This is a genomic window from Cellulomonas sp., assembly GCF_017744555.1.
Lineage (GTDB): Bacteria > Actinomycetota > Actinomycetes > Actinomycetales > Cellulomonadaceae > Cellulomonas.
In genome coordinates, this window is record NZ_JAGIBD010000005.1 from 55,722 (window position 1) to 139,447 (window position 83,726).

The window sequence follows — 83,726 nt, forward strand, 5'->3', positions numbered from 1 at the left end:
GAGGACGCCGCACCGTGCCGGCTGAGGAGGTCGCGCGCCGCGTCCAGGTCGGCGGGGGTCTTGACGGCGACCGTCTCGACCCCGGGCAGCGTACGCCGGGCCAGGCCCGTGAGCACGCCTCCGGGAGCGAGCTCGAGCAGGCCGGTGACGCCGTGGGCGACCATCGTCTCCTGGCACAGGTCCCAGCGGACGGGGTTCGCGACCTGCGCCACGATCAGCTCGAGCGCACGGGCGCCGGAGGGCGCGACCGTGCCGTCGGCGTTGGTCAGCAGCGGGACGAGCGGCTCGCCCGGCGCGACCGCGTTCGCGGCGGCGCGGAGCTCGTCGACGGCCGGGGCCATGTGCGTGGTGTGGAACGCACCGGCGACCTGGAGGGCCACCACGCGGGTGCGGGCCGGGGGAGCGGCGGCGAACGCGGCGAGCGCGTCGAGGGTGCCGGCCGCGACCACCTGGCCGCCCCCGTTCACGTTGGCGGGCACGAGGCCGTGGGCGTCGAGCGCGGCGAGCACCTCGGCCGGGTCGCCGCCGAGCACGGCGCTCATGCCGGTCGGCGTCGCTGCGGCAGCCCGGGCCATCGCGGCACCGCGCACGGCGACCAGGCGGAGCGCCTCGTCGTCGGTCAGCACGCCGGCGATCGCGGCGGCGGCGAGCTCACCGACGGAGTGGCCCGCGGTGAGGTCGACCGACGCGGCCGCGGCGGTGCCCAGCGGGGCGTCCGCGTCGAGCTCCAGCACCGCGCGCAGCGACGCGAGCGCCGAGGCGACGAGCAGCGGCTGCGCGACCGCGGTGTCGCGGATCGTGTCCGCGTCGGACGTGGTGCCGTGCGCCACGAGGTCGAGACCGGTGGTCTGCGATGCGCGCGCGATCGAGGCGGCGACGGTGGGCAGCTCGAGCCACGGGCTGAGCATGCCGGGGGACTGTGCGCCCTGACCCGGGCAGACGACGACGAGCACTCGACCACCTTCCCCCGGCCGCCGCGCGGTCCGGGCCTACGGCGGGCACCAACCTTCGGCGGCACCCTTGTGCGTGTCCTACAAAGAGTCAGAGCCCGTCGGCGTCGTTCGCGCCTGCGGCCTCGAGCCTGCCGAGCGCCAGCGCGGTCTGCAGCACGTACGACTCGCGCGCGTCCAGGGGGTCCCAGCCGGTCACGTCGGCCACGCGGCGCAGGCGGTAGCGGACCGTGTTGGGGTGCACGTACAGCGTGCGCGCGGCGGCCTCGAGCGACCGTCCCGTGCCGAGGTACGCGGACAGCGTCTCGAGCAACGACCCCTGGCTCGCGGCGAGCGGCGCGTACGCCTGGGTGACCAGCACCCGCCGCGCGCTGGCGTCGCCGACGAGCACACGCTCGGGCAGCAGCTCGTCCGCCTGCACCGGCCGGGGCGCCTGCTCCCACGCCGCGGCCGCGACCAGGCCGGACAGGGCGGCGCGCGCCGAGCGGGCGCTGTCGGTGAGCCCCTGGACCTCCGGACCGATCACCACCGGACCGGGGCCGAAGCGGTGCAGCAGCGACGCGGCGGCCGCGCGCAGGTCGCCCTCGCCGCCGAGGAAGATCACGAGCCGGTCGCCCTGGATGCCGACGAGCGCGTCGTCGGCGGCCCGGCGCGTCGCGCGCCGCAGGTCGGCGGCACGGACGTCGTCGAGCGGGGCCGCGGTGGTGCCGACCATGACGAGCGTCGAGCCCCGGCCGCCCCACCCGATCGCCGCGACCCGGGAGCGCAGCGAGTCGTCCACGTCGCCGCGCACGAGCGCGTCCACGACGAGCGCCTCGAGCCGTGCGTCCCACGCGCCACGGACCTCGGCGGCTCGCGCGTAGACCTCGGCGGCCGAGAACGCGACCTCGCGGGAGTACCGCAGGACGGCCTCTCGCAGCTCACGCTCCTCGCCCGGGGCGGCGAGCCGGTCGCTGTGCGTCTCGACGACGTCGACCACGACGCGGACCAGCTGGAGCGTGTGCTGCAGGGAGATCGACCGCGTGAGCTCGGTGGGGGCCGCGGCGAAGATGTCGCTCACGCCGTGCGGCGGGCGCGTCGGGTCGGCGAACCACGTGACGAACGCCGTGATGCCGGCCTGCGCGACGAGTCCGACCCACGACCGGTCCTCGGCGGGCAGCGCCCGGTACCACTCGAGGTCCTCGTCGAGCCGCCGCATCGCCGCGCCCGCGAGGAGGCCGGCGCCGTCGCGGACCCGGCGCTGCGTCTCGGCGCCCGTCCGGGCGTCGACGGGCGCCGTCCGCAGCCGGGCGGACGACGACGTGCGGGGCGCGGCGGGCTCGCTCGCCGGCGGCGCGGGCACCGGTGTCGCGGCGGCGCTGTCGGCCTCGGGCGGGGTGGTCGGCATGGGGTGAGCATAGGAGGCTGCTTGTGGGAAGTCGACAAAGGCGCTCGACCGGGTGTCCGTTCTCACGACCGGAGTCAGGGTGCGTTTCGTCCCTCGGCGGATAGGGTCTCGTCATGGCTCTGCTCCCCCGACTGCGCCAGCTCATGCGGCGACCGTCCTCGGCGTCGCGCGTCGGCGCGCGCCGACCGACGAAGGCCGCGCGGCGCGGGGACACCCTGCACGAGGACGCGCTGCGGTCCATGCTCAGCGACGACCCCAACAACGAGCGGGCGTTCCGCGCCCTCGCCGAGATCGTGCGCCGGCGTGCCGCCGAGTCGTCGGGCTCGACGGACGACCCGCTGGCGGCCGAGCCGACGCCCGACGAGCGCGAGCGGGCGGCCGACCTGGCCGTCTGGGCCCTCGGCGAGGAGCTCGCCGGCAACCCCCGCGCCTGGTACCCGCTCATCGAGATCGCACGGCTCTCCGTCCGGGACGACCACGAGGGCACGGTGCGCCGCCTCACGACCGCCGTGGAGCGCGACCCGTCGGGCAAGGCCCTGGTCGACGCGCTGACCCTCCTGCGCGGTGCGGGTCTCCCGGTCGACGCGCTCGGGCTGGGCGTCGGCCACTGGCACCCGCGCGACCACGACCCGGAGGTCGCGCGTCAGCTGGTGCTCGCCGCGATCGAGGCCGGCCGCCCGCTGGACGCGAAGCAGCACATCATGGCGCTCGACCTGTACCCCGACCAGGCGTCGATCGCCGGTCTGCGCACCGAGCTGACCCAGCTGGTCGCCCAGGCCGAGCAGACGATCCCTGGCACCTGACAGCGCGCAGCACGACGAAGGGCCCGCGGCACACCTGCCGCGGGCCCTTCGTCGTTCAGCTGACCGTCAGGAGTCGCCGCCCGTGTTGCCGGACGTGCCCGCCGTGACGTCATGCAGGCGGTACCGCTCGATCGCCTGCGCGGGTGCGTCGGCGGCCACGGCACCGGTGCGCGCGAGCTGCTGCAGCACGCGCACCGCCGTCGACGGGCCGTCGATCTTGAAGTGGCGCCGGGCGGCCGCACGCGTGTCGGAGAACCCGAACCCGTCCGCGCCGAGCGTCGCGTACGTGCCCGGGATCCAGGCGCGCACCTGGTCCGCCACGAGGTGGTCGTAGTCCGTCGTCGCGACGAACGGGCCCTCCGCACCGGCGAGCTTCTGGGTCAGATACGCCTCGCGCGGCGCCTCGCCGGGGTGCAGGAACGCGTGCTCGTCGGCGGCCAGGCCGTCGCGACGCAGCTCGTTCCAGCTCGTCACCGACCACACCGCGGCGCGCACGCCCCAGTCGTCGGCGAGCAGCTTCTGCGCCTCCAGCGCCCACGGCACGGCCACGCCCGACGCGAGGATCTGCGCCCGCGGACCGTCACCCTCGGCGGGCGACAGCAGGTAGATGCCCTTGAGGATGCCGTCGACGTCCACGTCCTCCGGCTCGGCCGGCTGCCGCATGGGCTCGTTGTAGACGGTGATGTAGTAGATGACGTCCTTGTCGCGGCCGTCGCCCTCGCCGTACATCCGCTCGATGCCGTCCCGCACGATGTGCCGGATCTCGTACCCGTACGCCGGGTCGTAGTGCACGACGTGCGACATCGTGCCCGCGAGGAGCGGCGAGTGCCCGTCGGCGTGCTGCAGACCCTCGCCGGTGAGCGTGGTGCGCCCGGCGGTGGCCCCGATGAGGAAGCCGCGCGCCATCTGGTCGCCCGCCGCCCAGAACTGGTCGCCCGTGCGCTGGAACCCGAACATCGAGTAGTAGAAGTAGAACGGCACGAGCGGCTCGCCGTGCGTCGCGTACGACGTCCCGACAGCCTGGAAAGCCGACGCGGAACCCGCCTCGTTGATGCCCGTGTGCATGATCTGACCGGACTCGGACTCCTTGTAGGAGAGCATGAGCTCGCGGTCGACGGCCATGTAGTTCTGGCCGTTCGTGTTGAAGATCTTGGCGCTCGGGAAGATCGAGTCGAGACCGAACGTGCGGGCCTCGTCCGGGATGATCGGGACGAGCCGCTTGCCGAACTCCTTGTCCTTGACCAGGTCCTTGAACAGCCGGACCAGGGCCATCGTCGAGGCGACCTCCTGGTGCCCCGAGCCCTTCGCCAGCCCCTCGTAGACCTTCTCCTCGGGCAGGGTCAGCGCCTTGTGCGTCGAGCGACGCTCCGGCACGAACCCGCCGAGCTGGCGACGGCGCTCCAGCATGTACTGGATCGCCTCGTCGTCCGGACCCGGGTTGTAGTACGGCGGCAGGTACGGGTTCTCGTCGATCTGCTCGTCCGTGATCGGGATCCGCAGCGAGTCGCGCAGCGTCTTGAGATCGTCCGCCTTGAGCTTCTTCATCTGGTGCGTGGCGTTGCGCCCGGCGAAACCCGAGCCCAGGCCGTAGCCCTTGATGGTGTGCGCCAGGATCACGGTCGGCTGACCCGTGTGCTCGCGGGCCATCTTGTAGGCCGCGTAGATCTTGCGGTAGTCGTGCCCGCCGCGCTTGAGCGCCCAGATCTCGTCGTCGCTCATGTTCTGCACGAGCTGCTTGGTGCGCGGGTCACGGCCGAAGAAGTGCTCCCGGATGAACGCGCCGTTCTCCGCGCGGTACGTCTGGAAGTCGCCGTCGGGCGTGATGTTCATCAGGTTGACGAGCGCGCGGTCCTTGTCGGCGTTGAGCAGGACGTCCCACTCGCGGCCCCAGATGACCTTGATGACGTTCCAGCCGGCGCCCCGGAACTGCGCCTCGAGCTCCTGGATGATCTTGCCGTTGCCGCGGACCGGGCCGTCGAGACGCTGCAGGTTGCAGTTCACGACGAACGTGAGGTTGTCGAGGCCCTGCTGGGCGGCGTGCTGCAGCATGCCGCGCGACTCGGGCTCGTCCATCTCGCCGTCGCCGAGGAACGCCCACACGTCCTGCTGGCTCGTGTCCTTGATCCCGCGGTTGTGCAGGTACTTGTTGGTCCACGCCTGGTAGATCGCGGACGACGGGCCGAGGCCCATCGAGACCGTCGGGAACTCCCACAGGTCAGGAGCGAGCCGCGGGTGCGGGTACGACGGCAGGCCGCCGCCGGCGTGCGACAGCTCCTGGCGGAACCCGTCGAGCTGGTGCTCCGACAGCCGGCCCTCGAGCAGCGCGCGGGCGTACACGCCGGGGGAGGCGTGGCCCTGGAAGTAGACCTGGTCGCCGCCGCCCGGGTGGTCCTTGCCGCGGAAGAAGTGGTTGAGACCCACCTCGGTGAGCGTCGCGACCGACGCGTAGGACGAGATGTGGCCGCCGACCGCGACGCCCGGCCGCTGCGCGCGCGTCACCATGACCGCGGCGTTCCAGCGGATCCAGGAGCGGTAGCGCCGCTCCATGACCTCGTCGCCGGGGAAGTACGGCTCGTCATGCACCGCGATGGTGTTCACGTACGGGGTGTTGAGCGACACCGGGATGGCGACGTTCCGCTGCCGGGCGTGCCGCAGCATGCTCAGCATCACGTACCGCGCACGCGGGCCGCCCTTGTCGTCGATCAGCCCGTCGAGCGACTCCAGCCACTCACCCGTCTCGGCGGGGTCGATGTCCGGTACCTGGCTCAGCAGGCCGCCGATGAGCGGTCCCGTCTCGTCGATCGAAGCCACCAGAGCTCCTTGCCTCTCGTCCGCGTGCGCGAGGCCGGTCGGCATCGGCGCGCATCTCTCGGGCCCGACCCGACCGGCGCAGGAGTGCTGCGCCGACGGGTGCGGGTAGTCGACCCATTCTCGGTCTGTTCCGGGCCGAAAGTCACACTCGGTACCGGACAAGGCACGTGACGTCCGTGACATCGGCGGTCGCGCAGACGGGGGCACGCCGCTCCGCCGTCTTGCCAGGGCCCGTCCGGGTGCGGTGGGCTACGGTGTGCGGACATCAGCAGGTCGCCCGTCGAGGGTCGACCCGGACGAAGGGATCGGTCGGGACGTGTCATCCAGCACGGACGACGCCGCCACGCAGGCGGCAGCTCGTCTGGGATTCACCGCAGGACAGGTGATCCAGGAGTTCGGCTACGACGACGACGTCGACGAGGACCTGCGCTCCGGGATCGAGGGGGCCACCGGCACCGAGCTGGTCGACGAGGACTACGACGACGTCACCGACGGCGCCGTGATCTGGTTCCGTGACGACGACGGCGACCTCACCGACTTCCTGGTGGACGCGATGACGGTCCTCGACGACAACGGCCCCATCTGGGTGCTCACGCCGAAGGCCGGCCGCTCCGGGCACGTGTCGCACAGCGACATCGAGGAGGCCGCGACGACGTCCGGCCTGCACGCGATGAGCACCTTCTCCATCGCGGCCGACTGGTCGGCGACGCGTCTCGGCACCCGCGGACGAGGCAAGTGAGCCTCGCGGTCGGCGACGCCGCACCCGACTTCTCGCTCCCGGACACGCACGGCACCCCCGTGACGCTGAGCGGGCTGCGCGGCGGTCCCGTCGCCGTCGTCTTCGTGCCGTTCGCGTTCTCCGGCACCTGCACGGGCGAGCTGTGCGACCTGCGCGACAACCTGAGCGCGTTCCAGGACGCCGGCGTGCACCTGCTCGTCGTGTCGTGCGACCCGATGTTCTCGCTGCGGGCGTGGGCGGAGGCCGAGGGGTACGGGTTCGACCTGCTGTCCGACTTCTGGCCGCACGGCGAGGTGGCACGGGCGTTCGGCGTGTTCGACGAGGAGCGAGGGCGGGCGAACCGGGGCAGCTTCCTCATCGACGGCGACGGCGTGGTGCGCTGGACGGTCGTGAACCCCGCAGGTCAGGCGCGCGACATCGCGGCCTACCGCGCGGCCATCGAGGCCCTCGCCGCCTGATCCGGCCGCTGTCCGCGCGGTGCCGCGACGGTAGGCTGTGCGCCCGTCGAGCCGCGCGCTCGTCGGGGCCTGTAGCTCAGCTGGTCAGAGCGCCGCGCTTACACCGCGGAGGTCGCCGGTTCGAAACCGGCCGGGCCCACCCACGCGATCCGGCGTCGGCGACGACCCGGACCAACGGCTCGTGCCACACGTCGACGTCAGCAGGGCGTGGGCGACCGCGTGGCCTGCGCGGCAACGGTCGGGCTCGCGTCCGCCGGGCAGAGGCACGGGTACGGTCTGCGGGTGCCTACAGGTCCTGTCGCGCCGTACGTCGCGGCGCTCACCGTCCACCCCGTGAAGTCGTTCGCGGGCCTGCCGTCGTCCGTCGTGGACGTCGACCGCGCCGGCGTCCGGGGCGACCGGCGCTGGATGGTCGTCGACGCGCGCGACGGCGGCACCCTGACCGCGCGGCGGGACCCGGTCATGCTGTCGGCGCGCGCGACGCCCCAGGACGACGGCGCGATCGTGCTGGCCGCCCCCGGACTCGACCCGTTGCATGTCGCGGTACCGGACGGCCTGCCCGACCGCACGACGACGCTGTCCCGGCTCGACCGCGCGACGGACGCGGGCGACGCGGCGGCGGCCTGGTGCTCGGAGCTGCTCGCGAAGGACGTGCGGCTCGTGTGGCTCGACGACCCGGCGCGGCGTGGCATGAGCGAGAAGCACGGCGGCACCCGCGACGACCCGATGGCGCTCACCGACACCGGTCCGGTGCACGTGACGACGGCGGCGTCGCTGCGGCGGCTCGACGAGTGGGCGGCGCAGGCGCACGACGACGTCGTCGCGCAGGCGCTCGCCGCCGGCGAGCCCGCGCCGAACCCGTACCGCGCGCTCGACATGCGTCGGTTCCGGCCCAACCTGGTGGTCGACGGCGACCTGGAGGCGTTCGAGGAGGACGGGTGGTCGCGGCTCGTCGTCGGCGACCTCGAGCTGCGGTTCGCCGACCGGTGCGGACGCTGCGTCATGACGACGATCGACCCGGACTCGCTCGTCATGGGGCGCGAGCCGCTGCGGACCCTCGCCCGGCACCGGCGGGCGGACGGCGAGGTGTGGTTCGGCATCCAGATGGTGCCCGTGCGCCTGGGACGTGTCTCGGTGGGCGACCCGGTCACCGTGGCCTGAGGGCGGGCTCTCGGCGAGATCCCGAGGCGGTCGTCGAGCCGCGTCGCCGTCGAACGACCCGTCCGCGGGTAGGTTCGGCACGTGACTGCACCCCGGCTCGTGGACGTCGTCCGGCTGCTCGAGGACCGATACCCGCCGCGCACCGCGGAGTCGTGGGACGCCGTCGGGCTCGTCGCCGGGGAACCGGACCAGCCCGTGCGGCGCGTCCTGTTCGCGGTGGACCCGACCGCGGACGTCGTCGACGAGGCGGTCGCCTGGCAGGCGGACCTCGTCGTGGTGCACCACCCGCTGCTGCTGCGGGCGGTGCACAGCGTCGCCGCGACGACCTTCAAGGGCGCGCTGCTGCACCGCCTCGTCCGAGCCGGGGTCGGTCTGTACACGGCGCACACCAACGCCGACGCGGCGACCGGCGGCGTCGCCGACGCGCTCGCCGAGGCGATCGGGCTCGTCGACACCCGTCCCCTGCAGGCCGCCCCGGCGGAGGCGCTCGACAAGCACGTGGTGTTCGTCCCGGTGGCCGACGCGGAGCGCCTCGTCGACGCGCTCGCCGCCGCGGGGGCGGGGGCGATCGGCGACTACACGCGGTGCGCGTGGACGTCGACGGGCGAGGGGACGTTCACGCCGGGACCGTCGGCGCAGCCGACCGTCGGCCGTGCGGGCGAGGCCGCGACGGTCGTCGAGGCCCGCGTCGAGATGGTCGCCCCCCGACGGCTGCGCGGCGCTGTCGTCGCGGCGATGCGTGCGGCGCACCCGTACGAGGAGCCGGCGTTCGACGTGCTCGAGCTCGCGTCCTGGCCGGGCGGCACGGGGATCGGCCGGGTCGGCCGGCTCGCGGTCCCGACGACGCTCGAGGACTTCGCGGCGGCCGTGGCCGCCGCCACGCCCGCGACCGCCCAGGGCGTGCGGTTCGCCGGCGACCCCGCCGGACGCGTGGAGCGGGTCGCGGTGGTCGGCGGCTCGGGCGACTCGTTGTTCGACGCCGTGCGCGCGGCCGGCGTGGACGCGTACGTCACGGCCGACCTGCGCCACCACCCGGCCTCCGAGCTGCGCGAGCGCGCCGAGTTCGAGGGCCGCGACGGGCAGGCACGCCCGTACCTCGTCGACCTCGCGCACTTCGCGTCCGAGTGGCCGTGGCTCGCCCACGCCGCGCGTGCGCTGGAGTCCGACGTCGCGGGCACGGGGACTACGGTGGAGACCCGCGTCAGCACGCTGCGCACCGACCCGTGGACGGGCCGCGTCGCGAGCCCGGAGCCGACGCCCACGACCTGATCAGCCCGACCACCCGCACACCCGTCCGCACCTCGTGCGGCTGCCGGAAGGACCCCCATGGCCACAGCCCCTGCAGCGGACCAGCGCCGCCTGCTCGACGTCCAGGCGCTCGACACCCGGCTCGACCAGCTCGCGCACAAGAAGCGGTCGCTGCCGGAGCTGGCCCGGCTCCTCGAGCTCGACGCGCAGGTCGCCGACCTCTACACCGCGCTCGTCACGTCCCGCACCGCCGCGGACGACCTGCGCCGCGAGCTCGCGAAGGCCGAGGCCGATGTCGAGCAGGTGCGCGCGCGTGCGGCGCGGGACCAGGCCCGGCTCGACTCCGGCCAGGGGTCGCCGAAGGACCTGCAGGCGCTGCAGAGCGAGCTGGTCGCCCTGGGCCGGCGGCAGGGAGACCTCGAGGAGGTCGAGCTCGAGGTCATGGAGCGGCTCGAGGCGCACGAGGGTGCGCTCGCCGAGGTGACGACGGCGCACCAGGCACTCGTCGAGCAGAAGACGGTGGTCGAGACGGACCGCGACGCCGCGTTCCGGGAGATCGACGCCGAGGCCGAGAAGGTGCGCGGCGAGCGCGCGACGGCGGCCCAGGGGCTCGACGCCGGCCTGGTCGCCCTCTACGAGAAGCTGCGCGGCCAGCTCGGCGGGGTCGGCGCGGCGGCGCTGCGCGGGCGCCGCTGCGAGGGCTGCCGGCTCGAGCTCAACCCGCTCGACCTCGACGCGATCCGTGCCAAGGCGGAGGACCAGGTGGTCCGCTGCGAGGAGTGCGGCCGGATCCTCGTGCGGCTGCCTGAGCCCGCCCAGGCCTGACGGTGGTGCGCCGGCTGGTCGTCGAGGCGGACGGCGGGTCGCGGGGCAACCCGGGGCCGGCCGGGTACGGCGCTGTGGTGCGCGATGCCGGCACCGGGCTGGTGCTGGCCGAGCGGGCCGACTACCTGGGTGTCGTGTCGAACAACGTCGCCGAGTACTCGGGGCTCGTCGCGGGCCTGCGGGCGGCCCTGGCGATCGACCCGGCCGCGCGGCTCGAGGTGCGGATGGACTCGCAGCTCGTGATCGAGCAGATGCGCGGCACGTGGCGCATCAAGCACGAGGACATGCGCCGGCTCGCCGACGAGGTCCGTTCGCTCGTCGACCCCGCGACCGTCGTGTGGACGTGGGTGCCGCGCGCGCAGAACGCCGCGGCCGACCGGCTGGCGAACCTCGCGATGGACCAGAAGACTGCGATCGTGACCGACGCAGGAGCGCCCGACGTCGACCCTGCGGGAGCGGGTGTCGCCGCTGCCGAGCCCGCTCGCGCACCGCGCCCGTCCGGTGCCGGGGTGCGGTTCGACGAGGAGCAGCCCGTCACGGTCGTCCTCGTGCGCCACGGTGAGACGACCATGACGGTGTCCCGCGGCTACTCGGGCTCCGGGGAGCCGGGGCCGCCGCTCAACGACCACGGCGTCCGCCAGGCGCACGCGGCCGCCGACCTGGTCGACCGCATCGGCCGGGACGTGTGGGGCGACATCCAGTACCCCAGCGAGGTCATCGCCTCACCCATGGTCCGTACGCAGCAGACGGGTCGGATCATCGGTGAGCGCCTCGGGCTGCCCGTGCGCACGGACGCCGTGTTCCAGGAGGCGAACTTCGGCGAGTGGCAGGGTCTCACCGCCGAGGAGATCGAGGAGCGCTGGCCCGGCCAGCTCGAGCCGTGGCACACGAAGGCCGACGTGCGGCCGCCCGGCGGGGAGTCCATCGCGGAGGTCGGGGAGCGGGTGCGCCGCGGCCTCGACGAGCTGCGGGCTGCGGGCGGCGACCGGACTGTGGTCGTCGTGAGCCACGCCGTGTCGATCCGTGCCGCCCTGGGTGTGACGATGGGCGCGCAGCCGTCGTCGTGGAGCCAGCTGCGGGTCGCGCCCGCGTCGGTGAGCATCATCCGGCTGTTCACCGACCGGCGCGACGAGATCGCCGTGGCGGGTGCACCGAGCGAGGGCTGGTCGACGCGCGGCTGAGTCTCGTCAGTGCGCGGCGACGAGGGCGAGCGTCGAAGCCACCACGACGACGGGCGCGAGCAGCAGGCCCTGGACGACGATCGTCCTGGCGGGCACGTCGAGCATCACCTGACGGCAGCGGTGCCACCACAGCACGGTCGCGAGCGACCCCCACGGCGTGATGAGCGGTCCCACGCCCGTGCCGACGAGCAGCGCGGCGATCCGTAGCGGGTCGCCGCCCATCGCCGGCTCGAGGGCCAGGTACGCGGGCAGGTTGTTCACGGCGTTCGAAGCCGCGGCACCGACACCGGCGACGCGCAGCAGCTCGGCGGCGCCGTTGCCGGTGCCCGCGGCGTCGGCCAGCAGCGCCCCCAGCCCGTGCGCGTGCGCGGTCTGCACGACGGCGAACAGGCCCAGGACGACGAGGAGGGTGCGCCACGGCACGAGCCGGCTCGGCGGCACGGGCCACGGGCGACGCCTCATCCGGGTGGCCACGAGGAGGACCGTGGCGGCGCCGACGGCGGTGGGGGCCGTCGGCAGGCCGACGACGAACGCGACGGCCATGGCGCCCGTGACCACGGTGGCGAGGACCAGCAGCAGACGGTCGGGCGCCGGCCGTCCGGGGTGGACCTCGTACGTGCCGGACAGGACGTGGCGGTCGCGGACGGCGAGCACGAGCACCGTCATCACCACCGCTGCCAGCGCGGGCGCCCACATGAGCCCGATGAACCCGACGTCCGCCGCACGCAGCACGTGGTCGGCGAGCAGGTTCGTCAGGTTCGACACCGGCAGCAGGAGCGACGCCGTGTTCGCCAGCGCGAGCACGGCGAGCGCGAACGGCAGGGGAGGCGTGCGCGTGTGGCGGGCGAGCGTGATGACGACGGGTGTCAGGAGCACCGCGGTCGTGTCGAGCGAGAGCACCGCGGTGCTGGCCGTCGCGAGCACGACCACGAGCGCCCACAGCACCGCCCGCCGACCCCGCGCGACGCGGGCGGCCAGCTCGGCGGCTGCGGTGAACACCCCGGCGCCCGCGCACATCTCCGCGACCACGGTCAGTGCGGCCAGGAAGACGAGGATCGGGAGCGCACGGTCGGCGAGCGCGCGGGCGTCGTCCGCCGGCAGCGCACCCGTCGCGACGACGCCGACGGTCACGACGACCGACACGAGCCACCACGGCACGCTCCTGCGCGTCGCCACGGTCAGGCGACGACCAGCGAGAGCGTGCGTGCGCCGCGCCCCGCCGGCCCCAGCTCGACGGCCAGCAGCTCGTGCCCGACGAGCTCGCCCGCGACCCTGGCCAGCGACGCCGCGTCCACGGGTGCCTTGCCGCGACGCGTCAGCAGGTGCCGCGTCAGGACGCCGCGCGTGTGCTTCGCGTGGTGCGACACGACCGACCGCACCCCGTCGACCTCACGCTCCACGCGGACCGTGACCCAGTCCGCCGACCTGGGCGGGTGCCACGCCGCGAGGTACGCGGCCGACCGGCAGTCGATGACGAGCTCGCCGTCGGCCCGCGCGTCGAGCTCGACCCCGAGCGGACCGCGCCACACCGACGCCAGCGGGCCGATACCCGGCAGGTCCGTACCCATCGACAGCCGGTACGCCGGGATGTGGTCCTCGGGTGAGACCGCACCCCACAGACCAGACACGATCCGCACGCTCTCGGCCGCCCGCGCACGTCCGGTCGGTGTGAGCCTGTCGAGCCCCGCCGCGGCGTAGAGCACACCCGTGTAGACCCGTCGCGCCGGCGCCGTCGGCGCGTCCCGCAGCCGCGTGTTCCGCGCCACCTCGTCGGCCAGGCTCGCACCCACACCGAGGACGCGCACCGCGTCGTCGCGGCTGCTGACCTCCTGCAACGCGTCGAGCACCTTCTCGCGCACGGGCGTCAGGCCGGGGGAGGACAGGGAGACGAGGTCGAGGGACCGCCCGCCGCGGCGCGGCGGCGTCTTTCCCTCGGAGGGAGGAAGGAGCACGAGCACGCCCTGACTGTAGGCTCCGCGGCGCGGGCGGGACGCATCGGACACGGAGGACGGCGATGGCGCAGGTCAAGCTCTACGGTCGGCGGGACGTCTGGGGTGCTCGACGCACGGAGGTGTCCGACGCCGTCCACGCCGCGCTCGTCGGCGCCTGGGGCCTGCCGACCGACAAGCGGTTCCACCGTTTCGTCATGCTCGACCCCGAGGACCTCGTCGCACCCCGCTCCGACGCCTACCTCGTCGTCGAGATCGTCTGCTTCACCGGCCGCACCCGCCGCGCCCGTCGCGCCCTCATCGCCGCCATGTACGACGAGGTCGCCCCCGCCCTCGGCCTGCCCGCCGACGACCTCGAGGTCGTCATCATCGAGAGCCCCTCCGAGAACTGGGGCATCCGCGGGGTGTCCGGCGACGAGCTGGCGCTGTCGTACCGCGTCGACGTCTGAGCCGGCCCCCGCTGCGGCTAGGCTGTGCGCTGCGGATGAGTCAGTCAGGCGGCCGCGTCGGACCTCCGGGTCCGCCGAGGAACGTCCGGGCTCCGCAGGGCAGGGTGGTGGGTAACACCCACCCGGGGTGACCCGCGGGACAGTGCCACAGAGAACAGACCGCCTCCTCGGTCCGCCGAGAAGGTAAGGGTGAAACGGTGGTGTAAGAGACCACCAGCGTGCCGGGCGACCGGTGCGGCTCGGTAAACCCCACCCGGAGCAAGGCCAGACAGGGAGCGTTCGAGGGCTGCCCGCCCGAGCTCCCGGGTAGGCCGCTGGAGGCGTGCGGCAACGTACGTCGTAGAGGGATGGCCGCCACCCGCGCACGGGGCAACCCAGCGCGGGGACAGAACCCGGCGTATCGACTGACTCATCCGCCTCAGGTGTGGCGCCTCGAGTCGCCGGCCCGCTTCAGCGCTTGCTGGTCGTCCGCGCTGCCAGCCATCCGGCGATGGAGCCGAGCTCGAGGTGGCCTCCGGCGACCTCTCGGATGAACCGATCGACCTCCACCGGATCGTCGGAGCCGGTCAGGACGTAGCCGTTGAGGTCGTAGAACCGACGCACCAGGATCCACGCGAGTCGCTTGTTCCCGTCGATGCAGGGGTGCGCCCGGCTGATCGCGTCGAGGAGCGCGGCCGCCTTGGCGTGAAGGCCGACGTAGGCCTCGACTCCCCATACGACCTGACGGGGCCTGTCGAGTGCGGAGGCCAGTAGCCCTGCGTCGCGAACGTGAAATCCGAGCCGGCGGACGAGTACTGCCGCGTCGTCCTGGTCTGGGTACTCGAACTGCTCGCTCACCGCGAGAGGAGGTCGAGGATCGTCTTGTCGGTTTCCAGCACGTCGTCGAGGAACCGGTCCATGTCGGCGCGGCGCCCGGATCGCGCGGCGCGCTCCTTGATCGCGAGGACGACGACGTCGTGCTTTGACCGCTGCTCGGCCTTGGCCAGCTCGGTGAGGAGCGCGTCCTCGGTCTCGGACAGTCGCAGGGTCATCGCCATGGTCGTCACCTCGGAGGTATCAGAGTGATACCTGAGGTTACGTGTCCTTCGACGCTTCGAGCAAGATCCGAGCCGGGCGGCCGGTCACGACACCGGCACGTCCAGCCGCTGGTACGTCCGCCCCGGGAGCATGGACGCCACGTCCGACGTCCACGGCAGTGGCGGCTCGGGCATGACGACGAGCCACGACCCGTCGCGGTCGAAGAAGCGCAGGTCGCCGTCGAACGCGTAGGTGTCGCGGACGTGCAGGCCGAGGTCGCTCGCCGAGAACGTGAGGTTGAACAGCCACGCTGACGGGTCTTGGATGTGCCGGTCGCTGTCGAGGTCACGCGACGTCCACATCCGCACCCAGGCGATGCTGCGGGCCTCGTGCGCGGGGACGACGAGCGGGTGGCCCGGGAGCAGCTCGAGCTCGCCGCCGGCGGAGTCGAGGATGTCGATCTGCGCGGGGCAGTCGGAGACGTTCTCGAACCAGAGGGTCAGGGCGGTGCGGAACGCGTACGACTCGTCGCGGCCGACCTGGAGCTGGCCGACGAGGGGACGCCACCGGTCCTGCCGGCCGGCGGAGAGTTGGCAGACCTCGAGGGTCGGACGGCCGACGGCGTCGGTGACGCTGGGGAGGGCGCGGGCGATGATCGTCGGGGCGAGCGCGTCGAGGCGGGCTTCCTCGAGCATCCGGCGCGTGTGGTCGGTCTCGAGGCGCAGGCGGTCCGCGTCGGCGCGCGCGTCCTGGGCCTCCTGCCGGGCGAGGGCGAGCGCCTCGCGGGCGATCGCGACCTGCTCGTCGAACGCCTGCGCCTGCCGGGCGGTCGCGTCGGCGTGCCGGTACGTCGCGTCGGCCTGCCGGGCGATGCGACGGGCGGCCTTCGCGGACTGGCGCCACGCGAACAGGGCCACGAGGAGCGTGAGGGCGGAAACGGCGAGCGGGACCCACTGTCGCCAGTCCTCCAGCTGGACGTCGCCGAGGACGGGCAGAGCGGCGCTGGTCATGCGAGGAAGTTACTGACCGGTTCGTCCGATTTCGACCCTGACGCGCCGAAGTCACTCGTGCGGGGGTAGCCCGACCGGGCGGCGTCCGACGCGCTCGAGCGGGCTTCAGTGCCCGATCGGCTCGGCCGATATCAAGGTCATAAGGGCGAGAGCGACCACCGTGGCGGTGTCGGTGCTGGCGCTCGGATCGATGCTGCTCGCCGGCTGCAAGGAGGGGACCGACGCAGGTGCCGAGGCGCCGTCGGAGGTCGCCGCACCGGAGACGGCCTCAGCTGAGACCGCACCCGTCGAGCCGACGCCCACGCCGGAGCCCACGGCGGAGCCGGCACCTGTGGCTGCCGAGCCCGCGCCGGTCGTCGCTGAGTCTGCGGCGCTGGTCGAGGCGCCACCCGCGGCGACGGACCCGCGGTTCGGCACCTGCAAGGAGGCTGTCGCGGCCGGCTTCGGGAACTACGTCCAGGGCGTCGACCCCGAGTACGACTGGTACCAGGACCGCGACCACGACGGCGTCGTCTGCGAGAAGTAGCCGGTCAGCTTGGCTGGCTTGCGAGCTCCGCGGCCAGCGCCGCCGCCGCTTCCGACACCGTGCGGTGCAGGAGGCAGAACTCGTTGCCCTCGGGGTCGGCGAGCACGTACCACGGCACGTCGCCCTGCCCGATGTCGACGTGGGTCGCGCCGAGGCCGAGGAGCCGGGTGAGCTCGGTGGCCTGGTCGGAGTCGTCGCCGGGGCGGATGTCGGGGTGCCAGCGGTTCTTGACGACCTTGTCGTCGGGCACGCGGATGAACAGCCAGTTCGTGCTGGTCCCGTCGGGCGGGGCGATCTCGATCTCGTCGTCGTCCGGTGAGGGCTCCCAGACGAACCGCCAGCCGAGGACGTCGGCCCACCAGCGGGCGAGCCGTTCGGGGTCGTGCGCGTCGATGGTGACCTGGGAGACCGCGAGCGTCATGCAGGCACCGTAGGGGCGACCCCGAGGTCACGCGACCGGTGGTGGCCTGTCCACGCGGGCGGTGCCGGCGTCGAGGTCGACGGGCGGTGCGGTGTCGCCGGCGTGCTGGATGTCGAGCCGCTGGCGTTCCTGCTCGGTGGTGAGGTGCACACGGTTCGGCTGGAAGATCTCGACGAGGTCGCCGAACATGCCGCTCGCCGCGGAGGACTCGCTGGGCCGGTGCCGACGCGGGTGGCGGCGGTCGAACCAGCCGCGCGCCACGGCACGGTCGAGCGCCACGAGGACGACGACCACGGCGGCGACGATCAGGACCCAGCGCACGGGACCATCGTCACACGTCAGCGGGCGATGGCGGCGGCCTGCTGGTGGTGGGCGTGCACGAGCCACGGGGTGGTCAGTCGCGGGTCCTGGGCCGTTGCACCCTCGGACACCAGGCGCTCGAGGTAGCGGCGGTCCGCCGCCAGACGACGTGCGAGCTCCGCTGCGTCGCCCACGGCGCCGTGGCCCGGGACGACGACCCGGACGTCGTCGAGCGCGGCGATCCGGTCGAGCGTTGCGAGGTAGTCGCCGACGGGGTCGGTGGCGTCGGTGTCGAGCAGCGGGATCTCGACGTCCGAGAGCAGGTCACCGGCCAGCAGCGCGCCGACGTCGGGGACGTGCAGGGCGCTGTGCCCCACGGCGTGGGCGTCGTGCACGAGCACCAGGACCCGACGACCGGCCCAGTCGACGCCGACCCAGCCCGGCGGGCCCGCTGCGTCGGTCAGCGGCGGAGGCGCCGGGGGAGCGTCGACGAGGTCGGCGCCGCGCTCGCCCGGGTGGGTCCGCACGTACGACGCGAGCTCCTCGTCGCCGTCGCGGTCCGCGCGGGCCGCGCTCACCCATGACGGCCGCTGGACCCACGCCGCCCAGCGCGGCAGGTCGCGCAGCCCGGGTCCGTCGAGGGCATGGTCCCAGTGGTCGTGCGTCGACCACACGGCGAGCGGGCTCCAGCCGCGGTCACGGACGGCGGAGGAGAGTTCGGCCACCTCGCGGGCCGTCACGCTCGGGTCGACGAGCAGGCACGATCCGTCGCCGCCGACGACCACGCTCGACGTCGTCGCGTACACCGCGGAGGTGGCGACGTGGATCCCGTCGGCGACCTCGACGAGCGGGCCGGGCACGGGTCGGCCGTCAGCCGTGCGCCTCCGCCGCGAGCGCCGCGGCGCCGACGATCCCGGCGGCGTTGCGCAGCTCCGCGGGGATGATGCGCGTGCGGATGTCGAGCAGCGGCAGGAACTCCTTGTGGTGCTTGGAGACGCCGCCGCCGACCACGATGAGGTCGGGCCAGAACAGGTTCTCGACGACCGAGAAGTACCGCTGCAGGCGCTCGGCCCAGCCGGCCCAGTCGAGCCCGTCGCGGTCACGGACGGACTCGGCGGCGCGCGACTCGGCGTCGTGCCCGTCGATCTCCAGGTGTCCGAGCTCGGTGTTCGGCACGAGGTGCCCGTCGACGATCAGCGCGGACCCGATGCCCGTGCCGAGCGTGACGACGAGCACGACGCCGTCCACGTCCTTCGCGGCGCCGTACCGCACCTCGGCGTACCCGGCGGCGTCGGCGTCGTTCACCGCGAGCACCCGGCGCCCGGTCGCGTGCTTCACGGCGGCCTCGACGTCGGTCCCGATCCACGACTTGTCGACGTTCGCGGCGGACTGCGCGACGCCGTGCAGGATCACCGCCGGGAACGTGACGCCGATCGGCACGCCCTTGTCGAGGTCGAACGACTCGACGACCTCGGCGACGGTCTTCGACACCGCGTCGGGCGTCGACGGGGACGGCGTCGGGATGCGCTTGCGGTCGCTCGCGAACTCGCCCTTCTCCAGGTCGACCGGCGCACCCTTGATGCCGCTGCCGCCGATGTCGATGCCGAACGCGAGGGGGTGCTTCTTCTTGTCGTGGCTCATGGCAGTGTCAGGATCTCCGCTCCGGTGTCGGTGACCAGCAGTGTGTGCTCGAACTGCGCGCTGCGCCTGCCGTCGGCCGTGAGGACCGTCCAGTCGTCGTCCCACATGACCCAGTCGGGGGTGCCGAGGTTGAGCATCGGCTCGATGGTGAAGACCATGCCGGGCTCGATGACCGTGTCGTAGGCGGGGGCCGCGTCGTAGTGGGGGATGACGAGCCCGGTGTGGAACGCGGGTCCGACCCCGTGGCCGGTGTAGTCGCGGACCACGCCGTACCCGAACCTGGCGGCGTACTTCTCGATGACCCGCCCGATGACGTTGATCTCGCGACCGGGCACGACGGCCTTGATCGCCCGGTGGAGTGCCTCCCGCGTGCGCTCGACGAGCAGCCGGGACTCCTCGTCGACGTTCCCGGCGAGGAAGGTGGCGTTGTTGTCGCCGTGCACGCCGCCGATGTACGCCGTGACGTCGACGTTGACGATGTCGCCGTCCTCGATCACGGTCGAGTCGGGGATGCCGTGGCAGATGACCTCGTTGACGGACGTGCACAGCGACTTGGGGAAGCCGCGGTAGCCGAGCGTCGACGGGTAGGCGCCGTGGTCGAGCATGAACTCGTGTCCGATCGCGTCGAGCGCGTCGGTCGTGACACCCGGCTCGACGGCCTTGCCGACGACCTCGAGGGCCTGCGCGGCGATGCGCGCCGCGACACGGACCAGCTCGATCGTGCCCTCGTCCAGCACGTTGCTGCCCATCCACGGGGCGGGTCCGGGACGCCCGACGTACTCGGGGCGGGCGATGGTCGACGGGACGGAGCGGCGGGGGCTCACCGTGCCCGGGACCAGGGCGGATCTAGGCGCGTGCACGGACGACATACCTGGCAGTCTACGGAAAGGAGTGCGGAGCGGCCGCGTGACCCGACGCCCCGCGGGTGTCGACGAAGGGAGTCCGAGATGGCGACGGAGTACTGGTACAACACCGAGACCCACGAGGTCGAGGAGGGCAAGCAGAGCGTCGCGTCGAAGCTCATGGGCCCGTACCCGACCCGTGAGGACGCCGCGCGCGCGATGGAGATCGCCAAGGAGCGCAACAAGGCGTGGGAGGACGAGGACCGGCAGCGCTGAGGTCCGCCGGCCGCGTCAGCGCCGGACGAGGTGGGCGACGACCGGCCGGTGGTCGCTGCCACCCGTGCGGCCCAGCACGTCGAACCCGGTGACGCGCCACGCCCGCCCGTCCACGAGCACGTGGTCGATCGGAGCGGCCAGCAGGCTCGGCGCGGACGACGGCCACGTGCCGCGCCACGCCTCGCCGGCGGCCCGCGCGGCGTCGACGCACGGTCCGAGGTCGCGAAGGCCGGGGTGGTCGAGCGTCGCGTTGAGGTCGCCGGCGACGATCGCGCCGGGGGTCGACGCGCACGCCTGCGCCACCCAGGCGGTCTCCGAGCGCCACGTCGGCATCGCGCTGCGTCCGCCCGGCGACATCGGGTGGGCCGCGACCAGCGTCGGGCCGGCGCCGTCGGTGGGGACGGACCGGACGCCGCCGAAGTGCAGGGGCAGACGGGTGGCCGTCGGGTAGTCGCCGAGCGTGCGCGCGACGAGCAGGCCGGTGCCGGCGATCCAGCGGTGGTCCGCGTCCGACGTGTGCACCTGCACGGGCCGTCCCGCTTCGGCCAGCGCGGCAGCGGTGGCCCGGACCGTGGCGGGGGACGTCTCCGCGAGGACGACGACGTCGGCGTCCGTCTTTTCGACGAGCTCGGCGAGCGTCCCGGGCGGCACCACGTCGAGCGTGTTGAACGACAGGACGACGACGTCGTCCGGCGTGGTCGTGGTCCCGGCCGCCGTCGTGGTCGGGGGTCCGTGCGGGACGGCCCGCGAGACGAGCACGGCCCCCTGGACGGCGGCGCCCAGGGCGAGCGCGACGACGACCGGCATGGCCCGTCGGCGCAGGGGCGGCACAGCCAGCAGCGCGAGCGCACCCGCGATCCCGGCGAGGCCGAGGACGGCCCGGAACGACACGAGCTGCGCCACCGGGAACAGGCCCGCCAGCACGGGTACGGCGAGCCCGACGCCGATCGCGCCCACGACGGCGGCTGCCGCCCAGGTCGCGACCCGCGCGCGACTCACTTGTCGAACTGGTGGTCCGCGTCGGGGAACGTGCCGGCCCGCACCTCGTCGACGTAGGCCGTGGCGGCCGCGCGGAGCGCCGCACCGACCTCGCCGAACCGCTTGGCGAACCGCGGCGACCAGTCGGTCATCCCCGCCATGTCGACCCAGACGAGCACCTGGCCGTCGCACCCCGCACCGGCGCCGATGCCGATGGTCGGCACGTGCAGGATCTCGGTGATCTGCTCGGCGACCGGAGCCGGCACCATCTCGAGGACCACCGCGACGGCACCGGCCTCGGCGATCGCGACGGCGTCCTCGCTCAGGTGCTCGGCGGCCGCGTCGCCCCGGCCCTGCACGCGGGGCCCGCCCAGCAGGTGCTCGGACTGCGGCGTGTACCCGAGGTGGCCGACCACCGGGATGCCCGCGTCGGTCAGGGCCTTGATCTGCGGGGCGACGCGCTTGCCACCCTCGAACTTCACCGCCGCGGCGCCGGTCTCCTTCATGACCCGCACCGCGCTCTCGAGCGCCTGCGCGGGGCCGGCCTCGTACGTGCCGAACGGCAGGTCGACGACGACGAACGCACGGTGCGCGGAGCGCGCGACGGCCCGGGCCGCCGGGATCATGTCGTCGATCGTCACCGGCAGCGTCGTCGTGTGGCCGTGCATCGTGTTCCCGATGGAGTCGCCGACCAGCAGCATGTCGACGCCCGCGGCGTCGAAGATCGACGCGGTGACGGCGTCGTACGCCGTGAGCATCGTCAGGCGCTCGCCGCGCTCCTTGGCCTCACGCAGGTGGTGCACGCGCACGCGCTTGGGGGTCTGGCTCATCGAGGGTGCTCCTGGGTGTCGTGCGGGGTGCGTACGCGGGTCAGCTGACAGGGCAGGTCAGGGCTCGCGCCACCGGGTGGTGACGGGCAGCCGGCGGTCGCGGCCGAACGCGAGAGCGGTGACCTTGGGGCCGAGCGGGTACTGCCGGCGCTTCCACTCGGCCCGGTCGACGAGCTGCAGGACCTTGTCGACGACCGCGGGGTCGAACCCGCGGGCGAGCAGCTCGGCCCGGCCCTCGGCGTGCTCGACGTACGCGTCGAGCACCTCGTCGAGCAGGTGGTACGGCGGCAGCGAGTCCTGGTCGAGCTGTCCCGGCCGCAGCTCCGCGGACGGCGGCTTCGTGATGGACGACTCGGGGATCGGCGGCAGCTCGCCGCGGTCGATCGCGTGCTCGTTCCTCCAGCGCGCGAGCGCCCACACGCGGGACTTGTCGACGTCCTTGAGCGGCGCGAAGCCGCCGATGCTGCCGGCGTCGTAGATGGTGGCGTAGCCCGTCGCGAGCTCCGACTTGTTGCCGGGCGCGATGACGAGGTGACCCTCGCGGTTCGAGATGGCCATGAGGATCACGCCGCGGACGCGGGCCTGCAGGTTCTCCTCCGTGACGCCCTCGATGTCGAGCTCGCCGTGGAACGCGTCGACGATCGCACCGATGGGCTGCACCCGGTAGTCGGCGCCGAGCCGCTTCGCGAGGTCCTCCGCGTCGTCCTTGCTGTGGTCGGAGGAGTAGGCGGACGGCATCGAGACGCCGACCACGTTCGTCCCACCGACCGCGTCGGCCGCGACGGTCGCCGTCAGCGCCGAGTCGATGCCGCCCGACAGGCCGAGCACGACCGAGCGGAAACCGTTCTTGCGCACGTACCCGGACAGGCCCAGGACGATCGCACGGTAGATCTCCTCGTCCGCGGACAGCGGCGGCACGCGCTCACCGGGCCGCTGCGGCTCGCCCTCGGGGGCCAGGTCCCACAGCAGCAGGTGCTCGACGAACTGCGGGGCGCTCGCCAGCACCGTCCCGTCGGTGTCGACGACGAACGACCCGCCGTCGAACACGAGGTCGTCCTGGCCGCCGACGAGGTTGACGTACGCGACCGGGGCGTCGACCTCACGAGCCCGCCGAGCGGCGAGCTCGGTCCGGACGTGGCCCTTGCCCTCCTCGTAGGGCGAGCCGTTGAGCACGACGAGCAGGTCGACGTCGTGCTCGTCCATCTCGGACACCGGGCCGCCGTCCTGCCAGATGTCCTCGCAGATGACCACGCCGACGCGGCGACCCGCGACGTCGAGGACCAGCACCGCGTCGCCCGGCGTGAAGATCCGGTACTCGTCGAACACGCCGTAGTTCGGCAGGTGGTGCTTGTCGTAGCGCGCCTCGACGCGGCCGTGCCGCAGGAGCACCGCCTGGTTCGTCGGCCGGTGGTGGCCCTCGGGGCTCGTCGCGCCGTGCTCGCCGACCGAGCCGACGAGGACCGCGAGGCCGCCCAGACCTGCGGCCTCGAGCTCCGTCGCCGCCCGCTGCAGCGCCGCCTCGGCACCGCGACGGAACGACGCGCGCAGCGCGAGGTCCTCGATCGGGTAGCCCGTGATCGTCATCTCCGGGAACACGACCAGGTCGGCACCCTCGTCGGCCGCCTTCCGCGCCCAGCGCAGCACGGCGGCGGCGTTCGCGTCGACGTCCCCCACGCACGTGTCGATCTGTGCCAGGGCGATGCGTGGTGCGGGCATGGCGTCGAGCCTAGTCAACGCCCGGACCGCCCGCCGCGACGCATCCGCGGACCTGCCACCGTCCCGGCCCTCGCATGGGGCAGGATGTGCCGCATGGACAGGCAGCAGGAGTTCGTGCTCCGCACGGTCGAGGAGCGGGACATCCGCTTCATCCGCCTCTGGTTCACCGACGTGCTCGGGATCCTCAAGTCGGTCGCGGTCGCCCCGGCCGAGCTGGAGGCCGCGTTCTCCGAGGGCATCGGGTTCGACGGCAGCGCGATCGAGGGCCTGACGCGGGTCTACGAGGCGGACATGATCGCCAAGCCGGACCCGACGACGTTCCAGGTGCTGCCCTGGCGCGGCGAGCGGCACGGCACGGCCCGCATGTTCTGCGACCTGCTGACGCCCGACGGCGAGCCGTCGCTCGCCGACTCCCGCAACGTGCTCAAGCGCGCGCTCTCGCGGGCCAGTGACCAGGGGTTCACGTTCTACACGCACCCCGAGGTCGAGTTCTACCTCTTCGAGGCTCCCGCCGACCCGGCGCAGCCGCTCGTCCCGGTGGACCAGGGCGGCTACTTCGACCACGTGCCGCGCGGCACCGCGCACGACTTCCGGCGCGCCGCGATCACGATGCTCGAGTCCATGGGCATCTCGGTGGAGTTCTCCCACCACGAGGCCGGCCCGGGCCAGAACGAGATCGACCTGCGGTACGCCGACGCGCTGACGACCGCGGACAACATCATGACGTTCCGCACGGTCGTCAAGGAGGTCGCGCTCGAGCAGGGCGTGTTCGCGTCCTTCATGCCGAAGCCGCTGTCCGACCAGCCCGGCTCGGGCATGCACACGCACCTGTCGCTGTTCGAGGGGGACCGCAACGCGTTCCACGAGCCCGGCGGGCACCTCGAGCTGTCGAAGACGGCACGCTCGTTCATCGCCGGTCTGCTCAGGCACGCCGCCGAGATCACGGCGGTGACGAACCAGTTCGTCAACTCGTACAAGCGGCTGTGGGGCGGCGCCGAGGCACCGAGCTACATCTGCTGGGGCCACAACAACCGCTCAGCGCTCGTGCGCGTGCCCATGTACAAGCCCGGCAAGGGCAACTCGAGCCGCATCGAGTACCGCGCGGTGGACTCGGCGACCAACCCGTACCTCGCCTTCGCGGTGGTCCTGGCCGCCGGTCTCAAGGGCATCGAGGAGGGCTACGAGCTCCCCGAGGGTGCCGAGGACGACGTGTGGGAGCTCACCGACTCGGAGCGGCGCGCGCTCGGCATCGAGCCGCTGCCCACGTCGCTCGAGTCGGCCATCGCCGTGATGGAGAAGTCCGAGCTCGTCGCCGAGACGCTCGGCGAGCACGTGTTCGACTACTTCCTGCGCAACAAGCGGCAGGAGTGGGACGAGTACCGCGCGCAGGTCACGCCGTACGAGCTGCGGCGGTTCCTGCCGGTCCTGTGAGCACGGTGACCGTGGGCCCGGTGACCGACGTACGCCCGGGGTGGGCCGCATGAGCACGCCGTCCGCCGAGGGGCGTGGCGCAAGCCTCGCCGGGCGCCTCACACGCGCCGGGGTGACGGACGTCGGGCGGGCCGAGCGCATGCTGTCGGACGCGGCGCTGCTGGACGTGCTCCCGGACGCCGCAGCGGTGCTGCCGTCGCCGCTCGCCGACGTCGCCGACCCCGACCAGGCGCTGCTCACGCTCGCCAAGCTCGCCGGCGCAGTGCTGTCACAGCCGGCCGAGCACGCCCTGCTGCGCGACATCCTCGAGCACGACGACGAGCGTCGCGCCCGGCTGCTCGCCGTCGCGGGTGCCTCGGTGGCGCTCGGCGACACGCTCGTGGCGCACCCGGCCAACCTGCACGTCCTGGCCGACGACGCGCCGGCCCTCGGCGTCCCCGTCGCGGACGTGCGCGCCGAGCTGCTGCGGGCCGTCGGGGCCGACCCGGGGGCCGCCGTCCCCGTCGCCGCGCTCGGCGGCCGTGACGGCACCGACGCGATGCGTCGCGCGTACCGCACCCGGCTGCTGCGGATCGCCGCCGCCGACCTCACGTCCCGCGACCCGCTGTCGAGGCTGCCGGGGGTGGCGGCCGCGCTGGCCGACCTCGCGGGGGCCGCACTCGAGGCGGCGCTCGCCGTGGCACGGGCCGACCTCGACGACCACGGTGCCGGCGTACGGCTGGCCGTGATCGGCATGGGCAAGGGCGGCGCCCGCGAGCTGAACTACGTGAGCGACGTCGACGTCGTGTACGTCGCGGAGCCGGTCGACGGTATCGACGAGTCGGAGGCGCTCGCGGTCGGGGCGCGGCTCGCCGCCGGGCTGGCCCGCGTCTGCTCGACGTCGTCGGGGGAGCCCGCGCTGTGGCCCGTCGACGCGGCGCTGCGCCCCGAGGGCAAGGACGGGCCGCTCGTCCGGACCCTCGCGAGCCACAAGGCGTACTACGAGCGCTGGGCCAAGACGTGGGAGTTCCAGGCGCTGCTCAAGGCGCGCCCGCTCGCCGGGGACGCCGCGCTCGGCGAGGAGTACGTCGCGACGACGCAGCCGTTCGTGTGGGCGGCCGTGCAGCGCGACCACTTCGTCGAGGACTCACAGGCGATGCGCCGCCGCGTCGAGCAGCACGTGCCCGCCGCGGAGGCCGACCGGCAGCTCAAGCTCGGGGTCGGCGGCCTGCGGGACGTCGAGTTCACGGTCCAGCTGCTGCAGCTCGTGCACGGTCGCGCGGACGACTCGATCCGCAGCTCGAGCACCCTCACCGCGCTGGCCGCGCTGGCCGCCGGCGGGTACGTCGGCCGGGAGCACGCTGCGCAGCTCGCCGTCTGCTACCGCCTGCTGCGCGTCCTCGAGCACCGGATCCAGCTGTACAGGATGCGGCGCACGCACCTCATGCCGACCGCGGAGGCGGACCTGCGGCGGCTCGCCCGGTCGGTGGGGATGCGGGCCGAAGGCCCGGAGGGGCTCGTCGACCGGTGGCGGACCGTGCGGCGCGACGTGCGGCGGCTGCACGAGGAGCTGTTCTACCGCCCGCTGCTGCCCGCGACGGCCCAGCTGTCCGCGGAGGAGGCCAGCCTCGCGCCGGACGCCGCCCGCGCACGGCTCGCGGCGATCGGCTACCGCGACCCTGCGGGGTCGATGCGGCACATCGCGGCACTCACGGAGGGCGTGTCGCGGCGCGCGGCGATCCAGCGCCAGCTGCTGCCCGTGATGCTCGGGTGGTTCGCGGACGGGCCCGACCCGGACGGCGGCCTGCTCGCGTTCCGGCGGCTGTCCGAGGAGCTCGGCGCCACGCACTGGTACCTCAAGCTCCTGCGCGACTCCGGCACGGTGGCCCAACGGCTCGCACGCGTCCTGTCGACGTCGCGGTACGTCGCCGACGCGCTCACCCGGTCGCCCGAGTCGGTGACGTGGCTGGGCCAGGACAGCGAGCTCGAACCCCGGACGCACGCGCGCCTGTCGGCCGAGGCCGACGCGATCCTCACGCGCGCGCACGAGCGTGTGCCCGCGGTGACCGCGCTGCGGGGGCTGCGGCGGCGCGAGCTCGCGCGGACCGCGGCCGCGGACGTGCTCGACGTCGTCACGGGCATCCGGGCGTCGCAGAGCCTCACGGTCGCGGCGGACGTCGTGCTCGCGGGTGCGCTGCGGGTCGCGCAGTGGGAGGCCCGGCAGGCACGGCTGCTCGACGAGGACCCCACCCGCATGCTCATCGTCGCGATGGGGCGCCTCGGCGGCCGGGAGGTCGGCTACTCGTCCGACGCGGACGTGCTGTTCGTGCACGACCCGCTGCCGGGCGTCGACGCGGTGCTGGCCCAGGAGTTCGCGCTGTCGGTGGCGACCGAGATCCGTTCGCTTCTCGGGGCCGTCGGGCCGGAGCCGGTGCTCGCCGTCGACGCGGACCTGCGTCCCGAGGGACGCAACGGCCCCCTGGTCCGGACGTTCGACTCGTACGCCGAGTACTACGCGCGGTGGTCGTCGCCGTGGGAGAGCCAGGCGCTGCTGCGCGCCCGGCCGGTCGCCGGAGACGCCGAGCTCGCGGACCGGTTCGTCGAGCTGATCGCGCCCCTGCGGTACCCGGCCGGAGGCATCGACCAGTCGACCGTGCGCGAGGTCCGGCGGATCAAGGCGCGGGTCGAGTCCGAGCGCCTGCCGCGTGGCGTCGACCCGGCCCGGCACCTCAAGCTCGGTCGCGGCGGCATCTCCGACGTCGAGTGGACCGTCCAGCTGCTGCAGCTGCTCCACGCGCACGACGTGCCGGACCTGCGCACGACCGGCACGCTCGACGCGCTGATCGCCGCCGCGCGCGCGGACCTGGTCGACGCCGAGGACGCGCGGGTGCTCGCCGACGCGTGGCTGCTGGCGTCGCGGCTCCGCGACGCGAACGTGCTGTGGACCGGTCGGCAGGAAGGCGCGCACGCCGACGTCCTGCCGCACGACCGGCAGGCGCTCGCCGGCGTCGCGCGCGTCATGGGCTACCCGGCGGGTTCGGCCGGCGAGCTCGAGGAGGACTACCTGCGGACGGCCCGTCGTGCGCGGGCCGTGGTGGAGCGCGTCTTCTACGGCTGAGGCTCGTCCTGCGCCCGGTCGACGATCGGCGCGACCGCGGGGTCGGCCTCCTCCTCGTCGAGGTCCACCCAGCCGCGCTGGCGGCGCAACGCCTGCTCGTCCTCCTGCAGCAGCGGCGAGTCGACGAGCTCGTGGCGCTGCACGTACACCGACGACACGGCCTGGATCGTCGCGGCGACCGGCAGGGCGAGGAACGCGCCGATCGGGCCGAACACCGCGCCGAACGCGAGCACCGCGAGGAACGAGATCGCCGGGTTGAGCTCGAGCGACCGCGCGGACACCTTGGGGGAGAAGATCAGGTTCTCGACCTGCTGGTACCCGATGATGAACGCGAGCACCAGGAGGCCCTTGACGGGGTCGACGGCGAGCGCGACCGCCGTCGGGACGGCCCCGGCGATGTAGGTGCCGATCGTGGGCACGAACTGCGACACGACACCGGTGAAGACCGCGAGCGGAAGCGCGTACGGGATCCGCAGGATCGACAGGAAGATGAACGTGAACACGCTCGACAGCGCCGCGAGCACGATGCGCGAGTTGATGAAGTCCGCGACCTTCTCCTGCGAGACCTCCCACAGCCGCAGCAGCTCGCGCTGTCGCCTCGGCGCGAACAGCCGGAGCACGGCGGCCCGGAACCGGGGTCCCGCGCTGGCCATGTAGTACGTGACGAGCAGCACGGACGTGAGCGTGAACAGCCCACCGATGATCGACGCGCCGGCACCGAGGATCCCCGGGGCGAGCGCCTGCCAGTTGTCCGCGATCGAGTCCGTCGCCTCGTCGACCGTGGGCAGGTCGATGCCGAACGTCGTGTCCGCCCACGTCACCAGCTGTGTGTAGTAGGTCGGCAGGTTGTCGACGAGCTCCGCGACCTGCGTGACGAACAGGCCGCCGAACAGCGCGATCACCGCGAGGATCACGATCCCCGACGTCAGCATGACGATGCCCGTCGACCGCGTGCGGCGGACGCCGTGCGCCACGAGCCAGCGGATGAGCGGCTCCATCGCGAGCGAGATGAACCACGAGATCACGACGATCGTCAGCACGTTCCCGAGCAGCCCGAGCGCGCGCCAGGCGAACGCCGCGAGGAACACGGCGACGACGCCCATGACGAGCGCGCGGGGGAGCCACGGTGGCGGTCGGCGGGGGTCGGTGACGGCCGTGGCGGTACGCCCGGTGTCGCTGGCTCGCGGCATGTGCTCCCCCTGCGGAGGGCTGGGACCAGTCGGGTCGTTCGCACCGTACCGCGCCATCTCTCGCGCGCTGACCAGCAACGCTGCCATGCTCAGGGGATTCGGGCGTGTCGGGACATGTCGGGAGGAAACCTCATGGCGGAGCGGAGCAGGCCCAGCGGGGACGACGAGCCGGAGGAGCCCGCTCCGGGCGACACCCAGCCGATCCCCGGACCGGGCGACACCCAGCCGGTCGCGGTCGACGAGGTGGCGGCCCTACGGTCGCGGCTGGAGGCGCTCGAGGCCGAGAACACCCGCCTGAGGTCCGCCGCCCCGCCGACGGTCGTGGTCGCCGCACCACCGCGGCGTCGACGTCCCGGACGGGCGACGGCCGCCGTCGTGCTCATCGTGGTCGCCGCGCTCCTGGCCCCCGTGGCGGTCGTCGCCGTGTGGGCCAAGGGACTCGCGGAGGACACCGACCGGTACCTCGCCACGGTCGCGCCGCTGGCCGACGACCCGCAGATCCAGTCGGCCGTCACGAACCGGCTGACGAACGCGATCGTCGACGCGGTGAACCTCCAGGACCTCGCCCAGACGGCGACGGGTGCCGTCTCGGACCTCGGGCTCCCGCCGCGCCTGTCGGCCGCGGTGCTCGCGCTGCAGGGCCCGCTCGTCGACGCCGCGACCACCTTCATCCGCAAGGGCGTCGACCGGGTCGTCACGTCGGACGCGTTCTCGACGGCGTGGGAGCAGGCGAACAGGGCCGCGCACGAGCAGATCGTTGCGGTGATGCGCGGCGACCCCGACGCGATCGCGAGCATCGACTCACAGGGCACCCTGACCGTCGACCTCACGCCCGTGATCGAGCAGGTCAAGGCCGCGCTCTCGAACGCGGGCTTCACGATCGTCGACCGGATCCCCACCATCAACGCGAGCTTCCCGCTCGCGCAGAGCGCCGACCTCGTCAGGCTGCAGAACGCCTACCGGATGCTCGACGTGCTCGGCACGTGGCTGCCGTGGCTCGTGATCGCGCTCCTCGCAGGCGGCGTGATGCTGTCGCAGAACAAGTCCCGGGCGCTCGTCGTCGCGGGGCTGACCCTCGCCGGGGCGATGCTGGTGCTCGGGCTGGCGCTCACGATCGGCCGGTCCGTGTACGCGAACTCCCTGCCGCCCGAGGTGCAACGGCCCGACGCGGCCGTCGTCGTGTACGACCAGGTCGTCTCCCTGCTCAGGATCACGCTGCGGTCCGCGTTCGTGCTCGGGGTCGTCGTGGCGGCCGTCGCGTTCGTGTCCGGCCGGAGCGCCTCGGCGGTCGCCCTGCGGTCCGGCTACACGAGGTCCGCCGCGTGGGTGCGCGGCGCGGGGGAGCGTCGGGGCGTGACGACCGGACCGGTGGGCGAGTGGCTCGGCGAGCAGCGGGTGCTGCTGCGGGTCGTCGTCGCGGTCGGGGCCGGCCTCGCGCTCGTCCTCGGAACTCCGCTGACCCCGGGCTACGTGCTCGGGGTGGCGATCGTCGCGATCGTGCTGCTGCTTCTCCTGTCGCTGCTCGCCCGGCCACCGGCCTCCGACGACGGGGTCAGCGCTGCCTGACGACCACGTGCCCGAGGCGGGAGCCGCCGAGCAGCCGCGACCGTCCGGCGCGGGTCGGGGCGGTCGGCGGGTGGTGCAGCGCGCGTGGTGGCTCGTGCGCGACTACGCGTTCGTGCTGCGCTGGCAGGCCGCCGGTGCGACGACCCGGACCGGCCCCGACGCGCTGCGGACACCCGAGCACCCGTCCGGACCGCCCGTCGTCCTCGTGCCCGGCGTGTACGAGCCGTGGCAGTTCCTGCTGCCGCTCGCGACCGTGCTGCACGAGCACGGGGTGCGGGTCCATGTGCTGCCCGAGCTCGGCATCAACCACCGGCCCATCCCTGACCAGGCGACGCTGCTCGGCCGGTACCTCGTCGAGCAGGACCTGCGGGACGTCGTGCTGGTCGCGCACAGCAAGGGCGGCCTCATCGGCAAGCTCGCGATGCTGCGCGAGGACCCCGACGACCGGGTCGCGTCGATGGTCGCGGTCAACACGCCGTTCGCGGGATCGGTGTACGCCCGCTGGTTCCCGGCTGCGGCCGTGCGCGCGTTCAAGCCGACCGACGCCACGATCGTCGCGCTGCGCGCCGAGCTCGCCGTGAACCACCGGATCACGTCGGCGTTCAGCTTCTGGGACCCGCACATCCCGGCAAGCAGCTCGCTCGACGGCGGCGTCGACGTGGTCCTGGACACCCCGGGCCACTTCAGACCCCTCGCCGACCCGCGCCTGCAGGAGCTGCTGCTCGAACGGCTCGGCGTGCCGTGACCGGTCACCCCACCTCGACCCGCGCCGGGCACCAGGACGGCACCGGCACCTCGGGCTCGATGCCGCGGGCCCGCTGACGACCCCACGACCAGCTCAGCCAGTCGTCCTCGGTCTCCTGCCCGGTGCCCATGAGCAGGCACGACCGCAGCGGCTCGTCGAGCGCGTCGATCGCAGGAGCGGCGTCGTCGGACAGGCCCTGCAGGTAGACGAGGTCGATGGTCGACGACGGCTGCGTGTCGAGGTTGTGCCGCAGGATGAGGGCGTCCGGGTTGACGAGGGCGAGGCCCAGCACCGCCGCGCCGGCGACCCACACGGCCGCCCGCGGGAACCAGCGGCCCGACCCGCGAGCACCGGCCACCAGGACGAGCACGAGGACCGCCGCCATCGCGAGCTCGGCGGCCGCGACGAGCAGCCGCAGCCGCGTCAGCCCGAACACGTCGACGTACAGGTCGAGCCGCCGCAGCGCGGACGCGACGACCCCGAGCGTCGCGACGCACAGGACCCCGAGCGCGACCCGGGTGACGAGCCTGTCCCGCGCGTCCGCCCGTGGAGCGCGCCGGGCGGCGACCCCCACGACGACGAGCGTCAGCGCCGTGGCGACGACGAGCTGGGCGAATCCCTGACGTGCGTACTCCGCGTACGTGACGCCCGACGGCAGCACCCGGTCGGGGTCGCCGAGCAGCGCCACCGCCTGCACCAGCACGAACGCGACGACGAGCGCGTCGAGCGCCACGACGGGGACGAGCCACTCGGCCCGCCGTGCCGCCGGCGCGGCCTTGAGCCGGGTGCGCGACCACACCGGCGGTGCCGTCGCCAGGTGCGCGAGCGTCAGTGCCGCGAGCGTGACGAGCAACCCGACGAACGCTGCGCCCGGCACCCGGTCGCCGTGCACCTGCGGCACGAGGTGCGCGAACACCTGGTCGGCGCTCGCGAACAACGCACCGAACACGGCGAGCAGACCGACCGTGATCGCCGCGCTGCGCAGGACGGCCACCGCCTCGCGCCGGCGGCCGCCCAGCGCCGCACCCGCACCGTGGCGCACCCACGGCACGGCGCGCACCGCACCCAGAGCGGCGGTGAGCGGAGCGAGGACCACCGACGGCGCGGTGCGCGCCGACGTCGTCGCCACCACTGCGCCCCACGCCGCGGTGACCACGCAGAGCGCGAGGACCCAGCCGGCGGTCCGTACCCCGAGGATGGCCAGGAGCGCCGCGACGAGCACCAGCAGCGCAAGGTCCCCGAACCGGCGCCGCCGGACCACCACCGGCACGACCGCGGCGCACACCAGCACCCCGAGCACGGCCGCGCCGATCCCTGGTCGCCGCCCGACCAGCACCGCACCGCCGACCGCGCCGACGGCCACGCACACCCCGAGCGTCCGGACGGGGGCCGCACGCCGGGCCGCGGCCCAGAACGACCGCAGCATCCGGTCGACCGTCGTCGGCGGGCGCGGGGGTGCGGCAGGCAGGAACGGTCCGGCGTAGCCCGGTGCCGCCGCGACGCCCGCGAGCACCGGAACAGAGCCTGACCTGGGCTGGGACACCGGTGCCGGGCGGTCGTCGTCGCTCATGGCGCTGACGCTAGGCACCGCCCGTGCGGCGCGTCCCCGACTTCGGAGGGGGTCCGGTGCACGTTGTGTGCCACCACGTGCAGGTCTCATGGCGACCACCCGGGGCACACACAGGGACGTCGTTCGGATGCCCTTCCGGGCAGCGCAGGCGCGTCGCCTTGCGGCGGCTGGACCCGGGGTGGATTGTCTGATTCGACGACGTCGGGACATGGCGGTCCGCTCTCACGTCGACGTGGGCACGGGCCGGACCGCGGAGCGTTCTTCGGAGGTCGTCGTGAGGTCGTTCCAGGCGCGTCGGACACGCCGGTGGGGCGGACCCACCGCCGCGGTCCTGGGTCTGTCGTTCCTCGTCGCGGGCTGCACCTCGGGCGGGGACGAGGACGAGACCACCGACCTCGAACGCGCCCAGGCGCAGGTCGCCGCCGCGGAGAAGGATCTCGCCGACGCGCAGGACGAGTCGCAGAAGGCGACCGAGGCGTTCTGCTCCGGCGGCACCGACTACGTCAAGGCGCTCGACCGCTACGGCGACATCATCACGTCCTCGGCCCCGACGGTCGGCGACGTCGTCACCGGCGGCGCCGACCTGCGCGAGCCCCGCGAGGACGCGCTCGCCGCCGGGCAGACCGCGCAGCGCGCCCGGCAGGACGTCGCCGACGCCGAGAACGCCCTCGCCGAGGCCAAGGCCGAGCTCGCGGCCGTCGAGGCGTCCGCGTCCGGGGTGCCCGTCGAGCCCGAGGAGTCGCCGACCGCCGAGCCGACGCCGCTCGCCCCCGCCGACGCGATCAACCGGGTCAAGCAGGCCGACGCCGACTTCACCGCGACGCAGCAGGGCATCACCGACGAGACCCCGCTCGACCAGGCGTCGCAACAGTTCAACGCCGCGGTCGTCTCGCTCGAGATGGCGTGGATGCAGCTCGTCGTGCAGGCGGGGTGCCTCGACGACCAGCAGCGGATCGCCGCCCAGGAAGCCGCGCGCGCCTACACGACTGCCCTGCAGCAGTCGCTCTCCGCCGCCGGGTACTACACGCTCGCCGTCGACGGCATCTACGGGCCCGGGACCGTCCAGGCCGTGCAGGACCTCCAGTCGACCCACGGCCTGCCCGTCACGGGAACGGTGGACAAGGCCACGGAGGCCGCGCTGCAGGCCGACCTCGCCGCCCAGGGCGCTGCCCAGTCGGCGATCGACCTGACCACGACAGCAGCCCTGCAGCAGACGCTCAAGCTCGCCGGGTACTGGGACGGCCCCGTCGACGGGCAGTGGACCGACGCCCTGACCGCGGCGCTCATGCAGTTCCAGACGGACCTCGGCGTGCCGGCCACCGGTGCGGTCGACGCCGCGACCGTGGCCGCGTTCGAGGCGGCCATCGCCGCGGCGAAGGCCCCAGCGCCGAGCCCGACGGAGGAGGAGCCGACGGACGAGGCGACGACGATGGACGAGTAGCCAGGTCGACGGCTCGTCGCCGGGTCAGCTCGTCCGATGTATCCGTGCGGCCCAGCCGCGGAGCGCGAGCAGAGCCGACCCGGCGAGCGCGAGCACACCCGCGAGCAGGACCGCGGCACGACCGTCGACGCCCGTGCTCGCGAGGACCTCCGTCTGCGGCCGGGTCGTCCGGTCCTGGCCGGCGCCGGCGCGTCGGGCGACCGGCGGCGCGGCGGCCGTCGGCGTCGGGCTGGGGTCGACGTCGTGCGCGGTGGCCCGCGCCGTCGTGCCGCCGGGCGTCGGCAGGACCGTCGGCCCCGGAAGCTCGGTCGGCACCGCCACTCCGGTCGGCACCGGGACCTCGGCGGGCACGGTGCCCGTGGGCACGGGGACCTCCGTCCGCGGGACCTCGGTCGGCTCCACCCCCGGCGGGAGCTCGGGACGGTTCCATGCGTCGACGGGGACCTCGACCACGGCCGGACCGTGGCACACCTCCGGCCCGCCGAGCAGGACCTCGTCGTGCAGCGTCGCGGTGTCGACGCGCACGTACCAGACGCACGCCCCGGTGGGGACCGGCTGGGGGAGCTGGGACCACCCGACCCAGTGCCGGTCGCCGAACGCCCCGGTCGGAGTGCCCTGCGTGACGGTGAGGCGGCTGGTGCCCTCCGAGCCGCCGAGGATCCAGCGGACCTCGACGGTGCCGCCGTTGCCCAGACCGGGGTCGGCGGCCGGGATCTCGACCCCGGTCGCGTCCACGGAGACGACGGGTGGATCGGCGACCGCGGCGGCCGAGGTGGCGGCGACGGCGCCGGTGGTGAGGACGAGAGAGAGGGCGAGGGGACGGACGAGAGACATGACGACTTCCTGTGCAGGGAGGGACGACGGAGAGAGGGAGATCGGTCAGGCGTCGCGGCGGCGCAGCAGCACCGTCGCGACACCGAGGGCCACGACGACCCAGGCGACGAGGTCGGCGGCACCGGCGAGCGGCGTGATCTGGGCGCCCGCGCTCACGGCGGTGACGGCCTCGCCGGCGACGGACGGCAGCGCGTCGGCCGCGGCAGCCCACGACGCGGGAAGCAGGAGGCCTGCGACGATCGGGAGCACCAGCACCAGGCCGGCGACACCCGCGACCGCGCCGGCCACGCTGCGCAGCACCGAGCCGAGCGCGAGCCCGATGAGTGTGACGCTCGTCAGGTAGAGCACGGCACCGCCGATCGCGCGGAGCGCCAGCGGGTCGGTCACGGCGACCGTCGGGAGGCCCGCGCCGCCGATGACCGCGTTGGCGGCCAGCACCGACCCGACGTACGCGGCGACGAGCGTCGGAACCACGATCCCTGCCAGCGCGACGGACTTCGCGAGCAGCGTGATACCACGGCGCGGCACGGCCGCGAGCGTCGTCCGGATCATGCCGGACGCGTGCTCCCGGGCGCCGACGACGGCACCGAGCGCGCCGACGACGAGCACCGCGAACGCGGTGCCGGTGAGGCTGAGGCCGAACAGGTCCGCGGCGGTCGCGGTGGTGGCGGAGGACATCGTGGTCGAGGTCGCGAGCAGGCCGATGCCGACGACCGTGACCGCGAGCGTGGCCGCGGTGATCCAGGTCGAGCGCAGCGAGGTGAGCTTGATCCACTCCGAGCGCACCGCTCGACGCGCGGTGACGTGGGTCGGGATCGGGCGCGGACGGAGCAGCGGCGCGGCGGGGGCGGAGACGGTGGTCATGACAGCGGTCCTTCGACGGTCGTGGTGGTGCCGCGGTAGCCGACCGCGGTGCGGGTGAGCTCCATGTACGCGTCCTCGAGCGACGCGGAGACCGTGTGCAGCTCGTGCAGCTCGACACCTGCGACGCTGGCGATCCCACCGATCACGGACGCGTCGACGCCGGTGACGTCCAGGCCGTCGGTCCCGCGGCGCGTGATGGTGACGTCCGGGCGGGAGAGCAGCTCGACGAGCTGGGTGCGCTGCGGGGTGCGCACGGAGACGTGCGTGGCGGTAGCTCCCGCGAGGATCCGGTGCATGGGCTCGTCGGCGACGAGCCGGCCCTGGCCGATGACGACGAGATGGTCGGCGGTGAGCTCCATCTCGCTCATCAGGTGCGACGACACGAGCACCGTGCGGCCCTCCGCGGCCAGGTCCCGCACGAGCGTGCGGATCCACAGGATGCCGTCGGGGTCCAGGCCGTTGGTCGGCTCGTCGAGGACGACGACCTCCGGGTCCCCGAGCAGGGCCGCGGCGATGCCGAGCCGCTGGCCCATGCCCAGCGAGAAGTGGCCGGCGGGCCGCCGCGCGACCGACGTGAGGCCGACGAGCGCCAGCACCTCGTCGACGCGCCCGGCGCCGATCCCGGCGGTCGCCGCGAGCGCCCGCAGGTGGTTCCGCGCGCTGCGGCCCTTGTCGATCGCCTTGGCGTCGAGCAGCGCGCCCACCGCGGTGATCGGCGCGGGCAGGTCGGCGTAGCTGTGCCCGCCGACGAGCACCTGCCCCGACGTCGGGCGGTCCAGGCCCAGGATGGCGCGCATCGTCGTCGACTTCCCGGCGCCGTTCGGGCCGAGGAAGCCGGTGACGAGGCCGGGGCGGACGGTGAAGCTGAGGTCGTCGACGGCGAGCGTGCCGCCGTAGCGCTTGGTGAGGTTCTGGACCTCGATCATGGTCACTCCTGGGGTCGTGGTGATGACCCCAGGCTGTCGCGGTGAACTGCTGCTCCGCGTCGTGCAGGTGCAGACACTTGCCGCGTACTGCGGACGCAGTACGTGTCAGTCGGCGCCGAGCCCCGCCTGGTACGCGAACACGACGAGCTGCGCACGGTCGCGAGCGCCGAGCTTCGTCATCGCGCGGTTGACGTGCGTCTTCGCGGTGAGCGGCGAGAGGTAGAGCTGCGCGGCGATCTGCTCGTTCGACAGACCCTGCGCCACGAGCGCGACGACCTCCTGCTCGCGCGGCGTGAGGTCGTGCAGCGCGGACGTGTCGACCGTCGTCGGGGTCGCCCGGTCGAGCAGGTGCGCGATCAGGGCCCGGGTCGCGACGGGCGAGAGCAGCGACTCGCCCGCGGCCACCGTCCGGATGCCGTCCAGCAGCGCCGCCGGCCGCACGCCCTTGCCGAGGAAACCGCTCGCACCGGCCCGGAGCGCGGCGAGCACGTACTCGTCCATCTCGAACGTCGTGAGGACCACGACCTTCACGTCCGCGAGGTCGGCGTCCGCGGCGATCTGCTCGGTCGCCGCGATGCCGTCGAGCCCGGGCATCCGCACGTCCATGAGCACGACGTCGGGACGCAGCGCCCGTGCCGCCTCGACCGCCGCGGCGCCGTCGGCGGCCTCGCCCACGACCTCCATGTCGTCGGCCGTCCCGACCAGCGCGGCGAACCCCGCGCGGATGAGGTCCTGGTCGTCGGCCACGAGCACGCGGATCACGGGGTCTCCTTCGTCGGTGCGCCGGTCAGCGAGGGAAGCGTGGCGTGGAGGCGGAATCCGTGGTCCGACGGACCGGCGTCGAGCGTCCCGCCCACCGACGTGACCCGCTCGCGCAGGCCGGTGAGGCCGAAGCCACCTCCGGCGGTCGTTCCACCCGTCCGGCCGATGCCGTTGGTCACGGTGATGTTCAGTGCGTCGCTCTGCCGCTCGATCGTGAGGAACGCGCGGCCGTCACCGTGCTTGTGCGCGTTGGTCAGCGACTCCTGCACCACCCGGAACGCGATCAGGTCGACGAGCGGCGCGAGCGGCCCGCCGTCGCCGGACCGGGCGACCGTCACCGTCAGCCCGAGGTCGCCCACGCGGTCGAGCAGCTCGTCGAGGTCCGCGAGCCCGGGGACCGGCGCACGCTCGTCCGGGCCGTCGGACGTCCGCAGCACGCTGACCAGTGCACGGAGCTCTGTGAGCACGGACTCGGCGGCGTCCTGCACGTGCCCGAGCGCGTCCTGCGCGTAGTCGGGGCGGCTCCGGAGGTACGCCTCGGCGACGCCGGCCTGCACGCCGATGACGGCGACGTGGTGGCCGACGACGTCGTGCAGCTCGCGCGCGATCCGTAGGCGCTCCTCCGTGACGCGCCGCGCCGCCTCGACCTCGCGCGACTCCTCGAGCCTCTCGGCCCGCTCGCGAGCGACGGCGATGAACTCCCGCCGCGACCCGACCGCCAGACCGATCGCCACGGCGATGGCCAGTACCGCGGTGATCGCGACGACCTCGGTGCCGTCCCACGCGCCCGACCGCGCCTCCGCCGCCACGGACGCCCCCAGGGCGACGGCGGCCGCGGTGACCGCCCCCGCCACCCGGTGGCCCCAGGCGGCCGCCGAGTACACCGCGACCAGCACGGGAAGGAACGTCCCCGACGCCGTGCCGACCAGCGACGTCGCGGCGACAGTCGCGACGCCCGTCACCACGAGGACCGGCACCACGGCGACCCGGCGCCAGGCCACCGCCACCACGCCGGCGAGCACGAGCAGCGTGTCCGACACGCCTGGTCGGAAGCCGTCGGACCACCAGTTCAGCAGCGCGACGACGAGCAGCACGGCGCTGCCGCACGCGTCCCGGAACAGCACCGGCCGCCCGCGCCACCACGTCAGCGCGCGCGTCCTCATGCCGGGCACGCTAGACGCACGGCACCCCCGCCGCCACGAGGGCGACGGGGGTGCTGTCACTGCGGGTCCACGGCCCCTGGGAGCAGCCAGGGGCCGGGACGATCAGACGTCGAAGTAGAGCTCGAACTCGTGCGGGTGCGGCCGCAGACGGATCGGGTCGACCTCGGCGGAGCGCTTGTAGTCGATCCACGTGGCGATGAGGTCCGGCGTGAAGACGTTCCCCGCGGTGAGGAAGTCGTGGTCGGCCTCGAGGTTGTCGAGCACCTCGGAGAGGGAGCCCGGGACCTGCTGGATGAGGGCGTGCTCCTCGGGGGGCAGCTCGTAGAGGTCCTTGTCGACCGGCTCGGGCGGCTCGATGCGGTTCTGGATGCCGTCGAGGCCGGCCATGAGCATGGCGGCGAACGCGAGGTACGGGTTCGACGACGGGTCCGGCACGCGGAACTCGATGCGCTTGGCCTTCGGGTTGGAACCGGTGACCGGGATGCGGATGCACGCGGAGCGGTTACGAGCCGAGTACACCAGGTTGACCGGGGCCTCGAAGCCGGGGACCAGGCGGTGGTAGGAGTTCACCGTCGGGTTGGTGAACGCGAGCAGCGAGGGCGCGTGCTTGAGCAGGCCGCCGATGTACCAGCGGGCCGTGTCGGACAGGCCGCCGTAGCCCTTCTCGTCGAAGAACAGCGGCTGGCCGTCCTTCCACAGGGACTGGTGCACGTGCATGCCCGAGCCGTTGTCGCCGAACAGGGGCTTCGGCATGAACGTGGCGGTCTTGCCGGCGGCGTGCGCGACGTTCTTCACCACGTACTTGAACAGCTGCACCTTGTCGGCCGACTTGGCGAGCGTGTCGAAGCGGTAGTTGATCTCCGCCTGGCCGGCGGTGCCGACCTCGTGGTGCGCGCGCTCGACCTCGAGGCCCAGGGCGTCGAGCTGCAGCGAGATCTGGTCGCGCAGGTCGGCGAAGTGGTCCACCGGCGGGACGGGGAAGTAGCCGCCCTTGTAGGGCGTCTTGTGGCCGAGGTTGCCACCCTCCTCGACGCGACCCGTGTTCCAGGCGGCCTCGATGGAGTCGATGTAGTAGTACGACGCGTTCTGCTTCGTCTCGAAGCGCACGTCGTCGAAGATGTAGAACTCGGCCTCGGGGGCGAAGAACGCCGTGTCCGCGATGCCGGTCGACCGCAGGTACGCCTCGGCCTTCGCGGCGACCTGACGGGGGTCGCGGCTGTAGGGCTCGTCGGTGTAGGGGTCGACGATGTGGAAGTTGATGTTCAGCGTCTTCTCCACGCGGAACGGGTCGACGTAGGCCGTCGACACGTCCGGGATCAGCTTCATGTCCGACTCGTGGATCGCCTGGAAGCCACGGATCGACGAACCGTCGAACATCTGGCCCTCGGTGAAGAAGGCCTCGTCGACCGACGCGGCGGGCACGTTGAAGTGCTGCATCACGCCGGGCAGGTCGCAGAACCGCACGTCGATGAACTTGACGTCTTCGCTCTTGATGAAGGCCAGGACTTCCTCTGGCTTGCTGAACATCCGCTGCTCCTCGGTTGGGTTTGCCCTGGGGCGGGCACAGGCGACGCTAGGACGGCTCGGTTTCTCTGCCGTGTACCGATTGTTTCCACGGTGTTACGGGGCCGTCGGTGGTGTAACGATCGTGCGAACTCCTGGGCGGACGTCCGGGTCGCGGCGGCGACCTACCCTTGAGGCGTGACATCACGGGAAGAGATGGGGTCGTGGCTCGAGGGTTCGGCACCGTCGACGGGCGGCACCCACCGGGGAGCGCGGCTCGGCCTGCCGCCGGACGGTCCGGGGTCGCTCGCGCGGCTGGGGCGACGGGTCGCGGCGCTGGCGATCGACTGGGTGGCCTGCCTCGCGATCTCGGCGGCGTTCTTCCCGGCGGCCGGCGGGTCCGGGTTCTTCCTGTCGAAGGGCGATCCGATGGTGACCCTGGGCATCTTCGCGCTCGAGAACGTGCTGCTCGTCGGCACGGTGGGCAACACGCTCGGTCACCGGATCCTCGGCCTGCACGTGCGCCGCGTCGTCGTGCCGCCCGCCGCGGACGCCCCGACGGGACCGCCGCACCTGTGGGCCGCGCTCCTGCGCACCGTGATGCTGTGCCTCGTGGTGCCGGCCGTGGTGTGGGACGGCGACGGCCGTGGTCTGCACGACCGCGTCGCCGGCACCGCCATCGTCCGTCGTTGACCGTCCGGCGCCCGCCGTCACGCGCGGGGCGCCGTCCACACGAGGCTGTACCGCCAGTACAGGTGCCGCCGCCAGCGCACGCCCGGCAGGACGTCGCGGGCGAGCCGGCGTACCTCCCCGTAGCCGTGGGACGGGTCGGTCATGGGGGCGCCGTGGTCCCACACGCCGCGCGTCCGGTCGACGACCGCCGCCACGGGCACCGCTGCGGCGCTGAGCGCGATGTCGGACGGGGTCCGCACGCCCGCCAGCCCGACGACGACGAGGTGGCCCCCGGGCGCGGTGAGCTCCCGCAGGCGCCGCAGACCGGCGTCGAGGTCGAGGTGGTGGAGCGTCGCGTAGCAGGTGACCAGGTCGAACTGCTCGTCCGCCGGGGTGTCCAGCACGTCGCCCACCAGGTACCGCAGCGACGGCTCACCGACGCCCGCTGCGCGCGCCTCGTCGCGCGCCCGGTCCACCTGCGCCGCGTCGACGTCGAGCCCGGTCACCCGAGGGGTGCCCGCAGCGTGCAGCTCACGCGTCAGACGACCCTCGCCGCAGCCGACGTCGAGCGCCGAGCGGGCCGTCGGCGCCCAGCGCAGCGCGAGCCGGTGGTAGTGCGTGTTGTGGTTCCAGCGGTCGTCCGCCACCTCGAGCCCCCATGCTGGTCGGTGTCGTTCCGTCCGACACCGTAGCGGGTGAGGCGCGCGAGGTCAGCGGCCGCGCATGCCCTTGCGGTCGGGACGCGCACGCATCGGGTCGACGCCCTTCGGGACCGGCATCTTGACCCCGCCCAGGGCGGTCAGCCGCTTGCTGACCTCCGCGACTTCCTGCTTGGTCAGCTGCGGCTTGAGCTTCTGGACGGCGCGGGGGAGCTTGCGCAGGGTCACCTGTCCCTCGCCGTCACCGACCTGGATGAGCGTGATCGGGGCACCCGAGATGACGCGCGCCGTGCGCTTGCGCTCCTGCTCGAGCAGCTTGCCGATGCGTGGAGCGGGACCCTCGCCGATGAGCACGACGCCCGGGCGGCCCACCCCGCGGAACACGAGGTCCTTCGTGCGCGGCTCGACCGCGACGGGCTCCTCCGAGAAGGTCCAGCCCCGGCGGATCGTGCCGAGCGCGGCGCGCGACGCACCGGGCTGGCCCTCGATCTGCGTGTACGCGGCCGTCTCGGCACGCCGGGCCAGCAGGAACAGCGCACCGAGGAACGCGAACGGCAGGCTGAGCAGCAGCACGTACAGCCAGTGGCCGATGAGAAGGCCGATGACCAGACCCACCACGACGATGCCGAAGAACGCCGCGAGCACGATCCACGTGACCGCCGGGTCGTTCTTGCGCGTCATCTGGTACGCCTGCCACACCTGGTGGTACCAGCGGGTCTTCTTCACCTTGGCGGGCTTGCCGGCGGGCGCAGCGGGGGTGGACGAGTCACGGGCCATGAGCCGGGAGTCTACCGAGTGCGGAGGTGCCGTCAGCGCGCCAGGAGGCTCGCCGCCTCCTGGCGGGACGTGGTCGGCTCGCCGAGGTGCGACAGGGCCTCCGGGATCGGCAGACCACGGCGGCGCATCGCCTGGCCCCACAGTCGTCCGGCGCGGTACGACGAGCGCACGAGCGGCCCGGACATGACGCCGAGGAAGCCGAGGCGCTCCGCCTCGGTCGAGAGCTCGACGAACTCCTCGGGCCGCACCCACCGGGACACCGGGTGGTGCCGGACGGACGGGCGCAGGTACTGCGTGATCGTCACGAGGTCGCACCCCGCTTCGTGGAGGTCGGCGAGCGCCTCCTTGGCCTCGTCGATGGTCTCGCCCATGCCGAGGATGAGGTTCGACTTGGTGACGAGTCCCTGCGCGCGGGCGCGGGTCAGCACCGAGAGCGACCGGTCGTAGCGGAAGCCCGGACGGATCGTCTTGAAGATCCGGGGGACCGTCTCGAGGTTGTGCGCGAGCACCTCGGGCCGCGACGAGAAGACCTCGTCGAGCAGCTCGGGCACCGCGTTGAAGTCGGGGATGAGCAGCTCGACGCCGGTGCCGGGGTTGACGTCGTGGATCTGACGGACCGTCTCCGCGTAGAGCCACGCACCGCCGTCGGCCAGGTCGTCACGGGCGACGCCGGTGACCGTCGCGTACTTCAGTCCCATCGCCTGCACCGAGGCGGCGACCCGGCGCGGCTCGTCCGCGTCGAAGTCGGCGGGCTTGCCGGTGTCGATCTGGCAGAAGTCGCAGCGGCGCGTGCACTGGTCGCCGCCGATGAGGAACGTCGCCTCGCGGTCCTCCCAGCACTCGAAGATGTTGGGGCAGCCGGCTTCCTCGCAGACGGTGTGCAGGCCCTCACGCTTCACGAGGCCCTTGAGCTCCGAGTACTCGGGGCCCATGGTCGCGCGCGTGCGGATCCACTCCGGCTTCTTCTCGATCGGCGTCTCGGCGTTGCGGGCCTCGACGCGCAGCATCCGGCGTCCCTCGGGGGCGATCGTCACGTCGGCCAGCGTAACCCGGCGCCCACGGCGCGGACCGCCGAGAGTCGCACGTCACAGAGTCGGGACCTCCGTCCCGTGCGCGGGGCGGGTCGGGGAGGAAGCGTGGGGAGATCGAACCAGGAGGAGGGGGACGGCCATGCGCGTGCTGGTGACGGTGGCGTCGCGACACGGCGCGACGCGCGAGATCGGCGGCGAGATCGCGGCGGTGCTGCGCGGCGCCGGTCACACGGTCGACGAGGTCGACCCCGACGACGTGGAGCACGTGCACGACTACGACGCCGTGGTCCTGGGCTCGGCGGTGTACGTGGGACGGCTGGCGGTGGCGCTGCGCGACCTCGTGGAGCGGCAGGGCGCGTTCCTGCGCTCGATGCCGGTCTGGCTGTTCTGGTCCGGGCCGGTGGGCGACCCGCCGATGCCGCCGACGGTCCCGGACGACGTCGACGTCGTCGCGGAGCACGCCGGTGTCGAGCAGCCGAAGTGCTTCGTCGGGCGGCTGGACCGCGGCGGGCTGGGGCTGAGCGAGCGCGCGCTCGTGGCGCTCACGAGCGCGCAGACCGGCGACTTCCGCGACTGGGACGAGGTCCGGGCCTGGGCCGTCTCGGTCGCGGAGGAGCTGAGCAAGCCCGCCACGACCGTCTGACGGTCCTGCTCAGACGAGGGCGGCGTCCCCTGCGGCGAGCAGCGGTGTCAGGGTGTCGGCGAGGTGGCCGCGGACCAGCGGCGTGACCTCGGCGATGGTCACGTGCCTGCCGGTCTCGACGGTCAGCGAGGTCACGTCGGCGTCGTCGATCCCGCACGGCACGATCCGGTCGAACTCCGCCAGGTCGGGGTCGCAGTTGAGCGCGAACCCGTGCATCGTCACGGACTTCGAGACGCGGACGCCGATCGCCGCGACCTTGCGCGCGCGCCGGCCCCGCGGGTCGCCGGGCTCGTCGGCCGCGAACCACACGCCGCTGCGTCCCTCGACGCGCTCGGCCCGCAGGCCGAGGTCGGCGCACGTGCGGATCACCGCCTCTTCGAGCGCACGGACGTAGCGGACGACGTCGATGGGCGCGGCGAGCCGGACGATCGGGTACCCGACGAGCTGGCCGGGTCCGTGCCAGGTGATGCGGCCGCCCCGGTCGACGTCGACGACGGGGGTGCCGTCGACGGGGCGATCCCACGTCGCGGTGCGCCGGCCGGCCGTGTAGACGCTCTCGTGCTCGACGAGCAGCACGGTGTCCTCCTGCTCGCCGGCGGCGACGGCCGCGTGGACCTCGCGCTGCCGCTGCCAGGTCGGCTCGTAGGGGAGGTGCCGGGTGCCGAGGTCGAGCTCGTCGAACCGCATGCGGGTCAGGCTAACCCCGTGGCGGGGTCGGGCTGCGCGACGACCGCGAGCAGCGTGCGCAGCTGCTCGGCCTGCTCCGGCGTCAGCCCGCGCGTGACCAGGGCGTCCGCGAGCGCCCGGTCCGACGCGGCGGCCAGGGCGCGGCGCCCGTCGTCGGTGATGCTGATGACGTGCCGTCGCCGGTCGTCGGTGTGGGGTGCGCGGCTCGCGTAGCCGGTGCGTTCCAGACGGGCGACGACCTTGCTCATCGTCTGCTCGGTCACGCCGCACCTCGCGGCGAGCTCGCGCTGGGAGAGCGGGCCCCGTGCGAGGTGCACGAGCGGCGGCTGGCTGGCGTGGCTGAGGTCCCATCCCGCGAGGTGGGCGTCCCAGTCGCGCTCGACGCGGCGCGCGGCCGCGGACAGGAGGCGACCGACGGGCCACTGGCTGGGGTCGGTCGACGTGGGGTCGACCTCGTGCTGCTCCACCGTCCGTCCTCTCGGTTTGCTGATCTGACGGTGCGACAGCAAGATACTCAGCATGCTGAGCAATCGACCCGTCGTCCGATCCGTGCTCGTCGCCGTCGTGCTGCTGGTCTGGCTCGGCATCGCCTCCGCCGGGGGCATGGCGCAGGGCAAGCTGTCGCAGGTCCAGACGAACGACGCGGCCGCGTTCCTGCCGTCGTCCGCCGAGTCCACCCGGGCCGCGGTCGCCAGCAAGGGCTTCGTCGACACGCAGACGCTACCCGCGCTCGTCGTGCTGCAGCCCGCGGACGGCTCGGACGTCACCCCCGACCAGGTCGCCGCCGTCGAGCGGTGGGCGCAGGACGTGCCGGGAACCGCCCTGCCCGCGGGCTCGTCGGGCACCTGGGAGGACTACCTCGTCGGGACGCCGGCGGTCGTCCCGTCCGAGGACGGCGAGGCGCTGCTCGTCGCGTTCTCCCTCGACGCCGACAAGGCCGACGGGCTCGTCGGCGCGGACGAGCGCGTCTCCAGCGCGTTCGTGACGACGCTGCGCGACTCGCTGTCGGACGACCTCGGCGCCACCGCCACCGCCGCCGGCGACGCGGGCCTGCAGGCGTGGGTCACCGGCCCTGCCGGGTTCGTCGCGGACCTCGTCACCGCGTTCGGCGGCATCGACGGAGTGCTCCTGCTCGTCGCGCTCGGCGCGGTGCTGCTCATCCTCGTCATCGTCTACCGCTCGCCGTTCCTGCCGTTCCTGGTGATCTTCACGGCCGTGTTCGCGCTGTGCCTCGCCGGGCTCGTCGTCTACCAGCTCGCGCTGCACGACATCCTCACGCTCAACGGCCAGGCGCAGGGCATCCTGTCGATCCTCGTGGTCGGCGCGTCCGTCGACTACGCGTTGCTGCTCGTCGCGCGGTACCGCGAGGAGCTCCGGCACGTCGAGCACCCCGCCGCCGCCATGGGACGCGCGTGGCGGGCCTGCCTGGAGCCGATCGCGGCCAGTGCCGGGACCGTCGTCGCGGGCGTGCTCTGCCTCCTGCTGTCCGACCTCTCGTCCAACCGCAGCCTCGGCCCCGTCGCCGCCATCGGCATCGCGTCCGCGTTCCTCGCGGTCCTCACGCTGCTCCCGGCGTTGCTGCTCGTCGGCGGACGCCGGTCGCGGGCGTTCTTCTGGCCCCGGGCACCGCACGCGGTGCCGGACGACGCGGGTGCGTCGAGGGCGGCCGTGCCCGACGGCGTGTGGGGGCGGCTCGCCGCGTTCGTCGGCCGCAGGGCGCGCACCGTCTGGGTCGTCACGGCGCTCGTGCTGTGCGGGTGCGCCGCGCTGCTGCCGATGCTCGACGCCCGGGGGACCAGCCAGGCCGACGTGTTCCTCACGCCCGTCGACGCGGTCGCGGGCGAGGAGGTCCTCTCCGCGCACTTCCCGGCCGGTGGTGTCCAGCCCGTCGTGGTCGTCGTGGACGAGGCGGACGCAGACGCGGTCGCGGACGCCGTCGGTGCCGTCGACGGGGTCGCCTCCGTCGCCCCCTACACCGGTGCCCAAGGTGCTCCCGGCGCTCCGACCGACGCACCCGCGAAGGTCGTCGACGGGCGAGTGCGTCTCGACGTGACGACCGACGCGCCGTCCGACTCGCAGGAGGCCGTCGCGACGGTCGACGGCATCCGGGACGCGGCGCACGAGGTCGCACCCGACGCGCTCGTCGGCGGTGCGGCCGCCGAGCAGCTCGACACCCAGCGGGCCTCCGAGCGCGACCTCAAGGTCATCGTGCCCGTGGTGCTGCTCGTGATCGGCGTCATCCTCATGCTGCTGCTGCGGTCGGTCATGGCCGCGGTCCTGCTGCTCGTCGCCAACGTGCTGTCGTTCGCCGCCGCGCTGGGCGTCTCCGCGCTCGTGTTCACGCACGTCTTCGGCTTCCCGGGCGCCGACCCCGTGGTGCCGCTGTACGCCTTCGTCTTCCTCGTGGCGCTCGGGGTCGACTACTCGATCTTCCTCATGACGCGGGTCCGGGAGGAGTCCTTGAGGCTCGGCACCCGTCCGGGTGTGGTGCGCGGCCTGGCCGTCACCGGCGGTGTCATCACGTCGGCCGGCATCGTCCTGGCGACGACGTTCGCTGCGCTCGGCGTCATCCCGCTGCTGTTCCTTGCGCAGATCGCGTTCATCGTCGCGTTCGGCGTGCTGCTCGACACGCTCGTCGTGCGCTCGCTGCTGGTGCCCGCACTCGTGCACGAGCTCGACCACCGCACCTGGTGGCCGAGCAGGCTCGGGCGGCGCACTCCCTAGAGTGGGCGGCATGGAGCAGCTGCGCGTCGGACTGGTCGGCTACGGGGGAGCGGGGCGCGGGATCCACGCGCGGCTGCTGCGCGAGGCGGGGCAGCGCGTGACGCACGTCGTGACCCGTAGCCGTGCGGCGCAGGTCGAGGAGGACTGGCCGGGCGCCGTCGTCGTGCCCGACGTGCCCGCCCTGCTCGAGCACGCGGGCGAGCTCGACCTCGTCGTGATCGCGAGCCCGACCGGCGAGCACGTCGCGCACGTCCTCGCAGCGCTCGACGCCGGGGTGCACGTGCTCGTCGACAAGCCGCTCGCGACCACCACGGCCGACGCGCAGCGTCTCGTCGACGCGTCGGTCGCGGCGGGCGGCCGCCTGACGGTCTTCCAGAACCGCCGGTGGGACACCGAGCAGCTCGCGCTGCGTTCGCTCCTCGAGACCGGTGCGCTGGGCCGGGTGCACCGGTTCGAGCGGCGCTGGGAACGGTTCCGGCCCCAGCCGCAGGACCGGTGGAAGGAGAACGACCCGGACGCCGGCGGCCTGCTGCTCGACCTCGGCGCCCACCTCGTCGACTCGGCCGTCCAGCTGTTCGGGCCCGCGGAGACGGTCTACGCCGAGCTCGCCGCGCGCACGACGCCCGCCGTCGACGACGTGTTCCTCGCGCTCGTGCACGCGTCGTCCGACGGCGAGCCAGGCGTGATCAGCCACCTCCAGGCCGGCTCGCTCGCCGGTGCGCCGGGACCGCGCACGCGTGTGCTCGGCGCCCGGGCCGCGTACCTCGTGACGAGCTTCGAGGGTGAGCCGACGCCGTTCGCGGCGCTCGACGACGCCTACGAGGAAGGTCGCCGCCCCGGCGAGCCCGTGCACGAGGGATGGCTCGTGCGTGGCGCAGAGCGCACCCCCGTGCCGATGCCGACCGGCGGGCACCACGACGTGTACCGGGAGGTCGTGCGCTGGGTCGTGGACGGTGGGCCGCCGCCGGTCGACCCCGCGGACGCCGTCCGGACCGCACGGGTCCTCGACGCGGCGCGCACGTCCGCCGGCGAGGGCAGGGTCGTCCGGCTCTAGCACGTCCGGCTCCGACCCGTCGCCGGTCGCGCGGCCTGGCCTGTGGACGAGCGCCGACGCCGGGTGCGACGACCCGGTTCGATGGCCGTCATGGACCGCTACCTCGTGCCCGGAGACGTCGCGAGCGCGCTCGGCACTGCCGGGTACCGGGTCGTCGGCACGGTCGGCCGCGACGGCACAGGATTCGCCGCGCGGCCCGTCGACGGCTCGGACCGGGGCGTCGAGCTGCACGTCGTCGCGACCGCAATCGACGACGTCATGCGTTCCCGCATCGCCCGGCTGCGGGCCCTGCGGCACGACCACCTGGTGCGGCTCCTCGACGCGGTCGAGCTGTCCCCGGGACGTGTGGGGCTCGTCGTGGAGCCGGCCGACGGGGTGACGCTCGACGAGCTCCGGGCGGCGCGCGCGCCGCTGTGCGACGGCGAGGCCGTCACGGTCACGGTGCCCGTCGCGGGCGCCCTGGCAGCACTGCACGACGCGGGCCTCGCGCACGGCATGCTCGACGCCTCGAGCGTCGTCGTCCGGCCCGACGGCCGTCCCCTGCTCACCGACCTGCGCGCCGCCGTCCTCGGGCGGGGCACGCCCGACTCGGACGTCACGCGGTTGCTGGCGACCGTGCTCGGCCAGATGGCGGGCGCCGACGCGCACCTCGCGTCCGACCCCGACGGGCCGACGCTCCGCGACGCCTTCGAGGAGCTGCTGCACACCCCGGAGATCCACCCGTCGCAGGTCGTCGACGCGTGCTTCCGGGTGGCCGAGCCGGAGGCCGTACGACTGCCGGACGCGGGAACCCGTGCGGCGGCCGACCTCGTCCGGGCTGCGCACCGTGGTCCCGACCCCGGCCGACCGCGGCGACGCGACCGGCGGCGACGCAGCGGGATCCGGGCGACTCTCATCGGGAGCGCCGCGCTCGTGCTCGTGGCGGCCGCGGGAGTAGCCGCCATCCGGATCGCCGCGCCCGCCGACGATGCCGCGGCTCGCGCCGACGGGCGGCCGGCGGAGGTCGCCGCCACGTCAGACGTCGACGCGGTCCACGACCGGTCCGACCCGGTCGGGGCCGCCGTCGAGCTGAGCCGGCGTCGCTCGGACCTGGTGGCGGCGGCCGACGGCGGTGCGCTCACGCAGGCCGAGGTCGACGGCGGTCCGGCGTTCACCGCGGACAGCCGCGTGGTCGCGGAGCTGGCGGGCGCTCACCTCGAAGGGCTGTCCGTGGCCGTCGCCGACGCGCGACCGATCGACGCGCCGGCGCCCGGCCTCGACGCGCAGGTCGTCGTCACGACGTCGATGTCGGCGCACGCACGTGTCTCCGCGGACGGCACGAGCCGCGTCGACGTGCCCGCCACGGCCGAGCGGACCGTGGTCCTGGGGCTGCGCTGGACCCACGACGGCTGGCGGGTCTGGGACGTCACCGCGCCCGGCTGACGACGCCCGGCGAGGTCAGCCCGCGTCGACCAGCCACGCGGACGCCGACGCGAGGTCCGGGTGCACAGGCCGGAAGCCGCTGGCGTCGAGCGCCGCCGGGATCGCGCGGATGGAGCCGAGCACCTCGGACGAGAAGTCGCCGAGCAGCGCCCGGAGCGCGAAGGCCGGCACCGGGACGGCCGCAGGGCGGTGCATCGCCCGCGCCAGCGCGCCGATCACGTCGGCGTTGCGGTCGGCGCGCGTCACCAGGTTCACCGGGCCATGAACAGGGGCGCCGAGGAGGTGCTCGATGGCCCGCACCTCGTCGGTCAGCGTGATCCACGGCCAGAACTGCCGACCCGAGCCGAGCCGCCCACCGAGGCCGACCCGCAGCAGGGGGAGCAGGCGCCCGAGCGCCCCGCCGTGCGGCCCGAGCACCACTCCCGTCCGCAGCAGCACCACCCGGGTGCCCGCGTCCTGCGCGGGGGCGGTCGCCGCCTCCCACTGCCGCACGACGTCGGCGAAGAACGTCGTGCCCAGCGGCTCGTGCTCGTCGATCTCGACCTCCCCGCGGTCGCCGTACGCGCCGATCCCCGAGGCCTGCAGCAGCACGCGCGGCCGGTCGTCCAGCCCTGCGAGCGTCACGGACAGCAGCTCGGTGGTGCGCAGCCTCGACGACAGCACCACCTGCTTGCGGCGTGCGGTGAGGGGCCGGCTCCCGGCGTTGACGCCCGCGAGGTCGACCACCGCGTCCGCCGCACGCAGCACCTCCGGATCCAGGCGCCCCCGGTCCGGGTCCCAGGCGACCTCGTCGGCCGACCGCGGGGCGCGTCGGACCAGCACCCGCACCTCGTGACCCTCGGCCCGCAGGTGCGGGACGAGGGCGCTGCCGATGAAGCCCTGGGAACCGGCGACCACCACGCGCATGCGGTCACCCTAGGGTGCGTTCCGGCAGCGCACGCGCCGGCCACCGGTCGGCGCCGCGGACGCGGCGTGCGAACGCGCGAAGGCCCGGGTCCCACGAGGGGCCCGGGCCTTCGTCAGGCGTGACCGGCGAACCGGCGCCGATGCGTCAGAGGCCGACCTCGGACTCGAACGCGCCCTCCTCGATACGGGCCTTGACCGCGGACAGGTACCGCGACGCGTCCGCACCGTCGACCAGGCGGTGGTCGTAGGACAGCGACAGGTAGCACATCGACCGGATCGCGATGACCTCGGCACCGTCGGCGTCCTGGATGACGACCGGGCGCTTGACGATCGCACCGGTGCCGAGGATCGCCGACGTGCCGCCAGGGACGATCGGCGTGTCGATGATCGCGCCGCCCGAGCCCGTGTTCGTCACGGTGAACGTCGCACCGCTCAGCTCGTCCGGACCGACCTTGTTGCCACGCGTCCGACCGGCGAGGTCGACGATCTTGCGCGACAGGCCCGCGAGGTTGAGGTCACCCGCGTCGCGGATGACCGGCACGACGAGGCCGCGCTCGGTGTCGACCGCGATGCCGACGTTCTCCTGGGCGTGGTACGTGATCGTGTTGCCCTCGAGCACGCCGTTGACCTTGGGGTAGGCCTTGAGCGCCTCGACCGCGGCCAGCACGAAGAAGGGCAGGAACGTGAGGTTGACGCCCTCGCGCGCCTTGAAGTCCTCCTTGGCACGGGCCCGCAGGCGCGCGACCTTCGTGACGTCCACCTCGACCACCGTGGTCAGCTGCGCCTGGCTGTGCAGGGCCTCGACCATGCGCTCGGCGATGATCTGACGCAGGCGGCTGGCCTTCTCCGTGGTGCCGCGCAGCGGCGACACCGATGGGACGCTCGGGGCCTTGGCGGCCGCCGGAGCGGCGGGAGCTGCAGCCGGGGTGGGCGCCGCGGCGGCGGCCTTGGCGGCCTCCGCCTTGGCGGCCGCCTCGAGGACGTCCTCCTTGCGGATGCGGCCGCCGACGCCGGTGCCCGTGAGCGTGGCGACGTCGACGCCCTTGTCCGCGGCGAGCTTGCGGACCAGCGGCGTGAGGTAGCTGCCGGACGCGGCGGGTGCCGGAGCAGCCGGCGCCGCGGAGGTGGCCGGCACCGGCGCGGGCACCGGGGCCGGGGTGGGCCCGGCGGCCGACTCCTGCTCGGCGGCCGGCTCGGGCGCCGTCTGCGGCTCCGGCGCGGACGGAGCAGGCGCAGGCTGAGCGGGAGCGGCAGCCGGCGCCGGGGCGGCGGCCTGGGGCGCGGCGTCGGAGCCGATGATCGCGAGCGTCGCACCGACCTCGACCGTCTCGTCCTCCTGGACGAGGATCTGCTGGACGGTGCCGGCCACGGGCGACGGGATCTCGGTGTCGACCTTGTCGGTCGAGATCTCGAGCAGCGGCTCGTCGACCTCGACGGTGTCACCGACGGCCTTGAGCCAGCGCGTGACGGTGCCCTCGGTGACGGACTCGCCGAGGGCAGGCAGCGTGACGGGCTCGCCGTCGCCACCACCGGCGGCGGGCTGCTGCGGGGCAGCCTGCTCGGCGGCCGGCGCGGGTGCGGCCTGCTCGTGCTCCTCGACGGGCTCCTGCGCGGGCGAGGCGGCCGCGGCCGGCTCCTCGGCGGGCGCCTGCTGTTCGGCAGCCGCCGGTGCGGCCTCCTCCTGCGCGGGAGCGGCGCCGCCGCCCTCGCCCGAGCCGATGACGGCGAGCGTCGCGCCGACCTCGACCGTCTCGTCCTCCTGGACGAGGATCTGCTCGACGACGCCCGCGAACGGCGACGGGATCTCGGTGTCGACCTTGTCGGTCGAGATCTCGAGCAGGGGCTCGTCGACCTCGACGCGGTCGCCCACGTTCTTCAGCCAGCGGGTGACGGTGCCCTCGGTGACGGACTCACCGAGAGCGGGCAGCTGCACGTTGTCGGACATGACCGCGTGTCTCCTTCGATCGTGTGGTCAGTTGTGAGCGTGCAGCGGCTTGCCGGCGAGCGCCAGGTGGGCCTCGCCGAGCGCCTCGTTCTGCGTGGGGTGGGCGTGGATCAGGGCGGCCACGTCCTCCGGGTAGGCCTCCCAGTTCACGATGAGCTGGCCCTCGCCGATGAGCTCGCCGACGCGGTCGCCGATCATGTGCACGCCGACGACGGGGCCGTCCTTCTGGCGCACGAGCTTGATGAAGCCGGCCGTGTCGAGGATCTTGCTCTTGCCGTTGCCCGCGAGGTTGTACTCGAGCACCTCGACGGCGTCCTCGCCGTGGACCTCCTTCGCGGCGGCCTCCGTGAGACCGACCGACGCGACCTCGGGGTGCGAGTACGTGACGCGCGGGATGCCGGACTCGACGATCGCCGGGGGGTTGAGCCCGGCGATCTGCTCGGCGACGAAGATGCCCTGCGCGAACCCGCGGTGCGCGAGCTGCAGGCCGGGCACGATGTCGCCCACGGCGTAGATGTTGCCGACGCCCGTGTGCAGGCGCTCGTCCGTGATGACGAAGCCGCGGTCGAGCGTGATGCCCTGCTCCTCGTAGCCGAGGCCGCCGGTGCGCGGACCGCGGCCCACGGCGACCAGCAGCACGTCGGCGTCGAACGTCTTGCCGTCCTCGAGCGAGACGTGCACGCCGTTGTCGTCCTGCGTGACGCCGGAGAAGCGGACGCCGAGGTTGAACGCGATGCCGCGCTTGCGGAACGCACGCTCGAACGCCTTGGAGAGGGCGACGTCCTCGTTGGGGACGAGGTGGGGGAGCGCCTCGATGATCGTGACGTCCGCGCCGAACGACTTCCACACGCTCGCGAACTCGGAGCCGATGACGCCGCCGCCGAGGATGATCGCCGACTTCGGCACCCAGTCCAGCTTCAGGGCCTGGTCGGACGTGATGACACGGCCGCCGATCTCGAGGCCCGGCAGCGACCGCGCGTACGAGCCGGTCGCGAGCACGATGTGCTGGCCGGTGTAGCGGGTGCCGTCGACCTCGACGGCGTCGGGCCCGCCGAGGCGACCCGTGCCCTCGACGACGGTGATCTTGCGGGACTTGATGAGCCCCTGCAGGCCCTTGTACAGGCCGCCGATCACGGTGTCCTTGTACTGGTTGACACCGGCCATGTCGATGCCCTCGAGCGTGGTCTTCACGCCGAAGTGCGCACCGTCGCGCGCGTTGTCCGCCAGCTCGGCGGCGTGCAGCAGCGCCTTGGTCGGGATGCACCCGTTGTGCAGGCAGGTGCCGCCGACCTTGTCGGCCTCGATGAGGGCCACGGTCTTGCCGAGCTGTGCGGCACGGAGGGCGGCTGCGTAGCCGCCGCTCCCTGCGCCCAGGACGACGATGTCGAAAGCGGTGCCGGTGTCGGCCACGTGCAACTCCTCATACGCAGGCGTGTGGTCTCGAGCTCGCCGACCATCTTGTCATCCCGGCCGGGTGGGAACGACCGTGGCGACCTGCAGATCCGTGTGACCCTCGGAACAGTCGTCCCATGACTGGTGCTCCAGGCACCCGTCGGGGGGAGCCCCTCGGCCCTGACAGACGGGGCGGCTACCCTCGACCGCCATGGGCCTGTTCTCGCGCCGACCTCGTCCGACGCCCACCGACGTGCCGAGCGACAAGGCGGCCAAGGACGCGACGATCGCGCACCTCACGGACTTCGTCGCGACCCGCGTCGGGGTCGAGGCGTACGTCGAGCCGCGCACCACGGCCGCGCCGATGACGGTCATGCTCGTCGCGACCGACGGCGAGTGGACGCGCCGGCGGGTCCCGGACGAGAAGGCCGCGGTCCAGCTCGCCCGGGACCTGGACATCCCGGTGTACGACGTGCAGCGCGTCGGCTATCCCCAGCGCATGCGCGACTACAACTCGCGCCAGAAGATCCTGCGCAAGCGCGGCGTCGTCTGACGCAGGCCCGGGCTCCCGGGCTCCACGACGACGGCCCTGCCCCGCCGTCGCAGGACCGGGCCGTCGTGCGCTGGTGTCAGGCCCCGGCGCGCGCCTCGATGAGCTGCAGCAGCGTGCGCACGCCCACACCGGTGCCGCCGACGGGCGTGTACCCGTGCGCGCTCTTCTCGTTGAACGCCGGACCGGCCACGTCGAGGTGCGCCCACGGCGTGTCGCCGACGAACTCCTGCAGGAACACGCCGGCGGTGAGCATCCCGCCGAACCGGTCCCCGATGTTCGCGAGGTCGGCGACCTTCGACTTGAGGCTCGCGCGGAGCTCGCCGGGCAGCGGCATGGGCCAGAACTGCTCGCCGCTCGCGTCGGCGGCCGCGACGACCTCGGCACGCACGTCGTCCGTGCCCATGACGGCCGACACGCGGTGGCCGAGCGCGACGAGCTGCGCGCCCGTGAGGGTCGCGATGTCGATGACGACGTCCGGGTTCTCCTCGACGGCGGCGACGAGGCCGTCGGCCATCACGAGCCGACCCTCGGCGTCGGTGTTGAGGACCTCGACGGTCTTGCCGCCGCGGATCGTCAGGACGTCCGAGGGGCGCTGCGCCGTGCCGGACGGCATGTTCTCGGCGAGGCAGAGCCACCCGGTGACGGCGACCGGCAGCTCGAGCCGCGCGGCCGCGACGACCGTGTGCAGCACGGCGGCGGCCCCCGCCATGTCGGACTTCATGGCCTCCATGCCGGCCGCGGGCTTGATCGAGATGCCGCCGCTGTCGAACGTGATGCCCTTGCCGACCAGCGCGACCTTGGCCTTCGGGCGGGACGGCGCGTAGGCGACCTTGACCAGGCGCGGGCCGCGGACCGATCCCTGACCCACGCCCACGAGCCCGCCGTACCCGCCGGCCGCGAGGGCCTTCTCGTCGAGCACGGTGACCTTGACGCCCTTGGCGCCCGCGTCCTTGACGGCGGCCTTGGCGGCGTCGGCGAACGCGGCGGGGAACAGGTCGTTGGGGGCGGCGTTCACGAGGTCGCGCGTGGCGTGCACCGCGGCGGCGATCACCTCGGCGCGCTGGACGGCGTCCTTCGCGGCGCGGGTGCGGCCGAGCGACGTGACGACCTCGAGGTCGCGCACGGCCGCGCGGGTGTCGTCGCCTGTGCGGTACCGGTTGTACGCGTAGGCGCCGAGCAGACCGCCTTCGACGACGGCCGCGAGGGAGTCCTGGTCGTCGGCGGGCAGCGCCAGGGCGACGGTCCCGGTCCCGGTGAGCTCGCGCGTCGCGGCACCCGCAGCACGGCGCAGGATCTCGGGCGTGACGGACGTCGCGGCGCCGACGCCGGTGAGCACCAGGACGGAGGCGTGCAGGCCGGTGCCGGGCACGCGGCGGACCTCGTCGGCTGCGCCGGTCACGCCCAGCGCGGCGCCGTCGCGCTCGATCGCAGTGCGCAGGTCCTTCGGCAGCCACGCGCCGCCGAGCACGCGCGGGGTGCCGTCCTTCTGGGCGACGGCCACGACCACGGCGTCGACGGCGAGGCGGGCAGGGTCCTGTGAGGTCAGCGTCACGGTCACCGCTCGATCGTATGCGGTCGGTGCGGGTGCACCCGTGCACCGCCGGTACGGTGTGGTCCCGTGATCGTGCCCCTCGCCCTGCTCGTCGTGCTGCTGTGCGTCGTGCTCGCAGGGTGGGCGACGTGGTTCGTCGTCCGCGACCGCGCCGTCGTGCTGCGCCAGCTGTGGGGCGGAGCGGTCGTCGAGACCGTGCTGGTCGTGCAGGCCGTCGTCGCCGCCGTGCTCGCCGCCACCGACCCGCCCGAGGGGCTCAGCGGCGGGCTGTTCTGGGGCTACGTCGTCACGCAGGCGATCGTCCTGCCGTTCGCGGCCGCGTGGGCGTTCGCCGAGCGGACCCGGTGGAGCTCGGTGGTGCTGCTCGTCGCCGCGCTGACCGTGGCCTTCCTCGAGTACCGACTGCTCCAGATCTGGGGGACCGTGTGACCGACCAGCGTCCGCCGCATCGCGCGACCGGGACCGGCCCGGGACGCCTGCTCGTCGCCGTCTACGGCATCCTCGCGCTCGCTGCGACCGCCCGGGGCGTCTACCAGGTGGCGACCAAGCTCGACGAGGCACCGGTCGCGTACCTCCTGTCGCTGGCGTCGGGCGTCGTCTACGCCGTCGCGACGTTCGCTCTCGCCACGGACCGGCGCCGCCTCGCCTGGATCACGGTCGGCATCGAGACCGTCGGCGTGCTCGTCGTCGGCACGCTGTCGCTCGTCGACGTCGGCGAGTTCCCGGACGAGACGGTGTGGTCCGGGTTCGGCCAGGGCTACGGGTACGTGCCGCTCGTGCTCCCGTTCCTCGGTCTGTGGTGGCTGTGGTCGACGGGCCGCACCCGCGCGGACGACCGGGCGCCGGGGGCCACCGACCACCTAGGGTGAAGGCGTGTACCGCCTGCTGTTCGACCTGGTGTTCCGGCGCATGGACCCCGAGAAGGCCCACGAGGTGGCCTTCGGCGTGATCCGTGGCGTCGCGCGTGTCCCGCTGCTGCGAGACGTGGTCCGCCGCACCTTCGCGCCGCCCGCCAGCGGCGCGGTCGAGGTGTGGGGCCGTCGGTTCCCCGCCCCGTTCGGCGTCGCGGCGGGCTTCGACAAGAACGCGACCGGCGTCGCGGGCCTGGCGATGCTCGGCTTCGGGTTCGTCGAGATCGGGACCGTGACCGCGCAGGCGCAGCCCGGCAACGACAAGCCGCGGCTGTGGCGCGTGCTCGACCAGCGGGCGCTGCGCAACCGGATGGGCTTCAACAACGAGGGCTCCGCGGCCGTCGCACAGCGCCTGGCGCGGCTGCGCGCGACCCCGGCGGGTCGTCGGCTCGTCGTCGGCGTGAACATCGGCAAGACGAAGGTCACCCCGGCCGAGCAGGCGCCGGTCGACTACGCGACGAGTGCGGGACGGCTCGCGCCGTACGCCGACTACCTCGTGGTCAACGTCTCTTCGCCGAACACGCCTGGGCTGCGCGACCTGCAGTCCGTCGAGGCGCTGCGGCCGATCCTCGAGGCCACCCGCGTCGCGGCCGACGAGGCGACCGCGCGCGTCGCCCGGCCGCCGGTGCCGCTCCTCGTGAAGATCGCGCCCGACCTGTCGGACGAGGACGTCGACGCGGTGGCGGAGCTCGCCGCCGAGCTCGGCCTGGACGGCGTCGTCGCGGTCAACACGACGATCGCGCACGACCTCGGGCCGGGTGGGCTGTCGGGGCCGCCCGTGCTCGCGCGCGGGCTCGACGTCGTCGCACGGCTGCGCAGCCGGCTCGGCCCGGACGCCGTCATCGTCGGCGTCGGCGGCGTCTCGACCCCGGCCGACGCCCGCGAGTACCTGGCGGTCGGAGCCACCCTGGTGCAGGGCTACACGGGATTCATCTACCGCGGACCGGCGTGGGCCTCGCGCATCACCCGTGCGCTCGCGGCCGACGCGGCCCGTCGCGCGGGCGACCGCAGCTCGGCGGCCGTGTGATGGTTGTCCGTCCGCAGTGGGAGTGGCGTTTCGAGGACGCCTCGGGCCGGGCGCTCGACCGCCCGGTGAGCCCGGTGTTCACGACGCAGTTCGACGCCGAGCAGTGGCTCGGGGAGCACTGGCGCTCGCTCGCCGAGCAGGGGGTGCATGCGGTGGCGCTGGTCCACGACGGCGAGCAGGCGACCGCGACGCTCGTGCTGAGCTGAGCGGTCAGACGACCGCGCGCACGGCCTGACCACCGGCCGTCGTGACCGACCCGAGACTCGCCCACGCGTCGGCGAGCCCGGTGACCGCCCGCACGAGCGTCTCGGGAGACTCGCTGAACGGCAGGCGCAGGTGCCGTTCGAAGCTGCCGTCGACCCCGAAGGCGGGACCGGGGACGAGCCGGACGCCGTGCCGGACGGACACCGCGGTGAGCGCGCTCGACACGGGCGCACCGAGGTCGACCCAGAGCGACAGGCCGCCTGCGGGAACCGGCACGCGCCACGACGGCAGGCGCTGACCGAGCAGCCCGACGAGCAGGTCGCGTCGCTCGCGCAGCACCTCGCGACGTCGGGGCAGCAGCTCGTCGGCCTGCGCGAGCAGCTCCGCGACGACCAGCTGCTCGAGGACCGCCGTGCCGATGTCGACGTTGCCGCGGACGGCGGCGAGCCGCGCGACGAGGTCGGGGTGGGCGCGGACCCACCCGATCCGCAGGCCGCCCCAGAACGCCTTCGACGCGGACCCGATCGACACGACCAGGCCCGACGCGCTCCCGTCGCCGGCGAACGAGGCGGGTGACGGGCCGTCGAGCGTGAGCTCGGTGAGGACCTCGTCCCCGACGACGACGGTGCGATGCCGCCGCGCGATCGACCGCACCCGCTCGCGCTGCTCGGCGTCGAGGCTCGTGCCCGTCGGGTTGCGGTGGTCCGGTATGAGGTAGACGAGACGCGGTGCGACCTGCCGGACGGTCGACTCGAGGAGGTCCACGTCGAGGCCGTCGGCGCCGCTCGGCGCCGGTACCGGACGGGCGCCGACGCGCCGCACGACCTCGATCGCGTGCGGGTACGTGGGGTGCTCGACGACCGCACGGTCGCCGGGCGACGCGTGCGCGGCGACCAGCAGGTGGATGGCCTGCTGTGCACCGGTGGTGACGAGGACCTGGTCCGGCGTCGTGGGCGTCCCCCGGCGGGTGTACCAGTCGGCGATCGCGGTACGCAGCACGGGCAGGCCGAGCGGCGCGTAGCCGGTGCCGGCGAGGTAGCGGGGGAGCGCGTCGAGCGCGGCCAGGTACGCGCCGTGCAGCGCCGAGGGGGCGGACGGGGCGGCGATCGACAGATCGGCGGCCTCGTCGTCGGTCTCGACCCACGTCCTGGCCTCGGCGCGGGCGCCGGGACCGGCAGGCAGCGTCGTCACCGTGCCGGAGCCGCGGCGGCTCACGAGGTAGCCCTCGTCGCGCAGCAGGTCGTACGTCGCCGTCGTCGTGGTCCGCGACACGCCCAGCGACTCGGCGAGCTCGCGCTCGCTCGGCAGGCGCGTGCTCAGCGGCACCGCGCCCGACAGGATCGCGGCCCGCAGCCCGTCGGCGAGCGCGGTGTACGCGGGGCCGGACCGCTGCCAGGCGCCCAGCACGGCCGCGAGGCGCGAGCCGGCCATGCGGCGGTCGGTCGGCAGATCAGTCACCGTCATGGCGCCACTATGACAGAAATGGCTATGCACGGGGAGGCCAAAGCACGTCAAGATCGCCACCATGGACGCGACGATGAGGGCCACTCTCGTCCCGATCGGGGTGGCGGCAATGATCGGACTCGTGATGGCGTTGAGGAGGACCGTGGCCCGCGACGGGTGGGGTCACCGGCCGCCGCCGACGTCGCGGCACGACTGGGCAGAGGGGACGACCGTGGAGATCGAGCGCAGCACGCAGGTGCACGCGTGACGGCACCGGTCCGCCGGGCCACCCAGCTGCTCGGCGGGCTCGTGCTCTACGCGGCGTCGATGGCGCTCCTCGTGCACGCCGGACTCGGGAACATGCCCTGGGACGTGCTCACGCAGGGCATCTCGCGGCACACCGGCCTGTCGTTCGGCACCGTCACGCTCCTGACGAGCGTCGTCGTGCTCGCGTGCTGGATCCCGCTGCGGCAGCGCCCTGGCGTCGGGACGGTGGCGAACGTCCTCGTGATCGGCCTGCTCGTCGACCCGTTCCTCGCCGGGCTCGACCGCCTGCCCGACCCGCTGCCGCTCGCCGTGCGGATCGCCATGGTCGTCGTCGGCATCGTGCTCAACGCGCTGGCCACCGGGCTGTACGTCGGCGCGTGCCTCGGACCCGGTCCGCGCGACGGCCTCATGACCGGGCTCGTGGCCCGGACCGGCCGCTCCGTGCGGCTCGTCCGGACGAGCATCGAGGTGCTGGTCGTCGCCGCGGGCTGGGCGCTCGGGGGCACCGTGGGCCTGGCCACGGTCGCCTACGCGGTCGCCGTCGGGCCGCTCGTGCACGTCTTCCTGTCGCGCCTGACGGTGCCGCTCCCGTCGGCCGTCGACGCCGAGCCCGAGCCGACCGCCGCGCCCGTCACCCGCTGACGGGACGACGAAGGGCCCCGGACGCGACGTCCGGGGCCCTTCGTGATGCGGTCAGCGCGAGGGCGAGTTCTTCGCCGTCTCGGCCGGGTCGGTGACGACCGCGTCGCCGAGGACCTCGTCGATCCGCGACATCAGCTCGGCGGGGATCTCGACGCCCGACGCCTTGACGTTCTCCGCGACCTGCTCGGGGCGCGAGGCGCCGATGATCGCCGCGGCGACGTTCTGGTTCTGCAGCACCCACGCGATGGCGAGCTGCGCCATCGTCAGCCCCAGCTCGTCCGCGACCGGACGCAGCTTCTGGACGCGCTCGAGCACCTCCTGGTTCTCCAGGAAGCGGCCGATCATCCGGGCGCCGCCCTTCTCGTCGGTGCCGCGCGAGCCCTCGGGCGCCGGCTGGCCGGGCAGGTACTTGCCCGTGAGCACGCCCTGCGCGACGGGGGACCACACGATCTGCGAGAGCCCGAGCTCCTGCGACGTGGGGACGACCTCCGACTCGATGACGCGCCAGAGGGCCGAGTACTGCGGCTGGTTCGAGACGAACGGGATCCGCAGCTCCTGCGCGAGCGCGTGGCCCTGACGGATCTGGTCCGCCGTCCACTCGGAGACGCCGATGTAGTGCGCCTTGCCCGCGTGCACGATGTCCGCGAACGCCTGCATCGTCTCCTCGATGGGCGTCGCGTGGTCCCACCGGTGCGCCTGGTACAGGTCGACGTAGTCGGTCTGCAGGCGCTGCAGCGAGCCGTCGATCGACTCCATGATGTGCTTGCGGGACAGGCCCATGTCGTTGGCGCCGCCGGGGCCTGTCGGCCAGAAGACCTTCGTGAAGATCTCGAGCGACTGGCGCCGCTCACCCTTCAGCGCCTCGCCGAGGACGGTCTCCGCCTTGGTGTTGGCGTACACGTCCGCCGTGTCGAAGCTCGTGATGCCGGCGTCGAGCGCCGCGCGGACGCAGGCCTTCGCCGTGTCGTTCTCGACCTGCGAGCCGTGCGTGAGCCAGTTGCCGTAGGTGATTTCGGTGATCTTGAGGCCGGATCGGCCCAGGTTTCGGTAAGCAACCATGGGCTCAACCCTATGTCGGCTCAGGAGGGGCGCTGCCCGTGCTTCACCTGGGGCTTGGGCATGCGCGACGGCCGGATCTGGAACGCGCGGATGAGCGCGTAGGACAGCGTGCCCTTGGGCGGTGCGTCGACGCCGAACTTCGCCGCGTAGACCTTCTTGAGCCCGCGCCACATGAACCAGCCGTCGATGATCGCGGCGAGCACGAAGACGTACAGCACGAGGATCGCGAGCGCAGCCAGCAGCGGTGCCGCGTTGCTCAGCGTGAGCTGCACGACGAGCAGCACGGCGGCCGCCGGGAGGATGAGCTCGGCGAGGTTCCAGCGCGCGTCGACGTAGTCGCGCACGAACCGGCGCTGCGGACCACGGTCCTTCGCGGGCATGAAGCGCTCGTCGCCGGTCTGCATCGCGCGGTACTCGCGGTCGCGCTGCTCCTTGGCCTGCTGACGGCCCGCCTTGCCCGCCGCCTTGCGGTCGGCGGGCACCAGGGGGCGCTTGTTCGCGGCCTCGGCCTCCTTGCGCTTGGGCGTGGGCCGGCCCTTGCCGTCGGGAGACGGGGTGGCCTGCGCCGTCACCGGCGACGCGTCCTGGGGGTCGTTGCTGCGTCCGAACACCCTGCCAGGGTAGTCGAGTAGCGTGGCCGCTCGTGACCTTCGAGACGCCCTCCGGGCCCGACGCCGGACGCGTCGAGACCCTCCGCACCCGCACCGCTGACGCCTTCCCCGCTCTGCGGGCCGACCTGGAGGCGCTGGTGCGGATCCCCGGCGTCTCCAACCCGGAGTTCGACCAGGGCCACGTCACCGTGAGCGCGTCGGCGGTCGCGGACCTGCTGCTCGGCGCCGGTCTCGACGACGTGCAGGTCCTGACCGCCGCGACGCCCGACGGCCGGCCCGGGGCGCCTGCGGTCGTCGCGCGGCGGCTCGCACCGGCCGGTGCCCCGACGGTGCTGCTGTACGCGCACCACGACGTCCAGCCGCCCGGCGACGACGCGGACTGGGTGTCGCCGCCGTTCGAGCCGACCGAGCGTGACGGCCGCCTGTTCGGCCGCGGCTCCGCGGACGACAAGGCGGGCGTGGTCGCGCACCTGGGTGCGCTCCGGGTGCTCGGGGACGAGCTCGGCGTCGGCGTGACGGTGTTCGTGGAGGGCGAGGAGGAGATCGGCTCGCCGACGTTCACGGCCTTCCTGCACGCGCACCGCGACCTGCTCGCCGCCGACGTGATCGTGGTCGCGGACTCGGCGAACTGGGCCGTCGGCACGCCCGGCCTCACGACGTCGCTGCGCGGGCTCGTGGACTGCACGGTCGAGGTCGAGGTGCTGCACCACGCCGTGCACTCGGGCCAGTTCGGCGGCCCGCTGCTCGATGCGCCGACCCTCCTCGCGCGCCTGGTCGCGACGCTGCACGACGAGCAGGGCGACGTCGCCGTCGAGGGGCTCGTGCACGCACCCGACCCGACGGTCGACTACGACGAGGCTGCCTTCCGGGCCGACTCGGGCGTGCTCGACGGCGTGCACCTCGCGGGGACCGGGCCGATCTCCGCGCGGCTGTGGACCCGGCCGGCGATCTCGGTGATCGGCTTCGATGCGCCCCGGGTCGCGAGCGCGTCGAACACCCTGACCCCGCGGGCGACGGCCAAGCTGTCGGTCCGGCTCGCGCCCGGACAGGACCCCGCGGCGGCGATGGGCGCGCTGCGTCGACACCTCGTCGAGCACGCGCCGTTCGGTGCCCGGGTCACGGTGACGGACGGCGAGCAGGGCAAGCCGTTCCAGGCGCCGCTCGACTCGGCGGCCATGCAGGCCGCGCGCTGGGCGTTCGCGGAGTCGTGGGGGGCCGACCCGGTCGACATCGGCATCGGCGGCTCGATCCCGTTCATCGCGGACCTGCTCGAGGTGTTCCCGGACGCGGCGATCCTCGTCACCGGCGTGCAGGATCCCGACAGCCGTGCGCACGGTGCGAACGAGTCGGTCGACCTGCGTGAGCTCGAGCGCGTCGTCCTCGCGGAGGCCCTGCTGCTCGAGCGGCTCGCGCAGGGCTGACGGCGCCGTCGGACGTCGTCCGGTCCCGGCGGCCGGCCCCTGCCGGCGTGGTGCGGCTCAGCGTGCGGCGACGTCCACCGCGCGCGCCCAGGCCGCGACGTCGTCCGGCAGCTCCGGGCTGGGCACCTCGCCGTCGGACAGGAGCGCGACGACGTCCGTCGCCGCGACCCGCTCGCCGCCTCGCCCGAGGAAGCGGCCCGCGACGACTCCGCGCGCGACGAGCTCGCCGCGCCGCGTGAACGTCTGCTCGAGGTACACCACGCGGGCGTCCCAGCCGAGCACGCGCGACGTCAGCTCGAACTCCTGCCACAGCGTCAGCGACCGCCGGTACTTGATGGTCGACGCCGCGACGACGGGGTACCAGCCGCGCTCCGCGAGCAGCCCGTACGCGCCCAGGTCCGCGAGCAGGTTGCTGCGGCCCACGTCCATCATCTGCAGGTACACGCCGTTGTTGACGTGCCGGTAGAGGTCGAGGTCGCCGACGTGCACGCGCAGCCTCGTGACGGACGGGTCGAGCAGACCCTGGCCGGGGACTGCCGGACGGGGACGCCACGTGGCGAGGGCGAGCTGGAGGGTGCGGATCACCCGTCGATGCTACTGACGAGTAACTGAGGTGTCCCTGAGACCCGGTCAGACGGGTGGGGCAGGGTCGTACTGGATACCCCGCCGCACGCCGCGCGCCATGTCGACCGACTCGAGCCGGGCCACCAGGTGCAGCGCCATGTCGATCCCCGCGGACACCCCGGCGGACGTGATGACGTCGCCGTCGTCGACGAAGCGCGCCTCGGTGTCGGCCAGCACGCTCGGGTCGAACGTCGCGAGCTCGTCGAACGCCGCCCAGTGCGTCGTCGCGGGCCGCCCGGCCAGGAGCCCCGCGGCCGCGTACACGAGCGCGCCCGTGCACACCGACACGAGCAGGGGAGTCGTCGCGCGCATGCGCCGCACCCACTCGAGGTGCTCAGGGTCAGCGGCGAGCGCGCGTGTGCCCTGACCACCCGGGTACAGGAGCACGTGCAGCGGGCCGACGTCGTCCGCGCTGCGGTCGGGCACCAGGCACAGACCCTTCGCGCAGCGCACTCCCGCGCCGTCCGCCGAGAACGTCACGACCTCGGGCCGCAGCGCCGAGTGCTGGGCCCACGAGCTGAGCACGTCGTACGGGCCGACGACATCGAGCTCCTCGGCGCCGTCGAAGACGAACAGGCCGACCCGCATGTGGCTGCCCGTGTTCACTCAGCACCTCGGTCCACTCAGTACCCCGGCAGCGCCAGCATCTGGTCGAGCGCGACGCGCGCCCAGTGGGCGTCGTCCGCGTCGACCACGATGCGGTTGACCACCCGGCCCGCGACGAGCGACTCCATCGCCCAGACCAGGTGCGGCAGGTCGATGCGGTTCATCGTCGAGCAGAAGCACACCGTCGAGTCCAGGTAGTGGATCTGCTTGTCGGGGTGCGCGTTCGCGAGCCGGCGCACCAGGTTGAGCTCGGTGCCGATCGCCCACGACGAACCCGGCTCGGCCTTGTCGAGCGCGTTGATGATGTACTCCGTCGAACCGACCATGTCGGCCGCGTTGACGACCTCGTGCTGGCACTCGGGGTGCACGAGCACGGTCACGTCGGGCACGGCCGCACGGATGTCGGCGACGTTGCGCGGCGAGAACCGGCCGTGCACCGAGCAGTGGCCGCGCCACAGGATCATCCGGGCGTCGCGCAGCTGCTGCGCGGTCAGGCCGCCGCCGGGCTTGCGCGGGTCGAACACGACGCACGCCTCGAGCGGCAGGCCGAGCAGGCGCACCGCGGTGTTGCGGCCCAGGTGCTGGTCGGGCATGAACAGCACCTTGCCGGTCCCGTCGAGGCCGCCGACCTGGTCGAACGCCCACCGCAGGGCGACGTGCGCGTTCGACGACGTGCACACGGTCCCGCCGTGCCGCCCGGTGAACGCCTTGATCGCCGCCGTGGAGTTCATGTACGTCACGGGCACCGTGTGCTCCGCGACCCCCGCGTCGACGAGCACGTCCCACGCGTCCTCGACCTGGTCGATCGCGGCCATGTCGGCCATCGAGCAGCCCGCCGCCAGGTCAGGGAGCACGACCTGCTGCGTGTCCGACGTGAGGATGTCGGCCGACTCGGCCATGAAGTGCACGCCGCAGAAGACGACGAACTCCGCCTCGGGACGCGCAGCTGCCTCGCGCGCGAGCTTGAAGGAGTCGCCCGTGACGTCGGCGAACCGGATGACCTCGTCGCGCTGGTAGTGGTGCCCGAGCACGAAGGCCCGGTCACCCAGGGCGGCACGCGCGACACGCGCACGCTCGACGAGGTCGGGGTCGCTGGCCGCCGGCAGGTCGCCGACGCACTCCACGCCACGTTCGGACGCGAGGTCGACGCCCCGTCCGAGGAGCAGGAGCGCGGACGGTGCGGGCTCGGTGAACGCGCGGGTCGTGGGAGTCGTCAGGCTCACGGGGTCGATCCTCGCACACGGCGTCGCTCCGGGATCCGGCGGTGTCCACCGCGCGACCGCGAGCGTCGAGCGGTGTCCACCGCGCGACGGCGAGCGTCGACGGGACGTCGGAGCACCTCGTGCCACGATGCACGGCGTGCACGTGCTCATCGCCCCCGACAGCTTCGGCTCGAGCCTCACCGCCGCCCAGGCCGCCGACACGGTCGCCGCCGCGTGGCGCGAGGCCGCTCCGGGCGACGACGTGCGCACGTGCCCGCTCGCCGACGGCGGTCCGGGGTTCGTGGACACGCTGCACGCGACGCTCGGCGGCGACCTCGTCCCGGTGACGGTCACCGGCCCGCTCGGCGACCCCGCGCCCGCGGTGCTCCTCGTGGTGGACGACCCGTCCGGGCGCACCGCGTACGTCGAGTCGGCGCAGGCCGTCGGGCTCCCGCTCGTCCCGGTCGACCGCCGCGACCCGACGCGCACCACGTCGCGAGGCGTCGGTGACCTCCTGCTCGCGGCCCGAGAGAGCGGGGCGACGCGCGTCGTCGTCGGGCTCGGCGGTTCCGCGACGAACGACGCCGGCGCCGGCATGCTCGCCGCGCTCGGTCTCGCCGGGCGCTTCGGCCGGGGCGGGGGAGCGCTCGCCGGGACCACCCAGGCGGACCTCGCCGACCTGCCGGCGGTGCGCGCCGCGTGGTCCGGGACGCAGCTCGTCGCCGCGACCGACGTCGACGTCCCGCTGCTCGGCCTGCACGGGGCGTCCGCGGGATTCGCCCCGCAGAAGGGTGCGACGCCCGAGCAGGCCCAGGACCTCGAGCGCGCGCTGGGTGATTTCGCGCACGCCGCCGCGGCCGCGCTCGGCGACGCGCTGCGCCCCGACCTGCTGTCGGGATCGCGACCGTCGTCCGCCGCGTCCCGGCTCGTGTCGGCGCCCGGCGCCGGTGCCGCGGGCGGGCTCGGGTTCGGCCTCTCGCTGCTCGGGGCGCGCCTCGTGCCAGGTGCCGCGTTCGTCGCCGACCGCACGGGTCTCGACGCCAGGGTCGCCGCCGCCGACGTCGTCGTGACAGGTGAGGGCCGGTTCGACTGGCAGTCGCTGCACGGGAAGGTCGCCGCCGAGGTGGCGTCGCGCGCGCTCGCGCACGGTGTGCCCACGGTGGTGCTCGCGGGCGAGGTGCTCGTCGGGCGGCGCGAGCTGTCCGCCGCCGGCATCTCCGCCGCGTACGCCGTCGCCGAGCACCCCGCAGACGTCGAGGCGGCCCTCGCCGACCCGGTCGGGTCGCTCCGCGAGCGTGCGCTTCGCGTGGCGCGGACCTGGTCACGGTGACGTCGGTGCGGGTATCCGGCGCGACTGGTCGTACGCTGGCGGGAACATCTGCACGCGCGCTGCTGTTGGGCACGGTTGACGTGAGGACGGCGCCCAGGCGCCCTTCTCGGGAAGACAGCGTCGGGCAGCCTTCGTGAGACAACCAGGAGTGACGATGAGCGAGACCACCGAGACCGCGACGCACGGCGTCCTGCTCACGGACGTGGCCGCGTCCAAGGTGCGCAGCCTGCTCGAGCAGGAGGGCCGCGACGACCTGCGTCTGCGCGTCGCCGTCCAGCCCGGCGGCTGCTCCGGCCTCATCTACCAGCTGTACTTCGACGAGCGCGTGCTCGACGGCGACGCCCTCAAGGACTACGACGGCGTCGAGGTCGTCGTGGACCGCATGAGCGTCCCCTACCTCGAGGGCGCGACGATCGACTTCGCCGACACGATCGAGAAGCAGGGCTTCACGATCGACAACCCGAACGCAGGCAGCGCCTGCGCGTGCGGCGGCTCGTTCAGCTGACCTGAACCCTCGGACGACCCGGCACCGGTCACTCGGTGCCGGGTCTTTCGTGTCTCCAGACCTCAGCGCGTGCGGACCGTGATCGCATGCACGCCGTCGTCCTCCGTGGCCGACACCAGCTCGTGACCGCGCATCCGGGCCCACGCCGGCACGTCGTGGACCGCGGCGGGGTCCGTCGCCAGGACGGTGAGCTCGGTGCCGGCGGGCACGTCGCGCGCGGCCCGTGCCAGACGGATCACGGGGGCCGGGCACCGCAGCCCGCGTGCGTCGACGACGACAGCGGAGTCCGGGGACGTCACAGGCCCGCCACCCCGAACGCGTCCCGCACCCGTGCGACGACCGACGGCAGTGCGACGAGGAACCGGTCGACGTCCGCCGGTGCGAGGTCGCGCGGCAGCCCGAGCCGCACGTTCCCGTGCGTGAGCACCCCCATCGCGGCCAGGACGTGGCTCGGCTCGAGCGCGCTCGACGTGCACGCCGAGCCGGAGCCGACCGCGAACCCGAGCGCGTCGAGACCGCCGACGAGCGCCTCGCCGTCGACGTAGAGGCACGAGAACGTCACGACGTGCGGCAGCCGGTCGACGGGGTCGCCGACCACGTCGACGTCGGGCACGTCCGCGCCGACCCGGTCCCGGATGCGGTCGACGAGCGCGCGCCGCAGCGAGTCCTGAGCCGCGCGGTCGGCCTCGGCGACCTGCAGCGCGACGGCGGCGGCCAGCGCGGCGGGCACGCTCACACCGCCCGGGAACCAGCGGTCCTCGTCGTCGGGGCGGTCGGGGGAGCGGCGCACGCCGGGGCGGGTGACGAGGACGCCGATCCCGGCGGGACCGCCCCAGTCGCCGGCGTCGCCGGCGAGCAGGTCCCACTCGGGACCCACGGGGACGTGACCGAGGCTGGCCCCGGCGTCGACGAGCAGCGGCACACCCGCTCGTCGAGCCGCCTCGTGCGCGGCCGCGACCGGCTGGAGCGTGCCCACCTCGCCGTTCGCGTGCTGCAGGGCGGCGAGCGCCACCCCGCCGCCCTCGACGGCGGCGACGAACGCGTCGAGCTCGACACGGCCGAACCGGTCGACGGGCACCGCGACCCGTGCGTCCGGAGCGACGCGGTCGGCGGCGGCGTGGACCGCGGCGCGCTCGACCGCGCTCACGACGACCTGGCGGCCGACCCGGCGTCGACCCGCGGCGACCGCGAGCACCGCGGAGTGCAGGGCGGCGGTGTGCGACGGCGCGAGGTCGACGTCCTCGGTCCGGACCCCGACCACGGACGCGATCGCCTCCCGGGCGCCGTCGAGCAGCATGCGCGCCCGGCGACCCTCGGTGTGCAGCCGGCGGGGGTCGGCCCAGCCCTGGTCGAGCGCCTCGACGAACGCGGCACGCGCCTGCGGCAGGAGCGGCGCACGGCCGCCCGCGTCGAGGAACACGCGCGACGCAGCCCCCGACGAGGTGGCGTGCGTCACACCGGCGGGGGCGGGGTCGTCGTCGTGCTGAGGCGTCACCCCCGCACGGTAGTCCGCCCCTGCGCTCCACGAGCGCGCGCTCGGCGGATGTGCGCGCCGTGTGACGGTGCTGACACCGCGTCGCCAACCGGTGTCGTCCGCACGAAAGGCCGTGGTCGGCACGCTAGGCTGCACAGGTCGAGGACGAAGGTCCCGGGTGGTGTCTCCAGTACCAGGTGGGCACGCTGACGGGACAGCGAGTGAGAGGTCCCCTGTGCACCCGGACACCCCCCGCCGGACGCGTCGTCCGGCCCTGAAGTGGGCCGGACTCGCAGCCGTGGTCGCGGTCGCCCTGAGCGGATGCTCCGCCGAGGTCGAGCGCGGCTGGCTGCCCGGCAGCTCCGAGAACGAGATCACCGACCAGACCGGCCGGATCGTCAACCTGTGGGTCGGCTCGTGGATCGCCGCGCTCATCGTCGGCCTCATCACCTGGGGCCTGATCCTGTGGTGCGTCGCGGTCTACCGGAAGCGCAAGAGCGACAGCACGCTGCCCGTGCAGCTGCGCTACCACGTCCCGCTCGAGGTCATGTACGTGATCCTGCCGATCATCATGGTCGGCGTGCTCTTCTACTACACGAACCGGGACACCACGGCGATCCAGGACACGTCCTCGCCGGCGCAGAACCACGTCCAGGTGATCGGCAAGCAGTGGAGCTGGGACTTCAACTACCTCGACGACGACGCGTACGAGACCGGCCAGCACGCGCAGGACGTCGGCTCCGCCGGCACCGGCGTGCTCCGCGACCAGGTGACGCTCTGGCTCCCGGTCGACGAGAAGGTCGAGTTCACGCTCGACTCGCGTGACGTCATCCACTCGTTCTGGGTGCCCGCGTTCCTCTACAAGATGGACATCATCCCGGGCAAGACGAACACCTTCCAGGTCACCCCGACCGAGATCGGCTTCTACGAGGGCAAGTGCGCCGAGCTCTGCGGCGAGTACCACTCGTCGATGCTGTTCAACGTCAACGTCGTGAGCCGCGAGGACTACGACAAGCACATCCAGGAGCTGAAGGACAAGGGTCAGGAGGGCTCGCTCGGTCTCGAGTACAGCCGCCAGCAGGACCTGGCCGAGGTCCCTCAGGAAGGTGAGAACTGATGGCCGCCGTCGCGGAGCACATCCCCGGCCTGGCGCCGTCGCGCCAGACGCTGGGTCGCACGGTGATCAAGTGGATCACCTCGACCGACCACAAGACGATCGGGTACCTCTACCTGATCACGTCGTTCGTCTGGTTCGCGATCGGCGGCATCCTCGCGCTGCTGATCCGCGCCGAGCTGTTCGCGCCCGGGATGGACGTCTTCCAGTCCCGTGAGCAGTACAACCAGGCGTTCACGATGCACGGCACGATCATGCTGCTGCTGTTCGCGACACCCCTGTTCGCGGGTTTCGCGAACGTGATCATGCCGCTGCAGATCGGTGCGCCCGACGTCGCGTTCCCGCGGCTCAACATGTTCGCGTACTGGCTGTTCTTCTTCGGCGGCACGATCGCCGGCGCCGGATTCTTCACGCCGCAGGGCGCCGCGTCGTTCGGCTGGTTCGCCTACGCACCGCTGTCCGACACGGTGTACTCGCCGGGCCTCGGCGGCGACCTGTGGGTCTTCGGCCTCGCGCTCGCCGGTTTCGGCACGATCCTCGGCGCGGTCAACTTCATCACCACGATCGTCACCATGCGCGCACCCGGCATGACGATGTTCCGGATGCCGATCTTCACCTGGAACACCCTGGTGACGTCGCTCCTGGTCCTGATGGCCTTCCCGCCGCTGGCCGCCGCGCTGTTCGCGCTCGGCGCCGACCGCCGGCTCGGTGCGCAGGTGTTCAACCCGGACAACGGCGGCGCCATCCTCTGGCAGCACCTGTTCTGGTTCTTCGGGCACCCGGAGGTCTACATCATCGCGCTGCCGTTCTTCGGCATCGTGACGGAGATCCTGCCGGTGTTCAGCCGCAAGCCGATCTTCGGCTACAAGGGCCTCGTCTACGCGACGATCGCGATCGCGGCCCTGTCCGTCACCGTGTGGGCGCACCACATGTACGTCACAGGCTCGGTGCTGCTGCCGTTCTTCTCGTTCATGACGATGCTCATCGCCGTCCCGACCGGTGTGAAGTTCTTCAACTGGATCGGCACGATGTGGCGCGGCAAGCTCACGTTCGACACGCCGATGCTGTGGACGATCGGCTTCCTCGTCACGTTCCTCTTCGGCGGTCTGACGGGCATCATCCTGTCCAGCCCGACGCTCGACTTCCACCTGTCCGACTCGTACTTCGTCGTGGCGCACTTCCACTACGTCGTGTTCGGCACGGTCGTGTTCGCGATGTTCGCGGGCTTCTACTTCTGGTGGCCGAAGATGACGGGCCGGATGCTCGACGAGCGCCTCGGCAAGATCCACTTCTGGCTGCTGTTCGTCGGCTTCCACACGACGTTCCTCATCCAGCACTGGCTCGGTGTCGCAGGCATGCCGCGTCGCTACGCGGACTACTCGCCCGACGACGGGTTCACCTGGATGAACCAGGTCTCGACGGTCGGCGCGTTCATCCTCGCGTCGTCGACGCTGCCGTTCCTCTGGAACGTCTACACGACGTGGCGAAACGCCCCGCTCGTGACCGTGGACGACCCGTGGGGCTACGGCGCGTCGCTCGAGTGGGCGACCAGCTGCCCGCCGCCGCGGCACAACTTCACGTCGCTGCCCCGCATCCGGTCGGAGCGCCCCGCGTTCGACCTGCACCACCCTGAGGTCGCGGCGATGGACCACGTCGAGCCGAACGCGGGGATCCTCGACTGGGAGGCCGACCGCGTGGGTGAGACCGAGGTCGCGGTCGACCGCGTCGTGGACGGCAAGGGCGAGCCTGAGCAGTCCACCGCGACGATCGTCGAGGACCGTCCCGCCGACCGGACCGACGAGGAGAATGACCGGTGAGGCTCGAGACCAAGCTCTTCCTGTACGGGGTGCTCTTCTTCGTCCCCGTGGGCCTGATCTACGCGTGGTGGAGCGGCGGTGAGCCGGTCGGCATGATCGGGATCCCGCTCGTCGGCGGCCTGGTCGGGATGATCGGCGCGTACTTCGCGCTGCTGTCCCGCCGGATCGACCCGCGCCCCGAGGACGACGAGCTCGGCGAGATCGAGCAGGGCGCCGGCGACCAGGGCGTGTACAGCCCGTGGAGCTGGTGGCCGCTCGTCATCGGCGCGGCCGCGGCGATCGTCTTCGCCGGGTTCGCCGTCGGGTTCTGGCTCTCGTACATCGGTGTCGCGCTCGGCATCATCGGCCTGGTCGGCTGGGTGTTCGAGTTCTCGCGGGGCCAGCACGCCCACTGAGTCATCCCCCTGAGGGGGCGTCCGGACGCTGCACGCGTCAGGGGCGCCCCCTCAGTCGTCTCCATGGCCGTGCGAACCCGCCGTTCGGGCACGGAGGACGTCCTGGGCGGCCTGGAGGATCTGGGCCGGGTCGGTCCTGACGAGGACCCCTCCCGAGAACCTCCGGTCCCGTGTGACTTCGTGCAGGCCTGCCGGTGCCTCGAAGGCGGCGGCGGACGCGTCGTCGGTGAACTCCGCCTCGGCGAGCACCAGCCCCGTGAGCGCCCCGCGGAAGACGTCGTACCCCAGCGGCGGTACCGACCGGCGTTCCTTCGTCAGCACGGCCGCGGGCAGGGTCGCGAGCAGCGCGTGCTCGGAGGTCGACACGTAGATGGTCGTCAGCTCGCCCCACGGCTCGCCCGGCAGCTTCTGCGTCAGCTTGTGCACCGCCGGGCCCGACCGGTCGACCTCCTCGACCGTGCGCAGGCGCAGGCGCGTCCCGTCGAGGTACCGGTCGGTGATCAGCCGGCGGCGCACGACGTCGGCGTCCGGCGGGGGAGCGGCGCACAGGAACCGGCGCTCACGCTCCGTCCGGGCGTAGGCGGACCGCACGATCATGGCCTTCCTCGGAGACGGCAGAGGGCCGCCCGCTGGTGCGGACGGCCCTCCGACGGGGTCGGCGACGACTCAGAGCGACGGGACGATGAGCCCCGACGTCTGCGAGCGGGCGCGGTCGAAGCGCGCGGCGGCGTCCGTCCAGCTCACGATGTTCCACCAGGCCTTGACGTAGTCCGCCTTGACGTTCACGTAGTCCAGGTAGAAGGCGTGCTCCCACATGTCGAGGACCACGACCGGGACCAGGCCCAGCGCGATGTTGCTCTGCTGGTCGTACAGCTGCACGACCACGAGCTTCGAGCCGATCGAGTCCCACGCGAGGATCGACCAACCGGAGCCCTGGATGCCCAGCGCGTTCGCGGCGAAGTGCTTCTGGAAGCCCTCGAACGAGCCGAAGAACTCGTCGATCGCGGCGGCCAGCTCGCCCTCGGGGCGGTCGCCGCCCTCGGGCGACAGGTTCTGCCAGAACACCGAGTGGTTGACGTGGCCGCCCAGGTTGAACGCGAGGTTCTTCTCGTGCAGGTTCACCGCGGCGAAGTCGTCGGCCTCGCGGGCCGCCGCCAGCTTCTCGAGGGCGGTGTTGGCGCCCGTCACGTAGGCGGCGTGGTGCTTGTCATGGTGCAGCTCCATGATCCGCCCGGAGATGTGCGGCTCGAGGGCCGCGTAGTCGTAGGGCAGGTCCGGAAGCGAGTAGTCAGCCATGCGTGAGTACCTCTCCTGCTCAGGCCGCGACCGTCTGCTACGGCAGCGGGGATAGACGAAGCGGGCGGCTCGCCGTCAACGGCGAGCCGCCCGACTCCACGGTCAACTCTTGCTCAGGATCAGCGATTCCGCTTTTCCGGGTGCGTCTCGTCCGTCGGAGCGACGAAGTGCTGGCCGCCGCCGACGGCACCGGTCAGCTCGCCGTGCGCGCCCGCCGGCTCGAGAACGTCGTGCTCGCCGTGCGAGTGGGCCGCGGCCAGCTCGGCGGGCGTCACGGGGTCGATGCGGTCCTCGTAGAACATCTCCGAGAGCCGCTGACGGATGCGGTCCGCGCGGTACCCCTTGCGGCGCACGCCGCGCGAGTCCTCCGCCGGCTCGATCTCGAGCGGGCGGATCGCGTCGTGCTGCACCCGCAGCCAGCGCTCGTGAGCGTCCAGCGGCTTGTGGACCTCGATGTACTCGCCGCTCGCGAACCGCACGATGCGACCGGTCTCGTGACCGTGCAGCACCAGCTCGCGGTCCTTGCGCTGCAGACCGAGGCAGATCCGCTTCGTGATGTAGAACGCGAACCACGGGCCGAGGAACAGCAGCACGCGGAACGTCCACGTGATGTCGTTGATCGACAGGTGGAAGTGCGTCGCGATCAGGTCGTTCGACCCGGCGAGCACCAGGATGAAGAACGCCACCAGGAGCGAGACGCCGAACGCCGTGCGGAACGGGCGATTGCGGGGGCGGTCGAGGATGTGGTGCTCGCGCTTGTCGCCCGTGGCCAGGGCCTCGACGAACGGGTAGGCGGCGAGCAGCGTGAACAGGACCCCGGGCACGATCATCGCGGGGATGATGACGTTGAGCGGGATCGTGAACCCGGCGATGACGATCTCCGCCGCACCCGGCATGAGTCGCAGCGAGCCCTCGAGGAACAGCATGTACCAGTCGGGCTGGGCACCGGCGGACACGGGCGACGGGTCGAACGGGCCGTAGTTCCACACCGGGTTGATCGACATCGTCGCGCCCATGAGTGCGATGACGCCGAACACGATGAAGAAGTAGCCGCCGGCCTTCGCGGTGTAGACGGGGAAGACCGGGTAGCCCACGACGTTGCTGTTCGTGCGGCCGGAGCCCGGGAACTGCGTGTGCTTGTGCAGCACGACGAAGAACAGGTGCAGGCCGATGAGCGCGAGGATCAGGCCGGGCACGAGCAGCACGTGCACGGTGAACAGTCGCGGGATCAGGTCCTGACCCGGGAACTCGCCGCCGAAGATGAAGTACGACATGTAGCTGCCGATGATCGGGATCGCCCGGACGACACCGTCCGTGATGCGCAGGCCGTTGCCGGAGAGCACGTCGTCGGGGAGCGAGTAGCCCGAGAAGCCGGCGGCGAGGCCGAGGATCAGCAGCGTGAAGCCGACGACCCAGTTGAGCTCACGCGGCTTGCGGAACGCACCCGTGAAGAAGATGCGCATCATGTGCGTGACGATCGCGGCCATGAAGATCAGCGCCGCCCAGTGGTGGATCTGCCGCATGAGCAGACCGCCACGGACCTCGAACGACAGCCGCAGCGTCGAGGCGAACGCCTCCGACATCTCGACGCCCTGCATGGTCGGCCACGGTCCGTTGTAGACCGTCTCGTTCATGCTCGGCACGAAGAACATCGTGAGGAACACGCCCGAGATGAGGATCGTGATGAAGCTGTAGAGCGCGATCTCGCCGAGCAGGAACGACCAGTGGTCGGGGAAGATCTTGCGCGCGAACGTCTTGACGGCGACACCGATCCCGGTGCGCTGGTCGAGGTAGTCCGCCGTGCCTGCTGCGGCGCGCGCGGTCCGCGTGGGGGTCGAGGTCGTCGTCGTCACTTCAGACGCTCCCAGAAGCTCGGGCCGATGGGCTCGTGGAAGTCGCTCTGCGCGACCAGGTAGCCCTCGTCGTCAACGGTGATCGGCAGCTGCGGGAGGGGCCGCTTCGCCGGTCCGAACACGACCTTCGCACCGTCCGCCACGTCGAACGTCGACTGGTGGCACGGGCAGAGGAGGTGGTGGGTCTGCTGCTCGTAGAGCGCGACCGGACAACCCACGTGGGTGCAGATCTTCGAGTACGCGACGATGCCGTTGTACGACCAGCCCTTGCGGTTCGGAGCCTCCTTGAGGTCCTCGGGCGCGAGCCGGACGAGCAGGACGACGGACTTCGCCTTCTCGTCGAGCGGGTGAGGCTCCTCGTGGAGGCCCTCGGGGATCACGTGGAAGACGGAACCGATCGTGACGTCCGACGCCTTGATCGGGCGGCCGTCGGGGTCCGTCGTGAGCTTGAGGCCCTTGCGCCACATCGTGCGCTTGAACTTCGAGACGTCCCAGTCCTCGCCGATGTTGCCGATGAGCGGCAGCACGATCGAGAGCGGGAAGAGCGCGAGCGCGCCGATCATCGAGACCTTGAGAACTCCGCGGCGACCGATGGCCGAGTCCTCGGCACCTTCCTTCAGGACGGCGACGGCGGTCTCGCGCGTCGCGTCGTCGCTGCGCAGGGCGTGCCGGTCCTCGGACTTCTCGTGGTCGTTCATCAGCGACTTGGCCCAGTGGACGGCCGCGGTGCCGATGCCGAGCAGCGCGAACGCCATGCTCAGGCCGAGCGTGATGTTGGAGCGCCGCATCGTCTCCGGGGTCTCGCCCGGGGGGAACGCGAAGTACGCGACGATGAACGCGAGCGTGCCGAGGATCGAGATGGTGAACAGGAAGACGACCTGACGCTCGGCCTTCTTGTTCGCCTTCGGGTCGGTGTCGCCCAGGCGTGGGTGGTGCTCGGGGTGGCCCGGGTTCTCGAACCGGTCCGGCCCGGTCGTGTCGCGCAGTGCGACGTCGGTGGTGGCCTCGTGGCCGTTGTCGTGGTTGCTCACGAGGACTTCGCTCCGATCCACACTGCTGCGCCGATGAGCAGGCCGATGCCGACCACCCATGCCCACAGGCCTTCACTGACGGGTCCGAGGGCGCCGAGGGTCATGCCCCCGGGTGCCGTGTCGCCCTGTTGGTCGATGAACGCGATGATGTCGCGCTTGCCCTCGGGCGTGATGTTCGCGTCGTTGAACACGGGCATCGACTGCGGGCCGGTCAGCATCGCCTCGTACAGGTGCCGGGGCGACGTCTCCCACAGCTTGGGTGCGAACTTGCCCTGCGACAGCGCACCACCGGCGCCGACCGCGTTGTGGCACATGGCGCAGTTGGTGCGGAACAGGGCCATGCCGTTCGCCGGGTCGCCGAGGGCGGGGTCGACCTGCTCGTCCGTCGGGATCGCGGGGCCGACGCCGAGCGAGGCGACGTAGGCGGCGAGCTGGCTGATCTGCTCGTCGTCGAACTGGACGGGCTTGGCCTCGATCTGCGGACCGCTCATCTGCGCGGGCATGCGGCCGGTGCCGACCTGGAAGTCGACGGCGGCGGCGCCCACACCGATGAGCGACGGGCCGCTCGCGGTGCCGGCCGCGGACGGGCCGTGGCACGTCGCGCAGTTGGCCTGGAACAGCTTCTCGCCGGCCGCGATGTCGTCGGTGCTCGCCGTCTTGGGCGCCGCATCGGCCGACGCGGGTGCGAGCACCGCGTACAGGCCACCGGTGAGCAGCAGCGCCAGCAGGAGCAGCACGACCGGCGCACGCCGGTCGTGCCTGCGGGCTGCGAGTGCCTTCACGGATCGATCCTCGTCTCGCTGTGGGGGGTGGGGGCAGGTGCGCGGGCGACGGTGCCCGCGCGGGTCACTTCAGGAGGTAGATGACCGCGAAGAGCGCGATCCACACGACGTCGACGAAGTGCCAGTAGTACGACGTCACGATCGCCGTGGTGGCCTCGTGGTGACCGAAGCGCTTGGCCGTGAACGAGCGGCCCAGCAGGAACAGGAAGGCGATGAGGCCGCCGACCACGTGCAGGCCGTGGAAGCCCGTCGTCAGGTAGAACACCGAGCCGTACGGGCTCGACGAGATCGTCAGGTTCTCGCTGACGAGCGCCGCGTACTCATAGATCTGGCCGCCGATGAAGAACGCGCCCATGAGGTACGTGAGCGTCATCCACTCGTTCATGCCCCAGCGGTTCACCTGGATCAGCGAGCCGGTGCGCACCGGCTGGAAGCGCTCGGCGGCCCACACCCCCATCTGGCACGTGACGGACGACAGCACCAGCACGGTGGTGTTGACCGACGCGAACGCGATGTTGAGCTTCGCGGTCTGCACAGCCCACTCCTCGGGCACCGCTGCCCGGAGCGTGAAGTACATCGCGAAGAGGCCGGCGAAGAACATGAGCTCGCTGGCCAGCCACACGATGGTCCCGACCGACACAGGGTTCGGACGGTTGACGCTCACGTGGGTGGCGGTGCGAGGGGCAGCCATGGCGGTCGACACGTTGGCCATTATGGCTGATGAGTGCTCCGCATGGGCCATAGGGCCCAGGTCGTGGCGAGCGTTAAATGTCACACCGTCAGGATCTGGCGGGCTGTCTCCGGGTCCGATCCCTGCTCAGGCCCGTCATCATGCGGCAACCGGGCCTTCACGGCGCCTCCACGAGCCGCGCACGGCCCACGCGCTTCGGCGCACGCCGTCGGGGCCGTGGCGAGGTCGTGCTATGGCCGGTCGCGACCCGTCCGCGGTAAGCGCGCCGCGATCGTCGCACGTCGTGCCAAGATGCCCCTCGGACGCACGTCGACGACGAGTGAGGGACGACCATGAGCACCGCGCAGCCCGACCGGACGACCGCCGCAAGCACCTCCGGGCCGCGGATCCTGCTCTACAGCGACGACGTCGACACGCGCGCCGAGGTGCGCCTCGCGGTGGGCCGCCGGCTCGGCCGGGGCGAGCCCGACATCGAGTGGGTCGAGGTCGCCACCGCGCCCGCGGCCATCGCCACGACCGAGGCGGGCAACCTCGACCTGCTGATCCTCGACGGCGAGGCCGACAAGGTCGGCGGCATGGGCCTCGGGCGCCAGCTGAAGGACGAGGTCTACCGCTGCCCGCCCGTCCTCGTGCTCACGGGCCGCCCCCAGGACGCGTGGCTCGCGTCGTGGTCGAACGCCGACGCCGCCGTGTCGCGCCCCCTCGACCCGATCGAGCTGCACCGTGCCGTCTCGGAGCTCGTCGCCCGCCAGGGCGTCAGCGGATGAGCGCCGCCGCTACCTGGTCCGACCTGCTCACGACGCTCGTCGCGCGTCACGACCTCACGGCCGAGCAGACCGCGTGGGCGATGGACGAGATCATGGGCGGCGAGGCCAGCCCGATCCGCGTCGCCGGCTTCCTCGTCGCGCTGCGGTCCAAGGGTGAGACCGTCCAGGAGCTCACGGGGCTCGCCGACTCGATGCTGTCGCACGCGGTCCGTATCGACGTCCCCGGCCGCTCGGTCGACATCGTCGGCACCGGCGGCGACCGCGCGCACACCGTCAACATCTCGACGATGGCGGCACTCGTCGTCGCCGGCACGGGGCTTCGCGTCGTCAAGCACGGCAACCGCGCCGCGTCGTCGTCGTCCGGGTCGGCCGACGTCCTCGAGCAGCTCGGCATCCGGCTCGACCACCCGCCGGAGCGCGTCGCCGCGCTCGCGCACGAGGTCGGCATCACGTTCTGCTACGCCCAGGTGTTCCACCCGTCCATGCGGCACGCCGCCGCTGCCCGCGCGGGTCTCGGCATCGGCACCGTGTTCAACTTCCTCGGCCCACTCACCAACCCCGCGCAGCCCCAGTCGGCCGCGATCGGCGTGGCGGACCTCCGGATGGCACCGCTGCTGGCAGGCGTGCTCGCCGGGCGCGGGACCGACGCTCTCGTGTTCCGCGGCGAGGACGGCCTCGACGAGATCGCGCCCACCGGGCCGACCCGGATCTGGGAGGTCCGCGGCGGTGACGTGCACGAGCAGGTCGTGGACTGGTCGGCCGAGCTCGGCGTCGAGCCGATCGAGCTCGAGCAGCTGCGCGGGGCCGACGCCGCCCACAACGCGGGCGTCGCGCGCCGGCTCCTCGACGGCGAGCAGGGCCCCGTCCGCGAGACCGTCGTGCTCAACGCGGCCGCCGCGATCGTCGCCGACGGCACGCTGTCCGGGCTGGACGGGGGGAGCCTCACGGACCGGCTGCTCGTCGCGGCCGACCACGCCCGCCGGTCCCTCGACACGGGTGCGGCCGCGGACGTCCTCGCACGGTGGCAGCAGGCGAGCGCCTGAGACGACCGCCTCGGGCTGAGCCTGCGCTCGGCTCCGCCGAGCTCCGGCTCGGTCCGCTGTGCTCGTGGTCGGCCCGAGCCTGCGCTCGGCTCCGCCGAGCTCCGGCCCGGTCCGCTGTGCTCGTGGTCGGCCTGGGCCTGCGCTCGGCTCCGCCGAGCTCCGGCTCGGTCCGCTGTGCTCGTGGTCGGCCTGGGCCTGCGCTCGGCTCCGCCGAGCTCCGGCTCAGTCCTCCAGCCCGAGGGCGAAGGCTTGTTCCAGGTCGTGCTTCGAGTACGTCCGGAAGGCGATGTAGGTCTGCGTCCGGACGACGCCCTCGATCTTGCCGACCTTGTCGGCGATGACGTCGGCGAGCGCGTCGTGCTCACGCACGCGGACCACGGCGATGAGGTCGACCTCGCCGGTCACGGAGTACACCTCGCTGACCCCGCGGATCTCTGCGATCGCCGAGGCGACCTCGGGGATGCGGGCGGCGTCGGCGTCGATCAGCACGATGGCGGTCAGCATGCTCGCATCATGCCGCGCCGGGAGGTGCTGCGACGACAGGAACGCCGTGGTCGGCCCAGGGGTGCGGCACGACGACCGGGGGAGCGCTGCGGACGGGCGTGAGCGACGCGACGGCGGTGACGGGATCGCGGACCGCCTGGGCGGACCGCACGGGTGACGCCCACCCGCCGTCGACCTCCACGAGCCGCACCCCGGGCTGCTCCAGCCACGTGAGGACGAGGTCGGTCTCTTCCGGGTGGGCGGCCGTGCCCGGGGCGACGGGTGCGCTGACGTGCTCCCCGGTGCTCTGCAGGGTCGCGACGACCGGCCGCGGGTCGGTCGCCCGGTCGGTGCGCGCGGTGCCGGCCAGCCTCCCGTACCGGACGAGCACGAGCTCCCAGCCGCCGTCGTCCACGCGCCGGGCCGCGACGAGCTCAGGGCAGCGGGCGAGCGGCGCGAACCGCTGCGCCCGCGTCGCGCCCCGAAGGTAGGAGGCCAGGCGGTCGCGGACGGACGCGGCCTCCTCGAACCGTTCCTGCGCGACGAGCCAGGTGAGCCGGTCGGCATGAGCCCGGATCACCGGTTCCGGGTCGCCGAGCATGGCGGACCGCACGTTCCCGGCGACGAGCGCGTACGCGTCGGGGGACTGGTGCCCGGTGCACGGGGCACCGCACCGGCCGAGCTCGGCGAGCACGCACGCCGACGCCGACGGGGACGCGACGAGGGGGAGCCGACGGGTGCACTGCCGGATCGGGAACGACTCGTGCAGGGCGTCGACGGCCAGCTGGGCGGACGACACGCTGGCGAACGGTCCGATGTGCACGGAGCCGTCGTCGGCGCGGACCTCCCGGACAACTGACAGTCGCGGGTACGGCTCGGCGGTGAGCCGGACCCAAGGCATGCGCTCGGGGAAACGTGACCGGCGGTTGTACCGCGGCGAGTGCTCGGCGATGAGGCGGAGCTCGCGGACCCGGGCCTCGAGGGGTGTCGCACAGACGACCGGGTCGACGCGCTCGGCGATGCGCACCATCTCGGTCATGCGGCGGCGCTTCTCGGCGGCGGTGAAGTACGAGCGGACGCGCTGCCGCAGCGACGTCGTCGAGGTGCCGACGTAGAGCACCTCGTCCCGCGGCCCCCGGAACAGGTAGACGCCCGGGGCGTCGGGCAGGCCGTCGGCGAGGGTGCGCTTGCGCCGGACGTCGGACGGGACGGGATCGCTCGCGGTCGCGAGGTCCTCGAGGTGCGTGACCCCGAGCGGCGCGAGCCTGCCCAGCAGGGCGTGCAGGACGTCGACGGTGGCGCGAGCGTCGGACAGGGCGCGGTGGTTGGGCGTGACGGTCGCCCCGAACAGCGCGGCGAGGCTCGAGAGCTTGTGGTTGGGCGCCTCGTCGCGCGTCACGACGCGTCGCGCGAGCCGCACGGTGTCGACGACGCGGTGCCCGGGCCACGCGTGACCCGTGCGGGCGGCGGCTGCCTTGAGGAACCCGACGTCGAACGGGGCGTTGTGCGCGACGAGGACCGCGCCCCGCGAGAACTCGAGGAAGCTCGGCAAGACCTCGTCGATCGTCGGAGCACCGATGAGCATGGTCGTCGTGATACCGGTGAGGACCTGGATGAACGGCGGCACGGGACCGCCGGGGTCGACGAGCGTCTGGAACTCGCCGAGCACCTCCCCGCCGCGAACCTTGACGGCACCGATCTCGGTGATCGCGCACTCGGCGGGGGTGCCCCCCGTGGTCTCGAGGTCGACGACGACGAACGTGACGTCCGACAGCGGCGTCCCCAGGTCCTCCAGCGTCGGCTGCACGGGGCGTGCGCCGGGCGCGGGGGAGGCGTCCGCCCAGACGGGGCGCAGGCGGCGGACGGGCGGCATGGCGGGAACGGTACCCAGCGCGTCTGACACGCCACGCGAGGCACGCGGGGCGCGCCGTCGCGACCTAGGGTGACGGCATGACGGAGCCGGGCGCCGACGCCGACCTTCCGTCCGCCGGGCGTGACCCGGACGGACGGGACGTGCCCGCGCCCCTGCGCGCCGTGCTCGTGCAGGCGGCGTCCGACGTGCTCGGGACGCTCGAACCCGTCGAGGTCCCCGCCTCCCTGCGGGCGGTGCGGCAGTTCGCGCCCCGCAGGCGCGCGTCGGCGGGTGCGGGGCCGCTGTGGGCGGCGCTGTCGGACGACGGCTTCCGCGCGCGCGTCCGGCGCTCGTGGGCCGCCGGCCACCCCGAGCCGTCGGACCCCTCAGGACCGCGCACCCCCGCGTGGGACGCGGCCGCCGCTGCCTGGCTGGCCGGTGACCCCGCATGGCACGACCTGGTCCCCGCCACGCCCCCGGTGGGCGACGACAGCGAGGCGCGCGGCCTCGAGGAGCTGCTGCGCGCTCAGGCGGACGTCGCCCGCCTCCGTCAGGAGCTCGCCGCCGCGCAGGCCGACGCCCGCGGGGCCGCCGACGAGCTCGCGGCGCTGCAGCGCGACCTGCGCCGCCTCAGGTCCGACGCCGACAG

At 73.3% G+C, this 83,726-nt stretch carries 84 protein-coding genes, 1 tRNA gene, 1 other RNA gene and 1 pseudogene (1 of these 87 only partly in view); 38 read left to right on the forward strand and 49 right to left on the reverse strand.

Features of this window, described 5'->3' with window-relative positions:
• Together J7523_RS05120 and J7523_RS05125 are read right to left on the reverse strand one after the other, a co-directional pair.
• Positions 1-953, reverse strand: the 5' portion of a protein-coding gene (locus tag J7523_RS05120; protein WP_291883124.1) for an ACP S-malonyltransferase. 31 nt of this gene lie to the left of the window's left edge; 953 of the gene's 984 nt are visible here — the first part of the coding sequence; its start codon is at positions 951-953; its stop codon lies beyond the left edge, outside the window.
• 88 nt (positions 954-1,041) lie between these two features.
• A complete protein-coding gene (locus tag J7523_RS05125; protein WP_291883127.1) occupies positions 1,042-2,337 on the reverse strand; it encodes a PucR family transcriptional regulator in 1,296 nt (431 codons plus the stop codon).
• Between the two features lie 113 nt (positions 2,338-2,450).
• Between J7523_RS05125 and J7523_RS05130 the strand changes: the two genes are divergently transcribed.
• Positions 2,451-3,140 (forward strand): hypothetical protein, encoded by a 690-nt coding sequence (locus J7523_RS05130; RefSeq protein WP_291883130.1) that lies wholly within the window; start codon positions 2,451-2,453, stop codon positions 3,138-3,140.
• A gap of 66 nt (positions 3,141-3,206) precedes the next feature.
• Here J7523_RS05130 and aceE read toward each other — a convergent pair whose 3' ends face one another.
• The gene (gene aceE / locus J7523_RS05135; RefSeq protein WP_291883133.1) at positions 3,207-5,951 is read right to left on the reverse strand and encodes a pyruvate dehydrogenase (acetyl-transferring), homodimeric type; all 2,745 of its coding nucleotides are present in this window, start codon (positions 5,949-5,951) and stop codon (positions 3,207-3,209) included.
• A gap of 316 nt (positions 5,952-6,267) precedes the next feature.
• Here aceE and J7523_RS05140 point away from each other — a divergent pair, with 316 nt between their 5' ends.
• From J7523_RS05140 to J7523_RS05170, 7 genes are all read left to right on the forward strand, one after another.
• The gene (locus tag J7523_RS05140) at positions 6,268-6,690 is read left to right on the forward strand and encodes a DUF3052 domain-containing protein (RefSeq protein ID WP_291883136.1); all 423 of its coding nucleotides are present in this window, start codon (positions 6,268-6,270) and stop codon (positions 6,688-6,690) included.
• Positions 6,687-7,148 carry a peroxiredoxin gene (locus tag J7523_RS05145; RefSeq protein WP_291883139.1) on the forward strand — a complete coding sequence of 154 codons (462 nt, stop codon included), beginning with the start codon at positions 6,687-6,689 and terminating at the stop codon, positions 7,146-7,148. Before J7523_RS05140 ends, J7523_RS05145 begins: the two co-directional genes overlap by 4 nt.
• Positions 7,149-7,213: 65 nt before the next feature.
• A tRNA-Val gene (locus tag J7523_RS05150) sits at positions 7,214-7,287 on the forward strand.
• A 143-nt stretch (positions 7,288-7,430) separates the two neighbouring features.
• Positions 7,431-8,309, forward strand: coding sequence for an MOSC N-terminal beta barrel domain-containing protein (locus J7523_RS05155; RefSeq protein ID WP_291883142.1), 879 nt, complete (start codon positions 7,431-7,433; stop codon positions 8,307-8,309).
• Between the two features lie 81 nt (positions 8,310-8,390).
• Positions 8,391-9,578, forward strand: coding sequence for a Nif3-like dinuclear metal center hexameric protein (locus J7523_RS05160; protein ID WP_291883145.1), 1,188 nt, complete (start codon positions 8,391-8,393; stop codon positions 9,576-9,578).
• A 57-nt stretch (positions 9,579-9,635) separates the two neighbouring features.
• Positions 9,636-10,382 (forward strand): C4-type zinc ribbon domain-containing protein, encoded by a 747-nt coding sequence (locus J7523_RS05165; RefSeq protein ID WP_291883148.1) that lies wholly within the window; start codon positions 9,636-9,638, stop codon positions 10,380-10,382.
• 2 nt (positions 10,383-10,384) lie between these two features.
• Positions 10,385-11,563 (forward strand): bifunctional RNase H/acid phosphatase, encoded by a 1,179-nt coding sequence (locus J7523_RS05170; protein ID WP_291883150.1) that lies wholly within the window; start codon positions 10,385-10,387, stop codon positions 11,561-11,563.
• Positions 11,564-11,569: 6 nt separating this feature from the next.
• Here the strand turns inward: J7523_RS05170 and J7523_RS05175 are convergent, their stop codons facing one another.
• A complete protein-coding gene (locus J7523_RS05175) occupies positions 11,570-12,739 on the reverse strand; it encodes an SLC13 family permease (protein WP_291883152.1) in 1,170 nt (389 codons plus the stop codon).
• A 2-nt stretch (positions 12,740-12,741) separates the two neighbouring features.
• Positions 12,742-13,521, reverse strand: a complete 780-nt coding sequence (locus J7523_RS05180) for a peroxide stress protein YaaA (protein ID WP_291883155.1) — start codon at positions 13,519-13,521, stop codon at positions 12,742-12,744.
• A gap of 56 nt (positions 13,522-13,577) precedes the next feature.
• On the opposite strand from J7523_RS05180, the gene J7523_RS05185 reads away from it, so the two are divergent.
• Together J7523_RS05185 and rnpB are read left to right on the forward strand one after the other, a co-directional pair.
• A complete protein-coding gene (locus J7523_RS05185) occupies positions 13,578-13,961 on the forward strand; it encodes a tautomerase family protein (RefSeq protein WP_291883158.1) in 384 nt (127 codons plus the stop codon).
• Positions 13,962-13,997: 36 nt separating this feature from the next.
• Positions 13,998-14,377: RNase P RNA component class A (gene rnpB / locus J7523_RS05190), an RNA gene on the forward strand.
• A gap of 34 nt (positions 14,378-14,411) precedes the next feature.
• On the opposite strand, the gene J7523_RS05195 is transcribed toward rnpB, so the two are convergent.
• The 3 genes from J7523_RS05195 to J7523_RS05205 form a co-directional block, all read right to left on the reverse strand.
• Positions 14,412-14,798 (reverse strand): Fic family protein, encoded by a 387-nt coding sequence (locus J7523_RS05195; protein ID WP_291883161.1) that lies wholly within the window; start codon positions 14,796-14,798, stop codon positions 14,412-14,414.
• Positions 14,795-14,998 carry a hypothetical protein gene (locus tag J7523_RS05200; RefSeq protein WP_291883164.1) on the reverse strand — a complete coding sequence of 68 codons (204 nt, stop codon included), beginning with the start codon at positions 14,996-14,998 and terminating at the stop codon, positions 14,795-14,797. The genes J7523_RS05195 and J7523_RS05200 overlap by 4 nt, the downstream gene beginning before the upstream one ends.
• Before the next feature lie 84 nt (positions 14,999-15,082).
• The gene (locus J7523_RS05205; protein WP_291883167.1) at positions 15,083-15,988 is read right to left on the reverse strand and encodes a hypothetical protein; all 906 of its coding nucleotides are present in this window, start codon (positions 15,986-15,988) and stop codon (positions 15,083-15,085) included.
• A 160-nt stretch (positions 15,989-16,148) separates the two neighbouring features.
• Here J7523_RS05205 and J7523_RS05210 point away from each other — a divergent pair, with 160 nt between their 5' ends.
• A complete protein-coding gene (locus tag J7523_RS05210) occupies positions 16,149-16,514 on the forward strand; it encodes an excalibur calcium-binding domain-containing protein (protein ID WP_291883170.1) in 366 nt (121 codons plus the stop codon).
• Positions 16,515-16,518: 4 nt separating this feature from the next.
• Here the strand turns inward: J7523_RS05210 and J7523_RS05215 are convergent, their stop codons facing one another.
• The 5 genes from J7523_RS05215 to map are packed head-to-tail and all read right to left on the reverse strand — an operon-like array spanning position 16,519 to position 19,745.
• Positions 16,519-16,935 (reverse strand): VOC family protein, encoded by a 417-nt coding sequence (locus J7523_RS05215; RefSeq protein WP_291883172.1) that lies wholly within the window; start codon positions 16,933-16,935, stop codon positions 16,519-16,521.
• Positions 16,936-16,962: 27 nt separating this feature from the next.
• On the reverse strand, positions 16,963-17,256 hold the full coding sequence (locus tag J7523_RS05220; RefSeq protein ID WP_291883175.1) for a DUF6191 domain-containing protein: 294 nt from the start codon (positions 17,254-17,256) through the stop codon (positions 16,963-16,965).
• A gap of 17 nt (positions 17,257-17,273) precedes the next feature.
• Entirely contained in the window at positions 17,274-18,095 is an 822-nt protein-coding gene (locus J7523_RS05225) for an MBL fold metallo-hydrolase (protein ID WP_291883177.1), read from the reverse strand.
• Positions 18,096-18,105: 10 nt separating this feature from the next.
• Entirely contained in the window at positions 18,106-18,876 is a 771-nt protein-coding gene (gene ppgK / locus J7523_RS05230; RefSeq protein ID WP_291883180.1) for a polyphosphate--glucose phosphotransferase, read from the reverse strand.
• Positions 18,873-19,745 (reverse strand): type I methionyl aminopeptidase, encoded by an 873-nt coding sequence (gene map / locus J7523_RS05235; protein ID WP_291883184.1) that lies wholly within the window; start codon positions 19,743-19,745, stop codon positions 18,873-18,875. The genes ppgK and map overlap by 4 nt, the downstream gene beginning before the upstream one ends.
• 78 nt (positions 19,746-19,823) lie before the next feature.
• Between map and J7523_RS05240 the strand changes: the two genes are divergently transcribed.
• On the forward strand, positions 19,824-19,994 hold the full coding sequence (locus J7523_RS05240; RefSeq protein ID WP_291883187.1) for an SPOR domain-containing protein: 171 nt from the start codon (positions 19,824-19,826) through the stop codon (positions 19,992-19,994).
• A 15-nt stretch (positions 19,995-20,009) separates the two neighbouring features.
• Here the strand turns inward: J7523_RS05240 and J7523_RS05245 are convergent, their stop codons facing one another.
• From J7523_RS05245 to J7523_RS05255, 3 genes are read right to left on the reverse strand one after another with little or no spacing between them, the layout of a single operon-like run.
• Positions 20,010-20,993, reverse strand: a complete 984-nt coding sequence (locus tag J7523_RS05245; RefSeq protein WP_291883190.1) for an endonuclease/exonuclease/phosphatase family protein — start codon at positions 20,991-20,993, stop codon at positions 20,010-20,012.
• Positions 20,990-21,802, reverse strand: a complete 813-nt coding sequence (panB, locus tag J7523_RS05250; protein ID WP_291883192.1) for a 3-methyl-2-oxobutanoate hydroxymethyltransferase — start codon at positions 21,800-21,802, stop codon at positions 20,990-20,992. Before panB ends, J7523_RS05245 begins: the two co-directional genes overlap by 4 nt.
• 57 nt (positions 21,803-21,859) lie before the next feature.
• The gene (locus J7523_RS05255; RefSeq protein ID WP_291883195.1) at positions 21,860-23,518 is read right to left on the reverse strand and encodes an NAD+ synthase; all 1,659 of its coding nucleotides are present in this window, start codon (positions 23,516-23,518) and stop codon (positions 21,860-21,862) included.
• A gap of 93 nt (positions 23,519-23,611) precedes the next feature.
• On the opposite strand from J7523_RS05255, the gene J7523_RS05260 reads away from it, so the two are divergent.
• Together J7523_RS05260 and J7523_RS05265 are read left to right on the forward strand one after the other, a co-directional pair.
• A complete protein-coding gene (locus J7523_RS05260; protein ID WP_291883197.1) occupies positions 23,612-24,949 on the forward strand; it encodes a glutamine synthetase family protein in 1,338 nt (445 codons plus the stop codon).
• 49 nt (positions 24,950-24,998) lie between these two features.
• The gene (locus J7523_RS05265) at positions 24,999-28,046 is read left to right on the forward strand and encodes a bifunctional [glutamine synthetase] adenylyltransferase/[glutamine synthetase]-adenylyl-L-tyrosine phosphorylase (protein ID WP_291883201.1); all 3,048 of its coding nucleotides are present in this window, start codon (positions 24,999-25,001) and stop codon (positions 28,044-28,046) included.
• On the opposite strand, the gene J7523_RS05270 is transcribed toward J7523_RS05265, so the two are convergent.
• On the reverse strand, positions 28,037-29,236 hold the full coding sequence (locus J7523_RS05270) for an AI-2E family transporter (RefSeq protein ID WP_291883204.1): 1,200 nt from the start codon (positions 29,234-29,236) through the stop codon (positions 28,037-28,039). The two genes, J7523_RS05265 and J7523_RS05270, sit on opposite strands and share 10 nt — an antisense overlap.
• Positions 29,237-29,368: 132 nt before the next feature.
• On the opposite strand from J7523_RS05270, the gene J7523_RS05275 reads away from it, so the two are divergent.
• The gene (locus tag J7523_RS05275; RefSeq protein ID WP_291883207.1) at positions 29,369-30,802 is read left to right on the forward strand and encodes a hypothetical protein; all 1,434 of its coding nucleotides are present in this window, start codon (positions 29,369-29,371) and stop codon (positions 30,800-30,802) included.
• Positions 30,803-30,872: 70 nt separating this feature from the next.
• A complete protein-coding gene (locus J7523_RS05280; RefSeq protein ID WP_291883210.1) occupies positions 30,873-31,547 on the forward strand; it encodes a hypothetical protein in 675 nt (224 codons plus the stop codon).
• Positions 31,548-31,551: 4 nt separating this feature from the next.
• Here J7523_RS05280 and J7523_RS05285 read toward each other — a convergent pair whose 3' ends face one another.
• Entirely contained in the window at positions 31,552-33,117 is a 1,566-nt protein-coding gene (locus J7523_RS05285) for a DUF4173 domain-containing protein (RefSeq protein ID WP_291883212.1), read from the reverse strand.
• Positions 33,118-33,325: 208 nt separating this feature from the next.
• Between J7523_RS05285 and J7523_RS05290 the strand changes: the two genes are divergently transcribed.
• Positions 33,326-34,558 (forward strand): peptidoglycan-binding domain-containing protein, encoded by a 1,233-nt coding sequence (locus J7523_RS05290; protein ID WP_291883214.1) that lies wholly within the window; start codon positions 33,326-33,328, stop codon positions 34,556-34,558.
• Positions 34,559-34,582: 24 nt separating this feature from the next.
• Here the strand turns inward: J7523_RS05290 and J7523_RS05295 are convergent, their stop codons facing one another.
• The 6 genes from J7523_RS05295 to glnA form a co-directional block, all read right to left on the reverse strand.
• Positions 34,583-35,392: a hypothetical protein gene (locus J7523_RS05295; protein WP_291883216.1), complete on the reverse strand. Its 810-nt coding sequence runs from the start codon at positions 35,390-35,392 to the stop codon at positions 34,583-34,585.
• Between the two features lie 45 nt (positions 35,393-35,437).
• Positions 35,438-36,256, reverse strand: coding sequence for an ABC transporter permease (locus J7523_RS05300; RefSeq protein ID WP_291883219.1), 819 nt, complete (start codon positions 36,254-36,256; stop codon positions 35,438-35,440).
• Positions 36,253-37,182: an ATP-binding cassette domain-containing protein gene (locus J7523_RS05305; RefSeq protein ID WP_291883222.1), complete on the reverse strand. Its 930-nt coding sequence runs from the start codon at positions 37,180-37,182 to the stop codon at positions 36,253-36,255. The genes J7523_RS05300 and J7523_RS05305 overlap by 4 nt, the downstream gene beginning before the upstream one ends.
• Positions 37,183-37,287: 105 nt before the next feature.
• Positions 37,288-37,944, reverse strand: coding sequence for a response regulator transcription factor (locus J7523_RS05310; protein WP_291883224.1), 657 nt, complete (start codon positions 37,942-37,944; stop codon positions 37,288-37,290).
• Complete coding sequence (locus tag J7523_RS05315; RefSeq protein WP_291883226.1) at positions 37,941-39,107, reverse strand: histidine kinase; 1,167 nt, start codon at positions 39,105-39,107, stop codon at positions 37,941-37,943. The genes J7523_RS05310 and J7523_RS05315 overlap by 4 nt, the downstream gene beginning before the upstream one ends.
• Before the next feature lie 102 nt (positions 39,108-39,209).
• A complete protein-coding gene (gene glnA, locus J7523_RS05320; RefSeq protein WP_291883229.1) occupies positions 39,210-40,634 on the reverse strand; it encodes a type I glutamate--ammonia ligase in 1,425 nt (474 codons plus the stop codon).
• A gap of 174 nt (positions 40,635-40,808) precedes the next feature.
• Here glnA and J7523_RS05325 point away from each other — a divergent pair, with 174 nt between their 5' ends.
• Entirely contained in the window at positions 40,809-41,303 is a 495-nt protein-coding gene (locus J7523_RS05325; RefSeq protein WP_291883232.1) for an RDD family protein, read from the forward strand.
• Between the two features lie 17 nt (positions 41,304-41,320).
• On the opposite strand, the gene J7523_RS05330 is transcribed toward J7523_RS05325, so the two are convergent.
• The 3 genes from J7523_RS05330 to lipA all read right to left on the reverse strand — a co-directional run bounded on the left by J7523_RS05330 (position 41,321) and on the right by lipA (position 43,752).
• Positions 41,321-41,929 (reverse strand): class I SAM-dependent methyltransferase, encoded by a 609-nt coding sequence (locus J7523_RS05330; protein WP_291883233.1) that lies wholly within the window; start codon positions 41,927-41,929, stop codon positions 41,321-41,323.
• A gap of 63 nt (positions 41,930-41,992) precedes the next feature.
• Positions 41,993-42,718, reverse strand: coding sequence for a DUF4191 domain-containing protein (locus tag J7523_RS05335; RefSeq protein WP_291883236.1), 726 nt, complete (start codon positions 42,716-42,718; stop codon positions 41,993-41,995).
• A gap of 32 nt (positions 42,719-42,750) precedes the next feature.
• Positions 42,751-43,752: a lipoyl synthase gene (gene lipA, locus J7523_RS05340; RefSeq protein ID WP_291883239.1), complete on the reverse strand. Its 1,002-nt coding sequence runs from the start codon at positions 43,750-43,752 to the stop codon at positions 42,751-42,753.
• A gap of 136 nt (positions 43,753-43,888) precedes the next feature.
• Between lipA and J7523_RS05345 the strand changes: the two genes are divergently transcribed.
• Positions 43,889-44,392, forward strand: a complete 504-nt coding sequence (locus J7523_RS05345; protein ID WP_291883242.1) for a flavodoxin domain-containing protein — start codon at positions 43,889-43,891, stop codon at positions 44,390-44,392.
• Positions 44,393-44,401: 9 nt separating this feature from the next.
• Here J7523_RS05345 and lipB read toward each other — a convergent pair whose 3' ends face one another.
• Positions 44,402-45,079: a lipoyl(octanoyl) transferase LipB gene (gene lipB, locus J7523_RS05350; RefSeq protein WP_291883244.1), complete on the reverse strand. Its 678-nt coding sequence runs from the start codon at positions 45,077-45,079 to the stop codon at positions 44,402-44,404.
• Positions 45,080-45,084: 5 nt separating this feature from the next.
• Positions 45,085-45,546 carry a MarR family transcriptional regulator gene (locus J7523_RS05355; protein ID WP_291883246.1) on the reverse strand — a complete coding sequence of 154 codons (462 nt, stop codon included), beginning with the start codon at positions 45,544-45,546 and terminating at the stop codon, positions 45,085-45,087.
• Positions 45,547-45,598: 52 nt separating this feature from the next.
• Between J7523_RS05355 and J7523_RS05360 the strand changes: the two genes are divergently transcribed.
• The 3 genes from J7523_RS05360 (at position 45,599) to J7523_RS05370 (ending at position 50,279) form a co-directional block, all read left to right on the forward strand.
• Positions 45,599-47,803, forward strand: a complete 2,205-nt coding sequence (locus tag J7523_RS05360; RefSeq protein ID WP_291883249.1) for an MMPL family transporter — start codon at positions 45,599-45,601, stop codon at positions 47,801-47,803.
• 10 nt (positions 47,804-47,813) lie between these two features.
• Entirely contained in the window at positions 47,814-48,857 is a 1,044-nt protein-coding gene (locus J7523_RS05365; protein ID WP_291883253.1) for a Gfo/Idh/MocA family oxidoreductase, read from the forward strand.
• 90 nt (positions 48,858-48,947) lie between these two features.
• Positions 48,948-50,279 carry a hypothetical protein gene (locus J7523_RS05370; RefSeq protein WP_291883257.1) on the forward strand — a complete coding sequence of 444 codons (1,332 nt, stop codon included), beginning with the start codon at positions 48,948-48,950 and terminating at the stop codon, positions 50,277-50,279.
• Positions 50,280-50,294: 15 nt separating this feature from the next.
• Here J7523_RS05370 and J7523_RS05375 read toward each other — a convergent pair whose 3' ends face one another.
• The 3 genes from J7523_RS05375 to lpdA all read right to left on the reverse strand — a co-directional run bounded on the left by J7523_RS05375 (position 50,295) and on the right by lpdA (position 54,540).
• Entirely contained in the window at positions 50,295-51,185 is an 891-nt protein-coding gene (locus J7523_RS05375; protein ID WP_291883261.1) for a TIGR01777 family oxidoreductase, read from the reverse strand.
• 145 nt (positions 51,186-51,330) lie between these two features.
• Complete coding sequence (gene sucB / locus J7523_RS05380) at positions 51,331-53,130, reverse strand: 2-oxoglutarate dehydrogenase, E2 component, dihydrolipoamide succinyltransferase (protein ID WP_291883263.1); 1,800 nt, start codon at positions 53,128-53,130, stop codon at positions 51,331-51,333.
• Positions 53,131-53,157: 27 nt separating this feature from the next.
• Positions 53,158-54,540: a dihydrolipoyl dehydrogenase gene (gene lpdA / locus J7523_RS05385; RefSeq protein ID WP_291883266.1), complete on the reverse strand. Its 1,383-nt coding sequence runs from the start codon at positions 54,538-54,540 to the stop codon at positions 53,158-53,160.
• Between the two features lie 193 nt (positions 54,541-54,733).
• Between lpdA and J7523_RS05390 the strand changes: the two genes are divergently transcribed.
• Positions 54,734-55,075, forward strand: coding sequence for an oxidoreductase (locus tag J7523_RS05390; protein WP_291883269.1), 342 nt, complete (start codon positions 54,734-54,736; stop codon positions 55,073-55,075).
• Positions 55,076-55,151: 76 nt separating this feature from the next.
• Here J7523_RS05390 and J7523_RS05395 read toward each other — a convergent pair whose 3' ends face one another.
• Complete coding sequence (locus J7523_RS05395; RefSeq protein ID WP_291883271.1) at positions 55,152-56,633, reverse strand: leucyl aminopeptidase; 1,482 nt, start codon at positions 56,631-56,633, stop codon at positions 55,152-55,154.
• Positions 56,634-56,693: 60 nt separating this feature from the next.
• On the opposite strand from J7523_RS05395, the gene J7523_RS05400 reads away from it, so the two are divergent.
• From J7523_RS05400 to J7523_RS05415, 4 genes are read left to right on the forward strand one after another with little or no spacing between them, the layout of a single operon-like run.
• Positions 56,694-57,056, forward strand: a complete 363-nt coding sequence (locus J7523_RS05400; RefSeq protein ID WP_291883273.1) for a hypothetical protein — start codon at positions 56,694-56,696, stop codon at positions 57,054-57,056.
• Positions 57,053-57,496: a hypothetical protein gene (locus J7523_RS05405; RefSeq protein WP_291883275.1), complete on the forward strand. Its 444-nt coding sequence runs from the start codon at positions 57,053-57,055 to the stop codon at positions 57,494-57,496. The genes J7523_RS05400 and J7523_RS05405 overlap by 4 nt, the downstream gene beginning before the upstream one ends.
• Before the next feature lie 4 nt (positions 57,497-57,500).
• Complete coding sequence (locus J7523_RS05410; protein WP_291883277.1) at positions 57,501-58,565, forward strand: quinone-dependent dihydroorotate dehydrogenase; 1,065 nt, start codon at positions 57,501-57,503, stop codon at positions 58,563-58,565.
• Positions 58,565-58,771, forward strand: coding sequence for a hypothetical protein (locus J7523_RS05415; protein WP_291883279.1), 207 nt, complete (start codon positions 58,565-58,567; stop codon positions 58,769-58,771). Before J7523_RS05410 ends, J7523_RS05415 begins: the two co-directional genes overlap by 1 nt.
• A gap of 4 nt (positions 58,772-58,775) precedes the next feature.
• On the opposite strand, the gene J7523_RS05420 is transcribed toward J7523_RS05415, so the two are convergent.
• Positions 58,776-60,233, reverse strand: a complete 1,458-nt coding sequence (locus J7523_RS05420; protein ID WP_291883282.1) for a PLP-dependent aminotransferase family protein — start codon at positions 60,231-60,233, stop codon at positions 58,776-58,778.
• 109 nt (positions 60,234-60,342) lie between these two features.
• Here J7523_RS05420 and J7523_RS05425 point away from each other — a divergent pair, with 109 nt between their 5' ends.
• Both J7523_RS05425 and J7523_RS05430 read left to right on the forward strand, forming a co-directional pair.
• The gene (locus J7523_RS05425) at positions 60,343-60,480 is read left to right on the forward strand and encodes a hypothetical protein (protein WP_291883285.1); all 138 of its coding nucleotides are present in this window, start codon (positions 60,343-60,345) and stop codon (positions 60,478-60,480) included.
• 59 nt (positions 60,481-60,539) lie between these two features.
• Entirely contained in the window at positions 60,540-61,121 is a 582-nt protein-coding gene (locus J7523_RS05430; protein WP_291883360.1) for a hypothetical protein, read from the forward strand.
• Positions 61,122-61,172: 51 nt separating this feature from the next.
• On the opposite strand, the gene J7523_RS05435 is transcribed toward J7523_RS05430, so the two are convergent.
• Both J7523_RS05435 and J7523_RS05440 read right to left on the reverse strand, forming a co-directional pair.
• On the reverse strand, positions 61,173-62,180 hold the full coding sequence (locus J7523_RS05435; protein WP_291883288.1) for an aldo/keto reductase family protein: 1,008 nt from the start codon (positions 62,178-62,180) through the stop codon (positions 61,173-61,175).
• A 20-nt stretch (positions 62,181-62,200) separates the two neighbouring features.
• Complete coding sequence (locus J7523_RS05440; RefSeq protein ID WP_291883291.1) at positions 62,201-62,791, reverse strand: DUF3043 domain-containing protein; 591 nt, start codon at positions 62,789-62,791, stop codon at positions 62,201-62,203.
• Positions 62,792-62,823: 32 nt separating this feature from the next.
• Between J7523_RS05440 and J7523_RS05445 the strand changes: the two genes are divergently transcribed.
• Positions 62,824-64,212: a dipeptidase gene (locus tag J7523_RS05445; protein ID WP_291883294.1), complete on the forward strand. Its 1,389-nt coding sequence runs from the start codon at positions 62,824-62,826 to the stop codon at positions 64,210-64,212.
• Positions 64,213-64,269: 57 nt separating this feature from the next.
• Here J7523_RS05445 and J7523_RS05450 read toward each other — a convergent pair whose 3' ends face one another.
• From J7523_RS05450 to nadA, 3 genes are read right to left on the reverse strand one after another with little or no spacing between them, the layout of a single operon-like run.
• Entirely contained in the window at positions 64,270-64,797 is a 528-nt protein-coding gene (locus J7523_RS05450; protein WP_291883296.1) for an acyl-CoA thioesterase, read from the reverse strand.
• Between the two features lie 45 nt (positions 64,798-64,842).
• Positions 64,843-65,442, reverse strand: a complete 600-nt coding sequence (locus J7523_RS05455) for a DJ-1/PfpI family protein (protein ID WP_291883300.1) — start codon at positions 65,440-65,442, stop codon at positions 64,843-64,845.
• Positions 65,443-65,459: 17 nt separating this feature from the next.
• Entirely contained in the window at positions 65,460-66,665 is a 1,206-nt protein-coding gene (gene nadA, locus J7523_RS05460) for a quinolinate synthase NadA (protein WP_291883303.1), read from the reverse strand.
• Positions 66,666-66,792: 127 nt separating this feature from the next.
• Here nadA and J7523_RS05465 point away from each other — a divergent pair, with 127 nt between their 5' ends.
• Together J7523_RS05465 and erpA are read left to right on the forward strand one after the other, a co-directional pair.
• Positions 66,793-67,974 carry a glycerate kinase gene (locus J7523_RS05465; protein ID WP_291883308.1) on the forward strand — a complete coding sequence of 394 codons (1,182 nt, stop codon included), beginning with the start codon at positions 66,793-66,795 and terminating at the stop codon, positions 67,972-67,974.
• Between the two features lie 154 nt (positions 67,975-68,128).
• Positions 68,129-68,479 carry an iron-sulfur cluster insertion protein ErpA gene (erpA, locus tag J7523_RS05470; protein ID WP_203748181.1) on the forward strand — a complete coding sequence of 117 codons (351 nt, stop codon included), beginning with the start codon at positions 68,129-68,131 and terminating at the stop codon, positions 68,477-68,479.
• Positions 68,480-68,541: 62 nt separating this feature from the next.
• Here erpA and J7523_RS05475 read toward each other — a convergent pair whose 3' ends face one another.
• Positions 68,542-68,778, reverse strand: coding sequence for a sulfurtransferase TusA family protein (locus J7523_RS05475; RefSeq protein ID WP_291883314.1), 237 nt, complete (start codon positions 68,776-68,778; stop codon positions 68,542-68,544).
• Positions 68,775-69,974: an aminotransferase class V-fold PLP-dependent enzyme gene (locus tag J7523_RS05480; protein WP_291883317.1), complete on the reverse strand. Its 1,200-nt coding sequence runs from the start codon at positions 69,972-69,974 to the stop codon at positions 68,775-68,777. The genes J7523_RS05475 and J7523_RS05480 overlap by 4 nt, the downstream gene beginning before the upstream one ends.
• A gap of 214 nt (positions 69,975-70,188) precedes the next feature.
• Here J7523_RS05480 and coxB point away from each other — a divergent pair, with 214 nt between their 5' ends.
• From coxB to J7523_RS05495, 3 genes are read left to right on the forward strand one after another with little or no spacing between them, the layout of a single operon-like run.
• Complete coding sequence (gene coxB / locus J7523_RS05485) at positions 70,189-71,070, forward strand: cytochrome c oxidase subunit II (RefSeq protein WP_291883320.1); 882 nt, start codon at positions 70,189-70,191, stop codon at positions 71,068-71,070.
• Positions 71,070-72,884, forward strand: coding sequence for a cytochrome c oxidase subunit I (ctaD, locus tag J7523_RS05490; RefSeq protein ID WP_291883323.1), 1,815 nt, complete (start codon positions 71,070-71,072; stop codon positions 72,882-72,884). The genes coxB and ctaD overlap by 1 nt, the downstream gene beginning before the upstream one ends.
• Positions 72,881-73,279 (forward strand): cytochrome c oxidase subunit 4, encoded by a 399-nt coding sequence (locus J7523_RS05495; RefSeq protein WP_291883327.1) that lies wholly within the window; start codon positions 72,881-72,883, stop codon positions 73,277-73,279. The genes ctaD and J7523_RS05495 overlap by 4 nt, the downstream gene beginning before the upstream one ends.
• Positions 73,280-73,330: 51 nt before the next feature.
• On the opposite strand, the gene J7523_RS05500 is transcribed toward J7523_RS05495, so the two are convergent.
• From J7523_RS05500 to J7523_RS05525, 6 genes are all read right to left on the reverse strand, one after another.
• Positions 73,331-73,876 carry a hypothetical protein gene (locus tag J7523_RS05500; protein ID WP_291883330.1) on the reverse strand — a complete coding sequence of 182 codons (546 nt, stop codon included), beginning with the start codon at positions 73,874-73,876 and terminating at the stop codon, positions 73,331-73,333.
• Positions 73,877-73,945: 69 nt separating this feature from the next.
• The gene (locus J7523_RS05505; protein ID WP_291883333.1) at positions 73,946-74,575 is read right to left on the reverse strand and encodes a superoxide dismutase; all 630 of its coding nucleotides are present in this window, start codon (positions 74,573-74,575) and stop codon (positions 73,946-73,948) included.
• A 119-nt stretch (positions 74,576-74,694) separates the two neighbouring features.
• The gene (locus J7523_RS05510) at positions 74,695-76,428 is read right to left on the reverse strand and encodes a ubiquinol-cytochrome c reductase cytochrome b subunit (RefSeq protein WP_291883335.1); all 1,734 of its coding nucleotides are present in this window, start codon (positions 76,426-76,428) and stop codon (positions 74,695-74,697) included.
• Positions 76,425-77,459 carry a Rieske 2Fe-2S domain-containing protein gene (locus J7523_RS05515; RefSeq protein WP_291883338.1) on the reverse strand — a complete coding sequence of 345 codons (1,035 nt, stop codon included), beginning with the start codon at positions 77,457-77,459 and terminating at the stop codon, positions 76,425-76,427. The genes J7523_RS05510 and J7523_RS05515 overlap by 4 nt, the downstream gene beginning before the upstream one ends.
• Positions 77,456-78,241 (reverse strand): cytochrome c, encoded by a 786-nt coding sequence (locus tag J7523_RS05520; RefSeq protein WP_291883340.1) that lies wholly within the window; start codon positions 78,239-78,241, stop codon positions 77,456-77,458. The genes J7523_RS05515 and J7523_RS05520 overlap by 4 nt, the downstream gene beginning before the upstream one ends.
• Positions 78,242-78,305: 64 nt before the next feature.
• Complete coding sequence (locus J7523_RS05525) at positions 78,306-78,932, reverse strand: heme-copper oxidase subunit III (RefSeq protein ID WP_291883342.1); 627 nt, start codon at positions 78,930-78,932, stop codon at positions 78,306-78,308.
• 332 nt (positions 78,933-79,264) lie between these two features.
• On the opposite strand from J7523_RS05525, the gene J7523_RS05530 reads away from it, so the two are divergent.
• Both J7523_RS05530 and trpD read left to right on the forward strand, forming a co-directional pair.
• Positions 79,265-79,699, forward strand: coding sequence for a hypothetical protein (locus tag J7523_RS05530; protein ID WP_291883345.1), 435 nt, complete (start codon positions 79,265-79,267; stop codon positions 79,697-79,699).
• Positions 79,696-80,742 carry an anthranilate phosphoribosyltransferase gene (gene trpD, locus J7523_RS05535; protein WP_291883348.1) on the forward strand — a complete coding sequence of 349 codons (1,047 nt, stop codon included), beginning with the start codon at positions 79,696-79,698 and terminating at the stop codon, positions 80,740-80,742. Before J7523_RS05530 ends, trpD begins: the two co-directional genes overlap by 4 nt.
• A gap of 222 nt (positions 80,743-80,964) precedes the next feature.
• On the opposite strand, the gene J7523_RS05540 is transcribed toward trpD, so the two are convergent.
• Complete coding sequence (locus J7523_RS05540) at positions 80,965-81,246, reverse strand: Lrp/AsnC ligand binding domain-containing protein (protein WP_291883351.1); 282 nt, start codon at positions 81,244-81,246, stop codon at positions 80,965-80,967.
• A gap of 7 nt (positions 81,247-81,253) precedes the next feature.
• The gene (locus J7523_RS05545) at positions 81,254-83,098 is read right to left on the reverse strand and encodes a DEDD exonuclease domain-containing protein (RefSeq protein ID WP_291883353.1); all 1,845 of its coding nucleotides are present in this window, start codon (positions 83,096-83,098) and stop codon (positions 81,254-81,256) included.
• A gap of 77 nt (positions 83,099-83,175) precedes the next feature.
• Between J7523_RS05545 and J7523_RS05550 the strand changes: the two are divergent.
• Positions 83,176-83,726 (forward strand): annotated as a pseudogene (locus J7523_RS05550) (hypothetical protein); the annotation flags it as partial.

What these genes read in the sequence shown, in the direction of transcription:
- J7523_RS05165 (WP_291883148.1), top strand. Translation starts at nt 9,636, where the DNA reads ATGGCCACAGCCCCTGCAGCGGACCAGCGCCGCCTGCTCGACGTCCAG.
- J7523_RS05305 (WP_291883222.1), bottom strand. Translation starts at nt 37,182, where the DNA reads ATGATCGAGGTCCAGAACCTCACCAAGCGCTACGGCGGCACGCTCGCC.
- J7523_RS05390 (WP_291883269.1), top strand. Translation starts at nt 54,734, where the DNA reads ATGGGCCTGTTCTCGCGCCGACCTCGTCCGACGCCCACCGACGTGCCG.
- J7523_RS05205 (WP_291883167.1), bottom strand. Translation starts at nt 15,988, where the DNA reads ATGACCAGCGCCGCTCTGCCCGTCCTCGGCGACGTCCAGCTGGAGGAC.
- J7523_RS05285 (WP_291883212.1), bottom strand. Translation starts at nt 33,117, where the DNA reads ATGAGCGACGACGACCGCCCGGCACCGGTGTCCCAGCCCAGGTCAGGC.
- J7523_RS05130 (WP_291883130.1), top strand. Translation starts at nt 2,451, where the DNA reads ATGGCTCTGCTCCCCCGACTGCGCCAGCTCATGCGGCGACCGTCCTCG.
- J7523_RS05255 (WP_291883195.1), bottom strand. Translation starts at nt 23,518, where the DNA reads ATGCCCGCACCACGCATCGCCCTGGCACAGATCGACACGTGCGTGGGG.
- ppgK (WP_291883180.1), bottom strand. Translation starts at nt 18,876, where the DNA reads ATGAGCCACGACAAGAAGAAGCACCCCCTCGCGTTCGGCATCGACATC.
- J7523_RS05530 (WP_291883345.1), top strand. Translation starts at nt 79,265, where the DNA reads ATGAGCACCGCGCAGCCCGACCGGACGACCGCCGCAAGCACCTCCGGG.
- trpD (WP_291883348.1), top strand. Translation starts at nt 79,696, where the DNA reads ATGAGCGCCGCCGCTACCTGGTCCGACCTGCTCACGACGCTCGTCGCG.
- glnA (WP_291883229.1), bottom strand. Translation starts at nt 40,634, where the DNA reads ATGTTCAGCAAGCCAGAGGAAGTCCTGGCCTTCATCAAGAGCGAAGAC.
- J7523_RS05240 (WP_291883187.1), top strand. Translation starts at nt 19,824, where the DNA reads ATGGCGACGGAGTACTGGTACAACACCGAGACCCACGAGGTCGAGGAG.
- J7523_RS05125 (WP_291883127.1), bottom strand. Translation starts at nt 2,337, where the DNA reads ATGCCGACCACCCCGCCCGAGGCCGACAGCGCCGCCGCGACACCGGTG.
- J7523_RS05430 (WP_291883360.1), top strand. Translation starts at nt 60,540, where the DNA reads ATGGCGCTCCTCGTGCACGCCGGACTCGGGAACATGCCCTGGGACGTG.
- J7523_RS05335 (WP_291883236.1), bottom strand. Translation starts at nt 42,718, where the DNA reads ATGGCCCGTGACTCGTCCACCCCCGCTGCGCCCGCCGGCAAGCCCGCC.
- J7523_RS05540 (WP_291883351.1), bottom strand. Translation starts at nt 81,246, where the DNA reads ATGCTGACCGCCATCGTGCTGATCGACGCCGACGCCGCCCGCATCCCC.
- J7523_RS05185 (WP_291883158.1), top strand. Translation starts at nt 13,578, where the DNA reads ATGGCGCAGGTCAAGCTCTACGGTCGGCGGGACGTCTGGGGTGCTCGA.
- panB (WP_291883192.1), bottom strand. Translation starts at nt 21,802, where the DNA reads ATGAGCCAGACCCCCAAGCGCGTGCGCGTGCACCACCTGCGTGAGGCC.
- J7523_RS05370 (WP_291883257.1), top strand. Translation starts at nt 48,948, where the DNA reads ATGGACCGCTACCTCGTGCCCGGAGACGTCGCGAGCGCGCTCGGCACT.
- J7523_RS05505 (WP_291883333.1), bottom strand. Translation starts at nt 74,575, where the DNA reads ATGGCTGACTACTCGCTTCCGGACCTGCCCTACGACTACGCGGCCCTC.
- J7523_RS05365 (WP_291883253.1), top strand. Translation starts at nt 47,814, where the DNA reads ATGGAGCAGCTGCGCGTCGGACTGGTCGGCTACGGGGGAGCGGGGCGC.
- J7523_RS05265 (WP_291883201.1), top strand. Translation starts at nt 24,999, where the DNA reads ATGAGCACGCCGTCCGCCGAGGGGCGTGGCGCAAGCCTCGCCGGGCGC.
- J7523_RS05295 (WP_291883216.1), bottom strand. Translation starts at nt 35,392, where the DNA reads ATGTCTCTCGTCCGTCCCCTCGCCCTCTCTCTCGTCCTCACCACCGGC.
- map (WP_291883184.1), bottom strand. Translation starts at nt 19,745, where the DNA reads ATGTCGTCCGTGCACGCGCCTAGATCCGCCCTGGTCCCGGGCACGGTG.
- J7523_RS05425 (WP_291883285.1), top strand. Translation starts at nt 60,343, where the DNA reads ATGATCGGACTCGTGATGGCGTTGAGGAGGACCGTGGCCCGCGACGGG.
- J7523_RS05215 (WP_291883172.1), bottom strand. Translation starts at nt 16,935, where the DNA reads ATGACGCTCGCGGTCTCCCAGGTCACCATCGACGCGCACGACCCCGAA.
- J7523_RS05260 (WP_291883197.1), top strand. Translation starts at nt 23,612, where the DNA reads ATGGACAGGCAGCAGGAGTTCGTGCTCCGCACGGTCGAGGAGCGGGAC.
- J7523_RS05435 (WP_291883288.1), bottom strand. Translation starts at nt 62,180, where the DNA reads ATGGTTGCTTACCGAAACCTGGGCCGATCCGGCCTCAAGATCACCGAA.
- sucB (WP_291883263.1), bottom strand. Translation starts at nt 53,130, where the DNA reads ATGTCCGACAACGTGCAGCTGCCCGCTCTCGGTGAGTCCGTCACCGAG.
- J7523_RS05270 (WP_291883204.1), bottom strand. Translation starts at nt 29,236, where the DNA reads ATGCCGCGAGCCAGCGACACCGGGCGTACCGCCACGGCCGTCACCGAC.
- lipB (WP_291883244.1), bottom strand. Translation starts at nt 45,079, where the DNA reads ATGCGGTTCGACGAGCTCGACCTCGGCACCCGGCACCTCCCCTACGAG.
- J7523_RS05415 (WP_291883279.1), top strand. Translation starts at nt 58,565, where the DNA reads ATGGTTGTCCGTCCGCAGTGGGAGTGGCGTTTCGAGGACGCCTCGGGC.
- J7523_RS05545 (WP_291883353.1), bottom strand. Translation starts at nt 83,098, where the DNA reads ATGCCGCCCGTCCGCCGCCTGCGCCCCGTCTGGGCGGACGCCTCCCCC.
- J7523_RS05375 (WP_291883261.1), bottom strand. Translation starts at nt 51,185, where the DNA reads ATGCGCGTGGTGGTCGCCGGTTCCCAGGGCTTCATCGGCAGCGCCCTC.
- J7523_RS05360 (WP_291883249.1), top strand. Translation starts at nt 45,599, where the DNA reads ATGCTGAGCAATCGACCCGTCGTCCGATCCGTGCTCGTCGCCGTCGTG.
- J7523_RS05420 (WP_291883282.1), bottom strand. Translation starts at nt 60,233, where the DNA reads ATGACGGTGACTGATCTGCCGACCGACCGCCGCATGGCCGGCTCGCGC.
- J7523_RS05500 (WP_291883330.1), bottom strand. Translation starts at nt 73,876, where the DNA reads ATGATCGTGCGGTCCGCCTACGCCCGGACGGAGCGTGAGCGCCGGTTC.
- J7523_RS05275 (WP_291883207.1), top strand. Translation starts at nt 29,369, where the DNA reads ATGGCGGAGCGGAGCAGGCCCAGCGGGGACGACGAGCCGGAGGAGCCC.
- J7523_RS05315 (WP_291883226.1), bottom strand. Translation starts at nt 39,107, where the DNA reads ATGAGGACGCGCGCGCTGACGTGGTGGCGCGGGCGGCCGGTGCTGTTC.
- J7523_RS05290 (WP_291883214.1), top strand. Translation starts at nt 33,326, where the DNA reads ATGGCGGTCCGCTCTCACGTCGACGTGGGCACGGGCCGGACCGCGGAG.
- J7523_RS05200 (WP_291883164.1), bottom strand. Translation starts at nt 14,998, where the DNA reads ATGGCGATGACCCTGCGACTGTCCGAGACCGAGGACGCGCTCCTCACC.
- ctaD (WP_291883323.1), top strand. Translation starts at nt 71,070, where the DNA reads ATGGCCGCCGTCGCGGAGCACATCCCCGGCCTGGCGCCGTCGCGCCAG.
- J7523_RS05300 (WP_291883219.1), bottom strand. Translation starts at nt 36,256, where the DNA reads ATGACCACCGTCTCCGCCCCCGCCGCGCCGCTGCTCCGTCCGCGCCCG.
- J7523_RS05465 (WP_291883308.1), top strand. Translation starts at nt 66,793, where the DNA reads ATGCACGGCGTGCACGTGCTCATCGCCCCCGACAGCTTCGGCTCGAGC.
- J7523_RS05345 (WP_291883242.1), top strand. Translation starts at nt 43,889, where the DNA reads ATGCGCGTGCTGGTGACGGTGGCGTCGCGACACGGCGCGACGCGCGAG.
- erpA (WP_203748181.1), top strand. Translation starts at nt 68,129, where the DNA reads ATGAGCGAGACCACCGAGACCGCGACGCACGGCGTCCTGCTCACGGAC.
- J7523_RS05525 (WP_291883342.1), bottom strand. Translation starts at nt 78,932, where the DNA reads ATGGCTGCCCCTCGCACCGCCACCCACGTGAGCGTCAACCGTCCGAAC.